The 113792-nt window shown below is 36.4% G+C and carries 125 protein-coding genes and 6 tRNA genes (2 of these 131 only partly in view); 100 read left to right on the top strand and 31 right to left on the bottom strand.

Going from position 1 to position 113792, the window contains the following annotated elements; genetic code table 11:
• A protein-coding gene (locus ACMAYL_RS08890; RefSeq protein WP_103218658.1) for a DUF362 domain-containing protein crosses the window boundary here: on the bottom strand, positions 1 to 87 show its beginning. Its footprint begins 102 nt before the window's first position; only the first 87 of its 189 coding nucleotides appear in the window; it begins with the start codon at positions 85 to 87; its stop codon lies beyond the left edge, outside the window.
• A gap of 86 nt (positions 88 to 173) precedes the next feature.
• Between ACMAYL_RS08890 and ACMAYL_RS08885 the strand changes: the two genes are divergently transcribed.
• The 3 genes from ACMAYL_RS08885 to ACMAYL_RS08875 are packed head-to-tail and all read left to right on the top strand — an operon-like array spanning position 174 to position 1661.
• A complete protein-coding gene (locus ACMAYL_RS08885; protein WP_146037888.1) occupies positions 174 to 830 on the top strand; it encodes a hypothetical protein in 657 nt (218 codons plus the stop codon).
• An 18-nt stretch (positions 831 to 848) separates the two neighbouring features.
• A complete protein-coding gene (locus ACMAYL_RS08880; RefSeq protein WP_103218660.1) occupies positions 849 to 1286 on the top strand; it encodes a hypothetical protein in 438 nt (145 codons plus the stop codon).
• 30 nt (positions 1287 to 1316) lie between these two features.
• Positions 1317 to 1661 carry a hypothetical protein gene (locus ACMAYL_RS08875; RefSeq protein ID WP_103218661.1) on the top strand — a complete coding sequence of 115 codons (345 nt, stop codon included), beginning with the start codon at positions 1317 to 1319 and terminating at the stop codon, positions 1659 to 1661.
• Between the two features lie 14 nt (positions 1662 to 1675).
• On the opposite strand, the gene ACMAYL_RS08870 is transcribed toward ACMAYL_RS08875, so the two are convergent.
• Complete coding sequence (locus tag ACMAYL_RS08870; RefSeq protein ID WP_103218662.1) at positions 1676 to 2509, bottom strand: TIM barrel protein; 834 nt, start codon at positions 2507 to 2509, stop codon at positions 1676 to 1678.
• Between the two features lie 478 nt (positions 2510 to 2987).
• Here ACMAYL_RS08870 and ACMAYL_RS08865 point away from each other — a divergent pair, with 478 nt between their 5' ends.
• Genes ACMAYL_RS08865 through lspA form a run of 4 tightly spaced genes read left to right on the top strand, consistent with a single transcriptional unit; the run spans position 2988 to position 7361 of the window.
• Entirely contained in the window at positions 2988 to 3476 is a 489-nt protein-coding gene (locus ACMAYL_RS08865; protein ID WP_392994085.1) for a hypothetical protein, read from the top strand.
• The gene (locus tag ACMAYL_RS08860; protein WP_103218664.1) at positions 3473 to 5350 is read left to right on the top strand and encodes an ATP-binding protein; all 1878 of its coding nucleotides are present in this window, start codon (positions 3473 to 3475) and stop codon (positions 5348 to 5350) included. The genes ACMAYL_RS08865 and ACMAYL_RS08860 overlap by 4 nt, the downstream gene beginning before the upstream one ends.
• A gap of 11 nt (positions 5351 to 5361) precedes the next feature.
• Positions 5362 to 6864, top strand: coding sequence for a sigma-54-dependent transcriptional regulator (locus ACMAYL_RS08855; protein WP_103218665.1), 1503 nt, complete (start codon positions 5362 to 5364; stop codon positions 6862 to 6864).
• The gene (gene lspA, locus ACMAYL_RS08850) at positions 6861 to 7361 is read left to right on the top strand and encodes a signal peptidase II (RefSeq protein WP_103218666.1); all 501 of its coding nucleotides are present in this window, start codon (positions 6861 to 6863) and stop codon (positions 7359 to 7361) included. Before ACMAYL_RS08855 ends, lspA begins: the two co-directional genes overlap by 4 nt.
• 2 nt (positions 7362 to 7363) lie before the next feature.
• Here the strand turns inward: lspA and ACMAYL_RS08845 are convergent, their stop codons facing one another.
• Positions 7364 to 7804, bottom strand: coding sequence for an indolepyruvate ferredoxin oxidoreductase subunit alpha (locus tag ACMAYL_RS08845; RefSeq protein WP_103218667.1), 441 nt, complete (start codon positions 7802 to 7804; stop codon positions 7364 to 7366).
• Between the two features lie 171 nt (positions 7805 to 7975).
• Between ACMAYL_RS08845 and icmF the strand changes: the two genes are divergently transcribed.
• Entirely contained in the window at positions 7976 to 11125 is a 3150-nt protein-coding gene (gene icmF, locus ACMAYL_RS08840) for a fused isobutyryl-CoA mutase/GTPase IcmF (protein WP_412470996.1), read from the top strand.
• Complete coding sequence (locus ACMAYL_RS08835; protein WP_103218668.1) at positions 11125 to 11679, top strand: cob(I)yrinic acid a,c-diamide adenosyltransferase; 555 nt, start codon at positions 11125 to 11127, stop codon at positions 11677 to 11679. Before icmF ends, ACMAYL_RS08835 begins: the two co-directional genes overlap by 1 nt.
• 6 nt (positions 11680 to 11685) lie before the next feature.
• On the opposite strand, the gene ACMAYL_RS08830 is transcribed toward ACMAYL_RS08835, so the two are convergent.
• Entirely contained in the window at positions 11686 to 12240 is a 555-nt protein-coding gene (locus ACMAYL_RS08830; protein ID WP_103218669.1) for an FHA domain-containing protein, read from the bottom strand.
• 87 nt (positions 12241 to 12327) lie between these two features.
• Between ACMAYL_RS08830 and ACMAYL_RS08825 the strand changes: the two genes are divergently transcribed.
• Both ACMAYL_RS08825 and ACMAYL_RS08820 read left to right on the top strand, forming a co-directional pair.
• Positions 12328 to 12663 (top strand): HesB/IscA family protein, encoded by a 336-nt coding sequence (locus ACMAYL_RS08825; RefSeq protein ID WP_103218670.1) that lies wholly within the window; start codon positions 12328 to 12330, stop codon positions 12661 to 12663.
• 3 nt (positions 12664 to 12666) lie between these two features.
• The gene (locus tag ACMAYL_RS08820; protein ID WP_412470995.1) at positions 12667 to 14175 is read left to right on the top strand and encodes a CDC27 family protein; all 1509 of its coding nucleotides are present in this window, start codon (positions 12667 to 12669) and stop codon (positions 14173 to 14175) included.
• Here the strand turns inward: ACMAYL_RS08820 and ACMAYL_RS08815 are convergent, their stop codons facing one another.
• Entirely contained in the window at positions 14176 to 15480 is a 1305-nt protein-coding gene (locus tag ACMAYL_RS08815) for an aKG-HExxH-type peptide beta-hydroxylase (RefSeq protein ID WP_412470994.1), read from the bottom strand.
• Between the two features lie 120 nt (positions 15481 to 15600).
• Positions 15601 to 15675: transfer RNA gene (locus tag ACMAYL_RS08810), tRNA-Asn, on the bottom strand.
• A gap of 179 nt (positions 15676 to 15854) precedes the next feature.
• On the opposite strand from ACMAYL_RS08810, the gene ACMAYL_RS08805 reads away from it, so the two are divergent.
• Positions 15855 to 16373, top strand: a complete 519-nt coding sequence (locus tag ACMAYL_RS08805) for a hypothetical protein (protein ID WP_412470517.1) — start codon at positions 15855 to 15857, stop codon at positions 16371 to 16373.
• On the opposite strand, the gene ACMAYL_RS08800 is transcribed toward ACMAYL_RS08805, so the two are convergent.
• From ACMAYL_RS08800 to ACMAYL_RS08790, 3 genes are read right to left on the bottom strand one after another with little or no spacing between them, the layout of a single operon-like run.
• Positions 16370 to 17881: an aldehyde dehydrogenase family protein gene (locus ACMAYL_RS08800; protein ID WP_412470518.1), complete on the bottom strand. Its 1512-nt coding sequence runs from the start codon at positions 17879 to 17881 to the stop codon at positions 16370 to 16372. The two genes, ACMAYL_RS08805 and ACMAYL_RS08800, sit on opposite strands and share 4 nt — an antisense overlap.
• Positions 17882 to 17889: 8 nt before the next feature.
• Positions 17890 to 18891 carry an arginine N-succinyltransferase gene (locus ACMAYL_RS08795; protein ID WP_103218675.1) on the bottom strand — a complete coding sequence of 334 codons (1002 nt, stop codon included), beginning with the start codon at positions 18889 to 18891 and terminating at the stop codon, positions 17890 to 17892.
• Positions 18892 to 18910: 19 nt separating this feature from the next.
• Positions 18911 to 20278: an aminotransferase class III-fold pyridoxal phosphate-dependent enzyme gene (locus ACMAYL_RS08790; RefSeq protein WP_412470993.1), complete on the bottom strand. Its 1368-nt coding sequence runs from the start codon at positions 20276 to 20278 to the stop codon at positions 18911 to 18913.
• 72 nt (positions 20279 to 20350) lie between these two features.
• On the opposite strand from ACMAYL_RS08790, the gene ACMAYL_RS08785 reads away from it, so the two are divergent.
• The 5 genes from ACMAYL_RS08785 to ACMAYL_RS08765 are packed head-to-tail and all read left to right on the top strand — an operon-like array spanning position 20351 to position 24164.
• Complete coding sequence (locus ACMAYL_RS08785; protein ID WP_103218677.1) at positions 20351 to 20998, top strand: tetratricopeptide repeat protein; 648 nt, start codon at positions 20351 to 20353, stop codon at positions 20996 to 20998.
• Positions 20999 to 21007: 9 nt separating this feature from the next.
• Positions 21008 to 21607, top strand: a complete 600-nt coding sequence (locus ACMAYL_RS08780; protein ID WP_103218678.1) for a cyclic nucleotide-binding domain-containing protein — start codon at positions 21008 to 21010, stop codon at positions 21605 to 21607.
• Entirely contained in the window at positions 21600 to 22631 is a 1032-nt protein-coding gene (locus ACMAYL_RS08775) for an AI-2E family transporter (RefSeq protein ID WP_103218679.1), read from the top strand. Before ACMAYL_RS08780 ends, ACMAYL_RS08775 begins: the two co-directional genes overlap by 8 nt.
• 51 nt (positions 22632 to 22682) lie before the next feature.
• On the top strand, positions 22683 to 23420 hold the full coding sequence (bamD, locus tag ACMAYL_RS08770; RefSeq protein WP_103218680.1) for an outer membrane protein assembly factor BamD: 738 nt from the start codon (positions 22683 to 22685) through the stop codon (positions 23418 to 23420).
• A gap of 12 nt (positions 23421 to 23432) precedes the next feature.
• Entirely contained in the window at positions 23433 to 24164 is a 732-nt protein-coding gene (locus ACMAYL_RS08765; RefSeq protein ID WP_103218681.1) for a tetratricopeptide repeat protein, read from the top strand.
• Between the two features lie 79 nt (positions 24165 to 24243).
• On the opposite strand, the gene fliW is transcribed toward ACMAYL_RS08765, so the two are convergent.
• From fliW to flgF, 12 genes are all read right to left on the bottom strand, one after another.
• Entirely contained in the window at positions 24244 to 24798 is a 555-nt protein-coding gene (gene fliW, locus ACMAYL_RS08760) for a flagellar assembly protein FliW (protein ID WP_103218682.1), read from the bottom strand.
• 77 nt (positions 24799 to 24875) lie between these two features.
• Positions 24876 to 25109 (bottom strand): carbon storage regulator CsrA, encoded by a 234-nt coding sequence (gene csrA, locus ACMAYL_RS08755; RefSeq protein WP_021267493.1) that lies wholly within the window; start codon positions 25107 to 25109, stop codon positions 24876 to 24878.
• A gap of 116 nt (positions 25110 to 25225) precedes the next feature.
• The gene (gene flgL, locus ACMAYL_RS08750) at positions 25226 to 26263 is read right to left on the bottom strand and encodes a flagellar hook-associated protein FlgL (RefSeq protein WP_103218683.1); all 1038 of its coding nucleotides are present in this window, start codon (positions 26261 to 26263) and stop codon (positions 25226 to 25228) included.
• Positions 26264 to 26279: 16 nt separating this feature from the next.
• A complete protein-coding gene (flgK, locus tag ACMAYL_RS08745; RefSeq protein ID WP_412470992.1) occupies positions 26280 to 27746 on the bottom strand; it encodes a flagellar hook-associated protein FlgK in 1467 nt (488 codons plus the stop codon).
• Positions 27747 to 27757: 11 nt separating this feature from the next.
• Positions 27758 to 28261: a flagellar protein FlgN gene (locus ACMAYL_RS08740; protein WP_103218685.1), complete on the bottom strand. Its 504-nt coding sequence runs from the start codon at positions 28259 to 28261 to the stop codon at positions 27758 to 27760.
• Positions 28261 to 28593 carry a flagellar biosynthesis anti-sigma factor FlgM gene (gene flgM, locus ACMAYL_RS08735; RefSeq protein WP_103218686.1) on the bottom strand — a complete coding sequence of 111 codons (333 nt, stop codon included), beginning with the start codon at positions 28591 to 28593 and terminating at the stop codon, positions 28261 to 28263. Before flgM ends, ACMAYL_RS08740 begins: the two co-directional genes overlap by 1 nt.
• Entirely contained in the window at positions 28586 to 29029 is a 444-nt protein-coding gene (locus ACMAYL_RS08730; protein ID WP_103218687.1) for a hypothetical protein, read from the bottom strand. The genes flgM and ACMAYL_RS08730 overlap by 8 nt, the downstream gene beginning before the upstream one ends.
• 129 nt (positions 29030 to 29158) lie before the next feature.
• Entirely contained in the window at positions 29159 to 30163 is a 1005-nt protein-coding gene (locus ACMAYL_RS08725; protein ID WP_103218688.1) for a flagellar basal body P-ring protein FlgI, read from the bottom strand.
• A 3-nt stretch (positions 30164 to 30166) separates the two neighbouring features.
• Positions 30167 to 30916 (bottom strand): flagellar basal body L-ring protein FlgH, encoded by a 750-nt coding sequence (locus ACMAYL_RS08720; RefSeq protein ID WP_412470519.1) that lies wholly within the window; start codon positions 30914 to 30916, stop codon positions 30167 to 30169.
• Positions 30913 to 31755 (bottom strand): flagellar basal body P-ring formation chaperone FlgA, encoded by an 843-nt coding sequence (flgA, locus tag ACMAYL_RS08715; RefSeq protein ID WP_103218690.1) that lies wholly within the window; start codon positions 31753 to 31755, stop codon positions 30913 to 30915. Before flgA ends, ACMAYL_RS08720 begins: the two co-directional genes overlap by 4 nt.
• Positions 31756 to 31772: 17 nt before the next feature.
• Positions 31773 to 32618: a flagellar basal-body rod protein FlgG gene (gene flgG, locus ACMAYL_RS08710; protein ID WP_233189729.1), complete on the bottom strand. Its 846-nt coding sequence runs from the start codon at positions 32616 to 32618 to the stop codon at positions 31773 to 31775.
• 6 nt (positions 32619 to 32624) lie between these two features.
• The gene (flgF, locus tag ACMAYL_RS08705) at positions 32625 to 33410 is read right to left on the bottom strand and encodes a flagellar basal-body rod protein FlgF (RefSeq protein WP_103218691.1); all 786 of its coding nucleotides are present in this window, start codon (positions 33408 to 33410) and stop codon (positions 32625 to 32627) included.
• A gap of 182 nt (positions 33411 to 33592) precedes the next feature.
• Here flgF and xseB point away from each other — a divergent pair, with 182 nt between their 5' ends.
• The 4 genes from xseB (at position 33593) to ACMAYL_RS08685 (ending at position 38275) form a co-directional block, all read left to right on the top strand.
• On the top strand, positions 33593 to 33802 hold the full coding sequence (gene xseB, locus ACMAYL_RS08700) for an exodeoxyribonuclease VII small subunit (RefSeq protein ID WP_199177562.1): 210 nt from the start codon (positions 33593 to 33595) through the stop codon (positions 33800 to 33802).
• Positions 33795 to 34574 (top strand): hypothetical protein, encoded by a 780-nt coding sequence (locus tag ACMAYL_RS08695; RefSeq protein ID WP_412470991.1) that lies wholly within the window; start codon positions 33795 to 33797, stop codon positions 34572 to 34574. Before xseB ends, ACMAYL_RS08695 begins: the two co-directional genes overlap by 8 nt.
• On the top strand, positions 34571 to 37312 hold the full coding sequence (locus ACMAYL_RS08690; RefSeq protein WP_103218693.1) for a penicillin-binding protein 1A: 2742 nt from the start codon (positions 34571 to 34573) through the stop codon (positions 37310 to 37312). Before ACMAYL_RS08695 ends, ACMAYL_RS08690 begins: the two co-directional genes overlap by 4 nt.
• 72 nt (positions 37313 to 37384) lie before the next feature.
• Positions 37385 to 38275, top strand: a complete 891-nt coding sequence (locus ACMAYL_RS08685; RefSeq protein WP_412470990.1) for an energy transducer TonB — start codon at positions 37385 to 37387, stop codon at positions 38273 to 38275.
• A gap of 3 nt (positions 38276 to 38278) precedes the next feature.
• Here ACMAYL_RS08685 and ACMAYL_RS08680 read toward each other — a convergent pair whose 3' ends face one another.
• From ACMAYL_RS08680 to ACMAYL_RS08665, 4 genes are all read right to left on the bottom strand, one after another.
• Entirely contained in the window at positions 38279 to 38572 is a 294-nt protein-coding gene (locus tag ACMAYL_RS08680) for a hypothetical protein (protein ID WP_021267699.1), read from the bottom strand.
• A gap of 187 nt (positions 38573 to 38759) precedes the next feature.
• On the bottom strand, positions 38760 to 39140 hold the full coding sequence (gene gcvH, locus ACMAYL_RS08675) for a glycine cleavage system protein GcvH (protein WP_103218695.1): 381 nt from the start codon (positions 39138 to 39140) through the stop codon (positions 38760 to 38762).
• Positions 39140 to 40210, bottom strand: a complete 1071-nt coding sequence (gene gcvT, locus ACMAYL_RS08670) for a glycine cleavage system aminomethyltransferase GcvT (RefSeq protein WP_392994128.1) — start codon at positions 40208 to 40210, stop codon at positions 39140 to 39142. Before gcvT ends, gcvH begins: the two co-directional genes overlap by 1 nt.
• A 16-nt stretch (positions 40211 to 40226) precedes the next feature.
• Positions 40227 to 41090, bottom strand: a complete 864-nt coding sequence (locus ACMAYL_RS08665) for a bifunctional 5,10-methylenetetrahydrofolate dehydrogenase/5,10-methenyltetrahydrofolate cyclohydrolase (protein ID WP_412470989.1) — start codon at positions 41088 to 41090, stop codon at positions 40227 to 40229.
• Positions 41091 to 41153: 63 nt separating this feature from the next.
• Between ACMAYL_RS08665 and ACMAYL_RS08660 the strand changes: the two genes are divergently transcribed.
• Genes ACMAYL_RS08660 through ACMAYL_RS08635 form a run of 6 tightly spaced genes read left to right on the top strand, consistent with a single transcriptional unit; the run spans position 41154 to position 45515 of the window.
• Positions 41154 to 41327 carry a hypothetical protein gene (locus ACMAYL_RS08660; RefSeq protein ID WP_021267658.1) on the top strand — a complete coding sequence of 58 codons (174 nt, stop codon included), beginning with the start codon at positions 41154 to 41156 and terminating at the stop codon, positions 41325 to 41327.
• 28 nt (positions 41328 to 41355) lie between these two features.
• Positions 41356 to 41901 (top strand): crossover junction endodeoxyribonuclease RuvC, encoded by a 546-nt coding sequence (ruvC, locus tag ACMAYL_RS08655; RefSeq protein ID WP_392994133.1) that lies wholly within the window; start codon positions 41356 to 41358, stop codon positions 41899 to 41901.
• 5 nt (positions 41902 to 41906) lie between these two features.
• Complete coding sequence (gene ruvA, locus ACMAYL_RS08650) at positions 41907 to 42560, top strand: Holliday junction branch migration protein RuvA (protein WP_392994136.1); 654 nt, start codon at positions 41907 to 41909, stop codon at positions 42558 to 42560.
• The gene (ruvB, locus tag ACMAYL_RS08645) at positions 42561 to 43553 is read left to right on the top strand and encodes a Holliday junction branch migration DNA helicase RuvB (RefSeq protein ID WP_103218700.1); all 993 of its coding nucleotides are present in this window, start codon (positions 42561 to 42563) and stop codon (positions 43551 to 43553) included. It abuts the gene before it with no gap.
• Positions 43543 to 44292, top strand: coding sequence for a hypothetical protein (locus ACMAYL_RS08640; protein WP_412463477.1), 750 nt, complete (start codon positions 43543 to 43545; stop codon positions 44290 to 44292). Before ruvB ends, ACMAYL_RS08640 begins: the two co-directional genes overlap by 11 nt.
• Complete coding sequence (locus ACMAYL_RS08635; protein ID WP_412470988.1) at positions 44292 to 45515, top strand: amidohydrolase family protein; 1224 nt, start codon at positions 44292 to 44294, stop codon at positions 45513 to 45515. Before ACMAYL_RS08640 ends, ACMAYL_RS08635 begins: the two co-directional genes overlap by 1 nt.
• Before the next feature lie 4 nt (positions 45516 to 45519).
• Here ACMAYL_RS08635 and ACMAYL_RS08630 read toward each other — a convergent pair whose 3' ends face one another.
• A complete protein-coding gene (locus ACMAYL_RS08630) occupies positions 45520 to 45942 on the bottom strand; it encodes a hotdog fold thioesterase (protein WP_103218703.1) in 423 nt (140 codons plus the stop codon).
• A gap of 225 nt (positions 45943 to 46167) precedes the next feature.
• Here ACMAYL_RS08630 and lpxC point away from each other — a divergent pair, with 225 nt between their 5' ends.
• The 8 genes from lpxC to tuf (ACMAYL_RS08590) all read left to right on the top strand — a co-directional run bounded on the left by lpxC (position 46168) and on the right by tuf (ACMAYL_RS08590) (position 51627).
• On the top strand, positions 46168 to 47085 hold the full coding sequence (lpxC, locus tag ACMAYL_RS08625; protein ID WP_103218704.1) for a UDP-3-O-acyl-N-acetylglucosamine deacetylase: 918 nt from the start codon (positions 46168 to 46170) through the stop codon (positions 47083 to 47085).
• A gap of 93 nt (positions 47086 to 47178) precedes the next feature.
• On the top strand, positions 47179 to 48897 hold the full coding sequence (locus tag ACMAYL_RS08620; protein ID WP_103218705.1) for a proline--tRNA ligase: 1719 nt from the start codon (positions 47179 to 47181) through the stop codon (positions 48895 to 48897).
• Positions 48897 to 49658 (top strand): TrmH family RNA methyltransferase, encoded by a 762-nt coding sequence (locus ACMAYL_RS08615; RefSeq protein ID WP_392994142.1) that lies wholly within the window; start codon positions 48897 to 48899, stop codon positions 49656 to 49658. Before ACMAYL_RS08620 ends, ACMAYL_RS08615 begins: the two co-directional genes overlap by 1 nt.
• Before the next feature lie 64 nt (positions 49659 to 49722).
• Positions 49723 to 49799, top strand: a tRNA-Thr gene (locus ACMAYL_RS08610).
• Between the two features lie 18 nt (positions 49800 to 49817).
• Positions 49818 to 49903: transfer RNA gene (locus ACMAYL_RS08605), tRNA-Tyr, on the top strand.
• Between the two features lie 57 nt (positions 49904 to 49960).
• Positions 49961 to 50036 (top strand) — tRNA-Gly (locus ACMAYL_RS08600).
• Between the two features lie 80 nt (positions 50037 to 50116).
• Positions 50117 to 50191: transfer RNA gene (locus tag ACMAYL_RS08595), tRNA-Thr, on the top strand.
• Positions 50192 to 50436: 245 nt separating this feature from the next.
• Positions 50437 to 51627 carry an elongation factor Tu gene (gene tuf, locus ACMAYL_RS08590; RefSeq protein WP_393022178.1) on the top strand — a complete coding sequence of 397 codons (1191 nt, stop codon included), beginning with the start codon at positions 50437 to 50439 and terminating at the stop codon, positions 51625 to 51627.
• Between the two features lie 74 nt (positions 51628 to 51701).
• Here the strand turns inward: tuf (ACMAYL_RS08590) and ACMAYL_RS08585 are convergent, their stop codons facing one another.
• Positions 51702 to 52232: a M35 family metallo-endopeptidase gene (locus ACMAYL_RS08585; RefSeq protein ID WP_103219313.1), complete on the bottom strand. Its 531-nt coding sequence runs from the start codon at positions 52230 to 52232 to the stop codon at positions 51702 to 51704.
• Between the two features lie 151 nt (positions 52233 to 52383).
• Here ACMAYL_RS08585 and ACMAYL_RS08580 point away from each other — a divergent pair.
• The 52 genes from ACMAYL_RS08580 (at position 52384) to ACMAYL_RS08325 (ending at position 93476) form a co-directional block, all read left to right on the top strand.
• A tRNA-Trp gene (locus ACMAYL_RS08580) sits at positions 52384 to 52459 on the top strand.
• Between the two features lie 129 nt (positions 52460 to 52588).
• Entirely contained in the window at positions 52589 to 52975 is a 387-nt protein-coding gene (gene secE, locus ACMAYL_RS08575; protein WP_103219312.1) for a preprotein translocase subunit SecE, read from the top strand.
• A gap of 77 nt (positions 52976 to 53052) precedes the next feature.
• The gene (nusG, locus tag ACMAYL_RS08570; RefSeq protein ID WP_368667192.1) at positions 53053 to 53622 is read left to right on the top strand and encodes a transcription termination/antitermination protein NusG; all 570 of its coding nucleotides are present in this window, start codon (positions 53053 to 53055) and stop codon (positions 53620 to 53622) included.
• Positions 53623 to 53659: 37 nt separating this feature from the next.
• The gene (gene rplK / locus ACMAYL_RS08565) at positions 53660 to 54085 is read left to right on the top strand and encodes a 50S ribosomal protein L11 (protein ID WP_103219310.1); all 426 of its coding nucleotides are present in this window, start codon (positions 53660 to 53662) and stop codon (positions 54083 to 54085) included.
• Between the two features lie 11 nt (positions 54086 to 54096).
• Complete coding sequence (rplA, locus tag ACMAYL_RS08560; protein WP_103219309.1) at positions 54097 to 54804, top strand: 50S ribosomal protein L1; 708 nt, start codon at positions 54097 to 54099, stop codon at positions 54802 to 54804.
• A 95-nt stretch (positions 54805 to 54899) separates the two neighbouring features.
• On the top strand, positions 54900 to 55430 hold the full coding sequence (gene rplJ, locus ACMAYL_RS08555; RefSeq protein ID WP_103219308.1) for a 50S ribosomal protein L10: 531 nt from the start codon (positions 54900 to 54902) through the stop codon (positions 55428 to 55430).
• A 50-nt stretch (positions 55431 to 55480) separates the two neighbouring features.
• On the top strand, positions 55481 to 55849 hold the full coding sequence (gene rplL, locus ACMAYL_RS08550; RefSeq protein WP_103219307.1) for a 50S ribosomal protein L7/L12: 369 nt from the start codon (positions 55481 to 55483) through the stop codon (positions 55847 to 55849).
• A gap of 162 nt (positions 55850 to 56011) precedes the next feature.
• Positions 56012 to 60139, top strand: coding sequence for a DNA-directed RNA polymerase subunit beta (gene rpoB, locus ACMAYL_RS08545; protein ID WP_103219306.1), 4128 nt, complete (start codon positions 56012 to 56014; stop codon positions 60137 to 60139).
• Positions 60140 to 60185: 46 nt separating this feature from the next.
• Positions 60186 to 64304, top strand: a complete 4119-nt coding sequence (gene rpoC, locus ACMAYL_RS08540; protein WP_103219305.1) for a DNA-directed RNA polymerase subunit beta' — start codon at positions 60186 to 60188, stop codon at positions 64302 to 64304.
• Between the two features lie 108 nt (positions 64305 to 64412).
• On the top strand, positions 64413 to 64787 hold the full coding sequence (rpsL, locus tag ACMAYL_RS08535) for a 30S ribosomal protein S12 (protein ID WP_021266546.1): 375 nt from the start codon (positions 64413 to 64415) through the stop codon (positions 64785 to 64787).
• A gap of 91 nt (positions 64788 to 64878) precedes the next feature.
• Complete coding sequence (rpsG, locus tag ACMAYL_RS08530; protein WP_103219304.1) at positions 64879 to 65349, top strand: 30S ribosomal protein S7; 471 nt, start codon at positions 64879 to 64881, stop codon at positions 65347 to 65349.
• A gap of 163 nt (positions 65350 to 65512) precedes the next feature.
• A complete protein-coding gene (gene fusA, locus ACMAYL_RS08525) occupies positions 65513 to 67588 on the top strand; it encodes an elongation factor G (protein WP_103219303.1) in 2076 nt (691 codons plus the stop codon).
• A 52-nt stretch (positions 67589 to 67640) separates the two neighbouring features.
• Complete coding sequence (tuf, locus tag ACMAYL_RS08520; RefSeq protein WP_393022178.1) at positions 67641 to 68831, top strand: elongation factor Tu; 1191 nt, start codon at positions 67641 to 67643, stop codon at positions 68829 to 68831.
• A gap of 166 nt (positions 68832 to 68997) precedes the next feature.
• Positions 68998 to 69306 carry a 30S ribosomal protein S10 gene (gene rpsJ, locus ACMAYL_RS08515; protein ID WP_021265868.1) on the top strand — a complete coding sequence of 103 codons (309 nt, stop codon included), beginning with the start codon at positions 68998 to 69000 and terminating at the stop codon, positions 69304 to 69306.
• 72 nt (positions 69307 to 69378) lie between these two features.
• Positions 69379 to 70053, top strand: a complete 675-nt coding sequence (gene rplC, locus ACMAYL_RS08510; RefSeq protein ID WP_021265983.1) for a 50S ribosomal protein L3 — start codon at positions 69379 to 69381, stop codon at positions 70051 to 70053.
• A 22-nt stretch (positions 70054 to 70075) separates the two neighbouring features.
• On the top strand, positions 70076 to 70693 hold the full coding sequence (rplD, locus tag ACMAYL_RS08505) for a 50S ribosomal protein L4 (RefSeq protein WP_103219249.1): 618 nt from the start codon (positions 70076 to 70078) through the stop codon (positions 70691 to 70693).
• 3 nt (positions 70694 to 70696) lie between these two features.
• Positions 70697 to 70987: a 50S ribosomal protein L23 gene (gene rplW, locus ACMAYL_RS08500; RefSeq protein ID WP_103219250.1), complete on the top strand. Its 291-nt coding sequence runs from the start codon at positions 70697 to 70699 to the stop codon at positions 70985 to 70987.
• 19 nt (positions 70988 to 71006) lie between these two features.
• On the top strand, positions 71007 to 71831 hold the full coding sequence (gene rplB / locus ACMAYL_RS08495; RefSeq protein ID WP_103219251.1) for a 50S ribosomal protein L2: 825 nt from the start codon (positions 71007 to 71009) through the stop codon (positions 71829 to 71831).
• A 12-nt stretch (positions 71832 to 71843) separates the two neighbouring features.
• A complete protein-coding gene (rpsS, locus tag ACMAYL_RS08490; protein ID WP_021266332.1) occupies positions 71844 to 72128 on the top strand; it encodes a 30S ribosomal protein S19 in 285 nt (94 codons plus the stop codon).
• 30 nt (positions 72129 to 72158) lie between these two features.
• Positions 72159 to 72494 carry a 50S ribosomal protein L22 gene (gene rplV, locus ACMAYL_RS08485; protein WP_103219252.1) on the top strand — a complete coding sequence of 112 codons (336 nt, stop codon included), beginning with the start codon at positions 72159 to 72161 and terminating at the stop codon, positions 72492 to 72494.
• A gap of 8 nt (positions 72495 to 72502) precedes the next feature.
• A complete protein-coding gene (rpsC, locus tag ACMAYL_RS08480; protein WP_021265986.1) occupies positions 72503 to 73132 on the top strand; it encodes a 30S ribosomal protein S3 in 630 nt (209 codons plus the stop codon).
• Positions 73133 to 73171: 39 nt separating this feature from the next.
• Positions 73172 to 73591, top strand: a complete 420-nt coding sequence (rplP, locus tag ACMAYL_RS08475; protein WP_021266311.1) for a 50S ribosomal protein L16 — start codon at positions 73172 to 73174, stop codon at positions 73589 to 73591.
• A 17-nt stretch (positions 73592 to 73608) separates the two neighbouring features.
• A complete protein-coding gene (gene rpmC / locus ACMAYL_RS08470; protein ID WP_103219253.1) occupies positions 73609 to 73806 on the top strand; it encodes a 50S ribosomal protein L29 in 198 nt (65 codons plus the stop codon).
• A 2-nt stretch (positions 73807 to 73808) separates the two neighbouring features.
• Complete coding sequence (gene rpsQ, locus ACMAYL_RS08465) at positions 73809 to 74057, top strand: 30S ribosomal protein S17 (protein ID WP_021266428.1); 249 nt, start codon at positions 73809 to 73811, stop codon at positions 74055 to 74057.
• Positions 74058 to 74087: 30 nt separating this feature from the next.
• Positions 74088 to 74456, top strand: a complete 369-nt coding sequence (gene rplN / locus ACMAYL_RS08460) for a 50S ribosomal protein L14 (RefSeq protein WP_103219254.1) — start codon at positions 74088 to 74090, stop codon at positions 74454 to 74456.
• 21 nt (positions 74457 to 74477) lie between these two features.
• Positions 74478 to 74789 carry a 50S ribosomal protein L24 gene (rplX, locus tag ACMAYL_RS08455; RefSeq protein WP_103219255.1) on the top strand — a complete coding sequence of 104 codons (312 nt, stop codon included), beginning with the start codon at positions 74478 to 74480 and terminating at the stop codon, positions 74787 to 74789.
• Between the two features lie 14 nt (positions 74790 to 74803).
• A complete protein-coding gene (rplE, locus tag ACMAYL_RS08450) occupies positions 74804 to 75343 on the top strand; it encodes a 50S ribosomal protein L5 (protein ID WP_103219256.1) in 540 nt (179 codons plus the stop codon).
• A gap of 14 nt (positions 75344 to 75357) precedes the next feature.
• A complete protein-coding gene (gene rpsN, locus ACMAYL_RS08445; protein ID WP_103219257.1) occupies positions 75358 to 75663 on the top strand; it encodes a 30S ribosomal protein S14 in 306 nt (101 codons plus the stop codon).
• Positions 75664 to 75685: 22 nt separating this feature from the next.
• On the top strand, positions 75686 to 76066 hold the full coding sequence (gene rpsH / locus ACMAYL_RS08440) for a 30S ribosomal protein S8 (protein WP_040313878.1): 381 nt from the start codon (positions 75686 to 75688) through the stop codon (positions 76064 to 76066).
• Between the two features lie 13 nt (positions 76067 to 76079).
• Entirely contained in the window at positions 76080 to 76616 is a 537-nt protein-coding gene (gene rplF, locus ACMAYL_RS08435) for a 50S ribosomal protein L6 (RefSeq protein ID WP_103219258.1), read from the top strand.
• A 54-nt stretch (positions 76617 to 76670) separates the two neighbouring features.
• Positions 76671 to 77048, top strand: a complete 378-nt coding sequence (rplR, locus tag ACMAYL_RS08430; protein ID WP_146037929.1) for a 50S ribosomal protein L18 — start codon at positions 76671 to 76673, stop codon at positions 77046 to 77048.
• A gap of 111 nt (positions 77049 to 77159) precedes the next feature.
• Positions 77160 to 77648, top strand: coding sequence for a 30S ribosomal protein S5 (gene rpsE / locus ACMAYL_RS08425; protein WP_233189739.1), 489 nt, complete (start codon positions 77160 to 77162; stop codon positions 77646 to 77648).
• Between the two features lie 11 nt (positions 77649 to 77659).
• Entirely contained in the window at positions 77660 to 77842 is a 183-nt protein-coding gene (rpmD, locus tag ACMAYL_RS08420; RefSeq protein WP_103219260.1) for a 50S ribosomal protein L30, read from the top strand.
• Positions 77843 to 77869: 27 nt separating this feature from the next.
• Positions 77870 to 78325, top strand: a complete 456-nt coding sequence (gene rplO / locus ACMAYL_RS08415) for a 50S ribosomal protein L15 (protein ID WP_103219261.1) — start codon at positions 77870 to 77872, stop codon at positions 78323 to 78325.
• Between the two features lie 16 nt (positions 78326 to 78341).
• Positions 78342 to 79655, top strand: a complete 1314-nt coding sequence (gene secY, locus ACMAYL_RS08410; protein WP_103219262.1) for a preprotein translocase subunit SecY — start codon at positions 78342 to 78344, stop codon at positions 79653 to 79655.
• Positions 79656 to 79658: 3 nt separating this feature from the next.
• Positions 79659 to 80294: an adenylate kinase gene (locus ACMAYL_RS08405; protein WP_103219263.1), complete on the top strand. Its 636-nt coding sequence runs from the start codon at positions 79659 to 79661 to the stop codon at positions 80292 to 80294.
• Between the two features lie 75 nt (positions 80295 to 80369).
• Positions 80370 to 80594, top strand: coding sequence for a translation initiation factor IF-1 (gene infA / locus ACMAYL_RS08400; RefSeq protein WP_021266177.1), 225 nt, complete (start codon positions 80370 to 80372; stop codon positions 80592 to 80594).
• A gap of 21 nt (positions 80595 to 80615) precedes the next feature.
• Positions 80616 to 80729 carry a 50S ribosomal protein L36 gene (gene rpmJ / locus ACMAYL_RS08395; RefSeq protein WP_021266475.1) on the top strand — a complete coding sequence of 38 codons (114 nt, stop codon included), beginning with the start codon at positions 80616 to 80618 and terminating at the stop codon, positions 80727 to 80729.
• A gap of 21 nt (positions 80730 to 80750) precedes the next feature.
• The gene (gene rpsM / locus ACMAYL_RS08390) at positions 80751 to 81134 is read left to right on the top strand and encodes a 30S ribosomal protein S13 (protein WP_103219264.1); all 384 of its coding nucleotides are present in this window, start codon (positions 80751 to 80753) and stop codon (positions 81132 to 81134) included.
• Between the two features lie 16 nt (positions 81135 to 81150).
• Positions 81151 to 81537, top strand: coding sequence for a 30S ribosomal protein S11 (gene rpsK / locus ACMAYL_RS08385; protein WP_021266246.1), 387 nt, complete (start codon positions 81151 to 81153; stop codon positions 81535 to 81537).
• Between the two features lie 29 nt (positions 81538 to 81566).
• Complete coding sequence (locus tag ACMAYL_RS08380; RefSeq protein WP_103219265.1) at positions 81567 to 82577, top strand: DNA-directed RNA polymerase subunit alpha; 1011 nt, start codon at positions 81567 to 81569, stop codon at positions 82575 to 82577.
• A 26-nt stretch (positions 82578 to 82603) separates the two neighbouring features.
• Positions 82604 to 82960: a 50S ribosomal protein L17 gene (rplQ, locus tag ACMAYL_RS08375; protein WP_021266273.1), complete on the top strand. Its 357-nt coding sequence runs from the start codon at positions 82604 to 82606 to the stop codon at positions 82958 to 82960.
• Between the two features lie 81 nt (positions 82961 to 83041).
• On the top strand, positions 83042 to 83599 hold the full coding sequence (locus ACMAYL_RS08370; RefSeq protein WP_103219266.1) for a TlpA family protein disulfide reductase: 558 nt from the start codon (positions 83042 to 83044) through the stop codon (positions 83597 to 83599).
• Between the two features lie 138 nt (positions 83600 to 83737).
• Positions 83738 to 85309 carry a sigma-54 interaction domain-containing protein gene (locus ACMAYL_RS08365; RefSeq protein WP_103219267.1) on the top strand — a complete coding sequence of 524 codons (1572 nt, stop codon included), beginning with the start codon at positions 83738 to 83740 and terminating at the stop codon, positions 85307 to 85309.
• Between the two features lie 198 nt (positions 85310 to 85507).
• Positions 85508 to 87082 carry an acyl-CoA carboxylase subunit beta gene (locus ACMAYL_RS08360; RefSeq protein ID WP_392990464.1) on the top strand — a complete coding sequence of 525 codons (1575 nt, stop codon included), beginning with the start codon at positions 85508 to 85510 and terminating at the stop codon, positions 87080 to 87082.
• Positions 87079 to 88530, top strand: a complete 1452-nt coding sequence (locus tag ACMAYL_RS08355) for an acetyl/propionyl/methylcrotonyl-CoA carboxylase subunit alpha (RefSeq protein WP_103219269.1) — start codon at positions 87079 to 87081, stop codon at positions 88528 to 88530. Before ACMAYL_RS08360 ends, ACMAYL_RS08355 begins: the two co-directional genes overlap by 4 nt.
• Before the next feature lies 1 nt (position 88531).
• Positions 88532 to 89038 carry an acetyl-CoA carboxylase biotin carboxyl carrier protein subunit gene (locus ACMAYL_RS08350; protein WP_199177580.1) on the top strand — a complete coding sequence of 169 codons (507 nt, stop codon included), beginning with the start codon at positions 88532 to 88534 and terminating at the stop codon, positions 89036 to 89038.
• 21 nt (positions 89039 to 89059) lie between these two features.
• On the top strand, positions 89060 to 90052 hold the full coding sequence (hflK, locus tag ACMAYL_RS08345; protein ID WP_103219270.1) for an FtsH protease activity modulator HflK: 993 nt from the start codon (positions 89060 to 89062) through the stop codon (positions 90050 to 90052).
• Complete coding sequence (gene hflC, locus ACMAYL_RS08340; protein ID WP_392990469.1) at positions 90049 to 90990, top strand: protease modulator HflC; 942 nt, start codon at positions 90049 to 90051, stop codon at positions 90988 to 90990. Before hflK ends, hflC begins: the two co-directional genes overlap by 4 nt.
• Positions 90991 to 90993: 3 nt before the next feature.
• Positions 90994 to 91617, top strand: coding sequence for an L-threonylcarbamoyladenylate synthase (locus ACMAYL_RS08335; protein WP_412463086.1), 624 nt, complete (start codon positions 90994 to 90996; stop codon positions 91615 to 91617).
• Between the two features lie 108 nt (positions 91618 to 91725).
• Positions 91726 to 93165 carry a hypothetical protein gene (locus ACMAYL_RS08330; protein WP_412470987.1) on the top strand — a complete coding sequence of 480 codons (1440 nt, stop codon included), beginning with the start codon at positions 91726 to 91728 and terminating at the stop codon, positions 93163 to 93165.
• Between the two features lie 8 nt (positions 93166 to 93173).
• Positions 93174 to 93476, top strand: a complete 303-nt coding sequence (locus ACMAYL_RS08325; RefSeq protein WP_412470986.1) for a hypothetical protein — start codon at positions 93174 to 93176, stop codon at positions 93474 to 93476.
• Here ACMAYL_RS08325 and meaB read toward each other — a convergent pair.
• Genes meaB through ACMAYL_RS08310 form a run of 3 tightly spaced genes read right to left on the bottom strand, consistent with a single transcriptional unit; the run spans position 93462 to position 97207 of the window.
• Positions 93462 to 94421 carry a methylmalonyl Co-A mutase-associated GTPase MeaB gene (gene meaB, locus ACMAYL_RS08320; RefSeq protein WP_103219275.1) on the bottom strand — a complete coding sequence of 320 codons (960 nt, stop codon included), beginning with the start codon at positions 94419 to 94421 and terminating at the stop codon, positions 93462 to 93464. The genes ACMAYL_RS08325 and meaB overlap by 15 nt on opposite strands.
• A complete protein-coding gene (gene scpA / locus ACMAYL_RS08315; RefSeq protein WP_103219276.1) occupies positions 94421 to 96559 on the bottom strand; it encodes a methylmalonyl-CoA mutase in 2139 nt (712 codons plus the stop codon). Before scpA ends, meaB begins: the two co-directional genes overlap by 1 nt.
• Positions 96560 to 97207 carry an HAD family hydrolase gene (locus ACMAYL_RS08310; RefSeq protein WP_103219277.1) on the bottom strand — a complete coding sequence of 216 codons (648 nt, stop codon included), beginning with the start codon at positions 97205 to 97207 and terminating at the stop codon, positions 96560 to 96562.
• Positions 97208 to 97298: 91 nt separating this feature from the next.
• Between ACMAYL_RS08310 and ACMAYL_RS08305 the strand changes: the two genes are divergently transcribed.
• Positions 97299 to 97829 (top strand): hypothetical protein, encoded by a 531-nt coding sequence (locus ACMAYL_RS08305; RefSeq protein ID WP_103219278.1) that lies wholly within the window; start codon positions 97299 to 97301, stop codon positions 97827 to 97829.
• Here the strand turns inward: ACMAYL_RS08305 and ACMAYL_RS08300 are convergent.
• Positions 97813 to 100398, bottom strand: coding sequence for a M16 family metallopeptidase (locus ACMAYL_RS08300; RefSeq protein ID WP_103219279.1), 2586 nt, complete (start codon positions 100396 to 100398; stop codon positions 97813 to 97815). The two genes, ACMAYL_RS08305 and ACMAYL_RS08300, sit on opposite strands and share 17 nt — an antisense overlap.
• A gap of 60 nt (positions 100399 to 100458) precedes the next feature.
• Between ACMAYL_RS08300 and ACMAYL_RS08295 the strand changes: the two genes are divergently transcribed.
• The 12 genes from ACMAYL_RS08295 to nagZ all read left to right on the top strand — a co-directional run.
• Positions 100459 to 101559 (top strand): coproporphyrinogen-III oxidase family protein, encoded by a 1101-nt coding sequence (locus tag ACMAYL_RS08295; RefSeq protein ID WP_392990477.1) that lies wholly within the window; start codon positions 100459 to 100461, stop codon positions 101557 to 101559.
• A gap of 107 nt (positions 101560 to 101666) precedes the next feature.
• Positions 101667 to 102224 carry a nucleotide exchange factor GrpE gene (grpE, locus tag ACMAYL_RS08290; protein ID WP_103219281.1) on the top strand — a complete coding sequence of 186 codons (558 nt, stop codon included), beginning with the start codon at positions 101667 to 101669 and terminating at the stop codon, positions 102222 to 102224.
• Between the two features lie 19 nt (positions 102225 to 102243).
• The gene (gene dnaK, locus ACMAYL_RS08285) at positions 102244 to 104160 is read left to right on the top strand and encodes a molecular chaperone DnaK (protein WP_103219282.1); all 1917 of its coding nucleotides are present in this window, start codon (positions 102244 to 102246) and stop codon (positions 104158 to 104160) included.
• 63 nt (positions 104161 to 104223) lie between these two features.
• Complete coding sequence (gene dnaJ / locus ACMAYL_RS08280) at positions 104224 to 105369, top strand: molecular chaperone DnaJ (RefSeq protein ID WP_103219283.1); 1146 nt, start codon at positions 104224 to 104226, stop codon at positions 105367 to 105369.
• Between the two features lie 127 nt (positions 105370 to 105496).
• Positions 105497 to 107500, top strand: coding sequence for a penicillin-binding protein activator (locus tag ACMAYL_RS08275; protein WP_103219284.1), 2004 nt, complete (start codon positions 105497 to 105499; stop codon positions 107498 to 107500).
• Positions 107501 to 107818: 318 nt separating this feature from the next.
• On the top strand, positions 107819 to 108898 hold the full coding sequence (locus tag ACMAYL_RS08270) for an AMP nucleosidase (RefSeq protein WP_103219285.1): 1080 nt from the start codon (positions 107819 to 107821) through the stop codon (positions 108896 to 108898).
• Positions 108899 to 108919: 21 nt separating this feature from the next.
• On the top strand, positions 108920 to 109960 hold the full coding sequence (locus ACMAYL_RS08265) for a rod shape-determining protein (RefSeq protein ID WP_021266421.1): 1041 nt from the start codon (positions 108920 to 108922) through the stop codon (positions 109958 to 109960).
• A gap of 19 nt (positions 109961 to 109979) precedes the next feature.
• On the top strand, positions 109980 to 110771 hold the full coding sequence (locus ACMAYL_RS08260) for a hypothetical protein (RefSeq protein ID WP_103219286.1): 792 nt from the start codon (positions 109980 to 109982) through the stop codon (positions 110769 to 110771).
• 3 nt (positions 110772 to 110774) lie between these two features.
• Positions 110775 to 111530 (top strand): hypothetical protein, encoded by a 756-nt coding sequence (locus ACMAYL_RS08255; protein ID WP_103219287.1) that lies wholly within the window; start codon positions 110775 to 110777, stop codon positions 111528 to 111530.
• A complete protein-coding gene (locus tag ACMAYL_RS08250) occupies positions 111527 to 112423 on the top strand; it encodes an ABC transporter permease (protein WP_103219288.1) in 897 nt (298 codons plus the stop codon). The genes ACMAYL_RS08255 and ACMAYL_RS08250 overlap by 4 nt, the downstream gene beginning before the upstream one ends.
• On the top strand, positions 112423 to 113250 hold the full coding sequence (locus tag ACMAYL_RS08245) for an ABC transporter permease (protein ID WP_103219289.1): 828 nt from the start codon (positions 112423 to 112425) through the stop codon (positions 113248 to 113250). Before ACMAYL_RS08250 ends, ACMAYL_RS08245 begins: the two co-directional genes overlap by 1 nt.
• Positions 113251 to 113792, top strand: partial view of a beta-N-acetylhexosaminidase gene (gene nagZ / locus ACMAYL_RS08240; RefSeq protein ID WP_412470985.1) — the 5' portion only. The gene runs 520 nt beyond the window's last position; the window shows 542 of its 1062 coding nt (coding positions 1–542); it begins with the start codon at positions 113251 to 113253; its stop codon lies beyond the right edge, outside the window.

Genomic DNA, 113792 nt, shown 5'->3' with positions numbered 1-113792 from the left:
ATCCATAAAAATTGCCTTTTCTGGACAGATAAGCCTGCAGTTATCACACTCTATACAACGTGAAGAAATTTCGAGATAATAATCCATATATTAATTATAACAAATTTTAAAATTTAAGGTAATAAGTGCACAATTCTGACACTCTGACATTCAAATTGCTAAATATTCTGTTTGTGGTATTTTCGCTGTTTTTCCTACATACGTGTTATTCACTTGATGCAGATGTTTCAGCAATTGACTTGAATCGTTTTATCGGAATTGTTACGACCTATAAAATTACAACTGCCTTAGCTATATTTTTAATTTTTAAGATTCTCTACATGGGAGAACTTACTGTAGTGGTTCTGTCGGTCTTTGTTTTAAATATCTTTTATAAGGTATTTTCATTATTCCTAGTGGAGTACGACAAGATTATACTTTTGATGGCGGTAATCTTTTTATTAGTTTCATATAATATGATTCTTCTTTTGAAGGAAGAGCTTGGACAAGCAATCTTCAAACCAATTTTTACAAAAGAAAATTTTAATTTCGACGGCTTTTGTTCTCTTGAAGGAAATGTATATCTTTCGTCAGGCTCTTGTTTACCTGTTAAAATTTCTAACTGTGATGATAAAGGAATTGTAATCTACACAAGTGAAAAAATATCTAAGGGTGAAAAGTTAGAATTTGAGTTAGAATATGAAGGTAGAAAATTTGTTGATAACTTTTGTGTTGAGCTCGTTTACCCTAACGGCTATGGATTAAAATTATTATCAAAGTCAGAAAATAATAATTACAACTGGATTACACTTTATAATATTCTGAAACGAAGAGGAATTGTTTCATTATAATCTAGGAAGGAACTCTAAATGTTTAAGTATCTAATCATTGCATTACTTTTTATTTCATGTAACTCAAATAAGTCTCCTGAAGGAGTGCTAACTGCATTTATCGAGAAAAGACTGAATGATGAAATTAAAGTTGATGAGCTTAAAGATTACCTTACTGGTACATTACTTGAAGAATATACTCAGGCACTAACTGAGGACGCGAAGAAGCTCAATGAAATGTCTAATTTCAAGAAATCTAGACTTTCGATTGTCTATAAGAACTGCTCGGGGGATGAGTGTTCAATCACTTATTCAGTGGCCTATGATGATGAGGCCACGGATGGTAAGACAAAACAAGATGTTTCGATCTCTGTTAAGAAGATTGCTCTTATTATTAAGAAGGATGATAAGTGGTTGATTTCAGATATCAGTGATGTGAAGTCTTTTTACGAGTTTAAAGAAACAGACGCTCGTTAAGATATCTTCGAACTTACCGATAAGTAAGTCGTGAAAAGTAGCAAAATATTAGATCTTTCTTTCGATAAACTGGTTGGTGAAACTTTCAACTTAACTGAAAGTGCCAACTCTAATGCTCATCAACTAAATTATATTTCAGAAATAAAGTCTTATCGTCTCTGGATCGGTGGTACTTTCATAGATTTTCCACAAGGACTTTCATTTATTAATGACTTGAAAATAAGCAGTTTTCTTGAACTTAAACTTTATGATAAAGCCCTTAATGATGGCCTAAAAGAAGTTCTTCAAACACATGATGACTTAGTTGTTTATATGATGGATGAAAATATTTATATCGAAACTAAAGATTTTGAAGAGATAAAAAAAGCGGCTTAAAAGCCGCTTTTTTTTTATAGTGAATTGTAGTAATTTTTAAGCATTAATGCATCGTCTTCTAGGTTTGGTGAGTTACAGATCATGTATCCACCACAACCATTCTTCTTAAGAGACTTTAGAAGATCTTTCCAGTTAAAGTCAGATTTCTCTAGGTTAAGGTGTTTAAGATCACCTTTAGAGTTAGTGCTAATACCTGAAATATGGATGTGCATATTTTTAACTGAATCTTCACCAAGTTCTTCTTTAAGTTTATTGATTACTTCATCAAACTCTTCTTCTGAGTTGTACTGGTTAGTACGTGCATATAAGTGAGAGAAGTCCATACATGGGCGACAAGAGTCTACGTTCTTAGTTAGGCTGATAAGCTCTTCTAAAGAACCAAACTGTGAAGTCTTTCCTGTAAGCTCTGGACGAAGCTCAATCTCAATATCAAGTCTGCTTAATCTTTCTTCGATTACATTCATCGACTTTTCAACTAGGTCGAAAACATCATATGGAGAATCTTTCATGTAGAAAGCTGCGTGGAAAGTCATTGATTCTGCACCACAAAGGTCAGAAATCTTAGCTGTTTGGATGATTCTTTCAACAGAAGAATCAATTTTATCCTGCTCTCTAGCATTTAGGTTGATATAGTATGGGCCGTGAGAAGTTAATGGAACGCCTAGCTCATATGATACTTTTCTTAGATTTGAAGAAACTTCTTCCTTCATTCTTACGCCGTGTGCAAACTCGAGTTGCATACAATCAAGTCCAAGTTCGTGAATTCTTTTAACACCTTCTACTGGATTGTTCTTTTTAACTGTAGAATTAGGAACACCTGCTGTACCAAAAAGTAGCTTAGTATGCATTCAAAATACCCCTTCTGCTTATATTTAAAACGTTAATGCCTTGTGTATCACAATTACGGAATCCACAATAGGTGCGCTGCGAAATTATATATCAATCGCTTCATATATATCTGCTTTTGTCTATCTGTGATTCAGATGACTTATAGCCGTATTTTGGATTTGGGTCTATAATTAGAGAATATCTTGTAAAAAAAATAGGGACAAAATTTTGTTTAGTGTATTAATTTCATATTTATTAAGTCTTTTTATCGTCTTTATTCAGGTATTTTTCCTGGCTGGTGGATTCATTGTCTTCAGTACAAATCTCCACATTTCGAGTTCGGTAGCATTGGCGACATTAATCTATGTAATTTCGTTTACTTACATCATACCTTCCATTGTGCTGTCTAAGCTAAACCCAATAAGATTAGATAACAAAGAACATGTGGCCATTTTTAATAAAATAAATGGACTTCACTTTAGAGGCAATAAGGGAAGATTGAAGTTTTTTGAGAGTAAAAATGCTCCTTTCTTTATGATGGGAAGCTTGCTTGGTTCTGGTTATGTGATCATCAACTCAGCTATCATAAAGAATTTATCGCCATCTGAAATGGATAAGTACCTTGAGGCTGAACTTAGTTTCAATGAGACAATTAATGCAAAGATACTAACTCACATCTTAGTGGTTCTTTTGTTTTGGCGTACGATTTTTAATTGGGTGTTCAAGTTGGCAAGAGCTGAAGCCGTTTTCCGTTATATGTTTGTCGTACCTCGAAGATTATTTAATCGCCTTTCAAATAGTTTTAAAGAATATCACTTTAAAAAGAATGAGAGTGTCGATATGAGAGGAGTTGCTCAGAAGGTAATTTACCTTGAGAATGCGATGATTAATGTTGTGCATTTTAATGTCGCTTCAACAACAATGTGGTCAATTCTACGTACTCCAGATGCTATGGATGAGCGATTTCATCAAAGTGAGTTACTATGAAGAACTTTTTTAAGTACTTCAGAGAATTAGATTTTACAAAATATTACCCAGCGCTTTTTACAGTCGTCTTCTTGTCTGTTTTATTTCAGTATAAGTTTCAATCTATTGAAGCAATCTTTTATGATCTAAGACTAAAGCTAGATATGACTCTCGTTCACGATGATAATATCGTTCTCATTAAGATTGATGAAGAGAGTGATGAGTTTCTTGGCGAGAGTTATCCTTATACCTATACAACTTATCTAAAGCTTTTTAGGAAAGTCTTAAAGGATAAACCAGCAATTATAAATTTCTTTGGAGATCTCTCTGCTCCATTAAATGAAAGAGAGGCAGCGTCTCTTCAATTGCTTCATGATGAAATTAAAGATTATATGAAGCAAGGTGGACTTTATCGTTATGGGACAGAATTAGATTCTTGGGGAGAGCGTCTTCCTCCACAAGAATTAAGAGACTTAGGATATTCTCCAGCAGTTGTGAATATTGATAGTAAGCTATTTGCTAAAGATGATGTCGTTAGAAGAATGGTTCTCAATATTTCAGGAGAAGAAACTCTTGATTTTTGGACTGCTAATGAATGGCGAATAATTAATAATGAAGAACCACTTGTTTTAAATAAGCTTAAGAGTGCTTACTATATGCCAGAAGCTGATGCTAGCTTCAGCTTATTTCGTTATCCATTACGAACACTAGAGCACTTAGAAAAACTACCTGTTCACAGAGTTGTTGTTGGAAATATTCCAAGTGGCTACTTTAATGGAAAAGTTGTTTTAATTGGCCCTGCCTATATTTCGAATTTGAGACATTATGCAAAGACTCCATTTGATAAAGATCAGAAGAGAACTTCGAAATTAGAAATCCATGCCAATATGACAAAAGCATTAATGGAGAATCAATTAATTTATTCAATACCTCTTTGGGTGACTAAAATTCTTTCGATGTTAATTGGTGTCATTCTTTCAATTGTTATATCTAGAATTCAGCCAGCTAAAGGACTTCTTATTACGTTTGGGATTATTGTTGGAACAGTTCTCTTTTCATATTTAATCTTTTTACTCTTTGGACTTTGGCTTTATATTACGCATATCTTATTAACAGTGTTTGTCGTTTACTATATTTGGGTACCATTTAGGGCGATTGGTGAGTATCAACGTCGTTATAAGATTCAAGAAGAAACAAAGCTACTTAAGAGAGTTGAAAACTTAAAGCAAAACTTTATTTCGTTAATGAGTCATGACCTGAAGACACCGGTAGCCAAAATTGCAGGTGTTGCTGATAATATGCTGCAAAGAAATCGTGGTGGTGAAACCTACATGCACGATGGACTAAAAACTATTATTGATTCAACAAAAGAACTTAATAATTTTATCACTTCAATTTTAGACCTTACAAAAGTTGAGTCTCGAAATATCTCTCTTAATCTACAAAGTAAGGATGTTAATAAAATTATTGAAGATTGCGTAAATAGCTTAATGTACCTGGCGCGTTCAAAAGAGATGTCAATTGAGACAGAGCTCGGACCACTATTTCCAATTGAGATTGATGTTAGTCTCGTTAATCGTATTGTTTCTAATATTGTTGAAAACTCGATTAAATATGCTGGTGAAGGTAAGACAATTAATATAAAGACTTGGGACGATGATACTTGGGTCTATATTGAAATTTCAGACAATGGTGTTGGTATGGGCCAAGACGATGTCGATAATATATTTGAGAAGTTTTATCGGGTTAAAAATGATGCGTCCCATATTATTAAGGGGAGCGGTCTAGGTCTTTATCTGGTAAAATATTTCGTAGAACTTCATGGTGGTGAGATTTCTGTAACTTCATCACTTGGAGAAGGAACAAGTTTTCTAATTAAATTTTTGAATAAATAAATGGAGTGCATATGCATAAGGTTTTAGTTGTCGATGATGATAAAGTTTTACAAACCTCAGTAAGAGAGGCGTTGGAATTTCATCACTTTGCAGTTGATGTTGCCGACAACGGGAAAGAGGCGTTAAGTGCTGTTTATAAGACTAAGTATGATCTAGTTGTTATGGACGTGAACATGCCTGAAATGGATGGTATTGAAGCGTTAACAGAGATTAAGAAACATGATCCTTCAGTAATTGTTATTATCTTAACTGCGTATTCAAATGTTACTGATGCGGTAAAGGTCGTAAAAGAAGGCGCTTATAATTACCTTGAAAAGCCGATCAGCTCAGACAATCTTGTTTCATTGATTAAGCGTGCCCTTAAAGCAAGATCACTTGTTGAAACAGTTGGTTTCTCGGCTCCAGTTTTATCACTTGGTGATACAAAAAATAAATTTGTTGGTGAATCAGATGTTATGCAGAAGGTTTTCAATGTTATTGGAAAGCTTGCGCAAGTAAACACTCCGGTTTTAATTCGAGGTGAGTCTGGTACAGGTAAAGAGCTTGTTGCTCGTGCAATTCACTATAATGGTCCAAGAAAAGATGAAAAATTTGTAACGATTAACTTGGCAGCTATTCCTGAAAACTTAATAGAGTCAGAATTATTTGGTCACGAAAAAGGTGCGTTTACTGGTGCTAACGAAAGAAAAATCGGTAAGTTTCAATTTGCTGATGGTGGAACTCTTTTCTTAGATGAGATCGGTGATGTTTCACCAACGATGCAAGTTAAACTACTTCGCGTTCTTCAAGAAGGTACCTTCACTCCTGTCGGTTCAAATAGAGAGATTAAAGCTGATGTTCGTGTAATTGCAGCTTCACACAAACCATTTGAAAAGATGATTGAAGAAGGAACATTTAGAGAAGACTTATTCTACCGTTTAAATGTTCTTCCAGTATATCTTCCTCCGTTAAGAGAGAGAAACTCAGATATTCCTCATCTTGTTGAATACTACGTTAAGTATTTTAATAATGTTCATAATCTAGAAATTAGTGGACTTGATGAAGAAGCAATGAAGATTATGCAAGGTCATGATTGGCCAGGTAATATTCGTGAGCTTAGAAATGTTATCGAGCATGCTTTCATTATTGAAAGTGGTGATATTATCAAAGCCAGCTCTTTACCAGATAAGATAAGAAAATCAGTTACAGTTGAAAATCTTGTCGAAGAATCTCAAGCTATTATTGATTACGATGAAATTAAGGACTCTGTTCTTACAGATGCGGGACAAGATGAACAATTAATTGCAAGTGCACAAGGTTATCAATTTGTTTTTGCAACTAATGAAGTTGACGGTGAGCTAAGGCTTAATTTTTCACAAGCTAAAGATATTTTTGAAAAAGAATTTATCATCCAGGCTTTAAAAATTAATAATGGAAAGATTAATCAAACAGCATTGAAAGCAAATATTCCTAAGAAGACACTTCTTAGAAAGATTGAAAAGTACGAGATTAACCCTAAGGAATTTTATAAATGAATCGAATTTGGCAAATGACATTACTTATTGTTGGAATTCTTTTCTTGGATCAATTTTCTAAGGGAGCAATTCAATCTAGTTTTAAGCTTGGGGAAACATTAACAGTTATTCCTGGCTTCTTTAATCTTACTTATGTGAAGAATCCTGGTGTAGCTTTTGGAATGGGGAGTGAGTTTCCTGACGTAGTTAGAATGATTCTTTTTAAAATCCTGCCGGTAATTGCATGTCTTTGGTTTGTCTATTTAATCTGGGACTCAAGAAAGAAAAGTTATATGCTTTGTTTAGCTTATTCAATGATCTTCGCTGGAGCTGTTGGAAATCTTATTGATCGTATCTCATTAGATTACGTCGTCGATATGTTTGATTTCTATTATAAGGGATGGCACTTTGCTGCTTTCAACGTGGCAGATGCTTCAATATCTGTAGCAGCAGGTATATATATTGTTGATTATTTTTTAACTGAAGTTCGTGGAAATAAAAAGAGTGCTAAAGCCTAGGCTTAAGCACTCTCTTCTTCTGTATTTGTTTCTTCACTTGGTTTTTCTTTTGTAATTCCAAATTCGCTGTGTAGCTCGTTAAGAGACTCTTCTGAAACATAGAGTTCTGACTTAAGAGTTTCACGTCCCCAAATTGCAAAAGCATCATTGTGCTCATACATTGTAATCGTTTCCCAAGGACAGTCTTGAGAGCAGTTTTGACAACCAATACATCTAGCTAGGTCGATTTCAACTGTTTGATTGAATTGTGGGTTATTTGGATTTGGACCAGGTACTAGTTCAATTGAGTCTACTGGACAACCTTGGATACAGATTTCACATCCTGTACATCCTGACTGGTGAACAACAGCTAGTAGCTTAGGGCCCTTCTTACCTTTTCTCGCTGGCTTAAAGCGTGCCGAGTGGTAAGGATTCTCCACTAAAAATTTAACATCTTCGCTCATTAGCAATTCCTAATACTAAGTTAATTAGCAGTATTTTAACGTATTTCAACGCATCATAAAAGGGATTTTTGCCTGATTAAAATACATTAGGTATAGTCCTTTAGCAATATTGAATGATAAAAAGCTTGGGTAAATAATTGTTTTTACCTGACGTGATTTCAGAGGTTTAGAGTGAGAAAATTAAGATTTGTCACAGCGGCCAGTTTATTTGATGGCCATGATGTATCAATAAATATTATGAGAAGGCTTCTTCAGTCAAAAGGTGTGGAAGTTATTCACCTTGGACACAACCGTTCTGCACAAGAGGTTGTTGATGCTGTTTTACACGAAGACGCAAATGCTGTTGCCTTGAGTTCTTATCAAGGTGGGCATAATGAATACTTTGCTTATGTACGTGAGCTTTTAGATGAAGCTGGGGCAACTAACGTTCGTATTTTTGGCGGCGGTGGTGGTGTAATCACTCCAAAAGAAATTAAGGCCCTGCACGAAAAAGGTATCACAAGAATCTATTCTCCTGAAGACGGGATGAAATTAGGGCTTGAGGGAATTATTGACGATATGATTGAGAGAGCTACTCACTCAACACTTGATGGCTTCACTCTTGATGCAAAAGCAAAGGATCTACCAAAGACTCAATTAGCAAAAGTAATTACTGCTATTGAAGATGGAGCCGATATTGAAATTCCTTCTTCAAATAAAAATATTCCAGTTCTTGGTATCACAGGGACAGGTGGTGCTGGTAAGTCATCTTTAATTGATGAAACACTTTTAAGATTTCACCGCTTTTATCCAGAAAAGAAAGTTGCACTTATTTCAGTTGACCCAACTAAGAAGAAAACTCAAGGTGCTCTTTTAGGTGACCGTATTAGACTTGGTTCTGCTAATTTTGAAAACTTCTATATTAGATCACTGGCAACTCGTGACTCTGGTACAGAGCTTTCTCCTCAAATTAAAAAGACTGTTAACTTTTTAAAGGAACAAGATTTCGATTTAATTATCGTTGAAACTTCAGGTATTGGTCAGGCTTCTGATGAGATTACAAAGATCTCAGATAAGTGTGTATATGTAATGACTCCTGAGTATGGTGCTGCAACTCAACTTGAAAAAATTGAGATGCTTGAACAGGCTGACTTTGTAGTTCTAAACAAGTTTGAAAAGCCTCGTTCAGAAGATTCAATGAGAGATATTAGAAAGCAATATCGCCGCAATCATCAACTGTTTGCTGGTCATCCAGGTTCTCCGACGGATGAAGAGCTTCCAATTTTTGGAACAATGGCATCTAAGTTTAATGATGTTGGTGTAAATGCTTTATTTCAGGCCATTGCTCAAACATTTGACTTTGACCAAGCACCTCTAGAAGGAATCATCGCAAATCGTGCAAGTAATGATAAGACGAGAATTATTCCTGCAGAGAGATCATTATACCTAAGAGAGATCGCTAAGGCTTCTCGCGACTATAATAACGAAACTGAAATTAGAATGGAAAAACTTCGTGACATCGAAGCACTTGAGATCACAAGTAAAATTGTTCCAAGTAACGAAGTTGATGCAAAGCTTGCTGAGCTTAAAGCAGAACTTGGTGAAGATGTTGAAAAAGAGATTGAACAATTTCAATCAGTTTTAAAGCAATACCAAGACGGAACTTTCACTTATCACGTACGTGATCGAGAGTTTAAAGTTGCAACTAAATATACTTCACTTTCTGGATTAGAAATTCAAAAAGTAGGAACTCCAAGATTCTCTTCTAAAGTTGATCAGTACCGTTTCATTAGAGATGTAAATATGCCAGGCTTCTTTCCATTCGGCGCAGGGATTTTCCCATTTAAGCGTACTGATGAAGATCCAAAGAGAATGTTTGCAGGAGAAGGTGGCCCAGCGAGAACGAATAAGCGTTTTCACTACCTTTCAAAAGATGACAAAGCGAAACGTCTTTCAACTGCTTTTGACTCTGTAACTCTTTACGGAGAAGATCCAGATCTTCGTCCAGATATCTTTGGTAAAATTGGTGAAGCCGGAGTTTCGATTGCGACAGTTGAAGATATGGAATTACTATTTGATGGCTTTGATCTATCTGATCCATATACATCTGTATCAATGACAATTAATGGCCCTGCACCAATTATGTTAGCTTTCTACTTAAACACTGCTTTAAGACAAAAGTTAAAAGGTGAGGATTATTACGATAATGAAAAACGCCTAGCAATTCTTCAACAAATTAGAGGTACTGTACAAGCAGATATCCTAAAAGAAGATCAGGCACAGAACACATGTATCTTCTCTCTTGAGTTTGCACTTAAGATGATGGGAGATGTTCAAGAGTATTTCTGTCAGCAGAAAATTAAAAATTACTATACGGTTTCAATTTCGGGATACCATATTGCAGAAGCTGGCGCGAACCCTATTACTCAAGTTGCTTTCACTCTTGCTAATGGTTTCACTTTTGTTGAGTACTACTTAGCTCGTGGATTAAATATTGATGAGTTCTCTCAAAACTTATCTTTCTTCTTCTCTAATGGTCTTGATCCTGAATACTCAGTGATCGGACGTGTTGCTAGAAAGATTTGGGCGATCACAATGCGCGATAAATATGGTGCAAATGACAAGTCTCAAAAATTTAAATATCACATTCAAACTTCAGGGCGTTCTTTACACGCTCAAGAAATTGATTTCAATGATATTAGAACGACTCTACAAGCTTACCTTGCACTTTCTGATAATTGTAACTCTCTTCATACAAATGCTTATGATGAAGCGATTACGACTCCAACTGAAGAGTCTGTAAGACGTGCAATGGCAATTCAGATGATTATTAACCGCGAGTTTGGTTTAAATAAATCTGACAACCCTATGCAGGGAGCTTACGTAATTGAAGAGTTAGCCGATCTTGTTGAAGAAGCTATCTTAGCAGAATTTGAAAGAATTTCTGATAAGGGTGGTGTTCTTGGTGCAATGGAAAGTATGTATCAAAGATCAAAAATTCAAGAAGAGTCTCTATACTATGAGACACTAAAAGATACTGGTGAACTTCCAATCATTGGTGTTAATACTTATATTGCAGACAATATTGATGAGCAGTTAAACCAAGAAATTGAACTTTCTCGTTGTAGCGACGAAGAAAAGAAAGGTCAGATTTCACGTTTAAATGATTTCAAATCTAGAAATGCTGATAAATCTGATGAAGCACTAAATAAACTAAGAGCAGTTGCTTTATCTGGTGGAAATATTTTTGCTGAACTTATTGAAACAGTTAATTATTGTTCTCTTGGACAAATCACTAATCTTCTTTATGAAATTGGTGGGAAGTACAGAAGGAATATGTAATGAAGAAGTCGAAGATCTACACTCGTACAGGTGATAAAGGTGAGACTAGTCTTGTTGGAGGCCAACGAGTATCTAAAGCAAGTGCTCGTATAAATCTTTATGGAAATCTTGATGAGCTTAATAGCTATGTAGGTCTATCGCTCTGTTACATCGATGTTTCGAGAGTAAAAAATACTTTTAAATCAATTCAAGAAAATCTTTTTGTTCTCGGTTCTAACTTCGCAACGCTTAGAGAGGACCGAGATAATTTTAAATTACCGAAATTAAGTATTGAAGACATCCTTCATTTAGAAGGAGAAATCGATTATTTTGATTCTGTAGTAGATCCTTTAAAATATTTCATACTTCCTGGTGGAAGCGTTGCTGCCTCTAACGTTCATATTTGTCGCACAAAAACACGCCAAGTTGAAAGAGAAGCCGTGGAGCTTGGGGATGTAGATCCAATTGATTTAGAGTATTTAAATCGACTATCGGATTATTTCTTTATCGTTGCTAGATTTTTAAATAAGCATGAAAATATTCAAGATATTCCTTGGGTACCAAAAAAAGATTAAGAAGGCTTACTTGAAGAATTTTAAAATCTTAGTCATGACAGTTTTGTCTTCTGGCTCAGGTTTTTTCTTTTTTGCGACTTTCTTTCTAACTTTTTGAATAGGCTGTTTCTTATTAATTTCGGCTCTTAACTTCTGTTTTTCAAGTGATAATTGGTTTAGGGCCAAAAATCCGGTTTGATCAGATAGCACAGTAGATGTTTGAGTACTATTATGAGAGATCTCATTAGCGTCTACTGGTTTTGTTAGAAATTTATACTCAATATCAGTTAAGTCGTTTAGATCAATACAGATGATGCAATTCCCAATACGTACCGTTTCATAAATATAGAGACGCTGCTCATCTATTAATTTTTTATTGTTAATATAGGTACCGTTTGTCGATCCTAGATCCTTAACAATTATTTCCTTATTATGATAAGTAATTTCTAGATGTTTTGATGAAATTTTAGAGTCATCGATTGAAATATCAACAGACGACTTAGAGCGTCCAAAGCTTAATTTAGGTTTAATAAGAACCTTTGCTTTATTTTCACCGCTCTTAATAATCAATGAGATAGACATTGTTTCTTGCTCCTATATAAAGTATATCATCAATGTGATATAATTCAGTTATTGGTCATTATTACCTACGTAATATTAGAGGTTTATATGAACGAGTTATTAAATGTGACGCCAAAAGCAGTTGCACAAATAAAAAATATTTTCGAAAGTGAGGATCGATCGACTCAAGACTTCGGCTTACGCCTTGGAGTTATTGGTGGAGGTTGTTCAGGTCTTTCTTATAATATTGATTTTGATGCTCCTAAAGAGTCAGACAATATTATTGAACTAGATGGTGTAAGGATTCTCGTGGATCCAAAGTCATCGATCTACTTAAGTGGTATTACTTTAGATTTTAAAGACGGCCTTAATGGTAAAGGTTTTGTTTTTGAAAACCCAAATGCAAAGAATACTTGTGGTTGTGGTGAAAGCTTTAGTGTTTAGTTAATGACCGCTCAAGTTTTAAGTAATTTCTTTTTTTATGATAATCAATTTTCATTTGAAGATCATAAGGTCTATGCATTTATTGGTAACGAGACGAAGGACTATCTTCAGCGTCAGTTAACTGTTGACTTAAATGAAGTTGTAAATAGGGCATCTCTGGCCTGTCGCTTAGATCGTACAGGTCGAGTGTATTCTTTTTTCTACTTAATTAATAATGCAGATAGATACTACCTTGTTGTTAATAATGATCTTGCTCAGGCCACGATAGAAGAGCTTGAGAAGTTCATCATTATGGAAGACATCGAAATTAAAGAATTAAACAAAGTCGCAACTATTTCAACACATAAGAAAGACGACTTTGTCCCAGTAACTATATTTGATGGACAGGCTTATATTGGTTTAACTGATAAGGCAGTTGAATCAACTATTTCTAAAGAATTATTAGATAAGCTTATTACATTATCAGCTTGGCCTATTTTTAACTTAAATATTACTCAAAAGGATCTCGTGAATGAAACGAGATTGAATGAGTACGCTGTAAGCTATAAGAAAGGTTGTTTTTTAGGACAGGAAACTGCTGCTAAAATAGAATCTCGTCGTGGAGCTGCTCGCTTTCCTGTTTTAGTTGAATCAAGAATCAAACTTGAGGGTGATGAGTTAAGTGCAGAAGGAAAAAAGTTAAAAATTCTTAGTTCATATGAAGAGCAAGGTATGTTCTTTTATAGTGTTAAAGCACCTCGTGATTTCTTAATCAATGATCTTGATATCGATTCTAACATGAAGATCAAAACATATCCGATAGAGAATTTATCTGCGGATGGTTTAAGTGAAGTGTTTTTTAATAAGGCGGTAAGTCTATACCATAAGAAAGAAGTCGAAAAAGCTATCGAATTACTTGATATGGTAATAAGCTTCAATCCTCATTATGCTGATGCCTATGAATCAAAGGGCGTTATTTTAGGTAATAGTGGTGATCATCAGAAGGCCATTGATGTAATGGATCAACTCCTAAAAGTTGATGAAAATTCTGTTATGGCCCATACAAACAAGTCTCTCTATCTGATGAAGTTAGGTAAGATTGAAGAAGCTGAAGAAGAGAAGTCTCTTGCGACAGTTGCTTCATTCAAGCGATTTGGTGATGAGGCTAAATTTAAAAAAGAACAAGAAGAGCGTGAGCGTGCGGAAAAAGAAGACAGAGCTCGACGTTTTGATATGTTTAATAAAGTTTTGGCCATTGACGAAAATGATGTCGTTGCCAACTATGGCCTAGCCGATATTCATTTTAGTAATGATAAGTTTGATAAGGCCATGGGGCATATTGAGATTGTCTTAAATGAAAATCCTAAGTACTCAGTTGCGTATCTTCTTAAATCAAAGATTTTATTTAAACAAAAAAAATATGATGATTGTTTAAGTGTTATTGAGAAGGGGATGCCAATAGCAACTTCTCAAGGTGAGTTAATGCCCGCAAATGAGATGCAGGCACTAAAATCAAAAATTTCAAAATTATAATTAATAATATTCATTTCGTGCTGTTAGAAGTTCATTTTTAAGTTCTTCTACAGCACTAGAATTTAAGCTCTTCTCTAGAGCAAATATATGATCCCTGTGAGAATTAACCATTGATTTGAATTGTAAATATACTTCATATCCTTCAGGAGAGATGATCTCTTCTCTGTAGGCTTTCTCTAGATCTAGTTCACAGAATTGAAGCATATAGTATTCTTCAATAGCACGTTCTTGAATCTTGCTAAACTCAGCATTAGAGAAATCATGTTCTTCAAGTCGTGAAAGTGATGAGAATAGTTCAAGGGCCCAATAAAACGTCATATAAGCGTGATAAATGCCCCTAATAGGCCTTAGGGCGCGTCTCCATGGACTGTAGTATATTTTTTCTTCAAGCTCTTCTAAAAGCTCCTCTTGATTAAGATAGCTGTTTAAAACGTGGTGACCATTTTCATGAAGTAAATCATCCATTAAGTCCATATCATCGCGATCATATGTGTTAATTGACGAGTATCCAGGAAGAGTTTGCATTGAGTAGCTAACTATTCCTTTTTCTCGAATTGGAATAATGTTTTGTGTAAACTCTTTGAATACTTCAAAAAGCTCTGGTGTGTATTTTTGAAGGCGACGATAAGCTTTTTCAATTTTTATCGTCATCTCCTGAGCTGTTTCTTCTAATTCGGAATAGAAAATTATATTTAAATCATCTATTTTAGAAATAATTGCTGGCTTCTTTTGTGATGAGCTATTCAGCTTTGCCAAAACCTTATCTTCTAAATTATCAAAAATAATTCTTTGACCATTTTGATAAGCTGATAAATTATCATCACCGAGTTCAGGTACATTCAAATAAGTTAATTCGCTGTCAATATTCTCATCAATGTGAATCTTGAAGAAAGCAATAATATTCTCTTCTAAAATTGTTACTAGTTTTTTGGACTCAGCTAACAGGTCTTTTGAATCATTTAATGAATTTAAAAAAACTTTGGCCAAGTTACTGTCATGCCAGAAGTTAAAAATTGCGTCTTCAGATTCACTCATTTCGAATTCACCACCAACTTCAAATTCGCTATGATAAGAAATGATCTCAATAAGTGCCTCTATTAGATTGAACCAATAGAAATTAAGGTTGGAGTAGTCATTAAGCTTATCCGAAAAGATGGCCTCTTTATAAAAGCTTTGAAACCTTTGTGAGAGAAGCTCATTTTCATCTTCGTTCGCAGAAGCATCTTCACGATATAGTGCTAAACCTTCTAGGTATGATTCTTTAAAGGCATTGTTGTTTTCAATGAAATGATTAAAAGTGTTCATAAGAAATCCGTAAGTAAAAATTCATTACAGATATAACACTATATCAAGATAAGATAAATTCTTATGATGTTAATTCGTTTAATATGAATATTTGGGGGATTTAAAGCGGATACAAAAGAATGGCTGGGATGGCGAGATTCGAACTCGCGACCAATAGATTAACAGTCTACTGCGCTACCGCTGCGCCACATCCCAGCAATCTTAAGTAGTTAATTTTATAAACTCGTTTTTTCAAATTGTAAATATTTTCTTTTATGGGAAAAATATTTAGTTTTTAGTAAGTACTTGAATTTATTGAATCTCAATTAAAATTACTAAATTTTTTTTTTCAAAAACCGACAAGCATACTCAGATATTGAGGTAAAATAACGACTATGATGACTCAAAATAACCTTATTCGTAATTTATTAAGAGTGTTAACACCAGAGGAGGTCTCTGATTTAACGACTCTTGGTGATGCGTCTGCAAAAGATGCACTTACGGATTTATTACTAGGTCATAATCGCGGTGATAAAATTTCTTATTCACCACATGGCCTTGCTAAGGTTATTCCCTTTCCTGAGCGCTTTGAAGCTTCTGATACCCATTCAATTCAAGCTGATGAAGAGATTGTTACTGGTCCTCGTGTTGATCAGTTTATTAATCAATTTGTGACTAAGGTTAAATTTGAAGCAGGAAAAGTGCATCCTGGTGCTAAGCCTGTTGAAACGAGTACTTTTATTCTTGATCAGAAAGAGAAATTTAAGGCCGTATATACGAGATTAAAGAGTCGTGAAGTTTTAGATTTATATGCAAAGAATTCGGTAGTCGATCTTGAGCAAGAAAGAAAGAACCGAAGAGACCTGTCAAAGAATTCTTCGACAGGCGTCCTCGTTAATAAGAAACATTATTAATCAGCTAGGCCTTTAATATTCCCGCTTGCACTTGGAGAATCAATCTCGAGTGTAGCAAGTTGGTATACACAGTGATCAACAGTAGCAACTGCTGCTGGACGATAGTTCCCAGAGTTTTTTACACCACCAAATGGAAGTTTAGAGTGTGCTCCAACTGTTGCGCGATTAAGGTTTACTAAACCAGCATCAATATTATTAACAGCGTGTTTAAAACGTGCATGATCTTTCGTGAATACTGAAGCGGCCAGTCCATACTCTGTTGAGTTTGCAATATTAATCGCTTCATCAAAATCACTATAACCAACAAATGTAACGTTAGGACCAAAGATCTCATTTGCAAGGAAGTGACTCTTTGGAATTAACTTATCAGCATAGTGTATTGACGGAGAAACATAGTAACCTGGAGTTTCTCTCTCTAATTGCTTTCCACGCATTACTTCTTGTAAGCCTTCTCTTTTTGCCATGCCCATAAATAGTAGATACTGATCTAGCGAAGCTTGATCGATTAGAGGGCCCATAAATGGTTCAATCTTGTGGTCAATTGGGTGGTCGACAATAATTCTCTTTGCTAGATCATGAAAGCGAGAGATGAATTCATCTTTGATTGAATCATGAATTGCAACTAGTCCAGTTGAAGTACAACGCTGTCCAGCTGTTAAGTATGATCCTGTAAGTAGCTCTTCAATAGCATAATCAAGGTCAGCTGTTTCATCGATAATAGATGTATTTTTTCCACCTAGCTCAAGTGACACTAATTTAGAAAGATCAGTATGAGTTGTTTCAAGAATCTTTTGACCAACTTCTTTTGAACCAGTAAAGAAGATACCCTTAATTCTTTTATCTTTGATAATTCTTCTGGCTACTTCTCCGTCACCTTGTACAAGGTTTACGACACCCATTGGAAACTTCGCTTCAGCAAGACACTCAAACATTAATTGTGCTGAGTAGCATGTCTTCTCACTTGGCTTAAAAATAATTGAGTTACCAGAGATTAAGTTTGCTGTAATTTGTCCGTTTGCTAAGTGACATGGAAAGTTAAAAGGACCGATGATGAAGCTTGGTCCAACTGGCTTGAAGTAAATATGTGCATTTGTACCAGGTGCAATTCCTTCCATATTTTTAGTTTCGATTCTAGGAAGAGATGCTGATATCGTAACATCTACTTTTGCAATTAGAGCAGCAGCTTCAGTTCTTGCTTCCCAGAGTGGCTTGCCTACTTCAAGTGCAATTGCTGTCGCAATTTGTTCTTGTTTCGTTTTAAGAACTTCCTGATATCTTCTTAGAGCTTCAATTCTTTCTTCAATTGAAGTATTTCTCCAAGTTTGAAATCCTTTGTGAGCAGAATCGATAAGCTCATCAATATGTGCATAATTTACGTTTAAGCTCCAAAGTGTTTTCGTTGTATCACTTGGACATTCACGTGAAATAGTTCTGTCATTTCTCAAATTTGCCGAGTCATCAAACTTAACAAATTCGTTATTATAAAAAGATCCTTTTAGTTGAAACATTTCTTCTCCTAGATCGCCATTATTGTTTTAACTGCACCATCATCTAATCCAAATGAAGATGGTTCTTCTACAGTTAGTATATCATTATTTAAACTACCTTTTAGACAAACAACTTCAAATTCTTCATTGTCCAAAAGGACTAAGTAAAATTTAGGTGAACTTGTTTTACCTTTCTTGATTTGCGCTTGTTGAATTGTCTTTACTGGTTTGATGTCATCGAGTTGACAACGATAGTGAGGGCCACCATCGAATGGATCAACTTCATGAGTGTATTTAAATCCTATTGATTCAAGCATTCTTTTAACAGGTTCAGTGTCTGCACCAACTTTACCTACAGCATCTCTTGCTTCAATAGGTAAGAGTGTTTCGTAGATTGTTCCTGAAGGAAATAGGCTCAGAATAAACTCTTTGTTCTTTCTACTAAGAACATCAGCGTCATGATACTCCATGTTTAGAAAGCGTCTTCCAATCGCTTCCCAAAGAGGTGACTTCCCGTCAGCGTCAAACGGTGGCATTAGTTCCGAATGTATTGTTTCTTTAAATCGATCTCTATTAAGACCCATATAAAGAAAGCGACAGAAAGAAAGAACTTTACCTAGTTTAAAAGGATTTCCACGATAAGTTGGATCTAGGATTAAGCCTCCAATTTCAGTCGGCCCATCTGTATCATATCCAAGCTTTAAGGTACCGTGAATAAAGCCAGTATTGATTGATTCTGAAAACTTATTTTCTTGTCCCACTTTTAAGTAGAAGTGTGGCTCTTCTTCATCACCGTGTCTTGCGTGAATCATAGAACATCCAATTACACGTTGTGATTCAAGATCTTCCAGAACAAAAATATAATGATCTTTAGAAAGATTATCGCTTTTTTGTTTGAAAGATCTTAGTGAACTATCAATCTTTGAACTGATAATTTCTTTGTCTGGGGGAAGGTTAATAAATGTGTAGAGACCTGAAAGGTCATACAAGTCTTCTAAGTCATCTGCTCTTACGGGTCTAATCTTAAACATCTAGTCTTCCTATTTATTTCTATTTAATTTGTTCAAGTATGGTTGATTCAATAATTGTAATAATGTCATCAATATGTTCATCAGTCATTGCTAGAGGCAGTAGTAAACGAACTCTAGTCGGCTCTTTTCCTGCCATAAATGCAATTATTCCGTTATCAAATAATTTTTTAACGAAGTTTGATACTGTTTCAGTTGATGAGTCACCAACTTCAAATGCGATCATTGTTCCAATACCACCAACATAAGTAATTTTATCTTGGCACGAATTTTTCATTAGGTGAGTAAGCTTAGAAATGAATTTATGTTCAAGATCTTTAATTCTTCCATTTTCACCGTAGAAATTTCCTTCAGTTAAATATTTAATCAATCGACTTCCAGTTGAAAGCGCTGAAACCGATCCGTTAAACGTTCCAGCAATTAATCCTGGTTTAGGATTTAGTTCTTCACTGAAAAGTACTCCACATACTTGTAGGGCCTTACCAACAGAAACAATATCAACATATTGATCTAGTCCCATTGTTTGGAAAGCAAATAGCTCGTGAGTACGCCCAAAAGTTTGAACTTCGTCGACCCAAATATAAATACCTTTCTTTTTGGCCCATTTAAAAATCTCTTCATAATATTCTTTAGGACCGAAGATAAATCCACCTTCACCCTGAATAATCTCTAACATAAGTGCACAGTGTTGATTTGGGTATTTTGTTGTTACTTCTTCAAGTGCAGCTAAAGTATTTTTTAATGATTCTTCCGGGTTGTTTTGATCAAAGTGTGGAACATGATCAACATCAAGAGATTTTGGCATACCTTGGCGGTAACTAGCATTGTGAGTGATATCTTGTGTTGCTACAGAACGTCCTGCAAATGCTTTAGTAAAAGCAATTACTCTGTAAGCAGGGTCTTTCTTTTGCCAAACTAGTTTAAGAGCAAGATCGTTTGCAAAACTTCCAGAACCAGTAAACCAAAAATGCTTTAACTTACTACCTTCTACAGCTTTAAGTAGATTACTTGTTAACTCAATGGCCTGTGGATATGGTTGTAGGTTTCCACACATTACCGTGTCACCAAGAGCTGCTTCTAGGTGAGCTTTAATATAAATAGGGTGAGAGTGACCAAGAAGATTCGGTCCAATTCCACCAATTAAATCATATTTAACTGATCCATCAATAAGTTCTGAGAAAGGGCCATGTCCACGTCCAGATGAAACGTAATTAAAGTAAATACCTTTCCCTCTTTCTTGATTATATATTTTTAAAGTATCTTCAACTAAGTGCTTTTTACCTTCTTCTGGTCCACGAACTTCCATGAAGTTTTTTTGTTCTTTAAGAATTGAAGAAAATAGTTTATCAAACTGATCATTTATTTCGTTATTTCTTACGCCGTATTCCATATCCAACCTCTTTTTATGTGGTAGAATTATCACTCACTTGCAAACGCTACAAGCCAATTAGATAATAAGTTTATGTCAGATACTAGCACAGGAAATCCACTAAAAGAATTAGAAGACCTTTATAAAAATAAAGATTATGAGGGCTATAAGAATTTGTTGATTAAGAACAAAGATTTATTTGTCGACGCACAATATTTCTATAATTTGGGCACTGCATATCTCAAGTTGGAAGATATTGGCGCGGCCCGTTTAAACTTGGAAAAATCATATCAACTAGGTCAACAAGACAAACTAGTCACTAATAATATCAATTATATTAAATCGCAATATGACCTCGTGAGTCAGGATAGTAACTTCATTGCTAAAGCAATGGATATTCCTGGCACTTATTTTGTAAGTTTATCGTTGGTTCTTTTGATTGTTACTTTAATAATGAATCTTAAGACAAAGCTGCATAAGGCCATTATTTTTATCTGCTTTCTTATCGCTTTAACTCCAATAATTTTTAACAATGTGTATTTGAAAGGTAGTTATAAAAATGCCATTGTAATGAAGAACACTGATGTCTATGAAGGGCCATCTTCAATATTTGAACATAATCAAATTGCAAAGGAAGGACTTAGAGTCATCACTTCAAAGAAAAATGACAGTTGGTTTTTTATCTATTGGCCGAGCGAAGCTAAGGGCTGGGTGAAAGCTGAAAATATTGAATTCTATTAAAGGCCGGATATGACTGAAAAGTATTCAAAAGAAGATCGCATCGATATTAATCTCATTAAGTTTTTGTGGTCAATCAATCCTCTCATCAAAAGTAACAAGGTAACGATACCTTACTTATTAAGAGATACTGTTATCCTAAGAAGTTTAGGGGAGTTTGAATTATTCCAGTTGGCCAAATATTTTCACAGAAGAACATATGAAAAGGGTGAAGTTATCTTCAAGGAAGGAGACTTCGGTATAGGTTTTTATATTATTGTTTCAGGGCGAGTTGAGCTGTCAACTGAGAGAAATGGAAAGAAATTTCATGTAACGAATCTTGATCGTAAAGATTACATGGGTGAGATTGGCCTACTTGAAGATGGCCATAAGAGATCTGTTACGGCCACTGCGGTAGAACCATTAGAGCTATTAGGAATTTTTAAACCTGATGTTCAATTAATGATTTCTGAGAGACCTGCATTGTCTTCAAAATTTTTACAAGCAATGAGTGAGCTTGTTGTTAAGAAGCTTCATATCCTGGCCCGTGAGATTAGAAAACTTAAAGTTGAAAATTCTCATCTTAAAGATGAAGTTGTTAATTTAAAAGAAGAGATCGCTAAGAATGACTAGTAATGATCGCCTAAGGGCCATTATTTTTGGATTATTTGTCATCTCTTCGATGATACTTTTCTTTGTATTTCCGCGAGTCGCAACGCCACTTTTAGTTTGTTATGTACTTACCTTAATTCTAAATCCACTTCTGTTGTTTTTTGAAAGGTTTGGAATTAATCGAACTGCATCGTCAGCACTTGTTGTTATTTTACTTCTTTTTTTAACAATCTATCCAATTGTAAAGGTAACACCTTTAATGGTTAGCGAAGTTAATAATCTAGAAGTATATATTCCAAAAGTAGAAAGCTTTCTTAAGTCACTCTATTCGCAACTACAGGCATTTGTAGCGGAGCGAACAGGCTACCACTTAAGTAGTGGATATCTTCTTCAATCAATGAATTTTATAAAAGATGAATTCAGTGCTTTTGTTCTACTTGTACCAAAGTATCTAGGCTCGGCTTTAGAGTTGATTTTCATCGTTCCTTTATTTTTATTTTTCACATTGAAGGATATGAGAAATTTTAGAGAGCGTATAACAAGGCTTCTGCCAAACAAGTACTTTGAAAAACTTTATCACCTATCGTTTCAATTTAATCGCCAGATTGGTGATTATATTTTAGCAAAAGTAATTGAGGCCAGTATTCTTGGAATAATAATTTTTACGGGCCTATTTTTTCTCGATATTAGATTTTCTCTTTTATTCGGCTTACTGGCTGCGGTAACAAATATTATTCCTTATTTAGGGCCAGTATTTGGTGCTATTCCTGCATTTATTTTCATCGCAGCTGAATATGGAATGGGAACTCACTTTGGTGGAGCCCTTATCCTTTATTTAGTCGCTAACGTTATTGATATTGCGATTGTATTTCCACTTCTAGTATCGAAGATTGTAGACCTACACCCAGTACTTGTTGTTGTTAGTGTTATCCTTGGTTCACAGTTATTAGGGATCACAGGAATGATCATTTCAATACCTCTTGCGGCAGCAGTAAAATTACTTATAAATCAGATGCTTAAGGACGTATACGAAGAGCGTTATTAGCTTTGACGGGCCTTGCTAGAAAGTGCTAGAATTGCCTCTATAGGGGGCAATGTGCACAAACTCATTTCAATCATATTTATTCTACTGATGACATCATGCGCAGTTAATCGTCCGCAAGGAAGTACTGAAGCAGAGGTTCTCTACAAAGAAGCAGAGAGATTAGTAAAATCTGAACGCTATATCATGGCGCTAGAAAAACTTAATAAAATCAAATCTCAATACCCATATAGTTACTATGCAACTTCTGCAGAACTTATGCAGGCAGATATTCTTTATAAACAAGAAAATTATGAAGAAGCTGCAGCCGCTTACTTATTGTTTAAGGATTTCCATCCTAAGCACCCTAAAATGGATTATGTGACTTTCAAAATTGCCGAAGCATATTATAAGCAAAAGCCATCAACTTTTGATCGTGACCTAACTCCAGCGAAACAAGCAATTAAGTACTTCAATGAATTAAGAAGCCTATATCCACAATCCGAATATCTAAAAGATGCCAGAGAAAAGATTGATGAATGTTATAAAATGATTAAGGACAAAGAATTATATATTGCTAATTTTTATTACAAAACTAAAGACTGGCAATCGGCTTCTTTCCGTTATGAACAATTACTTGCACAGTTTAACGATGATGAAGTGAAAAGACTTGCGAGTGATCGCCTTGTCACTATTGGTCTAAAAGGTATTAGACCAGACCTATGTGAATTAGTTTTTAAAAATTATCGCTACTTATACAAAGACAAAGATCTTTCTAATTTAAAGAAAGATGTTAAAAAGTGTTTAGAATAGGGGACTTTCACCATGATGAAATCTTTTGAACAAGAAAAATTATCAAAGAAGGCAAAAGTCGCTTTTGAAAATCGTGAATATAATAAAGCGATTTCAATCTATAACGAGCTTTTAGAAATTGATGCTAAAGATGCTGATGCACTTTTTAATATCGCTAATATTTTTCACTTAACAGGTGAGATATCAAAAGCAATTAAAGCTTTTAAAAAGGTTTTAGAAGTAAGACCGGATCATACAGATGCAGCAGTAAGTTTATCAGTTCTCTACAATGATATTGGTCAATATGAAGAGGCGAGTAAGATTTTTCAGATTGCTTCTCAGAAAGTTAAAGTAAACTCGAAGAGTGCTGAACTTAACGATAATCATATCGATAGGAAATTTGCTATTAAGCACTATGAACTTGCTGATCTATATTTAACTTATAATCGCTACGATGAAGCATTATTTGAATATGGAAAGGTTCTTAAGCTCGATCCTTCAAATTTAGAAGCTAGAGTAAAGATGGCCAAGGTTTATGCGAAGAAAGGCTTCGTTAATAAATCTTTTGAAGAGCTATCAAATCTAAAGAATGAAAGACCTGACTATCTTCCAGGTAGAATTGCTCTAGGTGTTCTACACTATGGTAAAGGGGATATCCTAAGTGCGACAAGTGAATGGGAAAAGGTAATCTCTGTTGATCCTCTTAATAGTGAAGCGCAAATGTATTTAAACTTTGCAAAGAACGCAACTGAAACAACTCTTTAAAATTATCTAAAATTTAAAAATAAAAAAAGCACCATTACTGGTGCTTTTCTTTTATATGATTTCTTTTTGGGAAATTGAATTAAGCTTCTGCTGAGTGATCAACTGAAGTTTCTGTTGAAGAAGATTGCTCAACAACAGTTGGCTCAGTAGCAACACTTACATTTGTACGAACTGAATCATCAGAGTGGAAATTCATGATCGACTTTTTTAATGCATTGTACATTTCAAATTTAACTTCAAGCTTGTTGTCTTGAAGAACAATTTGACGAGCTTTATGTGAATCATTGTTAATAATGATTGGTGCCTTAAGGTTTGCAGACATTTGAGTTACATCCGTAGGAATCGTTAGGATTGTATAAACGCTTGCATTAGAAAGGTTTTCTAGTTTTAGGCTATTTAGCTCAGCCGGTAGTAGGCTTATTGAATAATCATCTTTAAAAATTTTTGGCTCAATGATTGGGAATGCTGTTGCACCGTCATCAGTTGATTGTAGCCATAGGATTAGAGTTTGATCGCCTGGATCAACAACAAAGAAATCCTTAAGGTTTTCAAAACCAAGAATACCTTCTTCGAACTTGATGATATCTTTATTGTTTACTTCTAATTCCCCAAATCGTGTTGTGCTTACTTTCACTGTCGTTCCTCCGAATTCAAGTTAAAGAACTTGATAACAGATTTTAGCAGCCGTAGGGGCAAAAGAGCAAGCGGAATTTATTTCTTGTTGCGCAACGCATCCGTTAAGTCACTCAGACTTTCTGGGCCAGCTTGGGAAGCTTCGTAATTTTGTTCCTGGATAGCTTTATAGACTTCTTCGCGGTGAATTTTCGTTTCTTTTGGGGCCTTTATACCAAGACGAACTTGTTTGCCTTTAATTTGCACAACGACAATCTTAATATGATCGTCGATCGCTATACTTTCCCCTAGCTTCCTTGTTAAAACCAGCATTTCACATCCTCAATTTTGAACCGTCCTGATTCATCAGGTAATGGTTCATATATTATTCATAACTTTAAAAATCAAGTAAAAAATCAACTAAATAAAAAAAAAGTAGCAGCAGCGTGTTAGCGTAGAAAGTCCAATAGGTTCTTGTTTAAGAGCCCCTCGGAAGTTTTGTACGCTGTTTTTAAGATCTCTTGTTGACGCGTAATGTCTGAGAATAACTCAGTTACATCTGCATCGACGAGCTTGCTCTTTCTTTCCATATTGTCGATATTATTTGCTTCAATCGAGTTCACGTTGGCCATAACTGAACTTGCAACTGAACCTACACGTGTTCGCAATGTAACGAGACGTGTTACCGCTGTATCAAATTTTTCTAAAAGATTTTGAATTTGATCAGGGTCATTATTTTCTAGAGAGATAGCTAGAGAATCGAGTAGTCCAAAAATATTGGCCGATTCTTTATATTTTCCAGCATCTTCACTGATTGGTGCTGATGCAATCTCTCGGTTATTTTCATCGGACATAATTTCACGATTTTTACTTTTTTCTCGTGAATCTGCCATCTCGGGAAATTTCTCCAGAGGATGCTTAACTTGTGAATCTGTTTCTGATTCGGCCATAAAAACTTCCTTGCCGTGCAGGTTAACCTGAACGAAGAAGTCTTTACCCACCTCAAGAGTGATATGACCATTATCTCCCTTGTACTCACCATTTTCATTAAATGGAGTATCGAGAGTTTTAAAGCCAGAGAAAATATAGCGCTGTCCTACTCGTTTGTTAGCAATCGATAGGGCAAGGTTTCGAAGTTGGTGAACTTCGTTTGCAACGTTATTTCTCACATCTTCATTATAAATATCTGAAGACTGTGCAATTGCAATCTCTTTAGCCTTTCCAAGAATATCTGTTAAGTTTTCGAGAGCTTTCTCTGTGATATTTAATTGAAGAAGTGCAAAGTCTGCATTTCGCTTAAATTGAGAATTATCTTTAGTAACACTTGAGATTTGAAGTGCTTCAATATTTGCTGCAGGATTATCTGAAGGTTTACGCATACTCTTAAGAGTCGTTCCCTTCATTTGCAGGTCTTCCATCTTAGACTTGTGCTTGTTAAGCGTATGCCTAATTGAAAGAGTCGTTGAATTTTCTGACACTCTAGTCATTTTTCAATAATCCTAATTACTGCTTAATTGATAAAACAGTATCAAACATTTCATTTGCAGTTTTCATTACTTTAGCAGCAGCTTCGTACGCGTGCTGGTACTTAATCATATTTGCCGCTTCTTCATCGATTGAAACACCACTAATTCTTTCGCGAATAGAATTCGCTTGTGCAAGAAGTCCCTCAGATTGTTCAGCATCGAGTTTTGCCTTACCAGTTTCAAGTCCGACACTACCAACAGTTTTAAGATAATCTTCTTCTAATGTTGCTGTTCCACCGGCCATTAATCTTTCGTGTTGTAGCTTTGAAATTGCAATGGCAACACGGTTATCCCCGGGGCTATTTGGTGATAGTGCCGTTGCGATATTAGATATATCTGATTTAATAGCATCACTTAAATCAATGTTAAGTGCAGCACCTTCTATTTTCATTGGTGTAGAGAAAAAATTATTACCAGTTGTTGGACCTTTATTATCCATTGCAGCTAGGTTTCCATTAGCATCTGTTTGAATTTCACGATTCACATATCCTCTTCTATGGATAGCATTAACATAATTCATGAAATCATAAGCTGTCTGATCTAGTTTTTCTTTTAATTGCTTGATGTCGTTATTACGAACTTTAATAACTGCACCTAGAGATCCACCTTGGAACTTTTCTGTGATCTGTTGACCTGAGCGGCTTTCCCAGAAGATTTCCATTGAACCATCTTGGCCATTTGTTGATTCATCTTTACCAAATACATATGTTCCAAGTTTTTGTGCTTGGGCAGCAGTAACAAGTGTACCAACCCCTGGAGATTGTACGTTATAATTTCCACGCTCATCTTGATAAGTATGAATTTTAATAATTTTCGATAGTTCTTTTACAGATACATCTCGCTGATCTCGAAGATCTCCAGTTTCATCACCCGTTGCTTCAAGTTCTCTAATTTTTCTGTTTAGAAGTGCAATCGAATCAATATGTTGATTTGCATCCTTAACAGAGATTGCAATTTTATCATCAATACTCTTAGAGATTTCATCTAGAGTCTCTGCAATTCTTCTAAAGTCTTTTACGATTAGTTGAGCTTTGTCACGTACAACGGAACGTACTGTTTCGTTTTCTGGTTGATTCGCAAGATCACGAAAAGAGTTGAAGAAATTGTTAAGGATTTGATTTAATCCTTCATTATCAATTTCGTTAAAGATATCTTCAACGCGACTCATTTGTTCAGCTCTGTTATTGTAGTACGATTCACTACTTTGACTATCTCGTAATTTTCTTTCAACGAATTTATCGTGAACACGATTAATACTTTTAATTCTTGTACCACTACCAGTAATTAAACCATCTTTGATCAGTGGCATATTTGATTGTTGGTGAACACGTTGACGAGAGTAGCCTTCTGTATTTGCATTGGAAATATTATGCGACGTCACCTCTAGTGATTTTTTAGAGGCGTTAAGTCCTGTATTCGCAATGTTCAACAGACGTGTAGACAAATAAGCTCCAATTAAGGATTTCGCTCAAGCGATCTTTGCTGAGTGATACCCTTGGCATTATATGTAGATACTGTCTTAGTACCCATTGCACTTTCTCTAATCTCGCGAAGAGAGTTTAGCGCTTTGTTAATAAATAATTGGTTCTTCTTGTTTTGAGTTTGAATTTTTTCAATGATATCAACCAAAAGACCATTGAATCGAAAAAGATGTTTTCCTTCTTTTTCAGCTTCAAACTTTGAGAAAAAATCAATTAGATCTGTAATCGAATTAATTTTTAATTCTTTATAATCCCTTTGAATATTTGCAAGAATTTGATTTCTTGCTTTTTCATTTACTTCTATTTTTGAAATGATTCCTGACTTTTCAGCAACCTTTTCTTCTAGTTCATCTATCTTGCTATCAAGTAGGAGAGCGTATTCATCACAAGTTAAGTCAAATAGCTTGTAGTGAAGTTCACACTGTGACTTCCAGATATCTGTGATTTGAAAGTAATATGTAGCTAGTTGCGTTTTCATTATACTCCGAACTCTTCCCCAAGAATTTTGTCTGCCATTTTGTCGTAATCCATTTTGTAGTTACCACCTTGGATTTGCGCTTTAAGTGCAGCAATTTTTGCAGAGTTATCAATCTCGGGAGCTGCATCAACAGCTTTCTTGATGTGAGCAAAGTCTTTTACAGCATCTGGAATAGAAACTCTGGCATCATTTCTTGTTTGGTTATCGATGTAAGCTTTTTGAGCGATCGTATTTCTTTGAACTGGAGCTTGCTTTTGGATCTCTTGCGATCTATCGGCCGTAGTCTTAGCATTTGGAAAGAAACTTGATCTCGTATTTGTTACACTACTCATACTTTACTCCAATTTGTTTTGCCTGCTTCATTGCTATTCCTTGAGAAGGTTGAGTTGGTCCCTCTTCAATGCGAATTTGGTTCTGTGCATACTTATTTTTATTGTCCAAATAATTCTGATAATTTTGTTCATTCCTCATATGCTTTGGATAAATCTCATTCAAAATCATCTTCTGTATTTGGCTGTCTTCTTTAACAAGTGCTTTAGCACGTTCACTTGTAATTAGACCGTTATAGAAATTACCTGCTGTACTTTGTACGCCACTGTTAAGTGACTTAGTCATTTCTTTAACCATTAACTCGTTAAATTGTGCTTCAAGCCCTTGGGCAGCACCTTTGATCTCTTCAGGAATATAGTTTTCAGAATTTACAGGACGAACAGAATTTTGTGCATTTCTGTTTTGAATTTGTGGTCTATGAATTTTGATTTCATTCATAATACTCATCCTGAGTTTCTGGCCGCTCAATCCTTGAAAAGCCCATTATCATTAATATTTTAACATTTTTTTTAGTTTTTTTATACCTAGCCTAAAAAAATGGTAAAAAATGCTATTTGACATTGAAAGTTAAATTAGCTCAATTTCTCCAACTAGGGCACCGTTTCTCTTAAGTGCTTGAAAAATCGAAATCAGATCTTCAGGTGTGGCCCCCAATGCATTCAAGCTTTTAACGAGATCATTTAGTGTAGTAGTCTTGTCAACTAGTCGTACATTTCCTTCACTCGTATCTTTCTTTTTGTCATTTACTTGAATATTTAAACCACCATGAGAAATTGCAACAGCTTTAACTGCAATATCTCCACCAGCTACAATTGTACCTGTTCTCTCGTTGATGATAATCTTCGCAATGCGATCCGTATGAACTTTAAAGTTTTCGATGATTGCTAGAAGTTGTACAATTTTTCTTTGGTACTGTATTGGTACAATAATATCAACAGTATTTGAGTCCTTTGCTATGGCATATTTTCCACCTAGCTCTTGATTAATTGTTTTTTCAATTCTAGCAGCTGTTGTGAAGTCTGGACTTTTCAGTGCTAATCGCAGTGATTTCTTCTTATCAAAATCTAATTGTAGCTCGCGCTCAACAATTGCTCCTTGAGGAATAAGTCCTGTCGTAGCAAATTTTTTACCGTTTTCTAAACCACCAATTGAAATTGATCCATTTGCTACAGCATATACGTTTCCATCACCACCTTTAAGAGGAGTGATAAGAAGTGTTCCACCTGCTAATGAAGAAGCATCACCAATAGATGAAACTTTAACATCCATTTTTTGACCAACTCTACTAAAAGACGGAAGTTCAGCTGTAACAATTACGGCAGCTACATTCTTTGAACTAATTTCATTTTGTGGGTTAAGTCCAAGCTTTTGGAACATACGCTTTAGAGATGTATTAGTTACTTCACCACCACCATCACCAGTTCCATTTAATCCTACGACTAAACCGTAGCCAACGATCGGATTGTTTCTTACGCCTTTAACATCGACAAGATCTTTTAAACGGCTCATTTTGGCTTCAATATGTGTTCCAAAAGATAGAAGAATAAGACCAAAGATTAACTTTTTAAACATCAATTACCTCAATACCGTTACAGAGCTTTCTAAGAATTTTGTTGAATCAATTGTGTCGTCTTCATTAATATCTTTACGCGATATTAATGCTTGTAACTCAACAAGGTGTTTACGATTTTTAAATAAAACATTTTTTTGACCGCGAACAAGTAAGTGGTCACGGCTAATCTCTTCGACAATTACTCCTGAGATTTTGTCGTGAACTTTGTTAGATGCACTCATGTCTTCGCCCTCTTCAGCAGTTGTGTTAGCTTGGGCCTGACCTGGTGTTGTAGCCTGTGTTGTACTTTCTGGAGTTTGTCCACCAAGAGAAGGTACTGGAGGGAAAGCTCTTTTAAGTTCCATCGTGATGTCATTTTTAAGACGAGTTTGTACATTTACTAAAATAATATCACCATTTCTCTTCCACTTGTTTTTAGTAAATAGATAGTTCTCATTTCCGTTTCCGGCCCAAAGGCTACCGGTGTTTCCTTGATCATGGAAGCTATTAGCGGTTACTCTTTTTGGTTGTGCTGCTATTTGATTGTTGCTGTACTTTCTTTGTACCTGAGGTGTCATATTTGGCGTATTTGAAGAAGTCTTTCTTCTGTCAGGGTAAGAGTTTCGATATTGGTCAAATGTATTATCAACATTTGCTCTTTTTTGTTCAAGCTCTCTTTGGTTAACCCCGTCAAGCTCGTTGTACATTTTGTTAATGTAGTTAGCACAAGATGTTGTTAATAGTGCTAATGTTAAAAATAAAATTTTTCTCATAAATCTACCTTCACTTCATTGAGTCCAATTACTTTCGCTGTGAATACTTTATTTGTTTTTATGTTTTTCACTTTGATAAAATCTTGTAGCTTGCCTGTTGACATTGGAAGAGCTTGTCCTGTCAGTTTGATACCATTGGTGTTAAGTATGACTTTCACTGGAACGCCAAAAGAGACTAGGTTAATAGGGGATAAGTCTCTCTTATTAATTGTTTCACCCGGAGAGATAATTTTATTAGATTTATAAAATGCTATCTCTTCTAAGTTTTTGAATACAGCTTTTTCATCAGTTGTATAAATAGTCTTCTCTTCAACATTATTTGTGTTGATTGATTTAAAGTTAAGACCAATTTCATTTTTTGCAACAATAGCTTTAATAGGCTTTTGAACAATTATTTCAAACCACTTAGCTACGCCATCAACAGATACTTTAAGTTTATTATGACCAAGTTTGTTACACTCATTGCACATGAGCTCAATTGTTGTAAGGTTATCTGTTTGAAGCGTTTTAATAGGAGATCGTGATTTGAAATTAACTTTCCAATCGTCTTGAATTGTAAACTGAGTTTTTACAATATCTTCCAAATCGATAATGACGGAATCTTTTGTCAGTAGATTTATGTCATTCTGCTTTAGGTCTCTGCTGTGATTCAAATAGAAGTTTCCACGTGCAGAGATAAGCATTTCGTTTAAGATCTCTAGTTGAGAACGGTTACAATTTTGTGATTCATATGGGATCTCAGAGTTTTCGACACGATAATTCTTTTGTGCCAGAGAAATCTCGCAAGAGTTCGCATAAGAAAAGCTTGTTATAAATGTTAGAAGAATTAGTTTAAACACTCTCTCTCAACTTCCTATTATCTTGTAATATTGTTTACTGTTTGTAGCATTTGGTCTGCTACTCCCATTACTTTTGAGTTCATTTCATATGCCCTTTGGGCCTTGATAAGATCTGTCATTTCATTCATAAGACTAACATTTGCCATTTCAAGTGCACCTTGTTGCATTGAACCTGCATTATTTGTTCCTGCAATTCCTTGAATTGGTTGTCCACTTGCTGTTGTTTGACGATAGAAGTTCCCACCATCATTGTGTAGGCCTGGGTTATTTACAAATGTGAATACTGGAATTTGACCAACAACTTGTGGTTCAACTTGACCATTGAAGTATGCTTCAACGTTTCCATCGTTTCCGATACTCACAGATGCTACACCTGGTGGAAATGTAATTCCTGGAAATACTTGGTAACCCTGTTTAGAAACAAGTTGTCCTTGTGCATTTACATTGAATGCACCATCTCTTGTATAAACAATTTGTCCATTTGGTTTAATGATTCCAAAGAAGCCATCACCATTGATCATTAGATCAAATGGGTTATTTGTGATTTTTGGTGCACCGGCCGAAAATACTTTTCGTACACCACTAATTTTCGATCCTGAACCTACTTGTACACCTACTGTGTAATTTGAGTTTGCATCCGAACGTGATCCAGCTTCTGTAATTGTTTCATACATAAGATCTTCAGATTCAGCTCTTTGCTTCTTGTACCCAATTGTATTTAAGTTAGCGACGTTGTTAGAGATTGTATTAACGTGCATCTCCTGAGTGGCCATCCCTGTTGCTGCAATATTAAGGGCCTTCATCATTCCAAATGAATAACGGGCCATGAGTAAGAATGTAATAAAAAGAACAATATTTTTCATACTACCTCAAAATTTGATCATTTCATTAACTGACTTAGAGCTAATTTGATCATAAGTTTTAATTGCTTTTTGTATTGATTCAAAATGACGGTGAGCTTTAATTAGCTCAGACATCTCAGACACGGCATTTACATTTGATTGTTCAATAAAGCCTTGGTGGACTGATGTATTAATCTGTTCTTTCAGATTACCTTCATTATTATTGATATAAAGTGAATTGCCTTCTTTTCTTAGTGCATGCATATCATTGAATTCAGCAATATTTAGTGAACCAACTTGATTGTTATTAGCGTAGACTGCACCATCTAGAGCAAATGTAATATTTCTCGTTCCAGGTGGAACTGATATTGGTTGGTTATCTTCTCTGTTTAAAACAGGATAGCCTTGCTGTGTTGTGATAACACCATCTTGACGTAGAGAAAGAGTTCCGCGCCTTGTGTAGCGCACACCTTTAGGTGTTTCAATGGCGAGAAATCCATTTCCACGAAGTCCAATATCTAACGGATTGCTAGTAGGAGATAATGTACCTTGCGTAAAATTTGTGAATGATCCATCTACCTTAACCATGGCATGCTCTGCTCCATAGCTTCGATAGAAGTCTTCAGGGGCCCATTCCTTATTAGGTAAATCAATATCTTCAACACCTTTATCTAGTGCTGTTAAGTATTCTTTGAAAGCGAGTTGATCTTTTTTAAATCCAGGCGTGTTTGCGTTTGCAACATTATTGGCAATTGTATCAACTTTCTGTTGTTGTGCGATTGCACCGGATAGTGGTACCCATAATTCTTTCATCTGCCCTCCTGGCAAATTCTTCTTTAACTATACCAATCGGGGTGCCAAATTACCTACATAGGTAAAAATGACCCATGATGTAAGTAGTGATTATCACACCTTTTTATTTAAAGAATATGCAAAGTATGGGAATATTAGTTCACATTGGAATTATTAATGTTGAATTTATGACACGGTGAGATATGGCCAAGAAAATTGATATTGAACAAAATTTAAAGAGATTAGAAGAACTAGTTCACGGACTTGAGTCGGGAGAACTTACTCTAGACGATAGTTTAAAAAACTTTGAAGAGGGGGTTAAGCTATATACTGATAGTAAGGGCTACTTAGAAAAAGTTGAAAAGAAAGTTCTAGAATTAACAGATAAGTTAGAAGAAAAAGAAATTGAATAAGCTAAATTTCATTCTTATATTTTTTGTTTTTGTCTTCTTAAGTAATACTTGCCAAAAACAACCTGAAGAAGAACAAAGAGTGGTCACAATCTCAGTCGATGCAGAGGAAACAAATATAATTCCTTCTGTCGATGAGCAGTCATCTTATACTGAGTATGGGCCTGGTCAGGTCAATCCAAATACACAAGCGTTACAAACTTCTGAAAAAATCAATACAGTAGGAATCATTATTGGTGCAAGTTCAGATTTTGATACTGATGTTATGGACTATGTTTCATGCCTGCTTAAAAATGATGTGAAAATTAATTTTGTTGCTGGTATTGGTAGTTCTTCGGCAATAGCAGCAATGTTAGCTCAAACAAAGAAGCCTGAACTTGTTAAGTGGAAGTTCTTTAGATTGAAAGAATGTACGAATGCACAAGAAATTGTAGAAAATTTAGAGCTAGATGCTAGGACAATAAAGAAGTCTAGTATCGCCTACTACTTAACAACAGTAGGAGTGAACGGTAATATCACTTTTATGACGAAGGGTAATATTGTCGAAGGCTTAAAAAATAATATTGAAAATAATAAGAAAATACTGGCCGCTCAAATTGAAATAACAAATGAAGATATCGCTCGTTTAATTGCCCAGAGAGTGTTCGTGTTTTCATATGAGAAAAACTTATCGGTTTCGAAAAATCAGATAAATGGTAAAATGATTCAAATCAATATGCCTAAGCAAAATTTTAGCTTAATGAAGAAGTGTGAAATTATAAAAGAGAATTTATGAAACATTTAAAAAGATTATTAGTATTAATGTCCTTCTTGGTTTTATTTGGAGGATTATTTGTTTTTTCAATACTAGTATACTTTTCTTTTACGTTACCAAAAATTAGTAGTCTTGCAGATTATAATCCACCAATCAAATCGAAAATTCTTTCAAAAGATGGTGTTGTTTTATATGACATTGGAAAAGAGAATAGAGAAGTCGTTGAGTTTAATGAGATACCTCCACGAATTGTTGATTCCTTCTTATCTGCGGAAGATTCAAATTTCTACAATCATGATGGTGTTGATTACTTTGGAGTACTAAGGGCTCTAGTCGCCAACTTGAAAGCGGGGCGTGTTGTTCAGGGTGGTTCAACAATTACGCAACAGGTAGCTAAGTCACTTTTACTTTCATCAGAAAGATCAATTACAAGAAAGATTAAAGACTTTCTTTTAGCTCAAAAAATTGAAAAGAGATTTAATAAGGAAGAGATTTTATTTCTTTATCTAAACCAAGTTTATCTTGGTGGTGGATACTATGGAGTAAAGTCTGCATTTCGTGGCTACTTTAATAAGGAATTAAATGAAGCAACCGTTGCTGAGTCAGCACTAATTGCAGGACTACTTGTTGCTCCTGGTAAGTATTCTCCTTATCGTAATCCACAACATGCAAAAACGAGACAGGCATATGTTCTTGGCCGTATGTTTGCGAATAAGAAAATTACTAAAGAAGAATATCAAGCTGCCCTAAAAGAAAAAATCAAGTATCAGCTTAGAAAGAATAGTCCATTCCTTGCGGGATATTTCACTGACTGGGTACGTAGACAGGCAATTGATATTGTTGGAGAAGAGAAGTTTTTAACTGAAGGCTTCACGGTTCAGACAACTCTTAATTACGACCTTCAAAAGACTGCTGAAGAAAATATCAAGATCGGTGCAGAAGAAATTGATAAACGCCAAGGTTTCCAAGGACCAATCGGTCATATCGAACTAGAAGAACTTGATAAGTATATTGAAGAGTTTCGAGTTGAGCTTTACAAAGATAAGTCTAATTATTTTACACTTTCTGAAAATAATGAAAGGGAATATGAACTGCAATTAAAAGAAGATGAACTCGCAGTACTTAAGGAGTTCACACAAGAGCATATGTCAAAGCTCTACTCTTCGAGATTCTATCCTGGTTATAATGCTGATGATCAGTTATTAGGTCAACTTGAAAAGGATAAGTTGTATAAAGCAGTAGTGCTTCGTCTTGATGGCCGTATGAGAAATATTATTATTTCTGTAGGTGGTATTACTGGAGTAATCCCTTATGAATCATTTCGTTGGGCACACGAAAGAAAATATACGGATGCACGTAAGTATTTCCCATATATAAAGAACCCTAATGATATTTTAAAGAAAGGGGATATTATTCATGTAAAGATTAAAGATTTCAGCACGAAGTTTTCAGAACATGTCTATTCACAATATGCCAATACTTATAAAAAGCTAAAAGATTATAAAACATTAGAAGAGCAAATGTATTTAGAGTGTACGCTTGAGCAAGAACCTAAAGTTCAAGCTGCTTTAATGAGTTTGAACCCATTTACTGGTGAAGTGATTTCAATGGTTGGTGGTGTTGATTTCGATAAAAGTGAATTTAACCGTGCACTACAATCTAAGCGTCAACCTGGTTCTGCCTTTAAACCGCTTCTGTTTGCCGCTGCTTTAGAAAATGGTTATCAACCCAATACAATCATTCTTGATACTCCAGAAGCACTTGGAGGAGCTAATCAGGCCCTTAATTGGAAACCAAGAAATTATGATGGTAAATTTAAAGGTCCAATGACTTTTAGAGAGTCACTTGAATACAGTCGAAATATTCCAACAATTAAGATTGCTCTTGATCTTGGAATGGATAAGATTTTTAACTATCTAGATCGAATCAATTTTCATGCAGATATGCCAAATGATATGTCGATTTCTCTTGGCTCTTTTGGTGTAACGTTACTAGAAATGATTCGTGCATACTCTATCTTCCCTAATGGAGGAAAAAAGGTTCTGCCGAAATCAATTATTTCAATTACAGACAGAAATGGAAAAGAGTATTACTTCCAAGATGACTTTGCGACTCAGTCAAAACTTGAGCTAGAAAAATTAGCTAAAGAGTCAAAGAATCTAAATCAAACTGAAAATGTACGTGAGAAAGAAGGTGATTCTCATAATGAGTTTGAAAAAGAAGCAGTCAATCCGTATTTATTAAATTTAGATGAAGAACAGGTATACGATCCAAGATTAGCATTTATTATGACTAACCTTTTAAAGGGTGTTGTTCATAATGGTACAGGACGAGGCGCTCTAAGTGTAAGTCAATTCTTAGGTGGTAAAACAGGTACAACAAGTAGTTATGTGGACGCTTGGTTCTTAGGATTTTCTCAAAATATCGTAACAGGTGTTTGGACGGGGATGGATGATAACCAAACTATGGGATGGCCGGAAACAGGAACAAGAGCTTCGATGCCAATTTGGAAATCATATATGCAACGTTCTATTCAGATCTACGGTGAAAGAGACTTCCAAATGCCTCCAGGAATTGTGAATGTTTCGATCGATAAGAAGACAGGTGAGTTAGCAAATGGCTCTGGATCAAAGTTTTTGGAAAGTTTTGTTGAAGGAACTGAACCTGGCTCTAATTCTAAGAATAACTTCTTTAAAAAAGAGGAAAATAGTCAAGAAACAGGTGCAATTCTTGAAGATGACGATTTCTTTAACAATTAATCAAAATATGTAGTAAATTTTTCGATATTTTCTCCGAGAAGGCTAAAGAATACTTAGTTTCTCGGAGACACTTTGGAATTAGTTCATAAAAATCACAAGACATATATATATCTAGCAATAGCTCTATCGCTAGTTGTACATATCTCTTTGATGCCTTCAAAGCTAACTTCAATTTCTTTGTCATTAACTAAACCACAAGAAGAAAAAGAACCTGAGCGAATCCGTCTAAGACTTAATAGAGATAAGCCTCGTCAGATCGTGACAGCGGCCAAGACAAATCAAGAACTCGCAGATGATGCAAAATACTTGAGTGAAACAAATAATAAAGTCGATCGTGAAACGAAGGCGAAGGAAGTTGCTGCATTTAACATCGGTGGTGTCGGTAACTCAAAAATTGATCAAAAGAAACAGGGTTCAAAGACAAAGAAGAAAGAGCAACGTAAAATGACAAAGTCAAAATCTGGTCGAATCAGTTTTGAAGACTTTGCAGTCGCACAAAATTCTCTCCTCCAAAAGGATCAAAACCTAGTTAAAGGTACTAAGACAGGTAGCAAGAACCACAGAGGTATTGCTAGTTCAAATGATCACCTTGAAGATGTTAAATTAGGTGATTTTACTAAACTAAATACAGTTGAATATAAATACTACGGTTTCTACTTCAGAATTAAGCAACAGTTAGAGCAACATTGGGGCGCTACTCTGCGAGAAAAGATGGAGTCCTTATATCGTCAAAATCGTCGTGGACCAGCTGGTGAAAAATTTCTCACAAATGTACGTGTCGTTTTAGATAATGACGGTAAGATTATTAACGTTATTGTAAATGGTACTTCTGGAGTTAAAGAATTAGATGACGCCGCTGTAGAAGCTTTCAATAAAGCCGGGCCATTTCCTAACCCACCATCTGGTTTAGTTAAAAATGGTCACGCAAATATTGATTGGGGTTTTGCAGTTACAAAGAACTAAGTCTTAGTGCTTTGTATTTCCTTTAAGCATCTTCTTAATGTTGTTAATACCTTCCATGAGAACGTAGTCAGTCCAAACCTGATCTAATTCTTTAATCGTTTCAACGATTTTAATAGCGGCTTGATCGTATGAGATACGATCTGTCTCTGCTAGTTGTTGAATGGCATTTGAGATTGCAGCAATAGCAGACGAATTACAAGCTTGGTTTAATCTATCCTCATAAGTAGTATCGATCTTTTTCTCTTTACCCTTGATGATTGCAGTATTGATTAGCTGAATAGATTCTTGATTATGCATTTAATACCTGTCTCTATTTAATGATGAACATTGGAGATTGCGAGTATGAAGCCTTCGTAGGACTTCGTAAAGGAAAAAGTTGGTCAATTGAAAATATTTTTAAGATATAAATTTGTAAGTTACTGAAATAAAAAAATGCCCTCATTTCGAGGGCATATGTAAGAATTTGAAATAGATTTTATTTTGTTTATTCTTGACAAAGGCTTTCGTATTCTTCGTTAGAAAGTAACTCAGAAAGCTCTTCTTGATCTGTAATTTTAACTTTTATCATCCAAGATTCATATGGTTCAGAGTTTAAATTATCTGGTGAATCTGGTAGTTCTTCATTGATTTCAGTGATAACACCTGAAACCGGAATATAAAGATCACTTGCCGATTTAATTGATTCAACAACACCAAAAGTGTCGTCTTTTGAGAACTCTTGACCTACTTCTGGTAGCTCAACAAAAACAATATCACCTAAAGAGTTTTGAGCGAAATCTGTAATACCTACAGTTACGATATCACCTTCAATCTTTGCCCATTCGTGCTCTTTTGTATATTTAAGATCAGTTGGAATATTAGTCATTATTTGTGCCCTCCGGTAACAAATGGTTTTGTATGATAGTTTGAATCTATTACATTCTTTCGAATTTGTATTCTAAATTTCTTATTTTCAGGAAATAAATCACGCTTAACTAGCCCTAGGCAAATCCCTTGAGAGTTAGTTACTGACATCGTACCACTTGTTACTTTACCGATAACTTGATCTTGGTCATTTAGAATCTCGTAACCTTCTCTTGGAATACCTTTATCAATAGAAAGTTTAACTAGTCTATAGTTTGCAGCGGCTTCTAACAGTGCTTCTTTTCCAATAAATTTTTCTTTATTTAGTTTAACAGTCCACTTTAGAGCAGCATCGAGTGGAGTTAATTCGTCATTAAGCTCATGGCCATATAGTGGATAACAAACTTCAAGTCTAAGAACATCACGTGATGCTAGGCCACAAGGTGTAACTTGTGCACTTAAAAGATCCGACCATAGTTTCTGTATTGTTTCATGTGAACCAAATACTTCGAATCCATCTTCACCTGTGTATCCTGTTCTTGCCATGATTACCGCAGCACCATTCCAATTACTTTCATAAGCAGAGTAGTAAGCAGCATTTTTAACTGAATCAAAACCTAGTTTAGAAAGTACTTCTTCAGTTTTAGGACCTTGAATCGCAAGAAGAGAATAGTCATCAGACTGATTTGTTAGTTCAATATCAAAACCTTCAGTTTTCGAAGATATCCAATTCCAATCTTTTTCAATATTGGCCGCATTTACACAAATTAAAACTTTTTGTTCTTCAAGTTTATATGCAATAAGGTCATCAATTACTGTTCCATTCTCACGGCAAAGTGGCGAGTAAACAGCTTTTCCTGTTTCCGCATTAGTAAAATCGTTAGTGATAACATAGTCAACGAAGGCTACAGCATCTGGACCAGTTACAAAGAATTCACCCATATGTGAAACATCGAAAACACCGATGTTGCTTCTTACCGCTTCAACTTCTGCTTTTACTCCAGCGTACTGAATAGGCATTTCATAACCTGCAAAGTCTGCCATTTTTGCCTTAAGGTCGCGATGCGCCTGTGTAAGTGATGTTTGTTTCATAAATTTCCTTAGGTTTTTATTTTTTAGCTGCGCTAATTAAATTTTGAGAGACACTGAAGATTGTCATTGGGCCAATTCCTTTAGGAACTGGAGTAATTGCCGCAAGTTGATCTTTTATATTGTCAAAGTCGCAGTCACCGCAAAGTTTGCCATCAATACTTCGATTAATACCGACATCGAAGACAACTTGTGTCTGATCATTCCTGAAATATTCTTTAGTAAAGAGCTTTGGTGAACCAATTGCTGTCACAATAATATCGGCTGATTGAGTTAGCTCTTTTAAGTTTTGAGTTTTAGAGTGTGCAAGTGTAACAGTTGCATTTAAATTTGTTAGGAGAAGTGAAAGTGGTTTCCCAACGATAAGACTTCTTCCAACGATGACAACATTCTTTCCTGTAAAATCAATTCCGTAGTACTTGGCCATTGTAACAATACCTTTTGGCGTACAAGGAATCATTGATGTTTCACCAAGTTGCCCACGGTAAAGCTTAGCAACATTTTCGTAGTGAAAACCATCAACATCTTTATGAGGAACAACAAGGTCTGTTGTATCTACTTGAGAGAGCGATTTTGGTAGTGGAAGTTGTATAAGGATCCCGTGAACTGATGGATCTTTATTAAATTGGTTTACGATTTTGAGGAATTCTTCCTCACTAATCGAATCTTCTAGATTAACGATTTCGCAACTTGCACCAATTTTTTCTGCAAACTTCTTCTTACTATTTGTATAAATAACGCTTGCTGGATTATTACCTACAAGAATTACTTTTAAACAAGGTGTCGTACCCAAACTTTTTAGGGAGCCACACTCTTCTTTAAGAAGTTCAACCTGCCTTTCTATGACGGGTTGCGCATATAGTAATTTTGTCTCATTTTGCATTATCACATATTATCTTTATAGCTTGGTATTGGCAATTTCAGAATTAAGTCGTATTCAATTGATATGTTTTTTTGGTTAGGACTTGCATTACAATTAATCGGTTTCGCGTCAGTTGGGCTTTGTCTTTTTGTAGGTTTACAAAAAGGTGACTATGAAATGCTTGAGCTCTATCAATTTATTGGTGGATCTGCAGTTTTTTATATTGGCCACATGATAAAAGGCGTAGATCGCTCGTAAATTCGAATTTTTCGTTTATACTAAATCTATGTATATTCTAGGAATTGACCCGGGATCTCGTACCACTGGATGGGCGGTTATCGAAGTTGAAGGTCGAAAATTTAAATATGTCGATTCGGGTGTTTTAAAATTTGATAAGATACCGGAGTTTCTTGATCGTTTAGCAACGATTTCTTCTTCAATTAAAGATATTGTCTCAATGTATAAACCTGATGAAATTTCAGTTGAGGCTTTGATTTACGTAAAAAGTATTCCCGCATTATCAAAACTTGCTCAAGCGAGGGGAGCACTAATTGCAGGTTTATCTGATAAGTATCAAGGTAAAATCACAGAGTATTCACCGAACTTAATAAAATCTAGTGTTACTGGACATGGTCTTGCTTCAAAAGAAAGTGTTGATCGATCTCTAAATATGATTTTTGGTAAGCTAGATTTCAAGTCACATGATGAGTCGGATGCCCTTGCTATAGCGCTTTGTCACGCGTTGAATCGTGGACAAAGGGCAAAAATAAAGGGAAAATCGTCTCATACTCGTACAAAAGCACGTACATTAAAAGAAGTATTTTCTAAGTAGGTTATATGATTGGTCTATTACAAGGCGAAGTTGTTTTCAGCGATGGAAACGAATTAATTCTTTTTACTCCTTCTGGGGTAGGTCACCAAATTTATTTTCAACATGTTTTACCAGAGGGCTCAGTTGCTGCAATCTTCATCTCACATATAGTGAAAGAGGCAAGTGAAGAACTTTTTGGTTTCCGATCTTTGAGAGAGAAGAAAACATTTGAATTACTTTTAAGTGTAAAAGGTGTTGGTCCTAAAGGAGCATTTGCTCTTGTGACAAGTATTGGTGTGGATAACATAATTGATGCCATTACTTTTGATAATAAGAAAACACTACAAAAGGCACCTGGTGTAGGAGCGAAAGCTGCTTCACAGATCATTCTTGATTTAAGTGGAAAAGCACAAAAAATAAAAATGTATTCTAAGGCTTCTGCTTCTGCGAATCAGACAGCACAATCAATCTCTCAAGCACCTCTAAATCTTGAGCTATTTGAAGAGAGTGTATCAGAAGTTGTTAATCATGATTCAGCACTAATGAATGATGCAATCATGGCCTGTAAAGAACTTGGTTTTACTGAAGATAAAGTGATGCCACTTGCAAAAAGAATTTTAGATGAAAACCAAATTACAAGGGCCGAACAATTAGTTCACCTTGTTTTAAAAGAGGTGTAAATGTCTGAAGGACGTTTTTTTGATCCAACACTTGATGAAGAAGAAACAAGAAAAGAAATTGTTTTAAGGCCGAAAGATTTTTCTGAATATATAGGTCAGAAAAAAATCGTACAAAATATTGATGTGATGGTTACTTCCGCTGTTAAAAGAAAACAGTCTATGGACCATGCACTACTTTCAGGTCCTCCTGGACTAGGAAAGACATCTCTTGCCATGATTATTGCTAATGCGCTCGGAAGCCAGCTTCATGTTATATCGGGACCGGCCATTGAGAAGAAGGGTGATCTTGCGGCGATTCTTACAAATTTAGAGCCTCGTGATGTTCTTTTTATCGATGAAATTCATCGCATGCATATTTCTGTTGAAGAAATTCTTTATTCAGCAATGGAAGATTATCGCCTCGATATTGTTATTGGTGATGGTGCCGCTGCAAGAACTATGCAAATTGAAATTGCTCCATTTACATTAATTGGGGCCACGACAAGATCAGGGTTATTGTCAAATCCTCTTCGTGATCGTTTTATGGCACATTTTCATTTTGATTTTTATAAAGCTGATGAACTAGCAAAAATTATTTCTAATAACGCTAAGAAAATCGGAATTCAAATAGACGAAGATGCAGAGCACTTAATGGCAAGATGTGCTCGAGGTACTCCAAGAATCGCTAATCGTGTTCTTCGTCGCGTGCGTGACTTCGCTATTGTTCGTGATTCTTCTCACGTTAATATTAATGATGTGAAAAAATCTCTAGAAATGATGGAAATTGATGAACACGGGTTGGATCGTATGGATAGACGCATCCTTTCTGTTATTCAACAGTATTATGGGGGAGGTCCTGTAGGTATAGAAGCACTTTGTGCAACTCTTGCTGAAGACCGCTCTACGATTGAAGATGTTTATGAACCCTTTCTTTTAAAAGAAGGTTTTTTGATACGTACGCCAAGAGGTCGTGAGATCTCACAAATTGCAAAAGAGTTGATTAATGAAGAATAAGTTTTTATTTCTGTGTTTATGTCTTATTACGTTTAACATTCAAGCAACATATGATTTATCCGCATCAGCTGGGTATCGTTCTTATATCCTAGGAGCAGCGGCAAGAGTTGATGCTGGAGTCAGTCAGGAGATGTGGCGATATAACGAACAAATTTATGGCTTCATTCGTGAGTCTGCTTATTTCAATACAAGTGGCTCGATCAATTCCGTTGGTGGCCGTATCGATTTTTTTCCAGTTTCAATTTTAGGATTCACTGCCGGAACTGAACAAGTTTGGCGTTCATCGAAGGAGCTTTCAACTTTTGATTGTGAAACACAGATATGTGATGCAGACGGTACACGTTCGTATTTAAGAATAGAAAATGTTCTAGCTTATAAAAAGTTTGTCACAATAAACGATTATCAGAGAGAGTTTTTTAAGTACAGCGGCTACTCAGGACTTGTTGTAAATGCTCTTCATTCAATGGAAATAGATACGAATGATATTGTGAATGTTATGAGAAATATCATCGCTTACCAGTATAGCGATACATATACATTTGGAGTTCTTCACTTTCGTTCTTGGTCAGAAAAAAGTAAGCAAGATACTGCTTATGTTGGAATGTTAAATCAGTTTAAAAAAGATAAGTGGACTTACGATACTATCTTAGGGGTAAATCACGACCGTGATGATCATGATCACTTCAGTGTGCTTCTACAAGTTAAATACGACTATAAAAAAGGTCTAAGGTTATTTTAATGAAAAATTTATTATTTATTACTCTCGCAATGCTATTGTCATCGTGTTCTCTCCTCTATGGAAAACTTGGTGGCGATTTTGATTACAAACCAAATGAATATGAAAAACTTCCTAAACATGTAAAAGACTTTGTTGAAAAGTCTTACGATGGAATTGATCTAAAGAAATTAAGAGATACTCACTTACATATCGTGGGTCTTGGGAATAGTGGAAGTGGTATTTGGGTAAACCCAGATATGCAAGATTGGTATAATCACTTATCAAAATACAATCGTTTTAATGTTTATATTTCCGCTTCTGGAGTTGATGATAAGTCACAAGCAGATGAGCAATATGTGGCCCGTCTCGTTGAACTGATGACTTACCAGCCACACTTTATTCCAGCCTATGCACTTGCATTTGATTATCATTATAAGTTAGATGGTACAAAAGATCTTACGCATTCAGAATTTCATGTGCCTAATGAATATATTTGGAAGTTATCACAAGAACATCCTGTGAATTTTAAAATGGTTGCTTCAGTACATCCTTACCGTAAAGATGCAATTCAAGAGTTAGAAAAATGGGCCGCTCGTGGTGTGAAGTTTGTAAAATGGCTACCAAATGCAATGGGTATCGATCCTGCAAATAAAAAAGTTATTCCATTTTATAAAGCGCTTAAGAAATATAATATGACTCTTATTACACATGCCGGTGAAGAGAAAGCTGTAGAGGGTGATAAGTTTCAAGAGTTAGGAAATCCACTTCGCCTACGTCATGCACTTGATCTTGGTGTTGATGTAATTATCTCTCACGCCGCTTCACGTGGAAAATGTGAGGATCTAGATAATGGTGGAGAACAAGCAGAGTGTTCTGATTTATTTTGGAGACTTTTCAAAGAAAAGAAATATGAGAAAAACCTCTTCACAGATCTATCGGCACTTATCATTTATGAAAGACTTAGTGAGCCTCTAATTGAAATGATTGAAAATAAACAATTTCACTCACGTGTAATGTATGGATCAGATTATCCTCTTCCTGCAATTAACTGGATTTACCGTACGACTGATCTTGTAGAGAAAGGATTTATTACAGAGGAAGAAAGAGAGATCTTAAATGAGATCTACTCAATCAATCCACTTCTTTTTCACTTCGTAGCACTGAGAACTGTTAGGCACCCAAAGACTGGTGAGAAACTCACTAACGAAGCCTTTGAGATGCCAGCTCGACTTCTTAAAAAATAAAAATTTATTTCTTAATAACTGCCATCGTCAGGCGAGAGATACAAACTAATTTGTCTTTCTCGTCTGTGATGCGGATATCCCAGATGTGTGTCGATTTTCCAAGATGGATGGCCGTTGCTTTTGCAGTAACAATTCCTGATTGAACTGGACGCACATGATTTGCATTTATCTCCAAACCAGCAGCATAGAATTTTGAAGAATCTAAAATAATATTTGAAGCGATTGATCCAACTGATTCCGCAAGGACACAACTTGCTCCTCCATGAAGAACGCCGTATGGCTGTCTTGTTCTTTCATCTACAGGCATCGTCGCAACTAAGTAGTCGTTTCCTGCTTCAGTAATTTTTATATCAAGGTGCTCAACACAGCAGCCAGCATTGAACTTATTCACCTCATTTAGATCGAGATTATTAAATAAATTTTCCATCAATAAACCTTCTTTAACGTATTCATGAATTTAAATTAACGTTGTTTTAACATCTGCATTTATTTTACGGTTATTATTAAAAGAGTGGAAGGGTTGGTTAAATTTTGTTACAAAAGCCTCTAGGACAGGAAATTCAGTAATATTTTGCTCATGTATGACGATACTTGCTATATATTGCTGCTCAGTTTAAAATTACAGAAAGTACTTAAAATTAGGTGATTTTTAATGTTAAACCAAAGAACTATAGCGAAAAAAGTGATGATTACAGGAATTGGGATCCATTCTGGAAAGAAGGTGACAATGACTCTACATCCTTCAGAAGCAGATTCTGGTATCCAGTTTAAGAGAACTGACATTAAAGATTCACAAGTGCTAAAGGCTACTGCAGATACTGTAGGAGCTACTGAGAACAATACAGCAATTGGCTCAGGTCCAGGTGCAGTTCATACTGTTGAACACCTTCTATCTGTTCTTTATGGTTTCGGAATTAATAATTGTTATATTGAAATTGATGGGCCAGAGGTTCCAATTATGGACGGTTCAGGCGCTTCATTTCTTTATGTTATTAAAGAGACCGGAATCCAACAACTTCATAAAACTAAGAAATTTCTAGTAGTTACTAAAGCAGTAGAAGTAAAAGTTGGCGAAAAATGGGCGAGAATTGAACCTTGTGAAAAGCTAGTGATCGATTCTACTATCGTTTTTAAGCACCCTATTATTAAAACTCAACGTAAAGTATTTGAATTTACTTGCGAGAATTACATCGCTGAAATTGGTCGAGCGCGTACGTTTGGTCTATTAAGAGATGTTGATATGTTAAAGAGAAAAGGCCTAATTAAGGGTGGATCTCTTGATAATGCAATTGTTCTAGATGATTTTAAAGTTATGAATCCAGATGGATTACGTTTTGATGATGAATTCGTAAGACATAAGATTCTTGATACTGTAGGTGATATCAGCCTTCTAGGTTATGAAATTGCTGGAAAAATCACAACTTACATGTCTGGACACCACGTTCACAATGTTCTTTGCCGCAAGCTTCTTGAGACACCTGATGCATATGAAATTGTATCGGCAACATCACTTGAGAAAGAAGCAGTTCAAGCTTTTGATCTGCCCATGGCCCTTGCGCCGTCATTTTAATCAGTCGATATAAAAATATTTAACATTTATTGTGTGAATTACAGCGTGTACAATGGTATGGATTTTCACGCGTTATAAAAGAGAGAGAATACTATGATTCTATCAAAGGGATTTTGGCAAACTTATAAAGAAGTGCCAGCGGATGCAACAATTGCATCACACCAGCTAATGATGAGAGCAGGTTTAATTCATAAGTCAGCAGCTGGACTATATAATTATCTACCAATGGGTTATCGTTCAATTCGCAAAGTAGAACAAATTGTTCGCGAAGAAATGGATAAGGCCGGATGTTATGAAATGCTAATGTCTGTTGTAACTCCAGGAGAGCTTTGGCAAGAAACTGGGCGCTGGGACAAGATGGGTGGCGAGATGCTTAAGTTTAAGGATAAGGCAGATCGTGATCTTTGTATTTCGCCGACAAATGAAGAGGCCATCACTGATGTTTTTAGAAAAACAATCAAATCATACAAAGATCTACCTTTAACGGTATATCAGATAAATACAAAATTTCGTGATGAGATAAGACCTCGCTTTGGACTGATGCGTGGACGCGAATTTATCATGAAGGATGCATATTCATTTCATGCGACAAAAGAGTGTCTTGATGAAGTCTATGACAACCTTTATCGAGCATACGAAAATGTCTTCAATCGTTTAGGTCTTGAATTCTCCGCTGTTGTTGCAGATGGTGGGGCCATGGCCGATGGTGAAGCGAAAACACACGAGTTTCAAGTGATCGCAGATGCAGGTGAAGATGCAATTATTTATTCAAATGAAGCAGGATATGCAGCAAATATTGAAACGGCAAAAACTTTAAGAAAAGTTGAAAGTGCAGCTAGAACAGGTGATATGGCCGAAGTTGCAACACCTGGTAAAGCAACGATAAAAGACGTTTGTGATTTCTTAGGAAAGAAAGAATTTCATTCAATTAAGTCTCTAGTTTATAAAGCAAAGAATGAAGAAGATGAAATTTTTGTACTAGCACTTCTATTAGGTGATGATGAGTTAAACGAACTAAAACTAGAAAAAGTTTATCCAGGTCGTGACTTAATCGCTGCTACTGATAATGAACTAAAGACATTAGGTCTTGAGAAAGGTTTCATTGGTCCAGTTGGGATCGATAACTTAGAAATTGTATTTGATGCACAGATCGATTTAGACGCGGCTTACATCGTAGGTGCAAATAAAGTTGATATGCACTTAGAGAATTTTGTCGCAAATGAGCAGCTTAAAGATATTAAGATTGCTGATCTTAGACTTGCCTGTTCTGGTGATTATACTCTTGATGGAAAACACCAAGTTGAGCTTAAAAGAGGAATTGAAGTAGGGCACATTTTCCAACTTGGTGACAAGTATACGAAGGGAATGGGGGTAACTATTCTCGATCAAAATGGAAAAGCTGCGACACCTTTAATGGGTTGTTACGGTATTGGTGTAACTCGTTTAGTTGCAGCAGCGATTGAGCAAAACCATGATGAAAATGGAATCATATGGCCAGCAGCAATTGCTCCTTATAATTTATCTTTCGTTGCAATTACTAAGTCTGATGAATACAAAGCCAAAGCTGATGAACTTCATAAAGAGCTTATATCAGCAGGGTTAGAAGTTATTTATGATGATAGAAAGGCTGGACCTGGATTCAAATTTAAGGATGCAGATCTTCTAGGGTTACCTCTTCAAGTTGTTCTTGGAGAAAGAGATCACAAAGAAGATGGTCTTCTAGAAATCAGAGTTAGACGTACTGGTGAAAAAATAAAAGTATCTCAAGACCAACTTATTTCGAAAGTTAATGAGCTTTTAAAGGACCTGTAATGGAACAAGATATCATTGTAGGAGTACATTCGATTGTACATGCAATTCGTAATCCTAAACGTAAAACAATTGAGCTTGTTGCCTGTGAAGAGGGAATTGATAAGCTATACAAGATGGGTGGGATTAAGAAACAAGAACTTGATGGAATCAAAGTTAAATTAGTTTCTTCTCACAAAGTTCAAGAGCTTGCTAAGGAACTTTATACTGAGCAGGAATTTCAATACTCAAGAGTTCCGTCAGGTGTTTTCTTGTTAACAAGTCAAAAAGAAATTTTAGAAACAAAGCCATTATTTGATTCTATTGATAATGGTGAAGAAGTTAAAATTTTATGTCTAGATGGAGTAACAGATGTCCACAACGCTGGTGCAATCATGCGTACAGCAGCGTTTTACAATGTTACTCATATTGTTTTTGCAGTAAAAAATAATTTCAATATTGGACCTTCGATGGCCCGTATTGCTTCTGGTGCTCTTGAGTATATTGACATCGTTAAATGCAATTCTTTACCTAAGTTTTTATCTGCACTAATTAAGCGTAATGTAACTCCTATAGGGCTTACAGAGCATACTGATGATAATGAGCTTGGTGAAATTAATGGAATTAAGTGCCTTGTACTTGGGGCAGAAGATAGAGGACTGTCACATGCAACAGTTCGTCTACTGGAAAAGAAAATCCGTTTAGAGCCAATGGGCAAAATTGAGTCTCTGAATGTATCGGTTGCTGCGGCAATTGCAATGGAAAAAGTTTTTTCTAAAAAATAAGTTAAAAAAAGCTTGCCAGGTTTTTAATTCTACTTTATAACTTATTTCCATCGCAAGAATGTTTGCTGGCATAGCTCAGTTGGCTAGAGCAGCGGTTTTGTAAACCGCAGGTCGTAGGTTCGAGTCCTATTGCCAGCTCCATTTTTTTACAGCGGTTGTGGCGAGGTTGCCGAGTGGCCAAAGGCAACAGACTGTAAATCTGTCGGGGTATCCCTTCGATGGTTCGAATCCATCTCTCGCCACCATTTTAAAAATAAATCTTTACAGATTGTTTTTGAAAGGTTATAAAAATTAAATCTTATGCGGGCGTAACTCAGTTGGTAGAGTGTCAGCCTTCCAAGCTGAATGTCGCAAGTTCGAACCTTGTCGCCCGCTCCATTAAAAAGATCCTCCTAGAGGATCTTTTTTTTTGCCAAAAATCCAAACTCATTATTAAAATACACTAATCTTATTTTTTTGCTCGCGTGGCTCAGGGGTAGAGTACTTCCTTGGTAAGGAAGAGGTCACGGGTTCAAATCCCGTCGTGAGCTCCATTTTGTTTTCTATTAATAAACTTTTTTGTGCCCTTAAGTATAGATTTTACTGGCAATTCAAGTTTTTTATGTTATCAAAATGGCACTATGTAATTTGTGGGTTAGATTTTAGCTTGGATGGCATTTTTTTTATGTTGAATCTAAGATGAATATAGTCGATACTTACAACTCAAATTAGCTTTTAGGTATATAGTTATTAAGACAAACATAATGTTTTGTTTAACTTTTTTAAGGAGACTTAAGTCATGGCAAAAGAATCTTTTGACAGAAGTAAGCCCCACGTAAACATTGGTACGATCGGGCACGTTGACCACGGTAAGACAACTCTTACAGCGGCAATTTCAATCACATTAGCTAACGCACTTGGTGGTGCCGTAAGAAAATTCGACGAAATCGATTCAGCACCAGAAGAAAAAGCTAGAGGTATTACAATCAATACTTCACACATTGAATACGAAACAGCTAACAGACACTACGCACACGTAGACTGTCCAGGTCACGCTGACTATGTAAAGAACATGATTACAGGTGCAGCACAAATGGACGGAGCGATCCTAGTATGTTCAGCGGCTGATGGGCCAATGCCACAAACTAGAGAGCACATCCTTCTTGCACGTCAGGTAGGTGTACCAGCGATCGTAGTATTCTTAAATAAAGTAGACCAAGTAGATGACGAAGAACTACTTGAGCTAGTAGAGATGGAAGTAAGAGAACTTCTATCTTCATACGACTTCCCAGGTGACGATATTCCTATCGTAGCTGGTTCTGCACTTGCAGCTCTTGAAATGAGAGACGATGCAATTGGTAAAGATAAAGTTCTAGAGCTTATGGCACAAGTTGATGAGTACATCCCAACTCCAGCTAGAGCAACAGACCTTGACTTCCTAATGCCAGTAGAAGACGTATTCTCAATTTCAGGACGTGGTACAGTTTGTACAGGACGTGTTGAAAGAGGGATTATCAAAGTTAACGAAGAAATCGAAATCGTTGGTATTAAAGAAACAACTAAAACAACTGTAACTGGTGTTGAGATGTTCAGAAAGCTTCTTGACGAAGGTAGAGCAGGTGATAACGTTGGTCTTCTTCTACGTGGTGTTAAGCGTGAAGAAGTAGAGCGTGGTCAGTGTCTAATCAAGCCAGGTTCAGTTAAGCCACACGCGAAATTTAACTGTGAAGTATATATCCTTTCAAAAGATGAAGGTGGACGTCACACTCCAATCTTCAAAGGTTATAGACCACAGTTCTACTTCAGAACAACAGACGTAACAGGTGATATCACACTTGCAGACGGTGTTGAAATGGTTATGCCAGGTGACAACACTTCTTTCGCAGTAGAGCTAATTACTCCAATCGCGATGGAAAAAGGTCTTAAGTTCGCAATCCGTGAGGGTGGTAGAACAATCGGTGCTGGTACAGTATCTGAAATTCTTGACTAATATTTGATATATTCAAGATATAAGGAAGGGGAGCTATGCTCCCCTTTTTTATGCCTAAATTTTAATTTATCTTTTTAACAATCGATCTCTGGAATACAAGTTCCATTTTGTTGCCAATATCTATATGTATCAGCAATATCAGACCAAGGTGTACCATTAGTATCTTTTGGTTTACGTGTCCAAAAGTAATCAGCATCTCCAGTTCCACACTTGTGAGTTAGTTCGTGAAGTACAATCCCTTGACGGCCTTCAATATCATATTCCCAGTAGCTTGGTGTGATATATACAGTTTTACCGATAACAGCATATGTATAAGCGATTGCGCCACCATATGGCTCAACACATTTATGTTTAGTCCAGTAAGTTCTTGCCAGTGAACATTTCATTACTACGATGGCCTTGTTGATTTTCTTTTCAACATTCTTGCTCATGTACGGGTTCTGTTTTTTGTACTCTCTAAGATCCTTAATGATGCTTTTCATGTCTGCACGAGATTTCTGAGTATCTTTGATAAGCATGTCTCTCTGATCTTCAGAACATGAATCTGATACAAAGATGGCCGCATTGATGTTTAGTGTAAGCATTAATAGTACTAAATACTTCATGTTGTTTTCTCTCCAAAATAAATAAATGTCGCGTTGGCGATTCGCTACACTACCCTCAGATTGAACCGTATTCAAGATTATGGAAATATTTATAGTAATAAGAGATTGACGAGGTAGGCCTTTTTCGGTAATTTATGTTTCCAAGTCAAACGGGTGTATAGCTCCAATGGTAGAGCGGCTGATTCCAAATCAGTAGGTTTGAGGTTCGAGTCCTCATGCGCCCGCCACTTTTTCCAAATATTATTTATTTTGACTGCAAATTTATCCTATTTTCGCGTTAGCTCTTGCCAAACCATGTTAATTAAGGGATATAATCTGGTACTTATACGTTTAATTTAGGTAAAAAAGGATTTGAGATGTCCCTCATTAAGAGTGAAGACAGCAAAAAATGGATTAATGCATTTGTTGCTGCCGTAAGTGCGATTTGTGGTTTTATTACTATTAGATTCCTCGAACAATTAAGTGAGTGGTTCGATCTTGAAGCAAAGGTTCCAAACTTTCCTATTACGGTACAAGTTGCAGGAATTGTTGTAGGTCTGATTGTCTTCCTAGTAATTGCTAAAAACAAGAATGCTTCTACTATGCTTGAGGATGTTTATGCTGAACTTGTAAAAGTTGTTTGGCCTAACAAAGATGACGTTTTAAAGACAACAATTGGTTTAGTAATCGCACTAAGCATTGTAAGTGGAATTTTTGTATTAGTAGACTATACATTTAGACAGCTACTAGACATTATTCTTTAATTTATACCTTTAATTGATTAAGTGAGATAGAAATGGTTGATAACAACGAAACAGAAAAAGAACTAACTAACGAAGAAATGGCCGTAGAATCGTCTGAAGGTGAAGCTACAGTTAATCCTAATTTTCGTTGGTACATTGCAAAGACTCTTACTGGTCAAGAAAACAAAGTTCAAAAAACTCTTCGTGAAAGAATTGTTAACTATAAGCTAACTGATTCATTTGGTGAAATTGTAGTTCCTGAAGAAAAAGTTACTTCTCATGCGGGTGGAAGAAAAAGAACTATCACAAAGAAGCTTTTTCCAGGTTATGTCTTAATTCAAATGCTTATGAATGAGAACACTTGGCACCTAGTAAAAGATACAGATAAAATTACAGGTTTTGTTGGCGGTACTGTTGACAAACCAGCGCCTTTATCAGATGAAGAGGCTGCATATATGACAGGTAAATCTACTGGTGGCTTCAAAAAGTCACGTACTACTGTGGACTTCTCTGAAGGAGAAGAGGTTAAGGTTATTGAAGGACCTTTCGCTTCATTCATCGGTACGATTGAATCTGTAAATGAAAATGGAAAACTGAAAGTAAACGTTTCTATCTTTGGTCGACCAACACCGGTAGAATTAGATGCTTCTCAGGTTGAAAAAAATTAATAATAGTTGGTAGAACAAAAGTTCGCAGGAGAAATTTATGGCTAAGAAAATCACAGGTTTCATTAAGCTACAAATTCCAGGTGGGAAAGCAAACCCATCACCACCAGTTGGACCGGCACTAGGTCAAAAAGGTGTAAACATTATGGAATTTTGTAAGGCTTTCAATGCAAAGACTCAGAAAGATGCAGGTGTAATGCTTCCAACAATCATTACAGTATACTCAGATCGTTCTTTTTCTTTCATTACTAAGACACCTCCAGCTTCATACCTTCTTAAAGATAAGCTAAAGCTTAAGAGAGGGGCACAGAAGCCAGGAACAGAAGTTGTAACAACAGTATCTAAGAAAATTATTGAAGAAATTGTTGAAGCGAAAAGACCAGACTTAACAGCAGCTACTCAAGAAGCAGCGGAAAGAATCATCGAAGGTTCATGTCGTTCAGCTGGTATCAAACTAGATTACTAAGAGGTGTTACAATGGCTAAGAAATCGAAAAAATATACAGAAGCACTTGCAAAAGTAGATACAACTAAGACTTACACTATCGATGAAGCAATTAACCTTGCTAAAGAAGTTAAGTTCGCAAACTTTGATGAAACTGTAGATCTAGCGTTCAGACTTGGTGTTGACCCAAGACACGCAGACCAAATGATCAGAGGTGCACTAGCACTTCCAGCTGGTACAGGTAAAACAGTAAAGATTTGTGTTATTACATCTGGTGACAACGTAGCTAAAGCTGAAGCAGCTGGTGCAGATTACGTTGGTGGTGACGATATCGTTGCTAAGATCGCAGGTGGATGGCTTGACTTTGATAGAGTTATCGCATCTCCAGATATGATGGGTAAACTTGGACGTGTTGCTAGAATCCTAGGACCTAGAGGTCTAATGCCTAACCCAAAATTAGGAACAGTTACTCCTAATGTTGAAAACGCAGTTAAAGAGCAAAAAGCTGGTAAGGTTGAATATAGAACTGAGAAGAACGGTATTATTCACGTTCCAATCGGTAAGTCATCTTTCACAAATGAAGATTTAAGAAAGAACATTGACACAATGATTACAGCAATTATTAAAGCTAAGCCTGTTTCTGCAAAAGGTACTTACCTTAAGTCACTTACTTTAAGTACGACTATGGGGCCAGGTCTTAAAATTGATACTTTAGAAGCTGCAACTATCGCAGCAAAATAATAAGGGGTTGATGATTGTCGGTGTAGCTGCTGATTAAGTTTGAAGCTACATAAAGCCTGCATGAAATCTCCCTCCAGTAGTTTAGGAGGTAAACGATGTTAACTAGAGCAGAGAAAGACGTTATCATCGATGGTCTAAAAAAGAAGATCACTGATGCCAACGCTATCTTTCTAACAAACGTTATTGGACTACCATCTAATGACGCCACAGCTCTAAGAAAATCTATCCGCGAAGCGGGTGGATCGCTAGTTGTTACTCGTAACACACTTTTTTCTAAGGCAGCGGCCGGAACAGATGCAGAAGGATTACTTTCTGGTCTTAAAGGTACGCAAGCTGTTGCTTTCGCATTTGAAGAAGCACCAGCTGTTGCTAAGGCACTAAAAGAATGTGGAAAAGCGTTTGAACTAGTAGAGCTTAGAGGTGGTTTACTTGATGGTAAAGCACTAACACCAGCAGAAGTAAATGCAATTGCAGACCTACCATCTCGTGATGAGATGCTTGGTACTCTTCTTGCGACATTTAATGCACCGATCTCAGCATTTGCTAGAGTTCTTAATGCAATTAAAGAGCAAAAAGAAGCAGGCGTTGAAGCTGCGCCAGTTGCAGCTGAAGAATCTGCAGAATAGTAATTAACAAAGTTAGAGTTAAAGTTATTTTAAATTTTTAGGAGTTATATATGTCTATTACAAATGATCAATTAATTGAAAAAATCTCAAACATGACTGTTCTTGAAGTAGCTGAGCTAGTTAAAGAACTTGAAGAAAAATTTGGTGTATCAGCTGCTCCTGTAGCTGTTGCTGGTGCTGCTGCTGGTGGTGCTGCTGCTGAAGAAAAAACTGAATTTGACGTTGTTCTTGCTGACGCAGGTGCTAAGAAAATCAACGTTATTAAAGAAGTTAGAGGAATCACTGGTCTAGGTCTTAAGGAAGCAAAAGAAATGGTTGAAGGTGCTCCAAAGACTGTTAAAGAAGCAGTATCTAAAGAAGAAGCAGAAGAAATCAAGAAAAAACTTGAAGCTGCTGGTGCAAAGGTTGAGCTTAAGTAATTTAAGCCCCTTGCTCATTGCATAAAAAATTAAAAAATACAGGTGTGGAGATTTAGCGATCTTCACACCTTTTTTGCGTTTGTAAAAACCGAAAAAAAAAGTTATTAAGTAACTAAAAAATATACGTGCACGTTAAAACAATTAAAACCCGGGAGAACCATAATGACTGAGGTTTTTAGACCAAACGAGTGGTTTCGTAAGAACTTTGCCTCAACACCATCTGTGTTAGAGACGCCTCCACTCATGCTTCTACAAAAGAAGTCCTATGATGATTTCCTTCAAAAGGACGTACCTCCTTCTCAAAGAGAAGAAATGGGATTACAGGCTGTATTCAACTCTGTATTTCCAATCCACGACTTTAACAAAACTGTATCGTTAGAGTTCGTAAGCTACTCACTAGAACAACCTAAGTACACTGTAAAAGAGTGTCGTCAAAGAGGCCTTTCATATGAAGCGCCACTTAAGGTAGTTGTTCGTCTAGTATTCTATGATGTAGCTGTTGACAAAGATGGTAATGAACAAAGAACTGTTTCTTCAATTAAAGAACAGGAAGTTTACTTAGGAAACATTCCTCTGATGGCAGAGACTGGTTCTTTTGTATATAACGGAACTGAGAGAGTTATTGTTTCTCAGCTTCACAGATCTCCTGGTATCGTTTTTGAACACGACGGTGGGAAGAAGCACTCAAGTGGTAAGCTTCTTTACTCTGCAAGAATTATTCCTCACAGAGGTTCTTGGCTAGACTTCGAATTCGATCATAAGAATATTCTATTTGCTAGAATTGATAGAAAAAGAAAATTACATGCAACTGTAGTTCTTAAAGCGCTTGGTTTCAGTACTGAAGAAATTCTTGATATGTTCTACAATATTGAAACAATCAAGTTTGCTAAGAATGGTGAGTTTGTAAGATCATTAGACCTATCTCTAATGACTGGAACTCGTGCAACAAATGATGTTCTTGATCCAAAAACTGGTAAAGCAATTGTTAGAAAAGGGAAGAAATTCTCTAAAGCATCTATTAAGAGATTAGCGGATGCTGGTGTAACTGAAATTCCTGCTCAGCTTGAAGAGGTTGTAGGTAAAGTTGCAGCTAAAGATATCTTCAATGAAACTACTGGTGAAGTAATCTGTCTTGCTAACGAAGCGCTTTCTGAAGCAAAGATTCAGGAACTAATTGCTGCTGGTGTATCTGAAGTAGAATGTCTTTACATTGATATGATCAACTTTGGTGATCAGATCAGAAACACTCTTCTTCTAGATAAAACAGATGCTAAAGAAGATGCACTTCTAAAAATCTTCGAAAGATTAAGACCAGGTGAACCTCCAGCGGTTGAAGCTGCTGAAGTTCTTTTCCAAGGACTTTTCTTTGATGAAGAAAGATATGACCTATCTCGTGTTGGTCGTATGAAAATCAATTATAAGTTTAAGACTGATGTTCCTGTTGAGAACACTGTTTTAACTAAAGAAGATATTATTACAACTATCCAGTACCTTGTTGAACTTAACAACGGTAAGGGACGTGTTGATGATATCGACCACTTAGGTAACAGACGTGTTAGACCTGTAGGTGAACTACTTGAAAACCAATTTAGAGTTGGTCTAGTTCGTATGGAAAGAGCGGTTAAAGAAAGAATGGCAATTCAAGAAATTGATACAATGATGCCATACGATCTTGTTAATCAAAAGCCAGTTGCTGCTGCCGTTAAGGAATTCTTTGGTTCATCACAACTTTCACAGTTTATGGATCAAACGAACCCACTTTCAGAAGTAACTCACAAGCGTCGTCTTTCAGCTCTTGGGCCAGGTGGTCTAACGAGAGAAAGAGCATCTTTCGAAGTTCGTGACGTTCACGTAACTCACTACGGAAGAATGTGTCCGGTTGAGACTCCTGAAGGACCAAACATTGGTCTAATTACTTCTCTTGCAACATTTGCAAAAGTATCTGAATACGGTTTCATTGAAACTCCATACCTAACTATTGGTGAAGATCAAAAGATTGGTGATGTAGAGTATTTCACTGCTTTCCAAGAGGAAGGTAAAGTTATCGCTCAGATCGATGCTAATAACATTAAAGAAGGTCAGCTAGTTGGTGCTCAAGTTGCAGCACGTGCTTCTGGTGAATTCACACTTGTTGATGCATCAGAAGTTAACCTGATGGACGTTTCTCCAACTCAGATGATCTCAGTTGCAACATCACTAATTCCTTTCCTAGAGCACGATGATGCCAACCGTGCCCTAATGGGATCGAACATGATGAGACAGGCCGTGCCTGTTGTTAAAACTGAAGCTCCTATCGTTGGTACTGGTACTGAAAGAATTGTAGCTAGAGATTCTGGCGCAGTTCTTGTAGCAAACGACAACGGAAGAGTTATCTTTGTTGATTCAAACAGAATTGTTATTCAAAGAGATAGCTTCAAAGACGGTGAGTCTGGTGTAGATATTTACAAACTAGTAAAATATCAAAGAACTAACCAGAACACATGTAATAACCAAAAAGCTCTTGTAAAAGAAGGTGATATCGTTAAGAAAGGTGACGTTCTTGCTGACGGACCTGGTACTGATAACGGTGACCTAGCACTAGGGCAAAACCCACTTGTAGCATTCATGCCATGGGGTGGTTATAACTACGAAGACTCGATCCTGATTTCTGAAGACCTTCTTGCAAAAGACGTGTTTACTTCAATTCACATCGAAGCATTCGAAGTTGAAGCTCGTGATACTAAACTTGGTAAAGAAGAAATCACTCGCGATATTCCAAACGTTTCAGAAGAGTCTTTAAAAGATCTTGATGAAGCTGGTATCGTTAGAGTTGGTGCTATCATTAAGCCAGGAGACATCCTAGTTGGTAAAATTACACCAAAAGGTGAAACTCAACTTTCTCCAGAAGAAAAACTTCTTAAAGCTATCTTCGGTGATAAAGCTGGTGACGTAAAAGATACTTCACTAAGAGTTCCTTCATCTGTTTACGGTACAGTAATTGATGCTAGAGTTTATACTCGTGAAGGTGTTGAGCTTTGTTCAAGATCTAAGGATATTATCGAGCAAGAGACAACTCTTCTAAGAAGAGATGAAAGAATTGAGATTAAGGCAATCCAAACTTCAGCAATTCTTAAGATTGCAGATATGCTTAAAGGTGCAAAAGTTACTGATGTACTTGTTTCTGAAGATGGTTCAGCTGAACTACTTTCTAAAGGAACAGAGATTACAGGTGAAATTCTTGCATCAATTCCATTTGAGCTAATTGGTTACTTACCACTACAAGCTGAGCTTGAAGAAAAACTATCTGAGTATTTCGCAGATGTTAGAAACAAGATCAACAGAGTTAGAGCTAAGACAACTGATGAGATTGCAAAACTTCATAGAGGTGATGAACTTCCTCCAGGTGTAATCAAAAAGATTACTGTATACGTTGCGATTAAGCGTAAGCTTCAGCCAGGTGATAAGATGGCCGGTCGTCACGGTAACAAAGGTGTTATTTCTAACGTAGTTCCACGTGAAGATATGCCTTATCTTGCTGATGGTACACCTGTTGAAATCGTACTTAACCCACTAGGGGTACCTTCTCGTATGAACATCGGACAGCTTCTTGAGCTTCACCTTGGATGGGCCGGACGTGGTCTTGGTGAAAAAATCAAGGTTATGCTTGAAGAGCAAATGAAAGTTCACGAGATTAAGGATTTCATTTACAAAATTTATAAGACGCCAGAAGTTGAAGCTTGGTTAAAGTCTGCAGCAGATGATGTTGTTATGGCCCTTGCTAAGAAACTTACAAGCGGTGTTCGTTTCTCTACTAAAGTATTTGATGGTGCTTCAGAAGCAGATATCAGAGAAATGCTTGAGTTAGCTGATCTTGAGTCAAATGGTAAAACAACTCTATTTGATGGTAAGACTGGTGATGCTTTCGCAGAGGACGTTACTGTTGGTGTTATGTACATGCTTAAGCTACACCACCTTGTAGACGAAAAACTTCACGCACGTTCTACAGGTCCTTACTCACTTGTAACTCAGCAGCCACTTGGTGGTAAGGCTCAGTTCGGTGGTCAGAGACTTGGGGAAATGGAAGTTTGGGCACTTGAAGCATACGGTGCAGCTTATACTCTTCAAGAGTTCTTAACTGTTAAGTCAGATGACGTTATCGGTAGAACAAGAATGTATGAGTCAATCGTTAAAGGTGAGCAAGTACTAGAACCAGGTCTTCCTGAATCGTTCAACGTTCTAATCAGAGAGCTTCAAGCACTTTGTCTAGACGTTAAACTTGAAGAAGACAGAATTGAAGAATCTATTCGTTAATTTATGGCAGGCTTAGTCCTGCCGTATATTAAGAGGGCATAAAAAAATGAAAGACCTTTTAAACTTTTTTGATAAGCCAAAAGATCCAGTAAGCGTTGAAGGTGTATCTATCAAGCTTGCTTCTCCTGATACAATCAGAGAGTGGTCATTTGGTGAAGTAAAAAAACCAGAAACTATTAACTATAGAACTTATAAGCCAGAAAGAGACGGTTTATTCTGTGCAAAGATTTTCGGACCAGTAAAAGATTACGAATGTATCTGTGGTAAGTACAAGAGAATGAAGCACAGAGGTGTTGTATGTGAGAAGTGTGGTGTTGAAGTTACACTTTCAAAAGTACGTCGTGAAAGATGTGGACACATTGAACTAGCAACTCCAGTTGCTCACATTTGGTTCCTACGTTCACTTCCATCAAGAATGGCTGCTCTTCTTAACCTTTCTCTTAAAGAACTTGAAAAAGTTCTATATTATGAAGCATATATCGTAACTGCTTCAGCAACTGATGGTGTTGAAGGTGGTCTAGATGTAGGTCGCGTAATTTCTGAGCAACAATATTATGAACTAAAAGATCAAGGTATTGATTTCGAAGCTGGTATGGGTGGAGAAATTGTTCAAGAGCTACTCTCTAAGCTTGATATCGATCTTGAAAATAAAAACCTAAGACGTGGTCTTGCTAACGCAACTACAGAGATGGCAAGAACTAAGTTTGTTAAAAGATTAAGAGTTGTTGAATCTCTTATGAAGTCTGAAAACAAGCCTGAGTGGTTCATGATGGATGTTATTCCTATCCTTCCACCAGACTTAAGACCTCTTGTTCCACTTGAAGCAGGACGTTTTGCAACTTCAGATCTTAACGATCTATACAGACGTGTTATTAACAGAAACAACCGTCTTAGAAGACTTAAAGAACTTAATGCTCCTGAAATCATCATCAGAAACGAAAAGAGAATGCTTCAAGAAGCAGTAGATGCTCTATTTGATAATGGTCGTCGTGGTAAAGTATTTACTGGTGCTAACAAGCGTCCACTAAGATCACTTTCTGATATGTTAAAAGGTAAGCAAGGACGTTTCCGTCAAAACCTACTTGGTAAGCGTGTTGACTACTCAGGACGTTCTGTAATCGTTGTTGGTCCAAGCTTAAGACTTCACCAGTGTGGTCTTCCTAAGCTTATGGCACTTGAACTTTTCAAGCCGTTTATCTACAACAAGCTAATTGAAAAAGGACACTGTACTACTATTAAAGTTGCTAAGCGTATGGTTGAGCAACAAAAAGAAGAAGTATGGAATATCCTTGAAGAAGTTGTACAAGAGCACCCAGTACTTCTTAACCGTGCACCAACTCTTCACAGACTTGGTATCCAAGGTTTCGAACCTGTACTTATTGAAGGTAAGGCTATCCGTCTTCACCCTCTTGTTTGTACTGCATTCAACGCCGACTTCGACGGTGACCAGATGGCCGTTCACGTTCCTCTATCACTTGAAGCTCAAATTGAGTGTCGTGTTCTTGCAATGTCGACAAATAATATTCTTTCTCCAAAAGATGGTTCACCAATTATTACTCCATCTCAGGATATCGTACTTGGTCTTTACTACATGACTCGTGTTAGACCATATGCTCGTGGATACGGGAAAACTTTCTCTTCTAAAGAAGAAGCTCAGTTTGCTTACCACTCAGGTAACCTACACCTACAAGCACCAATTAAAGTACGTATTGGTGGTGAAGTACATGAGACTACTGTTGGACGTACATTCGTATTCGATATCGTTCCTTCATGTCTAAACTTCGAAGACGTAAACATCATTCTTGGTAAGAAAGAACTAGTTAAGCTTCTTGACCTTGCTTACAGAAGAGGATCTGAAAAAGATACTGTTCTACTTGCTGATGGTCTTATGCAACTTGGTTATAGCAATGCTACAAAAGCTGGTATTTCTATTAACGTTGTTGATATGGAAATCCCTTCTGAAAAAGAAGGAATTCTTAAAGAAGCTCATGATGAAGTTCACGGAATTACAGAAGAGTATAACGAAGGTTCGATCACTAATGGTGAGAGATATAACAAGGTTGTTGACGTTTGGTCACAAACTACAGAGAAACTTGTTAAGGTTATGCTTGAGAAAATTTCTACTGATGAATTTACTTCAGATAAAGAAGGTGAAGAGCCAATTTACGCTCCTTCATTCAACGCTCTTTATATGATGGCAAACTCAGGAGCAAGGGGTTCTGCACAGCAGATGAGACAGCTTGCTGCGATGAGGGGTCTAATGGCCAAGCCATCTGGTGAGATTATTGAAACGCCAATTACTTCAAACTTCCGTGAAGGTCTATCGGCACTACAATACTTCACGTCTACACACGGTGCTCGTAAAGGTCTAGCCGATACTGCCCTGAAGACTGCAAACTCTGGTTACCTAACGAGACGTCTAGTAGACGTTGCTCAAGACGGTATCATTAGAGCTGAAGATTGTGGAACAACTGATGGTATTACACTAACTTCTCGTATTGAGTCTGGTGAAGTTGTAGAGCACGTTGCTTCTAGAGCAATGGGCCGTGTAACAGCAGCTCCAGTTATCTCTGCAGAAGGTAATGAGGTTCTTCAAACAGGTCACCTACTTACAGAAAAAGACCTTGTGTTACTAGAAGAGAAAGAAGTTGACCAAATCAAGGTTAGATCTGTTCTTACTTGTAACGAAAGACACGGTTTCTGTGCGGCTTGTTTCGGACGTGACCTTGCAAGAGGTACAATGGTTTCAGTTGGTGAAGCTGTTGGTGTTATCGCTGCTCAGTCAATTGGTGAACCTGGTACACAGCTTACAATGCGTACATTCCACGTTGGTGGTACAGCAACAGCTGGTGCACAAGTAAATAAAACAACTGTTCGTACATCTGGTAAAGTTGTATACAACAATGTTGTAACTGTTGAAACACCAACTGGTCTTCTTGTTATGAACAAGACTGGTGAGCTTATCATTAAAGATGCTCGTGGTGTTGAAAAAGAAAAATATCCAGCAATCTACGGTTCAAAGCTACACTTCTCTGAAGGTAGTGAAGTAAACGTAGGGGATACTCTGATTGAATGGGACCCGTTCTCGATTCCACTTCTTACAGAAGTAGCTGGTTTTGTTAAGTTTGAAGACTTAGTAGTTGGTGCAACTCTTGCTGAGCAAACAGATGCAGTAACAGGTCTAACTCAAAGAACTGTAACAGAAACTAAGGATCCTTCACTTCAACCAAGAATTACGATTCTTGATGCTGATGGAAACCCAATTATTGTTCCTGGAACAAACAGACAAGCTTCTTACCGTCTACAAGTTGGTGCAACACTAACTGTAACTGAAGGTGATGAAGTTGAAGTTGGTAGCGTAGTATCTAAAGTTTCTCGTGAAACGACGAAAACAAAAGATATTACTGGGGGTCTTCCAAGAGTAGCTGAGCTTTTCGAAGCTAGAAAACCTGCTCAAGCATCTCAGATTGCTGACGTAACTGGTACAATCGAGTTTGGTGCTGAAGTAAGAGGTTCTAGAAGAATTCTTATTAGACCTGAAGATGGATCTGATCCAGTAGTTTACACAATTCCTAAGGGACGCTATGTAACTGTAAACGAAGGTGACTATATCCGTTCAGGTGAAGCTATTATGGATGGTCCAGCTAACCCACACGATATCCTAAGAGTACTTGGTATTAAAGAACTTGCAGGATACATCGTTGATGAGATTCAAGCTGTATACCGTCTACAAGGTGTAGATATCGATGATAAGCACATTGAGGTAATCGTTTCTCAAATGCTTAAGAAAGTTGAAGTAACTGATCCAGGTGACTCTACATTTGTTGTTGGTGATTCTGTAACTAAAGCAGAATTACTTGAAACAAATGAGCAACTAGTTGCTGATGGATATGAGCCAGCTCAAGCAAGACCAGTTCTACTTGGTATTACTAAAGCAGCTCTTTCTACTGATTCATTCTTATCAGCTGCATCTTTCCAAGAGACAACTAAGATCTTAACTCAAGCATCGCTTGAAGGTAAAAAAGATTTATTACGTGGTCTTAAGGAGAACGTACTTATGGGTCGCCTGATTCCAGCTGGTTCTGGTATCTCGAAGTACCGTGATTACGAAGCATTTGTTGAAGAAGATGATTCTCTAGAAGAAACTTCTACACTTATGCTATAAAAACTTGCTTAATTGAGGGGTGGTGTGTTACACCATCCCTCTATAGTTTATTATGGGCTTAAAAGCCTATTTTTATTGTGGAAATATTGTTGTAGTTAAGGAGCGGAAATGCCTACGATTAACCAATTAATTAGAAAAGGTAGAACTGATAAAGTTGAAAAAACTAAGTCACCTGCCTTAAAAGCGTGTCCTCAAAGACGCGGTGTATGTACAAGAGTATATACAACTACTCCTAAGAAACCAAACTCAGCTATGAGAAAGGTTTGTAGGGTAAAACTAACAAGTGGATTTGAAGTTACTTCATACATTGGTGGTGAAGGACACAATCTACAAGAGCACTCGATCGTTATGATTCGTGGTGGTAGAGTAAAAGACCTTCCAGGGGTTCGTTATCACACTATTAGAGGTACACTAGACTGCCAAGGTGTTGATAAAAGAGGACAGAGAAGATCTAAGTACGGTTGTAAGAGACCAAAGAAATAATTTTTAGTTAACTAATTGTGACACCGATTGCAACATGGCATGAGGTGAGTAATCGATCAGTTTTAACTGTTTCCGGTGAAGGAGAAAAAATATGAGTAGAAAACATAGAGCACAGACGAGAGAAGTACTTCCAGATCCGATCTTTCAAGACGTTGTAGTTGCTAAGTGTGTAAACGCACTTATGAAAGACGGAAAAAAATCTGTTGCTGAAAAAATCTTTTATGGTGCACTTCAAAGAGTTGAATCAAAAACTGGTGAAGAGCCGTTAAAGGTATTTAAGAAAGCCCTTTCTAACATTAAGCCAGCGGTAGAGGTTAAGTCTCGTCGTATTGGTGGTGCAACTTACCAAATTCCAGTTGAAGTTAGAAATAACAGAAGACAATCACTAGCTCTAAGATGGTTGAGAGACTATGCTAGATCACGTGGTGGTAGAACTATGGTTGAGAAACTATCTGATGAAATCATCGATGCTTCTCAAGGTAGAGGTGGCGCTGTTAAGAAGCGTGAAGACACTTACAAAATGGCAGAAGCTAACAAAGCTTTTGCTCACCTTAAGTGGTAGTTCGAAAATAAGCAATAAAGTCCATAATAAACTAATAGAAGGCTCCCTAATGGGAGCCTTTTTATTTCTAAAACCATTTATTCTCCAAAGTTTTATTCCTATCTAAAATTCCATATTTATGTTAATTATATGTCTGCAAAAATTAAATTTTTAAGGACTTTGTATGAGTTTAGAAAATATTCGTAATATCGGAATTATGGCGCATATTGATGCGGGTAAAACGACGACAACTGAACGTATTCTCTACTACACGGGAAAAAGCCACAAGATTGGTGAGGTTCATGATGGTGCTGCTACTATGGACTGGATGGTTCAAGAGCAGGAACGTGGGATTACTATTACTTCTGCTGCGACGACTTGTACTTGGAACAAAACTAATATCAATATCATCGATACACCAGGTCACGTAGACTTCACAATTGAGGTTGAGAGAGCTCTTAGAGTTTTAGATGGTGCAGTTGGTGTATTCGACGCTGTAGCTGGTGTAGAGCCTCAATCTGAGACTGTATGGGGCCAAGCTGATAAGTATAAGGTTCCTCGAATTGCTTTTGTTAATAAAATGGATCGCGTTGGGGCAAACTTTCAAATGTGTCTTGATGAGATCAGAGAAAAACTTGGAAAAACAGCGGCTGCTATTCAATTACCAATTGGTGCAGAGGATACATTTAGAGGTGTTGTTGATTTAGTTGCAATGAAGGCCGTGCTTTTTAAGGACGAAGACCTAGGTTCAACTGTGCAAATCGAAGATATTCCTTCTGAGCTTGAAGATGATGCTCAGTTAGCACGTGAAGAGCTTATTGAAACATTAGCCGATTATGATGATCAGCTTGCTGAAGACTATCTTTCGGGTGAAGAAATTACTGAAGAAAGAATTGTTACAGCAATTAGAGAAGCTGTTATTAATCACGAGTTCGTTGCTGTTCTTTGTGGGTCAGCTTTCAAGAACAAAGGTGTTCAGCCTCTACTAGATGCGGTTTGCGCATACCTTCCTTCTCCAGTTGATCGTGGGGAAGTCAAAGGTGTTAACGGTAAGAATCACGATAAAGAAGAAATTAGAAAACCTGATACTGAAGAAGCATTTTCTGGAATTGCTTTCAAGATTGCAACGGACCCGTTTGTTGGATCTTTAACATTTTTCAGAATTTATTCAGGAACAATTAAGTCTGGTGCACAGGTTTATAATCCACATAAGGGTAAGCGTGAGAGAGTTAATAAAATTCTTCAAATGCATGCTGACAAAAGAACTGAATTACAAGAAGCTAAGGCCGGAGATATCATTGCAATTTCTGGTTTAAAGGAAACTGTTACTGGTGAAACACTTTGTGCCGAAAATCGTACTATAATTTATGATCTAATGGATTTTCCAGAATCGGTTATTTCAGTAGCGATTGAGCCAAAAACAGCAAATGATGAAAAGAAGCTAATGAGTTCCCTAGGTCAACTTAAGCTAGAAGATCCATCATTCTCTTTTCAACATAATAAAGAAACAGGTCAACTTCTAATTTTTGGTATGGGTGAACTTCACCTTGAAATTATTTGTGATCGTTTAGAAAGAGAGTTCAAAGTAGGTATCCGTGTTGGTGATCCTCAAGTTTCATATCGTGAAAGTATCACGTCAACAGCTAAAGAATCAGATACATTTCACCGCGAACAAGCTGGTAAAATGGTATTTGGAAACGCTGTTATTGAAGTTGAGCAAGCTGATTCGCAAGCTGGTGTCTTATTTGAAACTGAATTAACTAAAAGGGATTTACCACAAGAATTTATTGATGCTATTGAAAAGAGTATTAAGGATACATCTATGGGTGGTGCTCTTGCGGGTTATCCATTTATTAATATTAAAGCGAAACTTGTTGCCGCTGAATTTAATGATGATGAAGGTTCAGAAGTAGCTTATGCTATTGCTGCTTCTAATGCTTTTAGAGCTGCATGCCGAAAAGCTGGCCTATCATTACTAGAGCCTAAAATGAGTCTTGAAATCGTAACACCTTCTGATTACACAGGTGATATTATTTCAGACATTAATATGAAACGCGGAAAGATCCATTCGATGGGTGTAAAGCAAGATAAAGAAGTTATCGATGCAGAAGTTCCGCTATCGGAAATGTTTGGATACTCAACAGATATACGTTCAAAATCTCAGGGTCGTGCTAGCTTCACGATGAATTTTGATAGATATGAAGAGATTCCTATGAATATGGCCAAAGAAATACTTGAAAAACGAGGAATATACATCTAAAACACTTTAGATTTTTTAACTACTAAACTAAGTAATAACGCAGGAGTAAAAGATGGCAAAAGAATCTTTTGACAGAAGTAAGCCCCACGTAAACATTGGTACGATCGGGCACGTTGACCACGGTAAGACAACTCTTACAGCGGCAATTTCAATCACATTAGCTAACGCACTTGGTGGTGCCGTAAGAAAATTCGACGAAATCGATTCAGCACCAGAAGAAAAAGCTAGAGGTATTACAATCAATACTTCACACATTGAATACGAAACAGCTAACAGACACTACGCACACGTAGACTGTCCAGGTCACGCTGACTATGTAAAGAACATGATTACAGGTGCAGCACAAATGGACGGAGCGATCCTAGTATGTTCAGCGGCTGATGGGCCAATGCCACAAACTAGAGAGCACATCCTTCTTGCACGTCAGGTAGGTGTACCAGCGATCGTAGTATTCTTAAATAAAGTAGACCAAGTAGATGACGAAGAACTACTTGAGCTAGTAGAGATGGAAGTAAGAGAACTTCTATCTTCATACGACTTCCCAGGTGACGATATTCCTATCGTAGCTGGTTCTGCACTTGCAGCTCTTGAAATGAGAGACGATGCAATTGGTAAAGATAAAGTTCTAGAGCTTATGGCACAAGTTGATGAGTACATCCCAACTCCAGCTAGAGCAACAGACCTTGACTTCCTAATGCCAGTAGAAGACGTATTCTCAATTTCAGGACGTGGTACAGTTTGTACAGGACGTGTTGAAAGAGGGATTATCAAAGTTAACGAAGAAATCGAAATCGTTGGTATTAAAGAAACAACTAAAACAACTGTAACTGGTGTTGAGATGTTCAGAAAGCTTCTTGACGAAGGTAGAGCAGGTGATAACGTTGGTCTTCTTCTACGTGGTGTTAAGCGTGAAGAAGTAGAGCGTGGTCAGTGTCTAATCAAGCCAGGTTCAGTTAAGCCACACGCGAAATTTAACTGTGAAGTATATATCCTTTCAAAAGATGAAGGTGGACGTCACACTCCAATCTTCAAAGGTTATAGACCACAGTTCTACTTCAGAACAACAGACGTAACAGGTGATATCACACTTGCAGACGGTGTTGAAATGGTTATGCCAGGTGACAACACTTCTTTCGCAGTAGAGCTAATTACTCCAATCGCGATGGAAAAAGGTCTTAAGTTCGCAATCCGTGAGGGTGGTAGAACAATCGGTGCTGGTACAGTATCTGAAATTCTAGACTAATTTTTAGTTAAATATTGGGGTGATTTTTAAATCACCCCTTTTTTATGCTCAATATTTTGAATTGACGCGTAAAAAATATATGGCCTAGCGTAAAAATAATTTGACAATAGGCCCAAAAAAACAGTAAAAGTCAGGTTCAACTTTTAAAATTGATAATAGGATGAGTATGAAAGCTTCTAAGTTAAGAATTAAATTACGCGCATATGATCACAAGCTTCTAGATAGCTCAGTTGATGAGATCGTACAAACAGCTAAAGAGACAGGCGCAAGAGTAGCGGGTCCAATCCCATTACCAACAGAAATTAACAAGTTTACAGTTCTTAGAGGACCTCACAAAGATAAAAAATCTCGTGAGCAATTCGAAATGAGAACGCACAAGAGACTAATTGATATCGTTGATCCAACTCAACAAACTGTTGATAGCCTAATGAAGTTAGATCTATCAGCTGGTGTTGACGTAGAGATCAAGTACTAGTATAAACGAAAAAAATTTTTATTATTAACCATGCATGCATCTCTTGGAGAAGAGTGATGCTGTGGAGGCAAAATGACAGAAGAAACTCAAGCAGTTGAGACTACTGCTACTGTATCGCTTAATACTATCTATGGTGTTAAAGCTGGTATGACAAGAATCTTTGATGAAGCTGGGAATCACGTTCCAGTTACAGTTATCAAGTTAATTCCTAACAAAGTTACACAAGTTAAAACTTTAGACAAAGATGGTTACGAGGCTTACCAAGTAGGTTACTACGAAAAAAGAGAAAAGCTTGTAAACAAGCCAACTCAAGGTCACCTTAAAGCTGCTAATGTTGAAAATAACTTTGTAAAATTTGCAGAAGTTAGAACAGAAGGCGTAGATGCTGCTAACTTAGGTAAAGATCTATCTCTAGAGTCATTTGAAGCTTCTACATATGTTGATGTAACAGGTACATCAAAAGGTAAAGGGTTCCAAGGTCAAATGAAGCGTCACAACTTCAAAGGTGGACCTGCTACTCACGGTTCTAAGTTTCACAGACGTGGTGGTTCGATCGGTAACAGAGCGACTCCTGGTAAGGTTTGGAAGAACAAAAGAATGCCTGGTCACATGGGTTGTGACACAAAAACAATCCAAAACATCAAGGTTGTTGAAGTTAATCAAGATAAAGGATACATGCTACTTAAGGGATCAGTACCTGGTTCTAAAAATGGTTTTGTAAGAATTGCAAAAGCACTTAAGAAGTAATTGTAGGCTGAGGTAAGAAGTTATGAGTGATGTAACAGTATTAAATTCGAAATTTGAAAATGCAGGAACACTTACTGCTCCAGTAAGCTTAACTGCTGAAGATATTAATGTAGCGGCTGTTCACCAGGTTGTTAAAGCTACTCTAGCGGGAAGAAGACAAGGTAATGCTTGTGTTAAAGGTCGTTCAGATGTTAGCGGTGGTGGTGCAAAACCATTCAAGCAAAAAGGTACAGGTAGAGCTAGACAAGGTTCAATTAGATCGTCTCTTATGGTAGGCGGTGGAACTGTTCACGGTCCAAGCCCAAGAAGCTATGTTCAAAAAGTTAACAAGAAAATGGCAAAGGTTGCAATTCAATCTGTACTTGCTGACAAACTCCAAGCTGGAAAGTTGACAGTAGTAGATACAATTGAATCAACTGGTAAAACTAAAGAAATGTACACTCTATTAAATGGTAAGGGTTTACTTCCTGCTTTAGTAGTAACTGCTGATAAAAACTCACCAGCTCTTAGAGCAGTGAAGAACTTACAGTGGGGTAAAGGGATGGCCGTAGAAGGTTTCTCTGTATACGAAGCAGTAAAATTTGAAAACCTAGTTATCGAAAAGAGTGCATTAGAAACCCTATTAAATAAGTTGGTGTAGATTATGGCGACGTTAGAAAATGTATTAAAGAAACCACTTATCACTGAAAAGACTTCTGTTGCTACAGACAGCCAGAACCGTTTTGGTTTTGTAGTTGATCTAAAAGCAAACAAGCATCAAATCAAGAATGCTGTTGAAGCTCTATATGATGTGAAAGTTTTAAATGTAAAGACAAACATCACTCCAGGTAAAGTTAAAAGAGCTGGTAAAGGTGTAAAAAAGACTAGTAAATTCAAGAAGGCTTTCGTTCAATTAGCGGAAGGTCAAAAGATTGAATTTTTTAAAGGTGTTTAACTAGTTAGCTGAGGAAATTATGGGTATTAAAAGATTTAAACCAACAACTCCTTCACTAAGAAAGATGCAAGTCGTAAATAGTGATGAGTTAACAAAAGGTGTAAAGCCAGTTAAAGGCCTTACAGCTGTTAAGAAAAATTTTGCAGGTAGAAATAACTCTGGACGTATCACTGTTAGACACAGAGGTGGTGGAGTTAAGAGAAGATACAGAATTATTGATTTCAAAAGAAATAAAACAGATATCCCTGCAACTGTTCAAGCGATCTCTTACGATCCGAACAGAACTTGTAATATTGCACTTATCGCTTACTTAGACGGTGAAAAAAGCTACATCCTAGCTCCACTTGGTCTAAAAGTTGGTGATAAGGTAATCGCTTCTGCAGATGCAGATATTAAAGTAGGAAATGCTAAGAAGCTTAAGGACATTCCAGTTGGTACTCTTGTACACAACGTAGAAATGTACCCAGGAGCTGGTGGTCAGCTAGCACGTTCTGCTGGTTCTTACGTTCAAATTATGGCTAAAGAAGGTCGTTTTGCTCTTCTTAGAATGCCATCAGGTGAGCTTAGAAAAGTTGAAGTTGATTGTGTAGCAACAATCGGTCAAGTTGGTAATCTTGATCATGAAAAACGTAACATTGGTAAAGCTGGACGTAAGAGAAAGCTTGGTTTCAGACCAACTGTACGTGGTGTTGCTATGAACCCAGTTGATCACCCACACGGTGGTGGTGAAGGTAGAACTTCAGGTGGACGTCATCCAGTATCACCATGGGGAACACCAACTAAGGGTTACAAGACTAGAACTAATAAGAGAACTGATAAGTTCATCGTTAAGAGAAGAAAGTAGTAGGAGATTAATATGGCCCGTTCATTAAAAAAAGGTCCATTTGTTGATATTAGCTTAATGAAAAAAGCTCTACAAATGCAAGAAGAAGGTAACAAAGGTAACAAAGTGATCAAGACTTGGTCTAGAAGATCAACTATTGTTCCTGAGTTCATCGGACTTACTTTTGCCGTTCACAACGGAAAAAAATTCATACCGGTTTATGTAACAGATAACATGATTGGACATAAATTAGGTGAATTTGCACTAACTAGAACATACTTCGGTCACGGTGCAGATAAGAAAGCTAAGAAGAGATAGTAAAGTTAGAGTTGAATAAGGAGAGGTCAGATGGCCATTACAGTTAGAAACAGTAGAGTTGGTATCGCACCAAGAAAAGTAAGACAGGTTTGCGATCTAATTAGAAAGAAGAAAGCTTCTGAAGCGCTAAAAATCTTACGCTTCCAAGAGAAGAAAGAAATTGCACTTGTTTTAACAAAATTAATTAATAGTGGATTAGCTATCGCAGCTGATTCTGAGAAGTATGATCTAGATAACCTAGTTATCGGTACAATTAAAGCGGACGAAGGTCCAACTTTAAAGCGTATTCAGCCAAGAGCTCAAGGTCGTGCGTTCAGAATTAGAAAAAGAACTAGTCACATAACAGTTGAACTAAAAGAAGCATAGGATAAATTATGGGACAAAAAGTACATCCATACGGTTTTAGATTAGGTTATATTAAGTCATGGCATTCAAACTGGTTTGCTAACGATAGAGAATACGGTGAAACACTTCACGAAGATCTAGCGATTAGAAACTACATTGAAAAAAACATGAAAAATGCTTCTGTAGCTAATATCGAATTATCAAGAACTTCAAACCAGGTTAAGGTAACTGTTTATACAGCTAAGCCAGGTGTTGCTATTGGTAAAAAAGGTGCAGGAATTGAGAAAATTAGAAACGACCTTAAGAAACTTACTAAAGGTACACTAATCTTCAATATTGCAGAAGTTAAGAGACCAGATGCGGAAGCTAAGTTAATCGCGGAAAACATTGCAGGTCAGCTTGAAAAACGTGTAGCTTTCAGAAGAGCAATGAAGAAAGTTATGCAGTCAGCATTCAGAGCTGGTGTAAAAGGTATCCGTGTTAGAACAGCAGGACGTCTTGGCGGAGCTGAGATGGCAAGAGCTGAAGGTTATACAGAAAGAAAAGTTCCACTACATACTCTTAGAGCAGACATTGATTACAATACTGCTGAAGCTCACACTACATACGGTGTTATCGGTGTAAAAGTTTGGGTTTACAAAGGTGAGATCTATAAGTAGTAGGAAATTCGTTAGTGAATTTATTTTATTGAGGTAAATATGTTAAGTCCAAAGAAAGTAAAGTGGCGTAAGCAGCAGAAAGGAAGAATGAAGGGTAAGGCGAACCGTGGAAATACTATCACGTTCGGTGAATTTGCTATACAAGCCCTATCATGTGGGTATATAACTAACCGTCAAATTGAAGCTGCCCGTATTGCAATGACAAGAAAGATCAAAAGAGGTGGTAACGTTTGGATCAAGATCTTCCCAGATAAGGTCCTTACTAAGAAGCCAGCTGAAGTTCGTATGGGGAAAGGTAAAGGTTCTCCAGATTCTTGGGTTGCAGTTGTAAAACCAGGAAGAGTAATGTTTGAAATCAAGCACATCGATCCTGAGCTAAGTAAACAAGCACTTAAGCTTGCAATGTATAAACTACCTGTAAAGACTAGAATTATTTCTAGAGAGCAGCAGGAACTTTAAATCGTTAAGAGGAAGTTATGCAAAAGTTAGAATACAAAGATATAAGCGGTTTAAGCGGTAAAGAAATTGATGCAAAAGTAGCTGAAATGAGAAGAGCGATTTTTGATATCAACATGTCTAAAACGACAAGTGGTATCGAAAAACCTCATGAGCTAAAACTTGCAAAAAAGAATATTGCTAAATTATTAACAGCAAAAAATGCTAAAGGTGAGTAACCATGAGTACAAATACGTTTAAGAGAAAGCTAGATGGTGTAGTTGTTTCTGTAAAGAATGAAAATACAGTTGTTGTGAATGTTGCTAGACGTTTCAAGCACCCTGTTTACAGCAAATTCGTTACAAAAACTAAAAAGTACCACGCTCATAACGTAAGTTTAGAAGCGAATCTAGGTGACAATGTAACAATTATTGAAAGTAAACCTTATTCAAAACTCAAAAAGTGGGAACTGTTAAAGGTAAATAAGTAGGGCTTAATAAGCCTATTTTAGGAGTTAGTAATGATCCAAATGCAAACTAAGTTAGAAGTTGCTGATAACTCTGGAGCTAAAGAAGTAAAGTGTATCAAGGTTCTTGGTGGTTCAAAAAGAATGAACGCAAATCTTGGTGACATTATTGTTGTAGCAGTTCAGCAAGCACTACCAGGTGGAAAAATTAAAAAGGGTGATGTTAAGAAAGCGGTTATCGTTAGAACTAAGTACCCAATTAGAAGAGAAGACGGTTCATACATCAGATTTGATAAGAACAGCGTTGTAATACTAAATAATAACAATGAACCAGTAGGGACACGTATTTTTGGTCCTGTTGCGAGAGAGTTAAGAAACAAGAGCTTTACGAAGATCTGTTCTTTAGCGCCAGAAGTTCTTTAATCAAGGTTCAGTGAGGAAGTTATGCAAAAGCTAAAAGTTAATGATAATGTTGTAGTTTTAACAGGTAAAGACAGAGGCAAAACTGGTGAAGTTAAGAAAATCAACTTCAAGACCAAAGTTGTTTATGTTGGTGGTGTTAATCTAGTAAAGAAAGCAATTAAACCAACTCAAGAGAACCCAGCTGGTGGTATCGTAGACATTGAAGCACCACTTCACATCTCAAATGTTGCTGTAGTTAGCCCAAAAACAAATAAGGCTACTAGAGTAAAAATTGAAGAAAAAGATGGTAAGAAGGTTAGAGTCGCTGTGTCTTGTGGATCAGTACTGAGTTAAGGATAGAGGCAAAAATGAGCAGATTCAGAAAACTATATAATGACGAAATTAAAAATAAAATGACTGAGAAGTTTGGTTATAAGAATGTTAACCAAATTCCTAAGCTAGAAAAGATAGTAGTTAACTGTTGTACAAGAGACGCAGTAACTAACTCTAAAGTTGTTCAGTCGATTGTTAACGATCTTGGTACTATTACTGGTCAAAAGCCAGTTGTAGCTAAGGCTAGAAAATCAGTTGCTGGTTTCAAAATCAGAGAAGGTATGGCTTTAGGTGCAAACGTTACTCTTCGTGGTGATAGAATGTACGAATTCCTTGATAGACTTGTTAACATCACTCTTCCAAGAGTTCGTGACTTTAGAGGTGTTTCTTCTAAAGGTTTTGATGGAAAAGGTAACTACACTTTAGGTTTAAAAGAGCAGATTATTTTCCCAGAAATTTCTTACGATCAAATTGATAAAGTAAGAGGTCTAGGAATCTCAATCGTAACTACTGCTGGAAACAACGAAGAAGGTAGAGAGCTTCTAAACCTTTTTGGTATGCCTTTTAACAAGTAATTGAGGATAATGTAATGGCTAGAAAAGCGAAAATTGAAAGTAACAAAAAAAGAGCTAAGCTTGCTGAAAAATACGGTACTTTAAGAAAAGAACTTAAAGCTGCTATTATCAATGAAAATCTTTCTGACGAAGAAAGATTCGAAGCGATGATCAAGCTACAGAAACTACCAAGAAATTCAGCTGCAATTAGAGTAAGAAATAGATGTGAATTAACTGGTCGTCCACGTGCTTTCTATAGAAAGTTCAAACTATCAAGAATTCAATTTAGAGAGTTAGCACTTAGAGGAATGATCCCTGGTGTAACTAAGTCAAGCTGGTAATGGTTGAGGAGACGAAATTATGATGACTGATCCTATTGCAGATATGTTAACAAGAATTAGAAATGCAATTAATGCTGGACACGATAGAGTGGAATTTCCAGCTTCGAAAATGAAAGCAGGTGTTTGTAAAGTTATGAAAGACGAAGGTTATATTCGTTCATTCAAAATTATTGCAAAGAGCCAATCAGATATTAGAATCAAAGTATTACTTAAAGACGACGCTATCGTAGGTCTTGAGAGAGTTTCTAAACCAGGTCTTAGACAGTATCGTGGTTACAAGGACATCTCTAGAGTTATTAGTGGTCTAGGTACTTCAATCCTATCAACTTCTAAAGGAATTATTTCTGATAGAGAAGCGAGAGCGACTAAAGTTGGTGGTGAAGTAATCTGTAATATTTGGTAGTAGGGAGCGAGTAATGTCACGTGTAGGAAAAAACCCGGTAGTAGTTCCTGAGAAAGTTCAGGTTACAATAAATGGTACAAATGTATCAGTTAAAGGACCTAAAGGTGAGCTAGAGTACACTTTTAATGATAGAGTGACTTTTGCACAAGAAGGTAATGAAATTAAAGTAACTCCTGTTGATGAGTCTAAAAAGTCTCGTGCAATGTGGGGTACAGCAAGACAAATCGTTTTCAACATGGTAACTGGTGTTACTGATGGATTTGTTAGAAAGCTAGAATTCAACGGTGTTGGTTATAAGGCAGCTGTTAGTGGTGATACATTAACTCTTAACCTTGGATACTCACATCCAATTGAATATGTTCTTCCAGAAGGTGTAGCAGCGAAAGTTGCTGGTAAAGAAATCGAATTAACTGGTAGTAACAAAGAACTAGTTGGATTTGCTGCTGCAAAGATCCGTTCATTCAGACCACCAGAGCCATATAAAGGTAAAGGTGTTAAATACGCTGAAGAAACAATCGTAAGAAAAGCTGGTAAATCTGGCGGTAAGTAATAAAAAGTAGCCTGAGAATGGCCCGCAGTGAGGGCCTAGGGTGAGGAGTTTAAAATGATTAGAAAGCCTTATGGTAAAGCTGGTAAAGCAAGTACAGCTAGAAAAATTAGAAGAAAACTTGCTATCCGTAAGAAAGTAAACGGAACATCTGAGAGACCACGTCTATCAGTTAACCGTACAAACAAGCACATCACAGTACAAGTAATTGACGATGTTGCTAACAAGACACTTTTCAGTGTTCAAACTTATGGTAAAAATGCTGTTGAAGGAAAAAGCAATATTGCTGGTGCAACGCTTGTTGGTGCAAAACTTGCTGAAAACCTAAAGTCTAACAATATTTCAACTGCTGTATTCGACAGAAACGGACTTAGATACCACGGTGTAATCAAGGCTGTTGTTGAAGCTGCTAGAGAAAATGGAATTCAAATTTAGGAGTAAGTGATGACTGAAGAAAATAAAAGCGTTGAAAAAACAGTAAAAGCAGAACCAAAGAAAAGACAAGCTTCTAAAAAAGCTCCAGCGAAAAAGCGTCAAGCTAGCTCAATGGACGTTGAACTTGAAGAAAGAGTTGTTGCTGTAAATAGAGTTGCAAAGGTTATGAAGGGTGGTAGAAGATTTTCTTTCAGTGCTCTAATGATCGTTGGTGATAAAAATGGTCGCGTAGGTTACGGTCTTGGTAAAGCTAAGGAAGTTCCTGAAGCAATCAGAAAAGCTACTCAAGCTGCACAAAAAAGCATGATTTCAGTACCAGTAGATGCAGGAACTATTCCTCACTCAGTACTAGGTGAATTTGATGCTGGTAAGATTCTATTCAAACCTGCTGCAGAAGGTACAGGGGTTAAGGCTGCTGGTGCATGTCGTTCAATCCTTGAACTTGCTGGTGTTAAAGACGTTCTAACGAAGTCTTTAAGAGGTAACAACCCACATAATATCGTTAAGGCAACTTTTGACGCTCTTAAACAATTAAGATCTGTAGAAGAAGTAGCTAAGGCACGTGGTAAAGAAGCTAAAGGCTTAAGAATTAAAGGTTAATTGAGGTTGATATGACAGCGAAAACAATTACAGTAACATTAAAGAAAAGTACTATTAAATGTACTGAAAAGCAGAAAGCTACAGTAAGAGGCCTAGGTCTAAGAAAAACTGGAACTTCAAGAACTTTAGAAAACACTTCTGCTGTTAGAGGGATGATCAAGAAGGTAATTCACCTTTTAGACATTCAAGAATAAGCGGTATTAGTTGATTAAGAGGTAAATATGTTAACTTTAAATAACTTAAAAAGTCCAAAAGGTGCACATAAAAACATTAAGAGAATTGGTCGTGGACAAGGTTCAGGTCAAGGTACTCAAGCTGGTAAAGGGCACAAGGGTCAAAAGGCTCGTGCTGGTGGCGGTGTAAGAACTGGTTTCGAAGGTGGAGCAATGCCACTTTACATGCGTCTACCAAAAAGAGGTTTCTCTAATGCACCATTTAAAACTGAGTATGCTGAGGTATCTCTTGCTACATTAGAAGCTAAATTTGATGGCGGAGACGTTACAAAAGAAGCTCTAATTGAGAAAGGTATCCTTAAGGGTGCAGATAAAAGACGTCCAGTGAAAATTCTTGCTAACGGAGAGCTTTCAAAATCGTTAAATTTTGTTAATATTGAAAAGTTTTCTAAAGGTGCTCAAGAAGCAATCGAGAAAGCTGGCGGAAAAATAGCAACAAAATAGATAAAAGGATCGTCTGATGTCAAACGCTCAAGGAAAACTTGAAGAGCTTAAGAAAAAAGTCTTTTTTACTTTTTTATTATTAGTAGTATATAGATTGGTTGCGCAAATTCCTGTACCAGGAGTTGATGCGCAGGCGATCTCTTCTTATTTTGCGGAAGCTGGTGGGGGAAGTCTTTTTGACCTTATCAACACTTTTAGTGGTGGTGCCTTCAAGCGTTTCTCAGTTTTAGCACTGGGGATTATGCCGTATATTACTACTTCAATCATCTTTTCTCTTTTAGGTGAGGTTATACCTCAAATCCAAGAGCTACAAGAAGACTCAGAAGGTAACAAAAAAATTCAAAAGTGGACTAGGTATGCAACAGTAATTCTCTGTTGCATACAAGGTTACTCAATGGCTGCTGTGTTCGAGACATTTGTTTCTCCTGGCGGTGCTAGAGTTATCCCTGAACCAGGTATGCTTTTCAGAATTGTAACAATGATCACTCTGGCTGCAGGAACAATGTTCTTACTTTGGCTTGGTGAGCGTATTACAGAATTTGGTTTAGAAAATGGTGTTTCTCTTATTATCTTCGCAGGTATTGCAGTTGAGCTACCTTCTGAAGTTATTCAAAAGATTACACTATTTAGAAACGGTGAAATGGGTGGACTAGAACTACTTACTTTCGTGGCCGTAATTGTCGTTGCATTCTTTGTTGTTGCATTCATCGAAAGGGCTTTCAGAGCCGTTCCGGTTCAATATGCTAAGCGTGTTGTTAATAATAGAGTGTATGGTGGAAATCAGACACTTCCGATGAGAGTTGATACAGGTGGAGTTATGCCTCCGATCTTAGCTTCTTCTCTGCTAGCAGCGCCTGCAACTTTTGCTACTTTTATCCCTGCAGACAGTGTGTTCAAACCATACTTTGATACAATTCAACAAAGTTTGGCACCAGGGCAAATTTTATTTAATATTCTTTTTGCAACTCTGATTGTGTATATGACTTATTTCTATGCACCAATCCAATTCAAAACGAAGAAGATTTCAGAAATGTTACAAAAGAATAATGCTTTTATCCCAGGTATTAGACCAGGTGATAAAACAAAAGAATATTTAGACACGTTATTAAATCGTTTATCATTTTTTGGCGCTCTATTCTTAATCGTTGTTTGTATTGTTCCTTCACTAATCACAGGGGCTCAGACAAGATTTGGTGGTACATCAATGCTAATCTTAGTATCTGTATCAGTTAGAGTTATGATGAATGTTCAATCGTTTATGTTTGCTGATAAGTATGAGATGTCATACAAATCTAAAGGTAAATATAACGGTAACAATAGAAGGTTCTAATCCATGGCACCACAACTAATTTTAATTGGAGCTCCTGGATCAGGAAAAGGTACTCAAGCTAAGAATATAGTTTCAGAGCTTGGGTACACACATGTTTCTACTGGCGATTTATTAAGAGCAGAAGTTGCTAAAGAGTCTGACCTTGGTCGTAAAATTAAAGCGGTCATGGATTCAGGTGAATTAGTAAGTGACGAATTAGTATTAGATCTTCTAAAGGCTAATTGTGCTGTTGAGAAATCAACATATATTTTTGATGGTTATCCAAGAAACCTTGTTCAAGCAAAGGATTTAGATAGTGCCCTACTTGGTGGAGTACAGTCTAAAGCAATTTACTTTGACATTGCACTAGATACTTTAGTGGAGAGGATTGTTAATAGACGTGTAGCTCCTGTTAGTGGTGAGATTTACAATCTAAAAACAAAGCCACCAAAAGTTGAAGGTAAGTGTGATGTTTCTGGAGAGGACCTTGTGCATCGTAAAGATGATAACGAGGATACAGTAAGGACTAGAATGAAGGTTTTTACTGACAACATCGAGCCAGTTCTTGAGTACTATGAGTCTCAGGGACGCCTTGTTAGAGTAGACGCTACAAAAGGGCTTGATGAGATTTTTGAAGAAATTAAAAAAATTGTTAAATAATTTATTATATAAGTAATTCGTCTTGCAATATGGCCCTGAGTCATATATAAGCAATTACTTTAGGTTTTGTATTATATGAGTAATCAGGAAACGATTGAAGTTGAAGGTGAAGTTACTGAACTTCTTCCTAACACTAAATTTAAGGTTAAATTACCGAATGGACATTCTGTTATTGCCCACATTAGTGGAAAGATGAGAATGCACTTTATAAAGATTTTACCTGGAGATAAGGTACTTGTTGAGATTAGCAAGTATGACTTAACGAAGGGCCGAATTACATATAGAAGTAAAAAACGCTAGTGTAGAATTTACGAGGTTGTTATGAAAGTTAGAGCATCTGTAAAGCCGATGTGCAAAGATTGTAAAGTTATTAAAAGAAGAGGCGTACTTAGAGTTGTATGTAAGCAACCTAAGCACAAACAAAGACAAGGTTAATCATAGGAAAGGAGTGTAGCTATGGCGAGAATTCTTGGTGTTGATATTCCTAGAAATAAGGTAATGAAAATTGCCCTTCAGTCAATTTACGGTGTAGGACCGAAAGTGGCTCAGGAAGTATTAGAAAAAACAAACATCGATTCAAACAAAAATTCAAACGAACTAACTGAAGAAGAAGCAAACGAAATCAGACTTCTTCTTGAAAGTGAGTACACTGTTGAAGGTGACTTACGTAGAGAAGTTGGTCTTAACATTAAACGACTAAAAGACTTAGGTTGTTACAGAGGGATCAGACATAGAAAAGGTCTTCCTGTAAGAGGTCAAAGAACTTCTACAAATGCTCGTACTCGTAAGGGGCCAGCTGTTGCAATCGCAGGTAAGAAGTCTATTAAGTCAATGAAGTAATTGTTAGGAGTTAATGATGGTTAAGAAAACAGCTTCAAAGAAAAAAGTTAAAAAGAATATTTCGAGAGGTATTGCTCACATTCAATGCTCTTTCAATAATACAATCGTTACGTTCACAGATATGAACGGTAACGCTATTTCATGGGCTTCTGCTGGTCAATTAGGATTCAGAGGGTCTAAGAAATCGACTCCATTCGCGGCACAGATGGCTTCTATGGAAGCAGCTAAAAAGGCTATGGAGCACGGACTATCTACTGTTGAAGTAAGAGTTAAAGGTCCGGGTGCAGGTAGAGAAAATGCTGTAAGAGCATTTATCGCTGCAGGCCTTAAAATCACTTCTGTTGCTGACAGGTCACCAATTCCACACAATGGATGTCGTGCACCGAAAAGAAGAAGAGTATAATTTTATAGATTTATATTAAGGAGTTGTCTGTGGACACATTTACAGCAAAAAATTGGACAGGAATGATAAGACCAGTAGCTTTGGAAATGGATAACGATAAGCTAACTAATACTTATGGTAAGTTCGTTGCTAAGCCACTAGAAAGAGGTTATGGACAAACTCTTGGAAACTCTTTACGTCGTGTACTACTTTCTTCACTTCAGGGTGCAGCTATTGTTGCAATCAGAATTGATGGTGTTGAGCATGAGTTTGGTACAATCAACAACGTAAAAGAAGAAGTTTCTGAGATTATTCTTAACCTTAAAGAAGTTCACTTTAAGATTAAAGATAAAGAGCAGGTAACTCTTACTCTTGAGAAATCGGTAGAGGGTATCGTTACTGCTGGTGACATTTCTGAGTCTGCAAATGTTGAAATTTTAAATCCAGAGCACGCAATCTGTAACCTTTCAACTGGTGGATCTATTAAGATGGAACTACTTGTTGCAAGAGGAAAAGGATACGTAACAGCTCTAGATAATAAAGAATCTTTTGATCTTCCAATCGGTTGGATTTATCTTGATTCTCTTTTCTCACCAGTTGCACGTGTTAACTATACAGTTACAAACTCACGTGTTGGTAAGAGAACAGATTTTGATAAGCTTACTCTAGAAGTTTGGACTAATGCAGGTGTTGAACCTTCGGATGCAGTAGCTTATTCAGCGAAGATCCTAAGAGACCAACTTGCTGTATTCCTAAGCTTCGAAGATGAAGAAGAAATCACAAGAATGGAAACTAAGCCTAAGAAGCAACAAAATACTGCTAATGCAGCTCTATTAAAGCCAGTTTCTGAGCTTGAGCTGTCTGTAAGATCTGCAAACTGCTTGCAGAACGCAGATATTAAGTATATCTATGAGCTAGTTTCTAAGACTGAAGGTGAGATGCTAAGAACTAAGAACTTTGGGCGTAAGTCACTAAATGAGATTAAAGAAGTACTTTCTCAAATGGGACTAGGTCTAGGTATGAAAGTTGATAGCATCATGCAAGATCTAAAAGAAGAATAAAAGTTGTTATAAGTTGAGGTAGAGATATGAGACATCAAAAACATAAGTATAAACTAGGTGTAAGTCCTTCACACAGAGTTGCAATGGTTAAAAACCTTGCTTCTGAAGTTATCGACCACGGTATGATTAAAACTACTCTTACAAGAGCTAAAGCAATCAAGCCAGTAGTTGAGAAATTAGTAACTCTTTCAAAAAATGATACTGTTGCTAACAGAAGACTTGCATTCAAAAAACTTAATGATAAGAATGCTGTAAACAAGCTATTTACTGAGCTTGGGCCAAAATTCAAAGAGAGAAATGGTGGTTACACTAGAATCATGAGACTTTCTGAGAATAGAGTTGGAGATAACTCTAAAATGGCATACATCGCATTTGTTGATTAATTTTTAATTCGAATGAGATAGATAGACCCATCATATTAACGTATGATGGGTTTTTTTATTTAAAACTTTTTTCTAAAATCTATGACTACATCTTCTAAAGTTTCTATTATTTTTATTATTGTTGCTATCACACTGGGATATTCTATTTACCATAAAGGTAAAATTGATTCTTATGTAGATAAGAGTCGAGACTATATTCTTAAGTCACTTCCAAGTGTGAAACTGGATAATTTTGCTGATAATTCTGAGGTTGAGCTACAGGATTTAGCACGTAATTCAAATGGTTTAGTAGTTCATTTTTGGGGAACTTGGTGTGCTCCTTGCGAAGCTGAATTTCCGGAATTTGTAGATTTTGCACGCAAATTAGAAGAAAAAAATGTAAAAGTTGTTTTCATGGCCGTTAAAGATGACGATATGAAAATTAAAAAATTTCTTAAAAGATTCAATGACTTACCGTCTAATTCAATAGTTATTCATGATCAAGCAGGAATTTCTATGAGTAAATTAGGTGTTGTTAAGGTACCGGAGACTTTCGTCTTCGATTCAAAACTTGAGCACAGAATTATGTTTAAAGGTCCGCAAGATTGGAAAATGGATTCATATTTTGTTCGTGTTCTTAGTTACTTAGGCGTGAAGTAAATTAATAATATTTCTTTAAATTCGTCTATTTTTTTATCATTCATAGTTAAGTTTTATTAAATTCTGCCGAAAAGTTTTACAGACTTTGCTTTGGCCAATCGTTTTTTGTGCCAAAGAATTAAACATCGGAGAATAAAAATGATCAACTGGAATGAACTAAAAGGACTTCATGTTATTTCTAAGCTCGAAGAAGTAATTCATAAGTGGTTTGGTGTAGAGGTTTTCTATGCTGATACTCATTTTAAGATTAGAAGTTCGCATACAGATAAGGACTATAACTTTAAGAATCTTTTCTTTGAGACGCAAATGTCCCTTCCACATGGTTATGATTTTGTTACTGCTGATGTTGAAAGATTTAGTGATGAATTAAGTCAGTCTGGTGAAGTTGTCATGATCTTTGACTCTTATTTTCCAGGTGTAAAGATGATGGGAACAAAAATTGAAATTGAAGGTGAGTATCATGGTACGGTTTTCGCTTTCCCATTTCTAAAAAGTACATTCACTGAAACTGAAGAAAAAGAGCTTGTGGCAGCACTAATTGAGCATGGTGCATCTCCAGAGGCAGCACAAGAATGTGTTAATGAAACAAGAAGATTATTCCCGAGAGAAATTGAATATTTAAAAGAATTAGTTGAGCTAGTCGCTGGTGAAATTTCTACATTTCACTATGAGATTTCTAAGCGTGAAGAAAGAATTCATATGCTTAACTCAGAGCTTGGTGAAAAATTTCGCTACCATAATATGATTGGTAAATCGAAACAAATGCAGAAGATTTATTCACTATTAGAGAGAATCTCAACAAGTGAATCATCTGTTCTTATTCAAGGTGAAAATGGTACAGGTAAGGAACTAGTTGCTAAGGCCGTACACTTTGCTTCTCCTCGTAAGGATGCCCAGTTCTTAGCTGTTAACTGTTCTGCATTCAACGAAAACCTTCTAGATTCAGAATTATTTGGTCACGTAAAAGGATCATTTACAGGTGCTCATAAAGAAAAATCAGGTCTTTTCGAATTAGCAAATGGTGGAACACTATTTCTTGATGAGATTGGGGATACTTCACTGTCTATGCAGGTAAAGTTACTTCGAGTTCTTCAAGAAGGAACGTACCTGCCTGTTGGTGCTGATTCACCTAGAAGAACTGATGTTCGTATTATTGCAGCAACAAACAAAGATCTTAAAACAATGATGGCCAAAGGTGAGTTCAGAGAAGACCTTTATTATAGAATTAACGTTCTTAACGTAAACCTTCCTCCATTAAGGGATAGGAAAGAAGATATCCCAGTACTAATGGAGCACTTTCTTAAGAAGAAGTGTGATGAGTCGGGAATGCCGATGAAGTCATACTCTAAGAAGTGTATGGAGAAGATGCTAGATTACCCATGGCCAGGTAACGTACGTCAGCTTGAAAATGAAGTTGAAAGATTAGTTGTACTTGCTGGAGACGAAAAATCGATTACTCCAGATAATCTAAGTCCACAACTTCTTGATCATGGTGCTGCTCCTGTTGAGTCAACTAGAGGTGTAAACACCGCAGGTAAGCTAAAAGATGCTCTTCAAGAATTAGAAATTATTATGATTCGTGAAGGACTTAAGAGATGTAATTTTAATAAGTCTAAGCTTGCAAAAGAGCTTGGGATGTCTAGGGCCAGCCTTATTATGAAAGTTGATAAGTATGGGCTAGATAAGCGTGCGAAAGCAGGTAATGAATAGATAAAACACATCAAAATAAAAAGATAGACACTTTTAGGCCCTCTCCGAGGGCCTTTTTATTTATATTTCTATAATTTCAATGATTTAACCCCTCGAAAATAACGCAATGTGATTGGGCAAATTGTCTTTTAAGGGTGTAATATGCTCGGATAATTTAATTACATAGAATCTCGAAAGAGAAAATGGTGGAGGGGATGTATGTCAACAACCAGCGAAAATATATTAGAGCAAAAAAGAGCTCTTTTAATCGACAGAAGAATGCAGGCCGAGCTTGGTGGTGGTGAAGCGAGAATCGCAAAGCAACACGAGCAAGGTAAGTATACTGCAAGAGAAAGAATTGAAAGACTTGTTGATCCGGGTACTTTCATTGAGTTTGATAAATTTGTTACACATCGTTGTGTAAACTTCGGAATGGAAAAGAAGAAGTTTTACGGAGATGGTGTAGTTACAGGTATTGCAGAGATTAACGGACAGAAGATTGCTGTTTATTCTCAAGACTTTACTTGTTGGGGTGGAGCACTTGGTGAAGCTCACGCAAGAAAGATCTGTAAGATCATGGACTTCGCTCTTGATAACAGAATTCCAGTTATTGGTATTCAAGATTCAGGTGGAGCTCGTATTCAAGAAGGTGTTGATGCACTTGGTGGATACGCGGAAATTTTCTACAGAAACGTAAAGGCTTCTGGTGTAATTCCTCAAATTTCATTAATCATGGGACCTTCAGCAGGTGGAGCAGTTTATTCTCCAGCTGTAACTGACTTTATCTTCATGGTTGATAAGTCATCTTATATGTTTGTTACAGGTCCAGATGTTATCAAGACTGTAACTCACGAAGAAGTAACAAAAGAAGACCTTGGTGGTGCAACAGCACACTCAGAAAAATCAGGTGTATGTCAGTTTAAGTGTAAAGACGAAGACGAGACATTTGAAAGAGTAAGAGAGCTAATGAGCTATATCCCTGCTTCTAATTTCAAGAAGCAAGCGCCTAAGTATACTTCAGATCCTGTTTATAGAGATAACTCTAAACTAAAAGAAGTAGTTCCAGGTAATCCTAAGAAGCCATATGATATGAAAGAAGTAATTCTTGATATTGTTGATGATGGACACTTCTTAGAAGTACATAAAGATTATGCAAGAAATATCATCGTTGGTTTCGCATCAATTGGTGGAATTAAAATTGGTATCGTAGCAAATCAACCAGAAGTACTAGCTGGTGTTCTAGATATCGATTCTTCTTGTAAAGCAGCTCGTTTCATTAGATTCTGTGATGCTTTCGATATTCCAATTGTTTCACTTGTAGACGTTCCAGGTTTTTTACCAGGTACAGTACAAGAGTACGGTGGGATCATTAAGCACGGTTCTAAGCTTCTATATGCGTACGCAGAAGCGACTGTTCCATTAATCACTCTTATTACAAGAAAGTCTTACGGTGGAGCTTATGACGTTATGGCATCTAAGCACATTCGTTCAGACGTAAACCTTGCCTACCCAACTGGAGAAATTGCAGTTATGGGTGCTGAAGGTGCAGTAAATATTGTATTTAGAAAAGAACTTCAAGGTCTTGAAGGTGAAGCTTTTGATCAGAAGAAAGCTGAGCTAGTTGCTAACTATGAGAATAACTTTGCTAACCCATACGTTGCAGCTGAAAGAGGATATATCGACGCAGTAATTCTTCCAGAAGAAACAAGAAAGCGTTTATATGAATATCTAGTTGTTCTAAAAGATAAGAACGTTGACCGTCCAAAACGTAAACACGGGAATATTCAATTATGATGATCAGACAGCCAAAGAACATGGAAAGAAGAGTATTAATTGCTAACCGTGGAGAGATTGCTTCACGTGTTGCAAAAGCTTGTCGTGAGCTTGGGCATACTGCAATTGGTATTTATACTGATAACGAACCTCAAGGAACTCACTTACAATTTTGTGACGAATGGGTTTACCTACAAGGTAAAACAAATGCTGAGACATACCTTAATGTTGAGAAGCTAGTTGCTCTTGCAAAGGAAGTTAATGCTGATGGTGTACACCCAGGTTATGGTTTCCTTTCTGAGAATAGAGATTTTGCAAATGCTCTTTCAGATGCAGGTATTACTTTTATTGGTCCACACGTTGAGGCCATCAGAGTTATGGGTGACAAGGCAACATCTAAGAAGCTAGCGAATGATGCTGGTGTTCCTACTGTTCCTGGTACAGATCACGCTGTTCCAACTGTTGATGAAGCAGTTGAAATTGCAAATAGAATTGGTTACCCAGTTCTTCTTAAAGCTGTTGCCGGTGGTGGTGGACGTGGTATGCGTGCCTGTAAAGACGAAACAGAAGTTCGTGCTCAATTTGAAGCTGTTGGACGTGAGTCGATGGCAGCTTTCAATAATGGGGATCTATTAGTTGAAAAACTAATTGTTAATCCTCGTCACATTGAAGTTCAGATTCTTGCAGATAAGAAAGGTAATACTTTCCACTTCTTTGAAAGAGAGTGTTCAGTTCAAAGAAGACACCAGAAAATTATTGAAGAAGCACCGTCTCCATTTATTGGAAATGATGAGCAGTTACGTCAAAGCGTTTGTGAAACAGCTGTAAAGCTTGCAAAAGCTGTCGATTATGATTCTGCTGGTACAGTTGAATTCATCATGGGTGAAGATAAGCAATTCTATTTCCTAGAAATGAATACTCGTATTCAGGTAGAGCACCCGATTACTGAGGAAATTACTGGAATGGATCTTATCGTATGTATGATCCAAGCAGCTTTTGGTGATGAGTTAGGTATTCCTTCTCAAGAATTTATTAGAAGATCAGGACATGCGATTGAGTGTCGTATTTGTGCTGAAGATCCAATTACAATGCTTCCTGCTCCAGGACTTGTAACAGGATTTGAAACAAACTTCCCACAAGGAACTCGTTTTGATCACTGTCTATATAAAGGGTTAGAAGTAACTCCAGACTTCGATCCAATGGTTGGAAAACTTGTTTGTAAGGGAATCGTTCGTGACGTTGCTGTTAGAAAAATGAATGCAGCACTTGATGGACTATTCATTGAAGGACTTAAAACAAATCTTCCTCTTCTAAAAGAAATTATGACTGAGAAGAACTTTGTTGATGGTCACTACTCAACAGCTTACATTGGTGAAGTAGCACCTCAGAATAACGTGAAGACAGACCTAGATCATATTAAGCTTTATACGATCATCGCTGGTTCTGAAGCACGTAGGATGGGTATCTAAGATGAGAACATATTTAATTAATGATAATGAAGAAGTAATTGTTGATTTAACAAGAACTAAAGTTCACGATCACAGCTTAGTTGAGTTTGATTTTTCTACATTAAAAGATGGAGAAAGAAGTCTTCATGAAACAATGTGGTTAAGAAAGCTTTGTGGCCAATACTTTATCTCAAAAGATAAGAAAACTTGGAAAAAGATCCCGAGACAGGATCTTCCATCAAGAGTTGTTAACGTTGATAAAGTTTACTCACTATTCAGAGGTTACAAGCCTTCTGGTTTAGGTGGAGCTGACGCTGGTGAACTTCTTACTAAAATGCCAGGTAAAGTTGTTAAGATCAATGTTGAAGTTGGTCAGACAGTTGCTGCTGGTGAAACACTAATCATTCTTGAGGCCATGAAAATGGAAAACGAAATTAAGAGTGGTATCGATGGTGTTGTTAAAGCAATTCACGTAAAGGAAGGGGACGCCTTAGAAGAAAACGTCCTCATGTTAGAAGTAGAAGCATAGGACGCAAGTCAAGGAGAGCAAATGTCTTTTAATAATGGACAAGCACCAAGAAATGACTTCGAAAAAATGAAACAAGATTTAGATAAGGGGCTCAAGTTACTTGGGCCCTTTTTTATATTCATTGTTTTAGTTATTTTCGGATACACATCTTTTTACACTGTCGAGCCTGATGAAGAGGCCGTCGTAATTCGTCTGGGTAAGTATATTAATACTAATACTCCAGGCCTTCATTTTAAGATTCCATTTGGGGTTGATGAAGTAATTAAGGTTAAAGTTAAAACTGTTCTTCAAGAAGAGTTTGGATTTAGAACAAAGAGTTCGAGATCACGACGTTCTTCTTATTCTGGTGATAACTTTGATCACGAGTCACTTATGCTTACAGGTGACTTAAATGTTGCCTCTGTTGAGTGGGCCGTTCAATACCAAGTCCGTGACCCTTTCAAGTTTATCTTTCAAACAAGTGAGCCAGTAAGAAATATCCGCGATATCTCAGAATCAATTATGAGAAGAGTTGTTGGGGATAGATCAGTTACTGATGTCTTAACTGTTGGTAAAGTAGAAATTGAAGCTGATGCTAAGCTACTTATGCAAGAAGTAATTGATAAGTATGACATGGGTGTTTCAATCATCTCTGTAAAGCTTCAGGATGTTAATCCTCCACAAGTCGTTAAAGCTTCATTTAATGAAGTTAACGAAGCAAAGCAAGAACAAGAAAAGGCCATTAACGAAGCAGAAGGTGCTTATAACAAAGTTATTCCAGAGGCACGTGGTAAGGCGGAGAAAATGGTATCTGAAGCTGAAGGTTATGCAGCTGCTCTTGTAAACCGTGCAGAAGGGGATGTTGCAAAGTTTCAAGAAATCCTAAAAGAGTATCGTCGTGCCCCTAAGATTACAAAGAAGCGTCTTTATATTGAAGCAATGGAAGGGCTTTATAAGAAGTACGACAATCTTACAATTATTGATCCAAAGGTTAAGGGATTACTTCCTATTTATGACCAAGGAGCTAAGAAATGAATAAAGCATTAATTCTAATTGTTATTCTATTTATAGGTTTAGTTTTAGGAAAACAGTCACTCTTTATCGTAAGTGAAGGAAGACAAGCAATTATCACTGAATTTGGTAAACCTGTTGGTAATCCAATTACTGATGCTGGCCTTCATTTTAAAAAGCCTTTCGTTCAAGATGTACGTTTCGTTGATAAGAGAATTCTTAGTTGGGATGGTTTTCCAAATCAAATCCCTACAAAGGATAAGAAATTTATTAAAGTAGATACAACTGCGAGATTTAAAATAATTGATGCACTTAAGTTTATTCAGACCGTTCGAAATACTGAAGGTGCTAAAAAGAGAATCGATACAATTTTAGACTCTGCGACGAGAAATGTGATTTCATCTCACGATCTTGTTGAGGCCGTACGTAATTCAAATGCAATTATTGAAAAGTTAAATGCTACTAAAGTAGATGTTAACGAAATTGAAGAAGAAATAACTGGTGACATTGAAGATGTAAGCGTTGGTAGAGAAAAATTATCTCAATTAATCGTAAGCAAAGCCGATGGAGAGTTAGAACAATTTGGTATTCAATTAATTGATGTACAATTAAGACGTATTTCATACGAGAAATCAGTTGAGCGTAAAGTTTACGAAAGAATGATCTCTGAACGTCAAAGAATTGCACAGAAGATCAGATCAATTGGTGAAGGTGAAAAGGCCAAGATTGAAGGACGTTTGGTAAAAGATTTACAAACAATTCAATCAGAAGGTTATAAGAAGTCTCAATTGATTAAGGGCCGTGCTGAAGCAAAGGCTTCTGCAGTCTATGCTAAGACATTTTCTCAGGACCCAAGCTTTTTTGAGTTCGTACGTTCTCTAGAAGCATATAAAACATCGATTAAAGGTAAAACTAAGTTTATAATCTCTAACGATAATGAATTCTTAAAATACTTGAGGTAAGCATTGATTGAATATGTAATTGCAGAAAATCCAGATGATCGCGTATTACAAAAAGTTTCACAAGCTCTTAATAATGGAGAGCTTGTGTGCTTACCGACTGATACTAGTTGGGTTGTAATTGCTTCTCCCTTTAGCAAGAAGGGGATTGAGAGAATCTACAAGTATAAGAATGCTCCAAAGCTAAAGGCTTTCTCTCTTCTATGTGATTCGATTTCAATGGCCTCTGATGTTGCTAATATTGATGATGGTGTATTTCGCTATATAAAGAGAATTATCCCAGGTCACTATACATTTATTTTTAATGCCAATAAGAAGATTACTAAGGCTGTGGCCGCAAATAAAACTGATCATGAAGTGGGAATTAGATTTGTACCTTCGACATTGATTAGTCGCTTACTAGAAATCCATGGTGAACCGGTCTTATCAAGTAATATTGATTTAGATAAATTTACTCCGGCCCTATCTTCTTATGGTGAACTCTATTCTTATATGATTGAAGAGTCGCTTGCAGGTGTTGTTACTTTGATTGTCGATCCAGGTGAACACGAATTTGTAGGCTCATCAACTATTGTTGACTTCACTAATGGTGAAGCCGATGTGATTAGGCAAGGCGCTGGGGTTTTGTAGTAATTCCAGTTATTTAGGCTATGAATTCTAATGTTTATTAAATAGACAAGGTACTGAATTTTTTCAACTTTCAGTATCTTGGCATCTTTTTCTTCTATATTCAGTTCTATGTTAAAGAAGAAATTAATCCTTTTATCACTTACACCATTTCTGGCAATTGCTAATAGCTTTATTGAAGTTAAAGTTCATGACCTTAATGTTTCTAAGCAGGATGATATATTTGGTCGAATGGGCTACATGGAATATGAAAGTGCAATAATCTCGCGTGACACTCTTTCTTTTAATATTTCTGATCGAGATAAGAATAAATCAAGTGCTGAAGTTTATTTTAAGAATAATCAATTGAAGCTTGATAATGGTTCGATGACTGCTCAATTTGATATGAGTGGAAATACTTTTTTAAATACCCTCGATAAATTAAAAATGAATAATGCTGAAACTGCCATTAATGCTACTTACTTTAATATAAATGGTTCAAGTTTCTTTATGGATAGAGAAGGTTTAGAGCTCGAGGCAAATAACTTTTTTGTTTTCTGTACAACGAATGATCCAGATTATGATATGGCAAGTGGAGATGGAATTGTTAAGGGTTGTATGACCGAGCTTAATATTACTCCTAAATCGTACAAAGAGCCTGTTAACTTTGCTTTAAAAAAGAAATTACAAGATGGTACTATATTTACAGCAAGAGGAGACATTGGAACAATGCAGTTACAAGCTGCGAGATTCTTACAAATTGCTTCACCTTTACTTGTTATGGACTATAAACAATATGATGTTCAGGCAAAATCTGTAGATCTCAAGTGTGAGAAGGATGAGGATCTGATTGAGATCGATTCGGACTCTCTTATGAGTGGTTGTGAAAATACTGCGGCCTTAAATGTTCCAAAGATCTTAGTTTCAAACTCTAAAGAGAAAACAAAATTTTATTTTGATATTGATACGTTAAATGTGAAAAATGAGAGGCTTAACTTTCATTCAGATATTTTTCAATTTATTGATTCTAAAAAATCAGTAACAGTTAAGGATCTGAACGTTAAATGCCAAAAGCTTATTCAATCTGACTTATTAGATATTCCTTCAATGATCAAAGAATGTTTAATTGATGGATCTATAGACATTGCTAAGTTAAAAACAAATGAAGATATTAAAACAATTACAGATCCTCGTGGACGTGTGATCTCAAGACAAACAGTTTCGAGTCGATATAAGAACTTGGAAATTGATTCTTATAGGCCACTGGCAAATCTAAGCTTAGATAAATCTAACCTTTCAGATATTTCAATTAAAATTACTAATGGTGTCGCTAAGGTTAAGGCCCATGCATATAAGAATGTTCTTCTTAAGAAGAATTTTGATGTTGATCTGACGGCAAGTGTTTCATTTAATGAAAAAGAATCTCAAATTATTATGGATGTAACAGATGTAGTTGTTCCGTTTGGCTTCATCAAGGTTAAATGGATCTGGTTAATTGAAAAAATTATTAAGAATGCTATTGTTGGAAGTAATGTTACTTTTGAAGATGGTAAGTTCTATATTTCGATCTAGGAGATTGAATGAAGTTAGTTAAATTGTTTATTATTTCTCTTATTACATCTTTTGCTTTTGCAAATTCGACAAATATAAGCTGCCAGGGTGAAGGCCATTCTTTTAGTGTTCATGAAAATAAGGCCGTCATTAAAACTTTAGAATCTACTTATGATGTTTCAGTAAAGCAATCTGGGGCAAACTATACTGGTGTGCTTAAGGCTGAAGGTTATCTTGGTTTTCGATTCATTTTAAAGGGTAAGGAAGGAGAGTTAAAACTTGTTGGCCCTAAAAGTGTAACGAAGAAAATGAAGTGTTCAATTATTAAATAAAATATGAATTAATTTATTTGCAGCACTTAGAGGTGTTTCAACTTCATTTAAGATATTGTCGTTGAGCTTAGTCCATTCAGATTGAAGTGATGGATTAGCTCTAACTCTGTTCTCAAGTAGTTCATTAAATAGTTTCTTAAGCCAATCTTGATTTTGTCTTTTACGTTTTAGTTGAATTTTTTCCTGATTCTCCTGATAAATCTTTTCAATCAAGTCCCAATACTCAGTTACTCCTTTATTCTCTAGGGCCGATGCCATCATAACATTGGCACCAATCTTTCGATCTGTTTTGATTACTCCAAGGGCAGACTTATACTGAACCATTGTATCGTGAGCTTTTTGCTTGTTATCGCCATCTGCTTTGTTGATGACAATATTGTCACATAATTCAATAATTCCTTTTTTAATTCCTTGAAGTTCATCGCCTCCACCTGGTAGCAGAAGTACTGTGAATAAGTCCACAATATTTGCAACATCGTATTCCGACTGACCAACACCAACAGTTTCGATTAGAACAACATCATAGCCAGCAGCTTCACATGCAAGCATGACCTCTCTAGTCTTTAGTGCGACACCGCCAAGATTACCTGATGATGGTGTAGGGCGAATGAAAGCGTTTTTCTCTTGGGCGAGTTTCTCCATTCGAGTTTTGTCACCAAGTAAACTTCCACCACTTAGTGGAGAACTTGGATCAATTGCTAAGACTGCGACTTTTAGTCCCTTGTTAATTAAGAGAAGTCCCAGGGATTCAATAAATGTAGATTTACCAACCCCAGGCGTTCCAGAAATACCGATACGAATTGATTTTCCAGTTAGAGGAAGAATTTCGTTTAAGAGCTCCTGAGCTTCTTTTTGATGCTCAGCTTTCTTACTTTCGATTAAAGTGATGAATTTAGAAAGTGATCTAATATTTCCACTTTTTAATTTCTGGATATCAATTTGCATTACTTTTGTGCCTCTTTGATTTTTGTAATTACATCTTTTGCGGCTTCAGCAATTGTTGTTCCTGGTCCATAGATTCCCTTAACACCAGCTTCATAAAGGAAGTCATAGTCTTTTCTAGGAATTACTCCACCTGCAACAACGATGATATCTTCTGCATCAAGTTTTTTAAGCTCAGCAATTAGTTCTGGAATTAATGTTTTGTGTCCCGCTGCAAGTGAAGATGCACCAACGACGTGAACATCGTTTTCTACAGCTTGCTTCGCAACTTCTTCCGGAGTTGAGAAAAGCGGAGAAAGGTCAACGTCAAAACCAACATCTGCATATGCTGTTGCTACAACTTTGGCTCCACGGTCATGTCCATCTTGCCCCATCTTTGCAACGAGAATTCTCGGACGACGTCCAAAGTCTCTTTCAAATTGGTCAATTTCGTTTTTAATGCTCATCCATTCCTCATCGCTTTCAAATGATTTACCATAAACACCTGAAACAGTTTTTGTATTTGCATTGTAGCGTCCCCATTCCTTCTCTAGTGCATAAGTGATTTCACCAACACTACAACGCGCTTCCATTGCCTCAACAGCAAGTTCTAAACCATTGCCGTTTCCAGTTTTAGCGTAATATTCAAGCTTTGCCATACATTCACTAACTTTCGCTTCATCACGTGATTCACGAATTTCTTCAAGTCTTTTGATTTGTTCATTAAGAACTTGAACGTTATCGATTTCAAGAACTTCAACGTGATCTTCTTTTGTTGGCTTATACTTGTTTACACCTACGATTACATCTTCACCGCGATCAATACGTGCTTGCTTAAGTGCCGCGGCTTCTTCAATTTTAAGTTTTGGAAGACCTGTCTCAATTGCTTTTGCCATGCCACCAGCTTCCTCAATTTCTTTGATTAAGCTTCGAGCTTTGTCTGCAATCTCTTTCGTCAGAGTTTCCATCATGTATGAACCACCCCATGGATCAACAGTGTTTGTAATTCCTGTCTCTTCCTGAAGGATGATTTGAGTATTTCTAGCAATACGAGCAGAGAATTCAGTTGGAAGTGCAATCGCTTCATCAAAAGAGTTCGTGTGAAGAGATTGTGTACCACCGAATACCGCTGCCATTGCTTCAATTGTAGTACGAATAATATTGTTATATGGATCCTGTTCCGTTAATGACCAACCAGAAGTCTGGCAGTGGGTACGTAGCATTTTCGATTTAATATTTTTCGGCTCATATCTTTCAACAATTTCAGACCATAGAAGTCTTGCCGCGCGAAGCTTTGCAATTTCCATGTAAAAGTTCATTCCAATACCAAAGAAGAATGAGAGTCTTGGCGCGAATTGATCAATCTGCATACCTGCTTTAATTGCAGTGTCGATATATTCTTTTCCATCTGCAAGAGTGTAAGCGAGCTCTAAGGCAGCATCTGCACCTGCTTCTTGAATATGGTAACCAGAAATCGAGATTGAGTTAAACTTCGGCATATTAGTTGAAGTGTATTCAAAAATATCTGCGATAACTTTCATTGAAGGAGCTGGAGGGAATATATAAGTATTTCTTACCATGAACTCTTTTAAGATATCATTTTGAATTGTTCCTGAAAGTTGATCAAGAGATACACCTTGCTCTTTTGCTGCAACAATATATCCAGCTAGAACAGGTAATACAGCACCATTCATTGTCATCGAAACAGATACTTTATCTAATGGGATTCCATCAAAGAGTACTTTCATATCTTCAACTGTATCGATTGCAACACCTGCTTTACCAACATCACCTTTTACACGAGGATGGTCTGAATCGTAACCTCTGTGAGTAGCAAGATCGAATGCAACTGAAACACCTTGTCCACCTGCCGCTAGTGCCTTCTTATAAAAATCATTTGATTCTTTTGCTGTAGAAAATCCAGCATACTGGCGAATCGTCCATGGACGTCCTGTATACATCGTAGCTCTTGGACCTCTGATAAACGGATCCATTCCTGGCATTGTATCAACGAGGTTATTATTTTCTAGATCAGCTTTTGTATAAAGAGATTTAAGTTCAATCCCCTCTGGAGTTTGAGTAACCTTAGGGCCTTTACCTCTTGTCTCTTTGTCAGCTAATTCTTTCCAAGTGTTTAAATTATCTTTTGAATTATTTGGCATTTATTCTCCTTCAAACCACTTTACAACTACGTGATCAATACCTGCTCTTTGAGCGGCTTCAATTCCAGTAGGTGAGTCTTCAAAAATTAGACATTCGTGTGTTTGAGCTTTAAAAAAATCCTGTGCCAATAGATATGGTGCAGGATCAGGCTTCGTTTTATCTACTTCTCTTTCTGTAATTATTTTTTCAAAGTAACAGTCTAGTTCACAATGTTTTAAAATTGGATGAGTTACTTCGTATTGACTTGCTGTTACTAGTGCAAGTCGGATATCACTGTCTTTTAAGCGTTTAAGCAGTGAATGAATATTTCTATGTCTTATATTATTTGCATCAGACTGGCCAATAAGCTTAACTAAGGCTTCATTTTTTTTAGTCAAATATTCGTCTAAGTGGTTTAGGCCTAATGCCTCTTGGATCATTGGAAAAACTTCACCATCGGACATGCCATAAGTTTCCTCCATTGATGGAATTTTCTTTCCTTGGCATAAAGATTTTACGACTTCGTAGTGAAGAGGCTCACTATTTAATATTGTTCCATCCATATCAAAGAAGATATAAGGTCTTGTTTTTGCAATGGCCAAGATCTCTTCAATAACAGCTTCGTCTAAAATACTGAAATCACTGAGCTTTTTTCCGATCATATTCATTCCAACTTTATACCATAAAAACCTAGGAATTTGTTTCGTTGTTGTTTTGCGTCATGAGATTAAGTTATAATTTATAGATACGGAGGAGATTGTGAAAAAGCATACGACCAACATTTCTCTTGAACCTTCACTGCAGGCATATTTCTATGATGAACTGCATCGCATAAACCTAAGAAGGCAAAACCCTTTACCGCAACTATCTATTTTCTATTCATCATTAGTTATGGATAAGTTTGGTCTTTCCCAGCACTATTTTGAAGAGCAGAAAGATGGAAGATTAAGAGAGAAAACTCTTGGGTTGAAACTACTTCAAGCTGAACATCTTAATGAGCGAGAAAAGAAAAGAGAATTAAGAGATATCGCTGACACAGCTTTATTTTTATGTGGTTATTTCTCAAATTCGGTTAACGAGAAAATTATTGATTTGGGCTACTATTGTGAGGTTGGTAAGACTGCATATCAAAAACTAGATCACTATCAACATACATTCTATGATTCTAGTGGCTTCTTTAAGAATCTCGCTTCGCAGTTTTATGACATCATTAATCTGATGAGTTTACTGCAAAGCGATTGCAACTTAAATGAAGAGCAGTATCTACTCTTTACTAAGGATGTATCGTAGTTGGGATACCATTATTAAGTGATTTCCCAACTGTAATTGTGATCCAATTTTGTTTTAATACTTTTTTGATAATTTTTTGGAAATCTTCATATTTAAAATTTCTAATTTCTTCATTTGATTTATAGAAGTAATCAACACCAAGGCCATGTAATGCAGGAACAGAGTAAACATTTGCATAGTCGTCATTTACTTGAAGGTTAAGTTGATTTTGACCATCAATCATCATTTTAATGCGATCAAAATCAGATTTAGAGAGACCTTCTTTTTGTAACTTAGATAAAATAGCATTGATAGCGTTAATTGCTTCAACTGTTTTATCATGGCCACTTGCCATGTAAATTCCCCAATATCCTGCTTCTAGAGCATTCATATGAATCGGTTGAGCAACGTAACATAATCCTTTGCGATCTCTAACATCAACAAATAACTCAGAAGATTGACCAGATAAATGAGTTGTTAACATTTTGAAAACAACATTTTCTTTGGCCGTAAGTTTCTTTGTTTGAGTAGCAATTAGAATTTGTGTTTGTTCGCGATCAAAATCGATATGTGTTTCAACTGTTTTAATAGGAACAACTTTTTTTGCTTCTTTCTTCTTATCTTTTCTAGGTTTTAAATCTTTAAAGTAAAATTCAACTTTCTCTTTAACTTCATCTAAAGAAAGATCACCACAAAAAGTGATAAGCATTTCTTTTGTTCTTAAGTTTTTCTCATGAACTTTCGCTAGATCTTCTTTCTTTAGCGCTTTAACAGATTTTTCTGTTCCAATAGTTGAAAGGGCATATGAATGTCCTTTAAATAGTAAGTTAGTAGCTTCATTAAAGCAGTGCCTTGTCGGGTCCGCTTTATTGGCTTCAATAGTTCTAAAGATTAACTTCTTTTCATGCGCAATAAACTTTGCTTGAAATGTAGGGTGAATTAGTGACTTGAAAAAGTGCTTAGATAGGTCTGAAAAGTATTCACTTTGACCATGCATCGTCATTCCGTATGCATTCTTTCCAGAGAAGCTGTTAAACATCGTTGATTTATTATCAAGATCTAATTTTAGCTTTTCGTAGCTTAGACCTTTATAGCCTTTTGTAAGTTGTGAACTCATTAGGCTGTATAATCCGTTTGTCTTTATTGTTTCATCAACTAGGCCACCTTTGAGGTAAGCATGCATGACAAACGTAGGTGTAATTGCATTATAGCGATAAAGAAGTTTAATTCCTGGCTTGATTTCAACAATTTGAGTTGCTGGATCATGCTTAGACTTAGTGGCCTTAATGGCTTGCTCTTTCGTATTCTTTTTAAGTTTCGCAATTTTATTCTTAAACTCCACAAGTTTTGGTTTGAACTCTTGCGGCTTTAATTCATTTGGAATTTGAAGACTTAGATGAAGTGAGCGTCCAAAAATATCAGAGTACTTCTTATTTACTTCTTTCAGACTAGTTTTTTTAATCTTGTTGATAAATTCTTGCTCGATCTCAAGATCCTTTGCTCCAGCGTAACTACTACCTAGAGAAAAAGCATAAGATTCAAGAGATTCTTTTTCATAGATTTTAGCTGCTACATATTGGTTTTTGATCTTTTTAATATCATTTTCTTTAAGTCCAACAGTAGTCGCTTCTGTTATCGTTTTTTCTAGCTCATGCATGACTTTTTGATAATTCTCTTTTGGGAAGTTGATTCTTAAAAAGTGAATACCACCGTCAGCAAAGAACATTGAAGAAGATGTACAATTATTTGCTATCGTATTATTTAAAACAAGATTTTTATAAAGAGGTGACGTCTCTCCATAACCTAGAGCATTGTAGGCGAGGTCTTCACCTGCTGCACTGTCTGATTTCATCGGTGGACATTCGATGGCCATTGTTAATTGGCACATACGTACGTCTTTTTTATGAATCTCAATCGTTGATTTTTTGTGAAGAGAAAATGAAGGTCTTTCAGATCGTTTACCTTTTGGTAGTTCATAACCTTCAATTGTCTTTATGTATTTCTTTTTTTCTTTTAAGTCACCTGCAACAACTAAGAATGCGTTAGCATTATTATAGTGATTGTTTCTAAAATCAATTAACTGATTACGAGTGAAGTTTTTAATTGTTTTTTCATTTCCAAGGATGGGGTGAGCGTAACCACCGTTAAAAGACATTTCTTGAATTCTTTGAAATGAGTATTGGCCTGGGTTGTCTTGGCTTCTACGATATTCTTCAAAAACCACTTCTCTTTCAGGCACTAGATCTTCTTGTTTAAACATTGGGTTAGATACCATATCCATAATGATATCAATTGATGTATTAAAGTAGGCGATTGGTGAATTTATATAATAGCAAGTGTAATCAAAAGAAGTGAATGCGTTTACTTCGCCTCCAAATGACTCTACATCGTGAGCAATCTTGGCCCCTGGTCTTTTTTGTGTTCCTTTAAAAAACATGTGCTCAAGAAAGTGTGCAATTCCAAAGTTAGACTCATCTTCTAGAGTTGAGCCTGCTCTGAACCATATCTGTACAGATGCACTTGTATTTCCTGGAACATCAACAAAAATGACTTCCAAACCATTATTTAACTTTTCTATTTCATATTTCATTTACATTGCCTTTTAATTTTAGGTATTTGTTAATTATAGTCTGGGTTACAAAAAAATAATATGGAAGAAATAAAGTCGTTATATATCCATTTCCCGTTCTGTCGTCATCTTTGTAACTATTGTGACTTTTTTAAGTCAATTAAAGAAAACGACGGACAGCTCGATGATTTCGAAAGGCTCTTTGCAGATATGTCTGCAAAGCACAGTACTATTCTAGATAGTCATAGGGCCACTCTTAAGGAGCTAGAGACTCTCTATATTGGTGGAGGAACACCGAGTTTATGGGGCAGCCGAGGTGCATATTTCTTAAGGGATTGGTTAAGAGACAATAATATTTCTTTGAAAGAGGATTGTGAGTTTACTCTTGAAGTAAATCCAGGAGCCTGGACTGAAGAGACATTAAGTAGTTGGAGAAGTATCGGAGCGAATCGCTACTCTTTAGGCGTCCAATCATTAAACCCAAATTTCCTTAAGATCATTGACCGCGTCCACAATATTGATGATGTCCATGAAACATTAAAGTATTTTAATAAAGGTAATTATAATTTCTCTGTAGACTTTATGATTGGTCTACCTTTTTCTCAGAAGTATAATCGTGATATTATTGCTGAGCTAACTGAGATTCTTACTTATAATCCGAGTCATATTAGTCTTTATATCCTAACTGTTCCAAAACATTATAAGCACTACGATGAGTTACCGGATGAAGAGTGGATAAGTGATGAATATATTAAAGTTGCTAACTTCCTTGCTATAAATGGTTTCAAGCACTATGAAGTTTCAAATTTTGCTAAAGAGAACAAGGCTTCAATTCATAATCTTAATTACTGGAGAATGGAGTCCGTTGCAGCAATAGGCCCTTCTGCCACTGGTTATCTTAAAAACAATCGCTATCGCTACAAGTGGAAGACCAAGGGGGCCGATGTCGTTGAAGAAAATTTAAGTGAAGATGAGTTTCAAATTGAGAGACTCTATATGAATCTTCGATCTAGCGTTGGATTTCCGATTAAAGATTCTTATTGGGGTGACTTGAGCGAGCTGGTTCAATCTTTGAAATCACGTGGATTAGCGATGGCCGGACGTGATCACTTTTATTTAACGTCCCGCGGCTTTCTTATCTTAGATACAATAATAGATGAAATCTTTAAAATTTCTAAGTAGTTTCAGGTACTTATAAAACAATTCGAAAAAAAATTATTGCTCAACGTTGACACTGGGCCAAAGGCTACCATCTTTAGGTTAGAGATAAATTTAAAGAGGTAGTTGTAATGTCTGAAACTCACGTTAATGAAGAAAATGAAAAAGAATTAGGACCTGAGACTAATGAAGAAACTCAGGAAGCTTCTCAAGTTGAAGAAATTGAAACTGAAAATGAAGTTTCTGAAGAAATGAAAGAGCTAATGGAATTTAAGGATAAATTTTATTACGTAGCGGCTGAGATGGAAAATCTAAAAAGACGCCACGAGAAACAACTACAGGATCAAATTAAATTTGGAACTGAGAAAGTAATGATGGGTCTTTTAGATGTTGTTGATAACCTAGAAAGAACCCTTCAAGCGATTTCAAGTGACGAAGATGAAAAGGTTAAAAATATTTACACAGGTGTAGATATGGTTAAAAACCAATTCCTTGAAACACTTAAGACGAATGGTTTAGAAAAAATTGAAACAGAAGGTAAGATTTTCGATCCACACTTTCACGAAGCAATGGCACAAATGCCAGCAGAAGGAAAAGAGGATCAAGAGATCGTACAAACATATCAAAATGGTTACTCACTAAATGGTAGAGTGATAAGAGCAGCAAAAGTAGTAGTAGCAAAAAACTAATTATATAAAGGAGATTATAATGGGAAAAATTATTGGAATCGACTTAGGTACAACTAACTCATGTGTTTCTGTTCTTGAGAACGGAAAATACAAAATCGTAGCAAACGCAGAAGGACACAATACAACTCCATCTGTTATTGGTTTTGCAAACAACGGTGAAACTCTGGTTGGCCAAGTTGCAAAAAGACAAGCTGTAACTAACCCTTCAAAGACACTTTACGGGATCAAAAGACTTATTGGTCGTAAATTTGATACTCCAGAAGCAAAGTCATTCGCTGACGTAGCTCCATTTGAAATTTATGCAAATGATAATGGTGATGCATGGGTAAAAGTAGACGGTAAAGCAATGTCTCCTCAAGAAATTTCTGCGAAGGTTCTTCAAAAACTGAAGAAAGCGGCGGAAGATTACTTAGGTGAGACAGTGACTGAAGCTGTAATTACAGTTCCAGCATATTTTAACGACTCTCAAAGACAAGCAACTAAAGATGCAGGTAAAATTGCTGGGCTTGAAGTAAAAAGAATTATCAACGAGCCAACTGCTGCAGCACTTGCTTACGGACTAGAATCTAAGCAAGATAAAAACATTGCAGTATTTGACCTTGGTGGTGGTACTTTCGATATCTCAATTCTAGAGATTACTTCAGACGGTGTATTCGAAGTAAAAGCAACTAATGGTGATACATTCCTTGGTGGTGAAAACTTTGATGAAAATATCATTAACTTTCTAGCTGATGAATTTTTAAAGTCAGACGGAATTGATTTAAGAAAAGACCAAATGGCACTTCAAAGATTAAAAGAAGCTGCTGAAAAAGCTAAACATGAGCTATCGAACGTTAACTCAACAGATGTTAACCTTCCATTTATCACTGCAGATGCTTCTGGTCCAAAACACTTAAACGTAAACTTATCAAGAGCTAAGTTTGAGGCTTTAATTGCTGACCACTTAACTGCTCTTGCTAAGCCATGTTTAACTTGTCTTGAAGACTCTGGTCTTGAGAAGAGTGAAATTGATGAGGTAATCCTTGTTGGTGGTTCGACTCGTATTCCAGCTGTTCAAGAAAGAGTAAAAGAAATCTTTGGTAAAGAAGCTTCAAAAGGTGTTAACCCTGATGAAGTTGTAGCTGCAGGTGCTGCTATCCAAGGTGGTGTACTAGCTGGTGACGTAAAAGACGTACTACTACTAGACGTAACTCCACTAACTCTAGGGATTGAGACTCTGGGTGGTGTAATGACTCCACTTATTGAGAAGAACACGACTATTCCTTCGAAGAAGTCACAAACTTTCTCAACTGCTGTAGACAACCAACCAGCTGTTACAATTCACGTATGCCAAGGTGAGCGTGAATTTGCTAAAGATAATAAGTCACTAGGACGTTTTGACCTAAGTGGAATTGCACCAGCTCCAAGAGGTGTTCCACAGATCGAAGTTACTTTTGATATTGATGCTAACGGTATTGTTCACGTTTCTGCTGTAGACAAAGCTACTGGTAAATCTCAAGAGATTAAGATTACTGCTGGTTCAGGTCTTTCAGATGAAGAAATTGAAAGAATGGTACAAGAAGCTGAAGCTAATAAAGAAGCTGATAAGAAAGCACGTGAGATCGTTGATACAAGAAACAATCTAGATGCACTTATCTTAAGCTGTGAAAAAATGATCAAAGACAGTGCTGATAAAATCTCTGAAGACGATAAGTCTAAGTTAGAAGCAGCAATTAATGAAGCTAAAGGCAAGCTTCAGTCTGAGAATCTTGATGAGTTAAAAGCAGCTCAGGAAGCTCTAACTAATGCTTCTCATGCAATTGCTCAACAAATGTATCAACAGCCAGGTGCTGAAGCAGGTGCACAGCAAGCTGGACCAGAAGGTGATGCAGGAGCAAACGCTGGTGCGAACAAGCAAGACGACGATGTTGTTGATGCTGACTTTAAAGAAGTTTAATTAGAAATATAGAATTGAAGGGAGCCCTGTGCTCCCTTTGTTCGTTAATAGAGAATTTTAAATATGAGTGATAAAAGAGATTATTACGATATTCTAGGCGTAGCAAAAGGTGCTGATAAGGCTGAAATTAAAAAAGCTTATCGTAAGATGGCCATGAAATATCACCCTGACCGCAACCCTGACAACAAAGAAGCGGAAGCAAAATTTAAAGAAGCTTCTGAAGCTGCAGAGGTTTTACTAGATGATGGAAAACGTCAGCGTTATGACCAATTTGGACATGCTGGGGTAAACGGTCAAGCTGGTGGCTTTGGCGGTGGTGGTTTCCAAGGTGGATTCGGTGACTTTGGCGATCTAGGAGATATCTTTGGTGATATTTTCGGTGACATGATGGGGGGCGGAGGACGCGGCCGTCGTGGTGGAAGACGTCGTTCTGGAATTCCTGGAAATGACCTTCAAATGACGGTAAGTGTGACATTCGAGGAAGCAGCATTTGGCGCCAAAAAGAAAGTCTCTATCAATAAAGAAACTACTTGTGAAACTTGTTCAGGCTCAGGTGCAAAAGCAGGATCTGAACCGACTACATGTGATATGTGTCACGGGGCAGGTGAAGTTCGTCGTCAACAAGGATTCTTCACTGTTGCTTCGACTTGTCCAAAATGTCAGGGTTCTGGAACAATGATCAAAGATCCTTGTGGAACTTGTCACGGACAAGGACGTAAGAAGAAGAAAGTTGAACTAGAGGTTACAATCCCTGCTGGTATCGACCATGGTCAGCGTCTAAAGCTTTCTGGGGAAGGTGATGCTGGTGCTCAAGGTGGACCAAATGGTGATCTTTATATAGTTGTTGATGTAAAAGAACATGAAATCTTTAAACGTGAAGGTTTTAATGTTCACTACACTGTACCAATCAGCTTCTCTCAAGCAGCTTTAGGTGCTGAAGTTGAAGTACCAACACTTGATGGAAAAGTTGTTGTTGATCTTCCTGCTGGAACTCAATCTGGTAAGAAGATGCGACTAAAAGGTAAGGGAATTCAAAAACTTGGTGGTTATGGCCAAGGAGATGCAATTCTTACTGTACATGTTGAGACACCAACTAAGCTTTCGAAAGAGCACAAGGAATTACTTGAGCAACTTGCTAAGCTAGAAGGTAAGCAGTGTCATCCAATGAGTACTGGTTTCATCGATAAAGTTAAAGAATTATTTAGCTAATTCTAATATATACAGGGGAGACTGAGTGAATTAGTCTCCCATGTTTATAAAATCCTAATATTTCTCCTGTTTTCATCTATCTATATTTCAAATAAAATAGACCATACAAAATTAAAAAAGGTCGACTATGTTTAAGTATATTTCTCTAATTTTAATCACACTACTTGTGAGTTGCGGTGGTATCCAAATGATCAACCGAGACACTTCACATCTTTATACAGAAAAGTTTTTAAAAGATTTTGATGTTGCAAAGAAGAGTTTCGTTGATGGGAATAAGGAATTAGCGCTAGGACAACTTAATGCAATTCAAGATGCAAAGTTAAGGCCGGCGGAACTTGCAACAAAAACAAATCTGATTGGTGTAATTAATTATTCAAATCAAAACTATGAACAAGCTATATTTCAATTTAATCTTGCTTTAAATAGTTCAGGAGAAGATGGGCAACTTAATGCTCAAATTAAGTTAAATCTAGCAAGCAGTTACTATAAATTAGGAGATCTAGAAAATACATTCAAAACTCTTGATGGGACTGACTCAAGATGGCTTCTTAATCGTGATTTAGAAAATTTTCATAAATTACGTTATCGCGTTTCAAAGGAGCTTGATTTTCAAGCAGTAGCACTCGATTCTCTACTTTGGCTAAATTCTGGTGCCAATACTGTGGATGAATTAAAAGAGAAAAAATTCTATGGTCAACTTGTTACACAATACTTCATCGTGGATCAAGCTGAGCGAGTGCGTTTAGTTCAGGACTTTAAACAAGGAAAAGATTTTGTTTGTGCTTATCTTTCTTATTTAGAAATTGAGCAACTTATCAATCAAGGAAATAAGGGAAAGGCACAAGAAGTTGGAGACTGGGTTAAGTCTAACTACAATATGTTTCCTGAAGTCATTGCTCTTGTAATGGCACGTTTTGAAAACCTTAAGAAATATAGCAAAATTAACCTTCGCTCAATTGGTGTTGTTCTTCCTCTTACTGGTGATAAAAGTAAATTTGGTAAAAGAGCACTTGCAGGTATCGATCACGCTGTTAGAAAGTATAACGAACAGAATGCTAAGAAACCAAATTTTCAACCTATTCAAATTAAAATCTTTGATAGTATGGGAAGTGCAATTGTAGGTAAGGAAAAGGTTCGTGAGATGATTGAAAGAGAGAATTCTTCAATTATTATCGGTGGACTTTTAAAAGATGAAGCTAAAGCAGAATATGAAGCTGCGAGAAAGTATGGTGCATTCTTTATTTCTCTTTCTCAAATCTATGCGAGTAAAGATGATAAAGGCCACCTTCTAATTGAAGTTCCTGGTTCAGTAGAATCACAAGTTTCTTTATTATTCTCTGAAAAGTACTTATCAAAATTTGGTAACAAAGTATCTATCATTTATCCAAATACAGATACTGGTTATTCATATGTTGATTCGGCATGGAAGATGGCCGAAAAAGCAGGTGCTGAAATTGTTAGTATTCAATCATTTGATACTAATCAGACTGACCACAGATCAACAGTAGCAAAAATTCTTGGTCTATACTTTACACGTGAAAGACAAGAGGAGTTTGAACTTCTAAAGTCTGTTCATAAATTAGAAGGCAATACATCAATTAGACGAGTACAAACACTTGGTCCAATTGTGGACTTCGATTGGGTTCTACTTCCAGCGGCACCAAATGATGCTCTACAGTTAATCCCGTCTTTTAATTACTATGATGCGTTTAATGTAACTTTAGTTGGTGGACCTAATTGGCGCTCTAGAAGAATCTCTAGAGAAACTTCTAAGCTTGGAAAACTATTCTTTGTCGACTCAGAAGTACCAAAAGGTGATTCTGGATTTGTATCAAGTTATCAGTCACGCTATGGCCAACGTCCAGGTGTTGTTGAAATTCTTGGTTTTGAAGGTATGGCACTAGCAGCGAATGTTCTATCGTTAGGTGATTTTACAAGCCGCGATGAACTGGAGAAAACGTTAGTTGATGCTAAGAAAGTTGCTGGTATTACTGGTTCTTGGAGATTAGAAGACGACGTGTGGATGAAGGACATGAATCTCATGAGCTTATACCGTGGTCGCTTAAATAAAGTGAATTTGACTAGTGAAAAACCGAATGAAAAATCAGTTGAAGAGGAAGTAAGTAACTGACGCTTAAGCGCCAGTTATATTACTTCTTAGCAGCGTTGATTCTGCGTAAAATTCTTGCTTTTTTCTTAAGTTGAGCTTTTCTCTTACTCATTTTAGCAATAGTTTTCTTTCTACCTGCACCCATAATCTTTCCTTTTGCGTAGTGTTAGAAAATAGTCTCGTTATACTAGAAAAAAATATCGAATTTGACAAGGGCCAAGTCATATTTATAGGTATGCGCGGTGTTTAATCTGTTATTAATGGTTGTCAATAAAATGAGCTAAATGGTACATTTTACATATATAAGCAAACGGATTGCTAATCAAAAGGTATAATGGAATGTGCGCTGCAAAGAAAAAAGTAGCAGCTAAGAAGAAAGCTGCGAGCAAAACGACGAAAAAAATTACAAAAAAAGTAACTAAAAAGAAGGCCAGCAAGAAAGCTGCAAAGCAGTCAGTGAAGAAAGTTGCAAAGAAAGCGACAAAGAAAAATTCTTTACGTAAGACAAGCTCGGCTTCTCATGCAAGCTTATCAACTGCATTTGTTGATGAACTTTCACTAAATAATAAATCTAAATCTCCAGAGCTAGGTGCTAACCTTGAAATGAAAAAGGCTGCTTTAAGAGCACGCCGTATTCACTGGAATGAAGATAAGCGCAAGATTGCAATTGATATGATTGAGCGCTACACGGGTCACGACTTTAGGGACTTCCAACAACAAATTATTCTTACTAACTTCCATTACTATGTTGAGAGATTCAACGCATTATTAGATGACCATGTTTATACTCAAGGTTCAGCTTTTAAAGCTTCAAGTTCTAAGAAAGCAAAAGTAACGATTATTGAGTTTGGTGTTGGTGCTGCCATGGCCGCGCTTATCGGTGAGCTAATTTCAGTAATTCATCCTAAAGCAGTACTATTCTTAGGACTTGCAGGTGCTGTTCATCCATCGTTAAAAGTGGGTGACTTCGTTCTTCCTATCGCTTCAATTAGAGCAGAAGGTGTTACTGAGCACTTTCTTCCTAGGGAAGTTCCTGCCCTTCCAACATTTAAAGTACAAAAATTTGTTTCTCAAATATTATTAGAGCATGGGCATGATTACCGTACTGGAACGATCCACTCTACAGATTACCGATTCTGGGAATTTGATGATCGTTTTAAAGAGCGTTTAATCGAACAAAGGGTACTTGCAGTTGAAATGGAAACAGCGGCACTTTTTGTTTCTTGCTTTGTGAGTAAGGTAAATATCGGAGCATTACTTTTAATCTCTGATTGTCCAATGACTAAGGATGGTATTAAAACGAAGAAGTCTGCAAAGTCTGTCTTCAAGAAATATACAGATATTCACATCGAATTAGGGATTGAAGCTATGGCAGACATTGCTGAGCGTGGTGAGAATATCAGACACTATCATTGGTAAAATTTTATAAAGGAATATGAAATGTTAAAGCAATTTTTTAATTTCTTCTCAAACGATCTCGCGATCGATTTAGGTACAGCGAATATTCTTGTATACGCTAAGGACAGAGGGATCATCGTGAATGAACCATCTGTAGTTGCGGTACACCAAGGATATAAGGGTACTGGATCAAAGGTTCTAGCTGTTGGTGCGGAAGCTAAGCAAATGCTTGGTCGTACACCAGGGTCTATCCAAGCGATTCGTCCTATGAGAGATGGAGTAATCGCAGACTTTGAAGTAACTGGTGCCATGCTTAAGTACTTCATCCAAAAATCACTATCAGGTTCAAAGCTAGTAAAGCCAAGAATCATTATTTGTATTCCTTTCGGTATTACTCAAGTTGAAAAACGTGCAGTAAAGGAATCTGCTGAACAAGCAGGTGCTCGTGAAGTTTACTTAATTGAAGAGCCAATGGCCGCTGCAATTGGTGCAGGACTTCCAATTACTGAACCTTCAGGAAATATGATTGTTGATATTGGTGGTGGGACAACTGAAGTTGCAGTCATTTCACTTGGTGGTATCGTTTACTCTCAATCTGAAAGAGTTGCAGGTGATAAGTTTGATGAAGCAATTGCTTCTTACATCAAGAAAAAATACTCATTATTAATTGGTGAAAGAACTGCAGAACAAATCAAAATGTCGATTGGTAATGCATACCCATTTGATGATGAAGTAAGAACATATGAAGTTAAGGGCCGTGACCTAGTTGCTGGTGCTCCTAAAATTATCGAAGTTACTTCTGACGAAATCAGAGATGCACTTTCTGATCCTATCGCTGAAGTAGTTGAAGCAATTAAGACTTCATTAGAAAAAACTCCTCCAGAACTAGCTGCCGATATCGTTGATAACGGAATCATTCTAGCTGGTGGTGGTTCTCTTCTTGCAAACCTAGATGTTTTAATTAAAGAAAGAACAGGTCTTCCAGTTGCTCTTGCTGAAGATCCATTAACATGTGTTGTTCGTGGATGTGGTAAGGCACTAGAGTCAATCGATCTTTTAAAACAAGTAGCGACTCTATCATAAGTCGAAAATAGGTTTACAATTGAATTCTCAAAATCTTTTTATCGAATTAGAGCTCTCTGATATAAAACTAAAAATCAGGGAGCTCATTGCCACAAAGAGTAAATTAAAAATTTGGACTAACTCACAGCAGGTAGCTTCTGTTGAGATTTTTGCGATTGAAGAAGATACTCTTATTGTAGATGATAATCACGCTCTTGATGGAGTCGTGATGGCGAACTTTAGCCTTCGTTATATGAGCTACTTTTTTAAAGGTGTCATTGAAGGTGGTAATCTAAAAATCGAAGGGAAAGTATATCGAAGTGAAAGAAGAGGGGATATGAGATTTAATGTCTCATATATGACATCTTCATATCTATATTTTGATGCAGTCGAAGAAGATACACCGTCTGCAGATAATGTACTTCAATTCAATAAATCTAAAAATAAAGAGGACTCATTCATTAAAGACTTTTCTTATTCGATGAATGATTTTCCAGAGCTAAGAGGTGCAAAATTAATTGATATCTCAAGTAATGGTGCTTCTTTTGTAATGTCTCTTCAAGACTTTAAAAATTTCTCTAACAAAAAGTTTTCAATGGGAACTCTAGTTTTAGAGAAAAACTCATATGATATTTCAAATATTCAAAAAGTTTACGATATTGATTATGTAAATTTCAGACTTGATAATATTCCGATGAAGAAAATTGGGATTAAGTTTGAAAGTAATGGAGATTTAGATTCATACTTAAAAGAGCTTGATGATAAATCTATAATTTTAACTTCACTTGATGAGGAATTTAATAAGTATATTAATCAACAAATAGAGGAGTAGTTTATGTTGCGACCTCTTGGTGTGCTTTTTTTATTTTTAATTACTTCATGTAGTATACTGAAAGAAGATATTAATGATCAGCTATCGGCCAGTGCTAATCAGTATAAGCAATTGGAAGTCAGTGGTGAATATCTTGTTGATACAATGTCAGGATTCAATAAGAATCGTGAATATGTACGAAAAACTCAAATCATTTCACCTGTAAATAAATCCAAAGTTTATGAAAAGACAATTGTAATCTCTAAGCAAAAGAAGATTGCTAAGGATGTATTCTTTTTAGTTCCAATTAAATACGAATCCACTTTTTTCTTGAATAATGATATTTACACCGTGAGTGGTCAGATTGATTTAAAAAGTAGAAAGATTTTTTATAATCTGAATTCTCCTGAATATAAGTGGCTTGGACAGCGTGAGTATGATGTTCCTAAAAATGTTAAGGCCATATGTTTCTATGCATCTATTGTTGAGTGTGCAAAGGTTTCGGGCTTTATTAAGAAGGCCATTGATAAAAAGAATGGAGACATGAATTTTCATATTCTTTGGGAAAGCTTTCCATATTTCCAAGAACAATATTTAAATATACCAAAAGAGATTTTATCTGAAGCAAGATTGAGTTTTGATGATTTCGATAAGAATGGAAATTATCGTTTTCTTTTATCAGCTGGCGGACAAGAACAAGTATATATATTAAATAAGAGTTTAGATGTTGTTGGTCACTACTGGGCATCTCAAGGTCTATCAAAAGAGTTGGTAAAATGAAATTATTCTTAAAGTCATTTTTGACATTATTCTTTGCTATCACGACAATTTTCTTCGCGTTGAGATTAACTCCGGGGGATCCAGTCGAAAGACTTCTTGGTCCTGAAGCAAAAGTAGAAGAAATTCAAAAATACCGTGCTGAGCTTGGCTTAGATAAAGGTTTAGTTGAGCAATACGTTGATTTTGCAAAAGGTATTATTACTTTAGATTTAGGTAAATCATTCTTTAAGAAAGATCCTGTTGTGAAATTAATAAAAGATAACTTGCCTCCAACAGTTATTTTGGCACTAGTGTCGATATTAATATCAACTCCTATAGGAATTGGCATAGGTGTTATCTCTGCGATAAAAAAATCTCAATTACCTGATACCGCAATTCGAGTTGTCACACTAACTCTACTTTCATTTCCAATCTTCTCACTTGCGCCACTACTTGTTTTAGTTTTTTCTATCAAACTCGGTATATTCCCAGTTTCGCAATGGACTTCTATAAAGCATATGATTATTCCAGTTACAACTTTAGTATTACCGCTGTCATCTGTAATTGTAAGGGTTATGAGGAATAAGTATCTTGAAGAAGAGTCACAACTATGGGTCTTAGTTTTAAATGCTAAAGGCTTATCTAATTCAGCAATAGTCTATCGTCTTGTGAAAATTTGTATGCCAACGATTTTAAATGTAGTTGCGATTCAGTTATCCGTTGTTCTTGCTGGTACGGTTATTACAGAAACTATTTTTGATATTCCGGGTTTAGGCTCTCTTTTATTTGAAGCAATAAATAATCGTGACTATCCACTTGTTCAGGGAATTATTGCATACTCTACAGTTATCTATATGCTCGTTTATGTATTAGTTGATTACTTAAATGAAAAGATTGATCCAAGGATAGGTTAATGAGAAAGAAGAAAATAAATAATGAAATGATCTTCGGTGGCTTTATTCTATCAATTTATATTATGTGGGCAGTCTTGTGGCTACTAATGAATGGATTTGATTATACTCCATCAAGTATTATATCTCATGAATTATTTAAGCCTTTTTCACATGACTATTTTTTAGGTACTGATATTAATGGTAGAAGTTTATTTAAAGTACTAAGTGTCGGTCTTATCTATACAGTAGGTATTTCATTACTTATTAGTTCAAGTGCATGTTTAATCGGTATAATTATTGGATATCTTTCTGCGATAAAAATAAAGTTTGTGTCCGAAATAATGGATATGTTTACTAATTTAATTTTTATTTTTCCTAGTATTTTACTCGCCATTCTTGTTATGTCTTTTTCTGGGCAATCATTTACAGGATTGGTACTTTGTTTAATTTTTACTTCATGGCCTGGTTACGCTCGTATTGCTCGCGGTGAGACAATGCGTGTTTTAAATTTAGGATATGTAGAAAGTGCTAGAGCAATTGGTGTAAGTGAATTTCGTTTATTTTATAAGTCAATTTTACCAAGTATTGTGCCAGTTATTTCCATTCACTTTGTTCTTGGAATAAGTGGAGTTATAATTAGTGAAGCTAGTTTAGGATTCCTTGGATTAGGGGCAAGTGAATACTCGTGGGGAGCAATCCTTGCTATGGCGAAGTTAGTTTTATTAGAAGCACCTCATGTTGTTATCGTGACGAGCTTACTAATGACTGGTTTAATTATTTCGTTAAATCTTTTTGGCGATGGCCTTAGAGATTACTTAGATCCAAAACTTAAAGGTAAAGGCAAATAGATGAATAATATATTAGGTCAATTATTTATTACTGGTATAAGTGGTACACAGTTAACGACTGAGGAAGAAAATTTCATTCAAAAAGAAAATATTGGTGGAGTTATTCTTTTTAAACAAAACTATGAGTCACCAGCTCAATTGGCAGAATTAATTAATAATATTCAATCATTAAGAGATAATTATCCACTCTTTATCGCAACAGACCACGAGGGTGGAAGAGTACAGAGATTTCGTGAAGGCTTCACTGTAATTCCACCAATGCTAGATGTTGCAAGAACAGATTCACCAAAATTATGTTTTGAAATCTCTCAGCTAATGTCTAATGAGTTACTAAGTTGTGGTGTTAATCTTAATTTGGGTCCAGTTTGTGATATTTTCACGAATCCAAAAAATACTGTTATTGGTGATCGCTCATTTGGTGATAACGCCGACGAAGTCACTAAGTTTGTTTCGGCCATAATTCGCGGTCAGCAAACAAGTGGGATTATGTCATGTGCTAAGCACTTTCCGGGCCATGGTGATACTTTAGAGGATTCGCACTT

It is taken from the genome of Halobacteriovorax sp. RT-2-4 (assembly GCF_047085445.1).
In the GTDB taxonomy this organism is placed as follows: domain Bacteria; phylum Bdellovibrionota; class Bacteriovoracia; order Bacteriovoracales; family Bacteriovoracaceae; genus Halobacteriovorax_A.
Note: the sequence above shows the minus strand (reverse complement) of the source record. Positions and strands in the feature narration are given on the sequence as shown.

Coding starts and splice junctions, on each gene's coding strand:
- rplW (WP_103219250.1), top strand. CDS start 70,697: ATGGCGACGTTAGAAAATGTATTAAAGAAACCACTTATCACTGAAAAG.
- rpmJ (WP_021266475.1), top strand. CDS start 80,616: ATGAAAGTTAGAGCATCTGTAAAGCCGATGTGCAAAGATTGTAAAGTT.
- rpsN (WP_103219257.1), top strand. CDS start 75,358: ATGGCTAGAAAAGCGAAAATTGAAAGTAACAAAAAAAGAGCTAAGCTT.
- ACMAYL_RS08785 (WP_103218677.1), top strand. CDS start 20,351: ATGTCAGATACTAGCACAGGAAATCCACTAAAAGAATTAGAAGACCTT.
- csrA (WP_021267493.1), bottom strand. CDS start 25,109: ATGCTGGTTTTAACAAGGAAGCTAGGGGAAAGTATAGCGATCGACGAT.
- ACMAYL_RS08330 (WP_412470987.1), top strand. CDS start 91,726: ATGTTAAAGAAGAAATTAATCCTTTTATCACTTACACCATTTCTGGCA.
- rplA (WP_103219309.1), top strand. CDS start 54,097: ATGGCTAAGAAATCGAAAAAATATACAGAAGCACTTGCAAAAGTAGAT.
- rpsE (WP_233189739.1), top strand. CDS start 77,160: ATGGACGTTGAACTTGAAGAAAGAGTTGTTGCTGTAAATAGAGTTGCA.
- ACMAYL_RS08680 (WP_021267699.1), bottom strand. CDS start 38,572: ATGCATAATCAAGAATCTATTCAGCTAATCAATACTGCAATCATCAAG.
- ACMAYL_RS08725 (WP_103218688.1), bottom strand. CDS start 30,163: ATGTTTAAAAAGTTAATCTTTGGTCTTATTCTTCTATCTTTTGGAACA.
- rplC (WP_021265983.1), top strand. CDS start 69,379: ATGACAGAAGAAACTCAAGCAGTTGAGACTACTGCTACTGTATCGCTT.
- rplV (WP_103219252.1), top strand. CDS start 72,159: ATGGCCATTACAGTTAGAAACAGTAGAGTTGGTATCGCACCAAGAAAA.
- ACMAYL_RS08360 (WP_392990464.1), top strand. CDS start 85,508: ATGTCAACAACCAGCGAAAATATATTAGAGCAAAAAAGAGCTCTTTTA.
- rpsK (WP_021266246.1), top strand. CDS start 81,151: ATGGTTAAGAAAACAGCTTCAAAGAAAAAAGTTAAAAAGAATATTTCG.
- ACMAYL_RS08350 (WP_199177580.1), top strand. CDS start 88,532: ATGAGAACATATTTAATTAATGATAATGAAGAAGTAATTGTTGATTTA.
- ACMAYL_RS08665 (WP_412470989.1), bottom strand. CDS start 41,090: ATGCAAAATGAGACAAAATTACTATATGCGCAACCCGTCATAGAAAGG.
- ACMAYL_RS08820 (WP_412470995.1), top strand. CDS start 12,667: ATGACCGCTCAAGTTTTAAGTAATTTCTTTTTTTATGATAATCAATTT.
- rplN (WP_103219254.1), top strand. CDS start 74,088: ATGATCCAAATGCAAACTAAGTTAGAAGTTGCTGATAACTCTGGAGCT.
- ACMAYL_RS08795 (WP_103218675.1), bottom strand. CDS start 18,891: ATGTTTAAGATTAGACCCGTAAGAGCAGATGACTTAGAAGACTTGTAT.
- ruvA (WP_392994136.1), top strand. CDS start 41,907: ATGATTGGTCTATTACAAGGCGAAGTTGTTTTCAGCGATGGAAACGAA.
- rpsJ (WP_021265868.1), top strand. CDS start 68,998: ATGAAAGCTTCTAAGTTAAGAATTAAATTACGCGCATATGATCACAAG.
- rpsL (WP_021266546.1), top strand. CDS start 64,413: ATGCCTACGATTAACCAATTAATTAGAAAAGGTAGAACTGATAAAGTT.
- rplL (WP_103219307.1), top strand. CDS start 55,481: ATGTCTATTACAAATGATCAATTAATTGAAAAAATCTCAAACATGACT.
- ACMAYL_RS08245 (WP_103219289.1), top strand. CDS start 112,423: ATGAGAAAGAAGAAAATAAATAATGAAATGATCTTCGGTGGCTTTATT.
- rplO (WP_103219261.1), top strand. CDS start 77,870: ATGTTAACTTTAAATAACTTAAAAAGTCCAAAAGGTGCACATAAAAAC.
- ACMAYL_RS08870 (WP_103218662.1), bottom strand. CDS start 2,509: ATGCATACTAAGCTACTTTTTGGTACAGCAGGTGTTCCTAATTCTACA.
- ACMAYL_RS08790 (WP_412470993.1), bottom strand. CDS start 20,278: ATGGAATACGGCGTAAGAAATAACGAAATAAATGATCAGTTTGATAAA.
- hflC (WP_392990469.1), top strand. CDS start 90,049: ATGAATAAAGCATTAATTCTAATTGTTATTCTATTTATAGGTTTAGTT.
- ACMAYL_RS08880 (WP_103218660.1), top strand. CDS start 849: ATGTTTAAGTATCTAATCATTGCATTACTTTTTATTTCATGTAACTCA.
- rpsC (WP_021265986.1), top strand. CDS start 72,503: ATGGGACAAAAAGTACATCCATACGGTTTTAGATTAGGTTATATTAAG.
- tuf (WP_393022178.1), top strand. CDS start 67,641: ATGGCAAAAGAATCTTTTGACAGAAGTAAGCCCCACGTAAACATTGGT.
- ACMAYL_RS08295 (WP_392990477.1), top strand. CDS start 100,459: ATGGAAGAAATAAAGTCGTTATATATCCATTTCCCGTTCTGTCGTCAT.
- rplB (WP_103219251.1), top strand. CDS start 71,007: ATGGGTATTAAAAGATTTAAACCAACAACTCCTTCACTAAGAAAGATG.
- ACMAYL_RS08845 (WP_103218667.1), bottom strand. CDS start 7,804: ATGAGCGAAGATGTTAAATTTTTAGTGGAGAATCCTTACCACTCGGCA.
- infA (WP_021266177.1), top strand. CDS start 80,370: ATGAGTAATCAGGAAACGATTGAAGTTGAAGGTGAAGTTACTGAACTT.
- ACMAYL_RS08620 (WP_103218705.1), top strand. CDS start 47,179: ATGATTCTATCAAAGGGATTTTGGCAAACTTATAAAGAAGTGCCAGCG.
- gcvH (WP_103218695.1), bottom strand. CDS start 39,140: ATGACTAATATTCCAACTGATCTTAAATATACAAAAGAGCACGAATGG.
- rpoC (WP_103219305.1), top strand. CDS start 60,186: ATGAAAGACCTTTTAAACTTTTTTGATAAGCCAAAAGATCCAGTAAGC.
- rpsS (WP_021266332.1), top strand. CDS start 71,844: ATGGCCCGTTCATTAAAAAAAGGTCCATTTGTTGATATTAGCTTAATG.
- rpsQ (WP_021266428.1), top strand. CDS start 73,809: ATGAGTACAAATACGTTTAAGAGAAAGCTAGATGGTGTAGTTGTTTCT.
- ruvC (WP_392994133.1), top strand. CDS start 41,356: ATGTATATTCTAGGAATTGACCCGGGATCTCGTACCACTGGATGGGCG.
- ruvB (WP_103218700.1), top strand. CDS start 42,561: ATGTCTGAAGGACGTTTTTTTGATCCAACACTTGATGAAGAAGAAACA.
- gcvT (WP_392994128.1), bottom strand. CDS start 40,210: ATGAAACAAACATCACTTACACAGGCGCATCGCGACCTTAAGGCAAAA.
- rpsG (WP_103219304.1), top strand. CDS start 64,879: ATGAGTAGAAAACATAGAGCACAGACGAGAGAAGTACTTCCAGATCCG.
- ACMAYL_RS08255 (WP_103219287.1), top strand. CDS start 110,775: ATGTTGCGACCTCTTGGTGTGCTTTTTTTATTTTTAATTACTTCATGT.
- grpE (WP_103219281.1), top strand. CDS start 101,667: ATGTCTGAAACTCACGTTAATGAAGAAAATGAAAAAGAATTAGGACCT.
- ACMAYL_RS08800 (WP_412470518.1), bottom strand. CDS start 17,881: ATGTTTCAACTAAAAGGATCTTTTTATAATAACGAATTTGTTAAGTTT.
- ACMAYL_RS08630 (WP_103218703.1), bottom strand. CDS start 45,942: ATGGAAAATTTATTTAATAATCTCGATCTAAATGAGGTGAATAAGTTC.
- ACMAYL_RS08825 (WP_103218670.1), top strand. CDS start 12,328: ATGAACGAGTTATTAAATGTGACGCCAAAAGCAGTTGCACAAATAAAA.
- rplR (WP_146037929.1), top strand. CDS start 76,671: ATGATTAGAAAGCCTTATGGTAAAGCTGGTAAAGCAAGTACAGCTAGA.
- ACMAYL_RS08585 (WP_103219313.1), bottom strand. CDS start 52,232: ATGAAGTATTTAGTACTATTAATGCTTACACTAAACATCAATGCGGCC.
- scpA (WP_103219276.1), bottom strand. CDS start 96,559: ATGCCAAATAATTCAAAAGATAATTTAAACACTTGGAAAGAATTAGCT.
- ACMAYL_RS08805 (WP_412470517.1), top strand. CDS start 15,855: ATGATGACTCAAAATAACCTTATTCGTAATTTATTAAGAGTGTTAACA.
- dnaK (WP_103219282.1), top strand. CDS start 102,244: ATGGGAAAAATTATTGGAATCGACTTAGGTACAACTAACTCATGTGTT.
- rpmD (WP_103219260.1), top strand. CDS start 77,660: ATGACAGCGAAAACAATTACAGTAACATTAAAGAAAAGTACTATTAAA.
- fusA (WP_103219303.1), top strand. CDS start 65,513: ATGAGTTTAGAAAATATTCGTAATATCGGAATTATGGCGCATATTGAT.
- lspA (WP_103218666.1), top strand. CDS start 6,861: ATGAATCGAATTTGGCAAATGACATTACTTATTGTTGGAATTCTTTTC.
- rpsM (WP_103219264.1), top strand. CDS start 80,751: ATGGCGAGAATTCTTGGTGTTGATATTCCTAGAAATAAGGTAATGAAA.
- rplX (WP_103219255.1), top strand. CDS start 74,478: ATGCAAAAGCTAAAAGTTAATGATAATGTTGTAGTTTTAACAGGTAAA.
- ACMAYL_RS08310 (WP_103219277.1), bottom strand. CDS start 97,207: ATGAATATGATCGGAAAAAAGCTCAGTGATTTCAGTATTTTAGACGAA.
- ACMAYL_RS08660 (WP_021267658.1), top strand. CDS start 41,154: ATGTTTTTTTGGTTAGGACTTGCATTACAATTAATCGGTTTCGCGTCA.
- ACMAYL_RS08265 (WP_021266421.1), top strand. CDS start 108,920: ATGTTAAAGCAATTTTTTAATTTCTTCTCAAACGATCTCGCGATCGAT.
- ACMAYL_RS08740 (WP_103218685.1), bottom strand. CDS start 28,261: ATGAAAACGCAACTAGCTACATATTACTTTCAAATCACAGATATCTGG.
- rpsH (WP_040313878.1), top strand. CDS start 75,686: ATGACTGATCCTATTGCAGATATGTTAACAAGAATTAGAAATGCAATT.
- rplE (WP_103219256.1), top strand. CDS start 74,804: ATGAGCAGATTCAGAAAACTATATAATGACGAAATTAAAAATAAAATG.
- nusG (WP_368667192.1), top strand. CDS start 53,053: ATGGCCGTAGAATCGTCTGAAGGTGAAGCTACAGTTAATCCTAATTTT.
- ACMAYL_RS08780 (WP_103218678.1), top strand. CDS start 21,008: ATGACTGAAAAGTATTCAAAAGAAGATCGCATCGATATTAATCTCATT.
- ACMAYL_RS08690 (WP_103218693.1), top strand. CDS start 34,571: ATGAAACATTTAAAAAGATTATTAGTATTAATGTCCTTCTTGGTTTTA.
- ACMAYL_RS08300 (WP_103219279.1), bottom strand. CDS start 100,398: ATGAAATATGAAATAGAAAAGTTAAATAATGGTTTGGAAGTCATTTTT.
- ACMAYL_RS08860 (WP_103218664.1), top strand. CDS start 3,473: ATGAAGAACTTTTTTAAGTACTTCAGAGAATTAGATTTTACAAAATAT.
- ACMAYL_RS08855 (WP_103218665.1), top strand. CDS start 5,362: ATGCATAAGGTTTTAGTTGTCGATGATGATAAAGTTTTACAAACCTCA.
- ACMAYL_RS08730 (WP_103218687.1), bottom strand. CDS start 29,029: ATGAATGAAATCAAAATTCATAGACCACAAATTCAAAACAGAAATGCA.
- tuf (WP_393022178.1), top strand. CDS start 50,437: ATGGCAAAAGAATCTTTTGACAGAAGTAAGCCCCACGTAAACATTGGT.
- ACMAYL_RS08635 (WP_412470988.1), top strand. CDS start 44,292: ATGAAAAATTTATTATTTATTACTCTCGCAATGCTATTGTCATCGTGT.
- ACMAYL_RS08775 (WP_103218679.1), top strand. CDS start 21,600: ATGACTAGTAATGATCGCCTAAGGGCCATTATTTTTGGATTATTTGTC.
- rplF (WP_103219258.1), top strand. CDS start 76,080: ATGTCACGTGTAGGAAAAAACCCGGTAGTAGTTCCTGAGAAAGTTCAG.
- lpxC (WP_103218704.1), top strand. CDS start 46,168: ATGTTAAACCAAAGAACTATAGCGAAAAAAGTGATGATTACAGGAATT.
- ACMAYL_RS08615 (WP_392994142.1), top strand. CDS start 48,897: ATGGAACAAGATATCATTGTAGGAGTACATTCGATTGTACATGCAATT.
- ACMAYL_RS08720 (WP_412470519.1), bottom strand. CDS start 30,916: ATGAGAAAAATTTTATTTTTAACATTAGCACTATTAACAACATCTTGT.
- secE (WP_103219312.1), top strand. CDS start 52,589: ATGTCCCTCATTAAGAGTGAAGACAGCAAAAAATGGATTAATGCATTT.
- ACMAYL_RS08835 (WP_103218668.1), top strand. CDS start 11,125: ATGAAGAAGTCGAAGATCTACACTCGTACAGGTGATAAAGGTGAGACT.
- flgG (WP_233189729.1), bottom strand. CDS start 32,618: ATGAAAAATATTGTTCTTTTTATTACATTCTTACTCATGGCCCGTTAT.
- flgL (WP_103218683.1), bottom strand. CDS start 26,263: ATGACTAGAGTGTCAGAAAATTCAACGACTCTTTCAATTAGGCATACG.
- ACMAYL_RS08640 (WP_412463477.1), top strand. CDS start 43,543: ATGAAGAATAAGTTTTTATTTCTGTGTTTATGTCTTATTACGTTTAAC.
- ACMAYL_RS08815 (WP_412470994.1), bottom strand. CDS start 15,480: ATGAACACTTTTAATCATTTCATTGAAAACAACAATGCCTTTAAAGAA.
- hflK (WP_103219270.1), top strand. CDS start 89,060: ATGTCTTTTAATAATGGACAAGCACCAAGAAATGACTTCGAAAAAATG.
- dnaJ (WP_103219283.1), top strand. CDS start 104,224: ATGAGTGATAAAAGAGATTATTACGATATTCTAGGCGTAGCAAAAGGT.
- ACMAYL_RS08830 (WP_103218669.1), bottom strand. CDS start 12,240: ATGTCTATCTCATTGATTATTAAGAGCGGTGAAAATAAAGCAAAGGTT.
- ACMAYL_RS08325 (WP_412470986.1), top strand. CDS start 93,174: ATGAAGTTAGTTAAATTGTTTATTATTTCTCTTATTACATCTTTTGCT.
- flgF (WP_103218691.1), bottom strand. CDS start 33,410: ATGAAAGAATTATGGGTACCACTATCCGGTGCAATCGCACAACAACAG.
- rplD (WP_103219249.1), top strand. CDS start 70,076: ATGAGTGATGTAACAGTATTAAATTCGAAATTTGAAAATGCAGGAACA.
- ACMAYL_RS08405 (WP_103219263.1), top strand. CDS start 79,659: ATGGCACCACAACTAATTTTAATTGGAGCTCCTGGATCAGGAAAAGGT.
- ACMAYL_RS08250 (WP_103219288.1), top strand. CDS start 111,527: ATGAAATTATTCTTAAAGTCATTTTTGACATTATTCTTTGCTATCACG.
- ACMAYL_RS08365 (WP_103219267.1), top strand. CDS start 83,738: ATGATCAACTGGAATGAACTAAAAGGACTTCATGTTATTTCTAAGCTC.
- rplP (WP_021266311.1), top strand. CDS start 73,172: ATGTTAAGTCCAAAGAAAGTAAAGTGGCGTAAGCAGCAGAAAGGAAGA.
- ACMAYL_RS08370 (WP_103219266.1), top strand. CDS start 83,042: ATGACTACATCTTCTAAAGTTTCTATTATTTTTATTATTGTTGCTATC.
- xseB (WP_199177562.1), top strand. CDS start 33,593: ATGGCCAAGAAAATTGATATTGAACAAAATTTAAAGAGATTAGAAGAA.
- rplK (WP_103219310.1), top strand. CDS start 53,660: ATGGCTAAGAAAATCACAGGTTTCATTAAGCTACAAATTCCAGGTGGG.
- rpoB (WP_103219306.1), top strand. CDS start 56,012: ATGACTGAGGTTTTTAGACCAAACGAGTGGTTTCGTAAGAACTTTGCC.
- secY (WP_103219262.1), top strand. CDS start 78,342: ATGTCAAACGCTCAAGGAAAACTTGAAGAGCTTAAGAAAAAAGTCTTT.
- ACMAYL_RS08765 (WP_103218681.1), top strand. CDS start 23,433: ATGATGAAATCTTTTGAACAAGAAAAATTATCAAAGAAGGCAAAAGTC.
- meaB (WP_103219275.1), bottom strand. CDS start 94,421: ATGCAAATTGATATCCAGAAATTAAAAAGTGGAAATATTAGATCACTT.
- ACMAYL_RS08355 (WP_103219269.1), top strand. CDS start 87,079: ATGATGATCAGACAGCCAAAGAACATGGAAAGAAGAGTATTAATTGCT.
- flgM (WP_103218686.1), bottom strand. CDS start 28,593: ATGAGTAGTGTAACAAATACGAGATCAAGTTTCTTTCCAAATGCTAAG.
- rplQ (WP_021266273.1), top strand. CDS start 82,604: ATGAGACATCAAAAACATAAGTATAAACTAGGTGTAAGTCCTTCACAC.
- rpmC (WP_103219253.1), top strand. CDS start 73,609: ATGCAAAAGTTAGAATACAAAGATATAAGCGGTTTAAGCGGTAAAGAA.
- ACMAYL_RS08270 (WP_103219285.1), top strand. CDS start 107,819: ATGTGCGCTGCAAAGAAAAAAGTAGCAGCTAAGAAGAAAGCTGCGAGC.
- rplJ (WP_103219308.1), top strand. CDS start 54,900: ATGTTAACTAGAGCAGAGAAAGACGTTATCATCGATGGTCTAAAAAAG.
- ACMAYL_RS08275 (WP_103219284.1), top strand. CDS start 105,497: ATGTTTAAGTATATTTCTCTAATTTTAATCACACTACTTGTGAGTTGC.